General features: G+C 50.8%; 92 protein-coding genes, 3 pseudogenes and 1 riboswitch (2 of these 96 cut by a window edge). Of the genes and pseudogenes, 65 read left to right on the top strand and 30 right to left on the bottom strand.

What is annotated here, in order from left to right; all coding sequences use genetic code 11:
* Window positions 1–176, bottom strand: partial view of an AAA family ATPase gene (locus PV433_RS17285; RefSeq protein WP_332073315.1) — the 5' portion only. It extends 373 nt beyond the left edge of the window; only the first 176 of its 549 coding nucleotides appear in the window; it begins with the start codon at window positions 174–176; its stop codon lies beyond the left edge, outside the window.
* 258 nt (window positions 177–434) lie between these two features.
* Here PV433_RS17285 and PV433_RS17280 point away from each other — a divergent pair, with 258 nt between their 5' ends.
* Genes PV433_RS17280 through PV433_RS17270 form a run of 3 tightly spaced genes read left to right on the top strand, consistent with a single transcriptional unit; the run spans window position 435 to window position 3,121 of the window.
* Complete coding sequence (locus tag PV433_RS17280; protein WP_332073314.1) at window positions 435–1,412, top strand: glycosyltransferase family 2 protein; 978 nt, start codon at window positions 435–437, stop codon at window positions 1,410–1,412.
* Between the two features lie 60 nt (window positions 1,413–1,472).
* Entirely contained in the window at window positions 1,473–2,270 is a 798-nt protein-coding gene (locus tag PV433_RS17275) for a DUF6492 family protein (RefSeq protein WP_332073313.1), read from the top strand.
* A complete protein-coding gene (locus tag PV433_RS17270) occupies window positions 2,267–3,121 on the top strand; it encodes an alpha-1,2-fucosyltransferase (protein ID WP_332073312.1) in 855 nt (284 codons plus the stop codon). Before PV433_RS17275 ends, PV433_RS17270 begins: the two co-directional genes overlap by 4 nt.
* Window positions 3,122–3,130: 9 nt before the next feature.
* Here PV433_RS17270 and PV433_RS17265 read toward each other — a convergent pair whose 3' ends face one another.
* From PV433_RS17265 to PV433_RS17255, 3 genes are all read right to left on the bottom strand, one after another.
* Window positions 3,131–4,111, bottom strand: a complete 981-nt coding sequence (locus PV433_RS17265) for a glycosyltransferase family 2 protein (protein ID WP_332073311.1) — start codon at window positions 4,109–4,111, stop codon at window positions 3,131–3,133.
* Between the two features lie 207 nt (window positions 4,112–4,318).
* A complete protein-coding gene (locus PV433_RS17260; protein ID WP_332073310.1) occupies window positions 4,319–4,993 on the bottom strand; it encodes an HAD family hydrolase in 675 nt (224 codons plus the stop codon).
* A 50-nt stretch (window positions 4,994–5,043) separates the two neighbouring features.
* A complete protein-coding gene (locus tag PV433_RS17255; protein ID WP_332073309.1) occupies window positions 5,044–5,598 on the bottom strand; it encodes a GNAT family N-acetyltransferase in 555 nt (184 codons plus the stop codon).
* 879 nt (window positions 5,599–6,477) lie between these two features.
* Between PV433_RS17255 and PV433_RS17250 the strand changes: the two genes are divergently transcribed.
* Window positions 6,478–7,851: an extracellular solute-binding protein gene (locus tag PV433_RS17250; protein ID WP_332073308.1), complete on the top strand. Its 1,374-nt coding sequence runs from the start codon at window positions 6,478–6,480 to the stop codon at window positions 7,849–7,851.
* 688 nt (window positions 7,852–8,539) lie between these two features.
* Entirely contained in the window at window positions 8,540–13,768 is a 5,229-nt protein-coding gene (gene hepB / locus PV433_RS17245; RefSeq protein ID WP_332073307.1) for a heparin/heparin-sulfate lyase HepB, read from the top strand.
* Between the two features lie 223 nt (window positions 13,769–13,991).
* On the opposite strand, the gene PV433_RS17240 is transcribed toward hepB, so the two are convergent.
* Together PV433_RS17240 and PV433_RS17235 are read right to left on the bottom strand one after the other, a co-directional pair.
* On the bottom strand, window positions 13,992–14,153 hold the full coding sequence (locus PV433_RS17240) for a hypothetical protein (protein ID WP_332073306.1): 162 nt from the start codon (window positions 14,151–14,153) through the stop codon (window positions 13,992–13,994).
* 165 nt (window positions 14,154–14,318) lie between these two features.
* A riboswitch (cyclic di-AMP (ydaO/yuaA leader) is annotated at window positions 14,319–14,466 on the bottom strand.
* An 819-nt stretch (window positions 14,467–15,285) separates the two neighbouring features.
* Window positions 15,286–15,900 carry a hypothetical protein gene (locus PV433_RS17235; protein ID WP_332073305.1) on the bottom strand — a complete coding sequence of 205 codons (615 nt, stop codon included), beginning with the start codon at window positions 15,898–15,900 and terminating at the stop codon, window positions 15,286–15,288.
* A 511-nt stretch (window positions 15,901–16,411) separates the two neighbouring features.
* On the opposite strand from PV433_RS17235, the gene PV433_RS17230 reads away from it, so the two are divergent.
* The 4 genes from PV433_RS17230 (at window position 16,412) to PV433_RS17215 (ending at window position 19,715) form a co-directional block, all read left to right on the top strand.
* Window positions 16,412–17,314: a nucleotidyltransferase domain-containing protein gene (locus PV433_RS17230; RefSeq protein ID WP_332073304.1), complete on the top strand. Its 903-nt coding sequence runs from the start codon at window positions 16,412–16,414 to the stop codon at window positions 17,312–17,314.
* Between the two features lie 430 nt (window positions 17,315–17,744).
* A complete protein-coding gene (locus PV433_RS17225) occupies window positions 17,745–18,080 on the top strand; it encodes a hypothetical protein (protein WP_332073303.1) in 336 nt (111 codons plus the stop codon).
* Window positions 18,081–18,129: 49 nt separating this feature from the next.
* The gene (locus PV433_RS17220; RefSeq protein WP_332073302.1) at window positions 18,130–18,597 is read left to right on the top strand and encodes a hypothetical protein; all 468 of its coding nucleotides are present in this window, start codon (window positions 18,130–18,132) and stop codon (window positions 18,595–18,597) included.
* Between the two features lie 263 nt (window positions 18,598–18,860).
* A complete protein-coding gene (locus PV433_RS17215; RefSeq protein WP_332073301.1) occupies window positions 18,861–19,715 on the top strand; it encodes a hypothetical protein in 855 nt (284 codons plus the stop codon).
* A 418-nt stretch (window positions 19,716–20,133) separates the two neighbouring features.
* Here the strand turns inward: PV433_RS17215 and PV433_RS17210 are convergent, their stop codons facing one another.
* Window positions 20,134–20,643 (bottom strand): hypothetical protein, encoded by a 510-nt coding sequence (locus tag PV433_RS17210; protein ID WP_332073300.1) that lies wholly within the window; start codon window positions 20,641–20,643, stop codon window positions 20,134–20,136.
* A 327-nt stretch (window positions 20,644–20,970) separates the two neighbouring features.
* Here PV433_RS17210 and PV433_RS17205 point away from each other — a divergent pair, with 327 nt between their 5' ends.
* The 9 genes and pseudogenes from PV433_RS17205 to PV433_RS17170 all read left to right on the top strand — a co-directional run bounded on the left by PV433_RS17205 (window position 20,971) and on the right by PV433_RS17170 (window position 32,484).
* Window positions 20,971–22,473 (top strand): TROVE domain-containing protein, encoded by a 1,503-nt coding sequence (locus PV433_RS17205; RefSeq protein ID WP_332073299.1) that lies wholly within the window; start codon window positions 20,971–20,973, stop codon window positions 22,471–22,473.
* A gap of 60 nt (window positions 22,474–22,533) precedes the next feature.
* Complete coding sequence (locus PV433_RS17200) at window positions 22,534–23,760, top strand: RtcB family protein (protein WP_332073298.1); 1,227 nt, start codon at window positions 22,534–22,536, stop codon at window positions 23,758–23,760.
* Window positions 23,761–23,986: 226 nt separating this feature from the next.
* Window positions 23,987–24,541 (top strand): sigma-70 family RNA polymerase sigma factor, encoded by a 555-nt coding sequence (locus PV433_RS17195; RefSeq protein ID WP_332073297.1) that lies wholly within the window; start codon window positions 23,987–23,989, stop codon window positions 24,539–24,541.
* Complete coding sequence (locus PV433_RS17190; protein WP_332073296.1) at window positions 24,534–25,586, top strand: DUF4179 domain-containing protein; 1,053 nt, start codon at window positions 24,534–24,536, stop codon at window positions 25,584–25,586. The genes PV433_RS17195 and PV433_RS17190 overlap by 8 nt, the downstream gene beginning before the upstream one ends.
* 125 nt (window positions 25,587–25,711) lie before the next feature.
* Window positions 25,712–25,831: pseudogene (locus PV433_RS34140) on the top strand (RtcB family protein); the annotation flags it as partial.
* Window positions 25,832–26,147: 316 nt separating this feature from the next.
* Window positions 26,148–27,623: a GIY-YIG nuclease family protein gene (locus PV433_RS17185; RefSeq protein WP_332073295.1), complete on the top strand. Its 1,476-nt coding sequence runs from the start codon at window positions 26,148–26,150 to the stop codon at window positions 27,621–27,623.
* A 247-nt stretch (window positions 27,624–27,870) separates the two neighbouring features.
* A complete protein-coding gene (locus PV433_RS17180) occupies window positions 27,871–29,088 on the top strand; it encodes a DNA cytosine methyltransferase (RefSeq protein WP_332073294.1) in 1,218 nt (405 codons plus the stop codon).
* Window positions 29,063–31,447, top strand: coding sequence for a sensor histidine kinase (locus tag PV433_RS17175; RefSeq protein WP_332073293.1), 2,385 nt, complete (start codon window positions 29,063–29,065; stop codon window positions 31,445–31,447). The genes PV433_RS17180 and PV433_RS17175 overlap by 26 nt, the downstream gene beginning before the upstream one ends.
* Window positions 31,444–32,484, top strand: a complete 1,041-nt coding sequence (locus tag PV433_RS17170) for a response regulator (protein WP_332073292.1) — start codon at window positions 31,444–31,446, stop codon at window positions 32,482–32,484. The genes PV433_RS17175 and PV433_RS17170 overlap by 4 nt, the downstream gene beginning before the upstream one ends.
* A gap of 80 nt (window positions 32,485–32,564) precedes the next feature.
* On the opposite strand, the gene PV433_RS17165 is transcribed toward PV433_RS17170, so the two are convergent.
* Window positions 32,565–33,902 (bottom strand): IS4 family transposase, encoded by a 1,338-nt coding sequence (locus PV433_RS17165; RefSeq protein WP_442951544.1) that lies wholly within the window; start codon window positions 33,900–33,902, stop codon window positions 32,565–32,567.
* A 314-nt stretch (window positions 33,903–34,216) separates the two neighbouring features.
* On the opposite strand from PV433_RS17165, the gene hsdR reads away from it, so the two are divergent.
* From hsdR to PV433_RS34135, 7 genes are all read left to right on the top strand, one after another.
* Window positions 34,217–37,480: a type I restriction-modification system endonuclease gene (gene hsdR, locus PV433_RS17160; protein ID WP_332073291.1), complete on the top strand. Its 3,264-nt coding sequence runs from the start codon at window positions 34,217–34,219 to the stop codon at window positions 37,478–37,480.
* Window positions 37,477–38,895, top strand: a complete 1,419-nt coding sequence (locus PV433_RS17155) for a class I SAM-dependent DNA methyltransferase (RefSeq protein WP_332073290.1) — start codon at window positions 37,477–37,479, stop codon at window positions 38,893–38,895. Before hsdR ends, PV433_RS17155 begins: the two co-directional genes overlap by 4 nt.
* Window positions 38,895–40,304 carry a restriction endonuclease subunit S gene (locus PV433_RS17150; RefSeq protein ID WP_332073289.1) on the top strand — a complete coding sequence of 470 codons (1,410 nt, stop codon included), beginning with the start codon at window positions 38,895–38,897 and terminating at the stop codon, window positions 40,302–40,304. The genes PV433_RS17155 and PV433_RS17150 overlap by 1 nt, the downstream gene beginning before the upstream one ends.
* 691 nt (window positions 40,305–40,995) lie before the next feature.
* Window positions 40,996–41,532 (top strand): IS630 family transposase, encoded by a 537-nt coding sequence (locus PV433_RS17145; RefSeq protein WP_332073288.1) that lies wholly within the window; start codon window positions 40,996–40,998, stop codon window positions 41,530–41,532.
* A gap of 188 nt (window positions 41,533–41,720) precedes the next feature.
* On the top strand, window positions 41,721–43,475 hold the full coding sequence (locus tag PV433_RS17140; protein WP_332073287.1) for an ATP-dependent nuclease: 1,755 nt from the start codon (window positions 41,721–41,723) through the stop codon (window positions 43,473–43,475).
* Window positions 43,472–45,094, top strand: a complete 1,623-nt coding sequence (locus tag PV433_RS17135) for an ATP-dependent helicase (RefSeq protein ID WP_332073286.1) — start codon at window positions 43,472–43,474, stop codon at window positions 45,092–45,094. Before PV433_RS17140 ends, PV433_RS17135 begins: the two co-directional genes overlap by 4 nt.
* A 284-nt stretch (window positions 45,095–45,378) precedes the next feature.
* Window positions 45,379–45,501 (top strand): transposase, encoded by a 123-nt coding sequence (locus PV433_RS34135; RefSeq protein WP_442951538.1) that lies wholly within the window; start codon window positions 45,379–45,381, stop codon window positions 45,499–45,501.
* Window positions 45,502–45,689: 188 nt separating this feature from the next.
* Here PV433_RS34135 and PV433_RS17130 read toward each other — a convergent pair whose 3' ends face one another.
* Window positions 45,690–46,031, bottom strand: coding sequence for a helix-turn-helix domain-containing protein (locus tag PV433_RS17130; RefSeq protein WP_332073285.1), 342 nt, complete (start codon window positions 46,029–46,031; stop codon window positions 45,690–45,692).
* A 192-nt stretch (window positions 46,032–46,223) separates the two neighbouring features.
* On the opposite strand from PV433_RS17130, the gene PV433_RS17125 reads away from it, so the two are divergent.
* The 4 genes from PV433_RS17125 (at window position 46,224) to PV433_RS17110 (ending at window position 49,682) form a co-directional block, all read left to right on the top strand.
* On the top strand, window positions 46,224–46,430 hold the full coding sequence (locus PV433_RS17125; RefSeq protein ID WP_332073284.1) for a hypothetical protein: 207 nt from the start codon (window positions 46,224–46,226) through the stop codon (window positions 46,428–46,430).
* 56 nt (window positions 46,431–46,486) lie between these two features.
* Entirely contained in the window at window positions 46,487–46,693 is a 207-nt protein-coding gene (locus PV433_RS17120; RefSeq protein WP_190927455.1) for a hypothetical protein, read from the top strand.
* A 261-nt stretch (window positions 46,694–46,954) separates the two neighbouring features.
* Window positions 46,955–48,316 (top strand): ABC transporter substrate-binding protein, encoded by a 1,362-nt coding sequence (locus tag PV433_RS17115; RefSeq protein ID WP_332073283.1) that lies wholly within the window; start codon window positions 46,955–46,957, stop codon window positions 48,314–48,316.
* Window positions 48,317–48,350: 34 nt separating this feature from the next.
* Window positions 48,351–49,682 (top strand): ABC transporter substrate-binding protein, encoded by a 1,332-nt coding sequence (locus tag PV433_RS17110; protein WP_332073282.1) that lies wholly within the window; start codon window positions 48,351–48,353, stop codon window positions 49,680–49,682.
* A gap of 1,258 nt (window positions 49,683–50,940) precedes the next feature.
* On the opposite strand, the gene PV433_RS17105 is transcribed toward PV433_RS17110, so the two are convergent.
* Complete coding sequence (locus PV433_RS17105; RefSeq protein ID WP_332073281.1) at window positions 50,941–51,966, bottom strand: hypothetical protein; 1,026 nt, start codon at window positions 51,964–51,966, stop codon at window positions 50,941–50,943.
* Between the two features lie 391 nt (window positions 51,967–52,357).
* On the opposite strand from PV433_RS17105, the gene PV433_RS17100 reads away from it, so the two are divergent.
* From PV433_RS17100 to PV433_RS17090, 3 genes and pseudogenes are all read left to right on the top strand, one after another.
* Complete coding sequence (locus tag PV433_RS17100; protein WP_332073280.1) at window positions 52,358–53,008, top strand: Vat family streptogramin A O-acetyltransferase; 651 nt, start codon at window positions 52,358–52,360, stop codon at window positions 53,006–53,008.
* A 150-nt stretch (window positions 53,009–53,158) separates the two neighbouring features.
* Window positions 53,159–54,121 (top strand): helix-turn-helix transcriptional regulator, encoded by a 963-nt coding sequence (locus tag PV433_RS17095; RefSeq protein WP_332073279.1) that lies wholly within the window; start codon window positions 53,159–53,161, stop codon window positions 54,119–54,121.
* 113 nt (window positions 54,122–54,234) lie between these two features.
* Window positions 54,235–54,866 (top strand): annotated as a pseudogene (locus PV433_RS17090) (type 1 glutamine amidotransferase family protein).
* On the opposite strand, the gene PV433_RS17085 reads toward PV433_RS17090, so the two are convergent.
* Window positions 54,848–55,231, bottom strand: coding sequence for a hypothetical protein (locus PV433_RS17085; RefSeq protein WP_332073278.1), 384 nt, complete (start codon window positions 55,229–55,231; stop codon window positions 54,848–54,850). The pseudogene PV433_RS17090 and the gene PV433_RS17085 sit on opposite strands and share 19 nt — an antisense overlap.
* 557 nt (window positions 55,232–55,788) lie before the next feature.
* On the opposite strand from PV433_RS17085, the gene PV433_RS17080 reads away from it, so the two are divergent.
* Window positions 55,789–56,955, top strand: a complete 1,167-nt coding sequence (locus PV433_RS17080; RefSeq protein ID WP_332073277.1) for a DUF4317 domain-containing protein — start codon at window positions 55,789–55,791, stop codon at window positions 56,953–56,955.
* Between the two features lie 280 nt (window positions 56,956–57,235).
* On the opposite strand, the gene PV433_RS17075 is transcribed toward PV433_RS17080, so the two are convergent.
* The 3 genes from PV433_RS17075 to PV433_RS17065 all read right to left on the bottom strand — a co-directional run bounded on the left by PV433_RS17075 (window position 57,236) and on the right by PV433_RS17065 (window position 60,011).
* Complete coding sequence (locus tag PV433_RS17075; RefSeq protein WP_332073276.1) at window positions 57,236–57,700, bottom strand: hypothetical protein; 465 nt, start codon at window positions 57,698–57,700, stop codon at window positions 57,236–57,238.
* Between the two features lie 83 nt (window positions 57,701–57,783).
* Window positions 57,784–58,404, bottom strand: coding sequence for a hypothetical protein (locus tag PV433_RS17070; RefSeq protein WP_332073275.1), 621 nt, complete (start codon window positions 58,402–58,404; stop codon window positions 57,784–57,786).
* 164 nt (window positions 58,405–58,568) lie between these two features.
* Window positions 58,569–60,011: an extracellular solute-binding protein gene (locus tag PV433_RS17065; protein ID WP_332073274.1), complete on the bottom strand. Its 1,443-nt coding sequence runs from the start codon at window positions 60,009–60,011 to the stop codon at window positions 58,569–58,571.
* A gap of 303 nt (window positions 60,012–60,314) precedes the next feature.
* On the opposite strand from PV433_RS17065, the gene PV433_RS17060 reads away from it, so the two are divergent.
* From PV433_RS17060 to PV433_RS17040, 5 genes are all read left to right on the top strand, one after another.
* Window positions 60,315–65,357 (top strand): S-layer homology domain-containing protein, encoded by a 5,043-nt coding sequence (locus PV433_RS17060; RefSeq protein WP_332073273.1) that lies wholly within the window; start codon window positions 60,315–60,317, stop codon window positions 65,355–65,357.
* A 650-nt stretch (window positions 65,358–66,007) separates the two neighbouring features.
* Entirely contained in the window at window positions 66,008–66,808 is an 801-nt protein-coding gene (locus tag PV433_RS17055) for an alpha/beta fold hydrolase (protein ID WP_332073272.1), read from the top strand.
* 47 nt (window positions 66,809–66,855) lie between these two features.
* A complete protein-coding gene (locus tag PV433_RS17050; protein ID WP_332073271.1) occupies window positions 66,856–67,518 on the top strand; it encodes a DUF998 domain-containing protein in 663 nt (220 codons plus the stop codon).
* A gap of 175 nt (window positions 67,519–67,693) precedes the next feature.
* Window positions 67,694–68,128: a YciI family protein gene (locus tag PV433_RS17045; protein WP_332073270.1), complete on the top strand. Its 435-nt coding sequence runs from the start codon at window positions 67,694–67,696 to the stop codon at window positions 68,126–68,128.
* Window positions 68,129–68,169: 41 nt separating this feature from the next.
* The gene (locus PV433_RS17040; protein ID WP_442951543.1) at window positions 68,170–69,390 is read left to right on the top strand and encodes an RNA polymerase sigma factor; all 1,221 of its coding nucleotides are present in this window, start codon (window positions 68,170–68,172) and stop codon (window positions 69,388–69,390) included.
* A 108-nt stretch (window positions 69,391–69,498) separates the two neighbouring features.
* Here the strand turns inward: PV433_RS17040 and PV433_RS17035 are convergent.
* Together PV433_RS17035 and PV433_RS17030 are read right to left on the bottom strand one after the other, a co-directional pair.
* A pseudogene (locus PV433_RS17035) lies at window positions 69,499–69,733 on the bottom strand (transposase); the annotation flags it as partial.
* 129 nt (window positions 69,734–69,862) lie between these two features.
* Window positions 69,863–71,065 (bottom strand): RCC1 domain-containing protein, encoded by a 1,203-nt coding sequence (locus tag PV433_RS17030; RefSeq protein ID WP_332073268.1) that lies wholly within the window; start codon window positions 71,063–71,065, stop codon window positions 69,863–69,865.
* A gap of 369 nt (window positions 71,066–71,434) precedes the next feature.
* Here PV433_RS17030 and PV433_RS17025 point away from each other — a divergent pair, with 369 nt between their 5' ends.
* The 5 genes from PV433_RS17025 (at window position 71,435) to PV433_RS17005 (ending at window position 79,058) form a co-directional block, all read left to right on the top strand.
* Complete coding sequence (locus PV433_RS17025; RefSeq protein ID WP_332073267.1) at window positions 71,435–71,890, top strand: YciI family protein; 456 nt, start codon at window positions 71,435–71,437, stop codon at window positions 71,888–71,890.
* Between the two features lie 28 nt (window positions 71,891–71,918).
* Window positions 71,919–72,260 (top strand): DUF1801 domain-containing protein, encoded by a 342-nt coding sequence (locus PV433_RS17020; RefSeq protein WP_332073266.1) that lies wholly within the window; start codon window positions 71,919–71,921, stop codon window positions 72,258–72,260.
* Window positions 72,261–72,544: 284 nt separating this feature from the next.
* The gene (locus tag PV433_RS17015; RefSeq protein ID WP_332073265.1) at window positions 72,545–73,435 is read left to right on the top strand and encodes a DUF1186 domain-containing protein; all 891 of its coding nucleotides are present in this window, start codon (window positions 72,545–72,547) and stop codon (window positions 73,433–73,435) included.
* A gap of 564 nt (window positions 73,436–73,999) precedes the next feature.
* Window positions 74,000–75,928, top strand: a complete 1,929-nt coding sequence (locus PV433_RS17010; protein ID WP_332073264.1) for a hypothetical protein — start codon at window positions 74,000–74,002, stop codon at window positions 75,926–75,928.
* Between the two features lie 94 nt (window positions 75,929–76,022).
* Window positions 76,023–79,058 carry an FIMAH domain-containing protein gene (locus PV433_RS17005; RefSeq protein WP_332073263.1) on the top strand — a complete coding sequence of 1,012 codons (3,036 nt, stop codon included), beginning with the start codon at window positions 76,023–76,025 and terminating at the stop codon, window positions 79,056–79,058.
* A 552-nt stretch (window positions 79,059–79,610) separates the two neighbouring features.
* On the opposite strand, the gene PV433_RS17000 is transcribed toward PV433_RS17005, so the two are convergent.
* Window positions 79,611–81,032, bottom strand: a complete 1,422-nt coding sequence (locus tag PV433_RS17000) for an extracellular solute-binding protein (RefSeq protein WP_332073262.1) — start codon at window positions 81,030–81,032, stop codon at window positions 79,611–79,613.
* A 132-nt stretch (window positions 81,033–81,164) separates the two neighbouring features.
* Window positions 81,165–81,467, bottom strand: coding sequence for a hypothetical protein (locus PV433_RS16995; RefSeq protein ID WP_332073261.1), 303 nt, complete (start codon window positions 81,465–81,467; stop codon window positions 81,165–81,167).
* 205 nt (window positions 81,468–81,672) lie between these two features.
* Here PV433_RS16995 and PV433_RS16990 point away from each other — a divergent pair, with 205 nt between their 5' ends.
* Entirely contained in the window at window positions 81,673–82,413 is a 741-nt protein-coding gene (locus PV433_RS16990; protein WP_332073260.1) for a Fic family protein, read from the top strand.
* A gap of 99 nt (window positions 82,414–82,512) precedes the next feature.
* On the opposite strand, the gene PV433_RS16985 is transcribed toward PV433_RS16990, so the two are convergent.
* A complete protein-coding gene (locus PV433_RS16985; RefSeq protein ID WP_332073259.1) occupies window positions 82,513–82,863 on the bottom strand; it encodes a hypothetical protein in 351 nt (116 codons plus the stop codon).
* Window positions 82,864–83,448: 585 nt separating this feature from the next.
* On the opposite strand from PV433_RS16985, the gene PV433_RS16980 reads away from it, so the two are divergent.
* Window positions 83,449–84,861, top strand: a complete 1,413-nt coding sequence (locus tag PV433_RS16980) for a GNAT family N-acetyltransferase (protein WP_332073258.1) — start codon at window positions 83,449–83,451, stop codon at window positions 84,859–84,861.
* A gap of 250 nt (window positions 84,862–85,111) precedes the next feature.
* Window positions 85,112–85,702, top strand: a complete 591-nt coding sequence (locus tag PV433_RS16975) for a S26 family signal peptidase (RefSeq protein ID WP_332073257.1) — start codon at window positions 85,112–85,114, stop codon at window positions 85,700–85,702.
* Between the two features lie 17 nt (window positions 85,703–85,719).
* Here PV433_RS16975 and PV433_RS16970 read toward each other — a convergent pair whose 3' ends face one another.
* From PV433_RS16970 to PV433_RS16960, 3 genes are all read right to left on the bottom strand, one after another.
* Complete coding sequence (locus PV433_RS16970) at window positions 85,720–86,463, bottom strand: hypothetical protein (RefSeq protein WP_332073256.1); 744 nt, start codon at window positions 86,461–86,463, stop codon at window positions 85,720–85,722.
* A 109-nt stretch (window positions 86,464–86,572) separates the two neighbouring features.
* On the bottom strand, window positions 86,573–86,806 hold the full coding sequence (locus PV433_RS16965; RefSeq protein WP_332073255.1) for a hypothetical protein: 234 nt from the start codon (window positions 86,804–86,806) through the stop codon (window positions 86,573–86,575).
* A 38-nt stretch (window positions 86,807–86,844) separates the two neighbouring features.
* Entirely contained in the window at window positions 86,845–88,773 is a 1,929-nt protein-coding gene (locus PV433_RS16960; RefSeq protein ID WP_332073254.1) for a hypothetical protein, read from the bottom strand.
* Between the two features lie 537 nt (window positions 88,774–89,310).
* Here PV433_RS16960 and PV433_RS16955 point away from each other — a divergent pair.
* The 5 genes from PV433_RS16955 (at window position 89,311) to PV433_RS16935 (ending at window position 96,870) form a co-directional block, all read left to right on the top strand.
* Window positions 89,311–90,192, top strand: coding sequence for an AraC family transcriptional regulator (locus PV433_RS16955; protein ID WP_332073253.1), 882 nt, complete (start codon window positions 89,311–89,313; stop codon window positions 90,190–90,192).
* Window positions 90,193–90,334: 142 nt separating this feature from the next.
* Window positions 90,335–91,168 carry a hypothetical protein gene (locus PV433_RS16950; protein WP_332073252.1) on the top strand — a complete coding sequence of 278 codons (834 nt, stop codon included), beginning with the start codon at window positions 90,335–90,337 and terminating at the stop codon, window positions 91,166–91,168.
* Window positions 91,169–91,492: 324 nt separating this feature from the next.
* Window positions 91,493–92,827, top strand: a complete 1,335-nt coding sequence (locus tag PV433_RS16945) for an ABC transporter substrate-binding protein (RefSeq protein WP_332073251.1) — start codon at window positions 91,493–91,495, stop codon at window positions 92,825–92,827.
* 70 nt (window positions 92,828–92,897) lie between these two features.
* Window positions 92,898–95,597, top strand: coding sequence for a glycosylhydrolase-like jelly roll fold domain-containing protein (locus tag PV433_RS16940; RefSeq protein ID WP_332073250.1), 2,700 nt, complete (start codon window positions 92,898–92,900; stop codon window positions 95,595–95,597).
* Between the two features lie 367 nt (window positions 95,598–95,964).
* Window positions 95,965–96,870 carry a phosphotransferase gene (locus PV433_RS16935; protein ID WP_332073249.1) on the top strand — a complete coding sequence of 302 codons (906 nt, stop codon included), beginning with the start codon at window positions 95,965–95,967 and terminating at the stop codon, window positions 96,868–96,870.
* Window positions 96,871–97,085: 215 nt separating this feature from the next.
* On the opposite strand, the gene PV433_RS16930 is transcribed toward PV433_RS16935, so the two are convergent.
* The gene (locus PV433_RS16930) at window positions 97,086–97,595 is read right to left on the bottom strand and encodes a DUF4188 domain-containing protein (protein WP_332073248.1); all 510 of its coding nucleotides are present in this window, start codon (window positions 97,593–97,595) and stop codon (window positions 97,086–97,088) included.
* Window positions 97,596–97,610: 15 nt separating this feature from the next.
* Window positions 97,611–98,261, bottom strand: coding sequence for a TetR/AcrR family transcriptional regulator (locus PV433_RS16925; protein ID WP_332073247.1), 651 nt, complete (start codon window positions 98,259–98,261; stop codon window positions 97,611–97,613).
* A 423-nt stretch (window positions 98,262–98,684) separates the two neighbouring features.
* Between PV433_RS16925 and PV433_RS16920 the strand changes: the two genes are divergently transcribed.
* Genes PV433_RS16920 through PV433_RS16910 form a run of 3 tightly spaced genes read left to right on the top strand, consistent with a single transcriptional unit; the run spans window position 98,685 to window position 100,534 of the window.
* Complete coding sequence (locus PV433_RS16920) at window positions 98,685–99,182, top strand: DinB family protein (protein WP_332073246.1); 498 nt, start codon at window positions 98,685–98,687, stop codon at window positions 99,180–99,182.
* Between the two features lie 55 nt (window positions 99,183–99,237).
* Window positions 99,238–100,230, top strand: coding sequence for a helix-turn-helix transcriptional regulator (locus PV433_RS16915; RefSeq protein WP_332073245.1), 993 nt, complete (start codon window positions 99,238–99,240; stop codon window positions 100,228–100,230).
* 1 nt (window position 100,231) lies between these two features.
* On the top strand, window positions 100,232–100,534 hold the full coding sequence (locus PV433_RS16910) for a putative quinol monooxygenase (RefSeq protein WP_190927324.1): 303 nt from the start codon (window positions 100,232–100,234) through the stop codon (window positions 100,532–100,534).
* Window positions 100,535–100,705: 171 nt separating this feature from the next.
* Here the strand turns inward: PV433_RS16910 and PV433_RS16905 are convergent, their stop codons facing one another.
* The 4 genes from PV433_RS16905 to PV433_RS16890 all read right to left on the bottom strand — a co-directional run bounded on the left by PV433_RS16905 (window position 100,706) and on the right by PV433_RS16890 (window position 103,190).
* Entirely contained in the window at window positions 100,706–101,191 is a 486-nt protein-coding gene (locus PV433_RS16905; RefSeq protein ID WP_332073244.1) for a VOC family protein, read from the bottom strand.
* 91 nt (window positions 101,192–101,282) lie between these two features.
* Window positions 101,283–101,735: a MarR family winged helix-turn-helix transcriptional regulator gene (locus PV433_RS16900; protein WP_332073243.1), complete on the bottom strand. Its 453-nt coding sequence runs from the start codon at window positions 101,733–101,735 to the stop codon at window positions 101,283–101,285.
* Between the two features lie 138 nt (window positions 101,736–101,873).
* Entirely contained in the window at window positions 101,874–102,323 is a 450-nt protein-coding gene (locus tag PV433_RS16895) for a YdeI/OmpD-associated family protein (protein ID WP_332073242.1), read from the bottom strand.
* Window positions 102,324–102,392: 69 nt separating this feature from the next.
* Window positions 102,393–103,190 carry an alpha/beta fold hydrolase gene (locus PV433_RS16890; protein ID WP_332073241.1) on the bottom strand — a complete coding sequence of 266 codons (798 nt, stop codon included), beginning with the start codon at window positions 103,188–103,190 and terminating at the stop codon, window positions 102,393–102,395.
* A gap of 394 nt (window positions 103,191–103,584) precedes the next feature.
* On the opposite strand from PV433_RS16890, the gene PV433_RS16885 reads away from it, so the two are divergent.
* Window positions 103,585–104,166, top strand: coding sequence for a hypothetical protein (locus PV433_RS16885; RefSeq protein ID WP_332073240.1), 582 nt, complete (start codon window positions 103,585–103,587; stop codon window positions 104,164–104,166).
* 127 nt (window positions 104,167–104,293) lie between these two features.
* On the opposite strand, the gene PV433_RS16880 is transcribed toward PV433_RS16885, so the two are convergent.
* Complete coding sequence (locus PV433_RS16880) at window positions 104,294–104,764, bottom strand: GNAT family N-acetyltransferase (RefSeq protein WP_332073239.1); 471 nt, start codon at window positions 104,762–104,764, stop codon at window positions 104,294–104,296.
* 295 nt (window positions 104,765–105,059) lie between these two features.
* Here PV433_RS16880 and PV433_RS16875 point away from each other — a divergent pair, with 295 nt between their 5' ends.
* The gene (locus PV433_RS16875; RefSeq protein ID WP_332073238.1) at window positions 105,060–105,260 is read left to right on the top strand and encodes a hypothetical protein; all 201 of its coding nucleotides are present in this window, start codon (window positions 105,060–105,062) and stop codon (window positions 105,258–105,260) included.
* 281 nt (window positions 105,261–105,541) lie between these two features.
* Here PV433_RS16875 and PV433_RS16870 read toward each other — a convergent pair whose 3' ends face one another.
* Window positions 105,542–106,741 carry an MFS transporter gene (locus PV433_RS16870; RefSeq protein ID WP_332073237.1) on the bottom strand — a complete coding sequence of 400 codons (1,200 nt, stop codon included), beginning with the start codon at window positions 106,739–106,741 and terminating at the stop codon, window positions 105,542–105,544.
* A gap of 160 nt (window positions 106,742–106,901) precedes the next feature.
* Here PV433_RS16870 and PV433_RS16865 point away from each other — a divergent pair, with 160 nt between their 5' ends.
* The 9 genes from PV433_RS16865 to hcp form a co-directional block, all read left to right on the top strand.
* Window positions 106,902–107,483, top strand: a complete 582-nt coding sequence (locus tag PV433_RS16865; RefSeq protein ID WP_332073236.1) for a TetR/AcrR family transcriptional regulator — start codon at window positions 106,902–106,904, stop codon at window positions 107,481–107,483.
* Window positions 107,484–107,675: 192 nt separating this feature from the next.
* Complete coding sequence (locus PV433_RS16860; RefSeq protein WP_332073235.1) at window positions 107,676–108,185, top strand: GNAT family N-acetyltransferase; 510 nt, start codon at window positions 107,676–107,678, stop codon at window positions 108,183–108,185.
* 199 nt (window positions 108,186–108,384) lie between these two features.
* A complete protein-coding gene (locus tag PV433_RS16855; protein WP_332073234.1) occupies window positions 108,385–109,854 on the top strand; it encodes a protein adenylyltransferase SelO in 1,470 nt (489 codons plus the stop codon).
* Window positions 109,855–110,386: 532 nt separating this feature from the next.
* Window positions 110,387–111,178 carry an ankyrin repeat domain-containing protein gene (locus PV433_RS16850; RefSeq protein ID WP_332073233.1) on the top strand — a complete coding sequence of 264 codons (792 nt, stop codon included), beginning with the start codon at window positions 110,387–110,389 and terminating at the stop codon, window positions 111,176–111,178.
* A 205-nt stretch (window positions 111,179–111,383) separates the two neighbouring features.
* Entirely contained in the window at window positions 111,384–112,958 is a 1,575-nt protein-coding gene (locus PV433_RS16845; protein WP_332073232.1) for a histidine kinase N-terminal 7TM domain-containing diguanylate cyclase, read from the top strand.
* An 81-nt stretch (window positions 112,959–113,039) separates the two neighbouring features.
* Complete coding sequence (locus tag PV433_RS16840; protein WP_332073231.1) at window positions 113,040–113,762, top strand: hypothetical protein; 723 nt, start codon at window positions 113,040–113,042, stop codon at window positions 113,760–113,762.
* Entirely contained in the window at window positions 113,759–114,328 is a 570-nt protein-coding gene (locus PV433_RS16835) for an RNA polymerase sigma factor (RefSeq protein WP_332073230.1), read from the top strand. The genes PV433_RS16840 and PV433_RS16835 overlap by 4 nt, the downstream gene beginning before the upstream one ends.
* Entirely contained in the window at window positions 114,306–114,545 is a 240-nt protein-coding gene (locus tag PV433_RS16830; protein WP_332073229.1) for a hypothetical protein, read from the top strand. Before PV433_RS16835 ends, PV433_RS16830 begins: the two co-directional genes overlap by 23 nt.
* Window positions 114,546–114,663: 118 nt before the next feature.
* Window positions 114,664–115,343, top strand: the 5' portion of a protein-coding gene (gene hcp, locus PV433_RS16825; RefSeq protein WP_332073228.1) for a hydroxylamine reductase. It continues 613 nt past the right edge of the window; 680 of the gene's 1,293 nt are visible here — the first part of the coding sequence; it begins with the start codon at window positions 114,664–114,666; its stop codon lies off the right edge, out of view.

Below are 115,343 nucleotides of genomic sequence, written 5' to 3'. Positions count from 1 at the left end.
TCCTGCCCGGAGTCCGGAGTTATTTCCTTGCGGTTATTTACGATCATTCTCCGGAATAAATCTCCCCGGATATGGACGGAGTTGTCGAGCCGTTCGGCGAGCAATTGGGCGACAGTCGATTTCCCGCTGGCCATAATGCCTGTCACCAGGATGGTGCAGGGACGTTCTGGAGGCATTGTGATCGTCTCTCCTTTCCTCTATCAGATTCCCCCTTATTATAAAGAACCGATACCGATTCGTAGAAGGGGCAGTTTGAATAATAACGATCCTTTACCGCCGTTCCGTCCTATTCGGACGAACAATCTAAGCCTTCCGGCTCCCGCCGAAAAGCGGAGGCTTCTTCGCCCTGTCTTTTCCTCTTTCTCTTTCATACTAATAATCAGAAGCAGGCGAGCTCCATCGGGGCGATCGGCCATTTCGGAGGAGGCGGGAGCTTGAAGCTATCGGTAGTGATGGCCGTGTACAACGGCGAACGTTACGTAGAGGAAGCGATCGGCAGCATATTGGCGCAAACGTATACGAATTTTGAGCTGATCGTGGTCGATGACGGTTCTGTCGACCGGACGAGAGACATCATCCGCTCCATTTCGGACCCGAGGCTGAAAAAAGTACTGCTGCCGTACAATTGCGGTGCCGCGATGTCTCTGAATATCGGCGTCTGGCAGTCGACCGGGGACTGGATCGCCATCCACGATGCGGACGACCGCAGTATGCCCGACCGGTTTCAGGTACAGGCCGAATACGTTCGGGCCCGTCCGGAGCTGATCGTGGCCGGTGCGCAAATATCGTGCTTCGGCGACGCCGACGTCTCCCCGGCCTTGCTGCGGGAGCGCGAGCAGGCGCTGAACCAAGGCGAAAGTACGCTGCATCGCGATCGTTATTCGGTATGTCCGTTTTGCCACGGCACCGCATGGATTTCCCGGGCGAAGTTTATTCAAGCCGGAGGCTACGATCCCGGTTACAAGATCGCCTACGACTACGATTTGTGGCTGAAGCTGTTCCGGCTAGGCCCGATCGGGAAAGTGGACCGGGTGTTGTACGAATACCGGATTCATGCCAGCTCGCTGTCGAATCACAACAAGCGAAACGCGTTTACCGAGAGGCTCCGCTGCTGTGTCCGCCGGATGTGCGAGTCGGATCTGGCCCGCGGCAGCGGCATGCCCCGGGTACTGGTGATCGGCGGAGAGTATCAGTGCCGGATCATGAAGACCGAGGTGGCCCCGTATTGCCCGATACACGTACAGGCTTATCACGATTCCGGTCTTGCGGGGAAGATGCAGTCGTTCGTACACGCAGTCAAGTCGGGTGAAGCAGACGCTATCCTTCAAATGAATCACCCCTCGCGAGCGATGATGACCCCGTATTTCCAATTTCAGGGACTGGTGCAAAACAAACATTTCTTTAATTTATAACAACCCAGCGTCATGCTGAATCGATCCGGGCAACCGGCATTCGATGAAGGAGGTTTCGCCTTGCAGCCCTCGCCTACCGCTTCTAGCGGAACGAAAATCGATATCATTATACCGACGGTAAGAAAAGATCTGGAAGTATTGCCCTATGTCGTGTCCGGCGCCAGAGCCAACATCCGGCATCCGATCGGGCGTGTCTATATCGTCGCGCCGTCCGATCCCGAGATTCGGGCGTATTGCGAACGGAACGGGTGCACATACGTCGAGGAGTCGGCGCTTCTGCCGATTACGAAGGAAGAGATCGGTTATACGGTGAACGGCATCGACCGGTCGGGCTGGCTGCTCCAGCAGTTTATCAAGCTGAGCGGCGACCGGCTGTGCGAGCAGGAGTTTTATCTGGTCATCGATTCGGATACGGTGTTTATCCGCCCGAACTGCTTCGAGCGCGGCGGCCGGGTCATCTTCCACACTTGCGACGAATACCATCCCCCGTATTTTGCGGCCTATGAGAAGCTGGTAGGACTGAATCCGGCATCGTCCAAATCGTTTTGCTCGCACTATATGCTTTTCGAGCAATCCCATGTGTCGCTGCTCAAAAAACATATCGAGAACCGCTGGCAGACGCCGTGGTACCGCTCGATTATGATGTGTGTGGACCGGACGCATACGTCCGGGTTTGCCGACTACGAGACATACGGCAATTTCGTTTTGTCGATGGACCCGGGGCATGTGGAGCTGCACTATTGGCATAACCGCAGCATACCGCGGCCCCAACTGAAGCGGACGATGGAGAAGGGGCTGAAGAAGCTCGCTTTAAGCTACAATACGTTATCTTTTCACAGTTGGAACAAAGGGCGATGAAGAAGCGGGCCGGTCGAAGCGGGAGCGGGCGGGAGATCGCGATGTCGTCGCTGGGGAGGAACGGCCGTTTCGGCAATCAGCTGTTTCAGTATGCCTTCCTGAATTTGTATGCCAAGCGTTACGGCCTGCAAGTGCGGACGCCGGCGTGGATCGGGCAGACGTTGTTCGGAGTCCGCGATATGCCGGTCGGCCGAACATATCCGGTTGTGGATGAGAAGCTGATCCCCTGGAAGGAGCGGCTGCTGACGTCTGTGGCGCCTCCTTATGCCGGCGTGGACTTCTGGGGATATTTCCAGCTGCATACGAGTCATTACGCTCCTTACCGGGACTACATCCGATCCCTGTACACTCCCGTTCCTCCGGTAGAAGAAAGGCTGGCCTCAAGCGTCGACAAGCTGCGGGCATTGGGGAATACGATAGTGGGTCTGCACATCCGGAGAGGGGATTATGTAAGCCGGCAGGATCATGAGATTTACGGGAAGCTGCATTATCTCGCTCCGGCTTCCTGGTATAAGGTGTGGCTGGATGCCGTATGGAGCGGGCTGGATCGTCCGGTTCTGTTCGTGGCCAGCGACGATCCTGCAGCGGCGGACGAGTTTCGCGAGTACAACCCGGTGACGTCCGGGAGTTTGGCTGCGGCCTTGCCGGAGGCCGGGTTTTATCCGGACTTCTATATCTTGTCGCAGTGCGACGTACTCGCGATCTCGAACAGTACGTTCTCGTATATGGCCAGTATGCTGAATCGCGGCGGAGTTTCGTACATGCGCCCGGATTTGATCGCCCAGAGGCTGCTGCCTTACGATCCGTGGAACAGCCCGGTGAATCCGTGGCTTTATTTGATCGGTTATTGAATGTGCTTCTTACAAGACGAAGAAGTGATCGTTAATTTGCAGGCCGGCTTGCAGCAGAGAAGCTTTAAGCATTTTCTTCATAGGGCCCTCCAGAACGATGATCCCGTCAATTGACCCTTTCTGGTGAAGAAGACATGCTTCAGACAGCCTGGTATTGAATTGTTCCGTCACATATTGCAGGGTCTCGATCCCAATGGAAGGGACGATTCGTTTACGGAAGTTTTTGCAGCTTTTCGATTCGCCGAAAACAATGAATCGGGGGGCGGTTTTGCCTGCGAACTGCCTTCGGATCGCTGCGAGCGAACTCCGGAGCTTCTCTTGCAGCATGACGCCCCAGTTCGAATGAGAAAGCGAGGCGGGGTGCACCCGGTATTGATAGAGCACGGCTTCGATTTTGTTGATTTCCCCGATCTCGAACAATCGCATCCATAGATCGTAATCGTAGGTGACTTTATAGGAGGTGTCATAACCGCCCGCTTGTAGAAACGCTTCCTTCAAGAACAGGACGGAGCCGTGGCAGAGTGGGCATCGTTCATAGCGAATATTGCGGAGCTCATCGCGAGTTACGCAAGAATTATAGAACCCTTCAACATTGCGGAGATGATGGGGAGACAGATTCTGATGGCCGGAGATGCTTTTGACCAAAGATCCAGCAGCAACAAGCTCGGGGCGGGCTTTCACATAATCACTCTGCACCTGCAGTCTGTTCGGACGACTTAGATCGTCGGCATCTTGAACGGCAATCCAATCCCCTTTCGATTGCTGAACGGCTACATTAAGTGCGTTAGCGGCACCTTGATTTTGCTTTAAATGAACGATGCGAACACGCGGGTCCTCCACTTGGTCGAGAATGCTTGCTGTCCTGTCCGTAGATCCGTCGTTGACGATAATGTACTCCATATCTTTGTAGGTCTGTGCAAGTATGCTCTTGACCGATTGATCCAAATAAGCCTCGCCGTTATATACGGCCGTAATTACGGAGATCTTCAACTGCAAACCACGTCCTTGCTTGTTAATATCCCGAGTAAAGTTTTTCGGCATTATTAATTTATGACGCCAAACGGGTTTGAGATACTTACTTGGGACGCAGATCGGTAGGGGATCTGAATGCTGGTCGAAGTGGAAGCAGCTTTGCCGTCTGTAGAAAAAGCCGCGTGCATGATTGTGACTGTGGCTGCTGCCGCTATGATTCGTCGGTCATGGCAAATGGTCGAAAAGTTCATCCAGGGACACGATCGTCCGCTGGACGGGGACGGCCGGAGTCTGATGGCGCCTGTTCATCCAGATGCCGGTGGCCTGGATCGCGGCGCAGGGGGCGATGTCCGCGGCCGGATCATCGCCTACATAGATCAGCTCGCCCGGAGAGGTGCCGGTCCTTTCGCAAGCGATAAGAAATAACGCCGGATCAGGCTTGGACACCCCGGCCTCGCCCGAGGCGACGACGATGTCGAAGAAATCCGCCGCCCCGATCCGTTCCAGCTTGAGCCGCTGCTGAACGGGATCCCCGTTCGTGATCACTCCCAGACGACGGCCCTTCAATCGCGCTAAGCAAGGAATCACGTCGTCGAACGGTTTCCAGCCCGCTTCAAAGTGCCGCAGATAACACTCGAAATGATCCAGTGCGTCCCGATCGGACAGCTCCGCTTGGAGCGTCTCCCTAACCCTCGCCGCCTGCTGCTGTCCGAATGTCAGTTCTCCCCGGAGAAACCGGGAGTAGTGCTTGCTGCCGATCCGGCACCACGACTCATAAAATTCGCCGGGATGGTCAATGAGGCCGTATAAGGAGCGGAATTCGGCGTGAAACGCCAAAACCCCGGCATACTCGGCGCTTTTGAAATCCAGCAAGGTGCCGTCCAAATCGAAAAATAACATACCGGGTTCCTCCCTTGGTTCCAGACGAGCACCCGTAATGGCCCAGCGCCTCAGTCCAACATCAGATACCAGAACAGCGCAATCTCGTCGGTTTGTTTGCGGATGCCCTTGTACATCCGGGTATCGAAACCGCCGATTTCGAAGCCGCAGCTCTCATAGAAGCGGCATGCCCGCACATTGTTGCTTTGCGTCTCCAGCATAAGGCCCGGCATCCCGCCTGCGGCCGCCCAGCGCTTGGCCTGTTCGATCAGCAGGCGGCCGATGCCGTGTCGGCGGTATAAGCGGTCGACCTGAATATCTTCGATATAAGCGTAGCGGTTCCAATTGCGTCTCAGTATGATCCGGCCTGCTGCGTGCGCTCCCGCGTATGCCAAATAAACGATTTGATCCGGGGTGCCAATGTACGCCGAGAAGTCGGTCTCTTCGTCTGCCGGCGTCGATTCGTCCGAGTAACGTTTCGTATAGGCGGGTACTTCTGCAATCTCGTATCCGATTCGTCCGTCTGCAAGGGAGAGGACGAGGGTGGAATCGACGATAAAGCTGTCGTCCAGACGAAGCCAGTCGTCCGGATCGCCGGCCTGTAGTTCGCGGATCGTAATAGTCATCGCGTATCTCCTTTCCGAGCCGCTTGGGCCGGATCGTGGGGTTGTTTTGCACTCCCTAAACAGGGTAATACAAGCTGGTAATACAAGTTTTCGATACCAAGCTGCCGGTTCCTGCTTCGGGATACCCGGGCCAATATGTGATTTGTAAATCATTCTTAACATTGGTTGTTGGTTTATTGATATAGGCGTTCTGATGTTCATATGATTTATAGTTTTCTACATCAGAAAGGAGGAGAATCCAACTTTTAGGTAAAAAATAGTTGTGTTTCATCAAGAATGTATTGACTGACCTTGAAATTGGCTGTATGATTCGAATTAACAAACCTCTTACAAATTACAGACGGAAAATGAATAAACTTCCACAGTCCATATGAACGTTTTGTAACGCATTACAAATATAAAGTGTAATTTGTATGCCCACACCCCTGTCTTTTACCCGCTCATCCCAGCACAAGCGTACTCCGACTTCCTATCCGTCAAGATCAGCACACATCCGAGAACATCTTGTCCCGAAATCAAGCGCATAAAGTGAGCAAAATCGGCGCTGTTACCCAAGACGACAGCGGCAAACGAAGCAGCAACGACAGCAGCAACGAAGCCAGCTGAGCCCGTCCGCCTGCGGATTAACAGCATATTCTATGTGCATTACGATCAATTTAAGTTGAATTCGTGAAGGATACCCTTGAAGTGTCCACGATCCGAAGGCCCATCCTATCCGGGAATCCACAGACCAACAACACGATGGCCGAAGCTTCAAGCCATTTTTTCGGAACGGAATGCACTTCTTTCCTTCGTTCAATTTGTATAGGGAATAGGTCGAGCTGAGCCCGGACATTCGTATAGGCCGGCAGCCGGCTAGTCGGAATGGTGGGGAACTAAATGAGGAAACGTCCCAGCCGATTAACATTTCAATCGCGGTTGGATGAGATGGTCGGTCTTTTACGAAGCGAGATTCGAAGCGGCCGAAGAGCCGACGGGGAGTTTTTGCCCCCGGAGAAAGAGATGGCCGTCCAGTACCGGTTAAGCAACCAATCGGTGCGCAAAGGCTTGGAGGTGCTGGTAGCCGAAGGCTTGATCGAGAAAATACCGCGGGTCGGCAATAAAGTGACCGCCCCTGCACCTGCCGGGAACGTCACGATAAAGCTGTGCTATCAGAACACGATACCCGGCGAGACCGGCCTGCCGGAGCTGCTGGCGCGCTTCCGGACGTTGTATCCGCATATCAACGTGCAGGAAGTGGTGCTTCCGGCCAATACGCTCGACATCATAACGCAATATATGGATAACGGGATGCTTGATGTCGTAACGATTAACCAGACGTTATTCCGCGAACTCAGGGAGACGGACAATCTCGGCCGTCTGCAGCCGTTGGAGGCGAATCCGGATGTTTATCCGTTTTTGGCCGAAGTGTTTCGGGCGGAAGGGGAGCTGCTGTTACAGCCGTTTATATTCTCGCCGGTGGTGATGTGCTACAACCGTGAACATTTCCTGGACAAACAGGTGCCGGAGCCGGACAGCAGCTGGACCTGGCGGCATATGCTCGACCTGGCGGCCAGACTGGAAATTCCGAAGGAACGGGTCAGCCTGGCGTACTTGTTTTATTCGATTAACCGTTTCCCGCTGCTGTTTCTGCAGCACGGCCTCACGTTCGATCGGGATGACAGCGGGAAGAGGCGGATCGACAGGAGCAAGATAAGCGAGCTGCTCAGACTGGCGCGGACCTTGAAGGAGAAGTTTCCGATCTTGTTCGACGGCAGCATCCGGAGCGATATCGAGACGGAGCAGCTGTTTATGCAGAATAAGGCTTCGATCATCTTGACGACTTATTTCCGGCTTAATTCGTTTAGAGATGCGGAGATTCCGTTCGAGCTGTCGCCAATTCCGCATATGGGCGATCCGAGGACGCTTCTTGTCCATATCGGTCTTGGCATCAACCGGAAAACCGAAGTGCAGGAAGCCGCGCGAGCGCTGGTCAAGTTCCTGACGTCTTATGAGACGCAGCTTGCGATTCGCCGCAACACGTATTCGCTGCCTGCGCTGAAGCCGGCGGCGGAGTGGGTCGGGAAGGAAACGCTGCCGCGATCGCCCCGGTTCTCGATGTTCCGGGAGATTTTCCCGACGCTGCGCACTTGTGATGATTTAAAGATTAGCGAGGCCGACATGAGGAAGCTGGTATGGGAAATGCGGATGCATATGGCCGGCTTCGATGACGAGGAACAGTTTTGCACCCGGCTGGAGGAGCAACTGATGTGAGCCGGCGGCAACGGCCGGATCGGGGGGAGTGGCGCGGGGGCGAGCCTCTTTCTCCGGTGCGGGACCGGCGCGAGAAACGGGAGACGGGACAGAAGAGAGCCACTGGTTTGCAAGATGTTGTAAGCGCTGTCTTGTGCGAAGCTCAAATCAGAAAACCGATATGGGATACGTAAGGGGAATATAATCAAAATAATTATCCGAATATTCAGTTTTTTATAGATGGCATTTCTTATCCGAAGGACGGCATGACGTGGGATGAAGTGTACGAGCTCGCCCAAAAGCTGTCGCGGACGGACGGGGGCGCCAAAGTTGATGCCGCAGCGCGGCCCGGCGTATGGGTCGATTACTATAGCATGATCAGGAAACAGGGTGCAGGCGGGAGGCTCGTACAATCCCTTCCTTGCGCCGTTACACCGGATACGTTGCCGTTCAAGGATACTTCGGGAAGAAGGTGCGCGAGAGCAGGCCGGGCATGGGGCGGCTTGTTCTCCTCCTTAATAGATCATGCTCGTATACAAGGAGGTGAGGAACGGCCCGCGGATCTGCGGAAAAAGAAGCAAGGCGCTTCAAGAAAGGCGGAAATCGCCGACAGTGGGCGACAAAGAAGGGAATTCCGCACCGGGAAGAAAGCGCATCCAAGATCAGCTTGTCCGAATCGGATCAATCGAGATCGAGAGGAGATCAAGTGATGAAGAAGAAAGCTACGGTATGGCTGCTAGTGCTGCTGCTGTGCCTCGGGATGCTGCCGCCGTTATCGCAGCAGGCGAAGGCCGAAGCGCTGGCTTTATTGAACGGCGGGTTCGAATCCGGACTGGTAGGCTGGAGCCGCCTCTTCGGCAATGCCGCCAATATGGCCGTGACCAGTGAGCATTATCAGTCCGGCGGGTTCAGTCTGCGCATCGAGGACAAGGAGAGCAATACCGGGTACGCCGTCATCAGCGGCCGCCATCCGGTCGTGCCGGGCAAGCAGTATATGGCGTCGGCCAAAATCAATATTATCAGCGGACATGGCGCGATCTATTTCTATTTCTACGATGCGGCCGGGGCGATGATCCATAGCGTCTCGTCGGTGAAATCGTCTCCGCTAGGCTCCTGGACCGACGTTGCAATATCAGCAGTGCCTCCGGCGGGGGCGACGGAAGTTGCCGTCGTGCTGGCTACCGGCATGGCGAACGTCGGCCGGGTCTATTTTGACACGGTTGCCTTAAATAGGGTCAGTCTGATCGCCAACGGCGGCTTCGAGTCGGGACTTCAGAATTGGAACGCCGCCTTTGGCAGCGCCCAGCGGATGACGGCTGTGACCGATCCGAAATTTTCCGGCTCCTACAGCTTGAAGCTCGACGACAACAGCGCCACGAGCTCGCTCGGTATGGAGAGCGACAAGTTCCCCGTCGTCCCGGGCAAAAGCTATACGGCGGAGGCGCGGGTGAGGGTGGACAGCGGCTCGGCGGCCCTTTATTTGCGTTATTACAATGCCGCGGGCGTTCAGCTCGATCAGGTGAGCAAAGGGCAGGGCGCCACCCAAGGGTTGTGGCAGGCGGTGACCGCCTCGATGGTCGCGCCGCCGGGCGCCGCGAAGGCGAGCATCATCGTATACTCCTCCTCGGCCAGCGTGGGGGTGATGTATTTCGATGACGTCAGCCTATCGGACAAAACGATGCTTCAGGGCACAGTGACGGATGCGGCGGACGCAGCTCCGGTACCGTGGGCGAACGCCTACCTGTATCCGGCGGCCGATACGGGCCTGCTGGAGCCGATCGATAAAGCGGTGACGAACGCCGCAGGCAAATATACGTTTGGCAAAGGAGTCCAGGACGGCAGTTATGTCGTGAGCGTGTCCAAGGACGGATACGCTGCCGGCACGGTCGCCGTGGAGATCGGCACAAGCCCGGTTAGCGCCGATCTGGCGATCGCCAAAGATACCGCCGCCGAGCGCTACACGGTGGGCGGTAAAGTCCGCGTGCCGGCTTCGGCGACACCGCTGGCCGGTGCGGCCGTCTCGCTGTACGACGATAACGATACCGGCTATACAACATCGCTTGGCGCAGCGGTATCGGCGGCGGACGGAACCTTTACGCTCGACCGTCAGGTCGTGAACGGACGGTACGTGGCCCGCGCCGTGAAGCCGGGTTATTACACGACGACGTTTCCCGTAACGGTGAACGGCAGCTCTCATACCTCGGTCGACCTGCAAGTGCCGGCGAAGGAAGACGTTACGACCGAGAACATGCCGAAGCCTCCGGCGGCGCACCCGAGGCTGTACGTAACCCCGGAATTGGTGACGCAGCTGCAGGCCAAAATCGCGACGCCTCACTTCCAGCCGATCTGGACGAAGCTGCTCCAAGGCAGCTACATCCCGGTATATACCGGGAAAAGCAGCGGAGCTACGCTCGATTTCGAGACATATCCGTTCCCGTCCGCCGAGCAGGCCCGTTATGTGAAGCTGTTCGGCCGGGGCAACTCGGTCAATCAATGGAACTCGATCACCGAGACGGAGATTTATACGCAGGATACCGGCGGCGGGAAGGTGAAGCTTCCGGTGCAAAGCGCGGCCTGGAGCAGTCAGGACCGCCAGTACGACGGCAACAATACGATCGACGGCAACCTGGACGCCGAATCCCGCTGGTCGGCCGAAGGGGCCGAGGAATGGATCGTGTACGATCTCGGTTCCGTGCAATCGGTCAGCGAGGTCGATATCGCCTGGTACAGCGGCAATACGCGTTTTTCCTACTTCGATATTTACGTCTCCGCAGACGGACAGAGCTGGAAGCTCATTGAGCTCGGTTTGGGCAAACCGCCGGGCTGGCTTGATCCGCCGCCGCCTGGAGGGATCAACTACTCCGCCCGCACGAAGCAGGCGATCGAATTTAATGCGATGAAATATTTGCTGCGGGGAGATGCTGCGAGCGGACGTCTGGCGATAGAGGCGATCCAAAACTTTATGGACACCGCTGTCTACGGCGGACTGGATACGTTCCGGCCGATCGGCGATACGATGTTCGCGGCGGCGCTCGTCTACGATTGGTGTTATCCGCTGCTGGAGCCGGAGGACAAGACGGCGATCATAGCCGGGCTGAAGCGGCTTGCGGGCCGGATGTCGATCGGATATCCGAATATCCGGTACGGCGCGATTAACGGACACTATTCGGAAAATCAGCTGATGAAAGATTTTCTGACCGCAGGCGCGGCGATTTACGACGAGGACCCGGAGATGTACAATTTGTCCGCCAAACGGTTTTTCGAGGAATATGTGCCGGCGCGCAACTTCTGGTATTTGTCCGGCATGCACCATCAAGGCGCTTCCTATGGCTTCGGCGTCCGTTACACCCCGGAGTTGTGGGCGCAGTGGCTGTTCGACCGGATGGGACACGGCAGCGTGTTCGTTCCCGAGCAGGGAGACGTCATCCTGCGCGGTATCTATTCGCGCCGTCCGGACGGACAAATGCTCGTGGACGGCGATACGGGGACGGGGCATAACAACGCTCCTGGGGTATATTGGAAATATACGCCTGCGCTGATGCTCGCGGCTTCGTATTATAAAGATCCTTACTTGCTGGATGAATTTAAGAGGCAGTACACGCCGGGCTCGGATCTGCTGTCGGAAATTTTGTTCGTCGAGCCGGAACTGCCGGCGAAGCCGGTCGGCGAGCTGCCGCTTACCCGGTACTTCGGCTTCCCTTACGGCTCGATGATCGCACGAACCGGCTGGGACGCAGACGGCGCGGGAGGCCGTTCCTCCGACGTCGTTGCCGAGATGAAGATCGGCAGCTACCAGTTTGGCAACCACCAGCATTTCGATTCGGGCGGCTTCCAGCTCTATTACAAGGGAGGTCTGGCGATCGACTCCGGCATGTACGGGGGGACGAACGGCCAGTACGGCAGCGAGCACGACAGGCATTATTACAAGCGGACGATCGCACATAACGCGATGCTCGTCTACGACCCGGCCGATCCGCAGTTCGGCGATTGGGCGAACGACGGCGGGCAGCGATATATCCCCAGTGCGACCGGGATCACGGATTTGCTCGGCAAAAACAATTACGTCAGTCCGGTCGTCGGACAACAGTTCGGTCCTGACTTGCATTCGCCGAATTTCAGCTACATTAAAGGGGATCTGACTGCCGCCTACAGCGACAAAGTGCAGCAGTACGAGCGTTCCTTCGTGTTCCTGAACCTGAAGGATGCGACTCACCCGGCCGCGATGATCGTCTACGATAAAGTGAAGGCATCCGACCCGAATTTCAAAAAGTATTGGCTCCTGCATAGTATGGAAGAGCCGCAAGTGAGCGGCAACACGACGACAATCGTTCGCAGCGAGGGCGGTTACGAAGGAAAGCTGGTCAACGAGACGCTTCTTCCGGGTCCGGGCGGCGCTGTGATAGAGAAAGTCGGCGGACCGGGACACGAGTTCGACGTGTTCGGCGCGAATTATCCGCAGGCTACGCGGAGCGCGAATCATACGATTGAGGCGGGGGCTTGGCGGGTTCAAGTGTCGCCTGCTGTATCAAGCGAGACGGACCGTTTCCTGAACGTGCTGCAGGTGATGGATAACGACGGCACGGCTCCGCTGCAGACGGGGGCGATCGATTCCGAGAAGATGGTCGGCGCGGCGATCGGCGATTATGCCGTATTGTTCAGCAAGGCCGGCGTACGCGAGCAGGGAACCGTAGCCTTCGCCGTCTACGGGGGAGGAGAGCGGCAATATGTCGTGACGGACCTCGCCAGCGGCACGTGGAAAATCTCCGGAGCAAGCGGAGAGTTCTTCGGCGAGGTAAGCGAGGAAGGGGGCGTCCTGTACTTTACCGGGCCTGCGGGCGTCTACACGCTGACGTACATGGGGGCTGCCGATCTCGTGCCGCCGGTTACGAAAGCGACGGCTGACGGTGTGACCGGTCCGGGGACGTTCAACAACCGCGACGTAACGGTGACATTCGACGTGTATGACCTGCTCTCGGGCGTCGACCGGACGGAATACCGGCTGAACGGGGGCGCCTGGACGACGGTGACCGGCTCGGTATATTTGCAGACGGACGGCGTCTATGCGCTGGATTACCGTTCGGTGGACCGGGCGGGCAATGTGGAGGCGCCGAAGCAGCTTGTGATCGGCATCGACCAATCGCCGCCGACGGCGACGATCGCTTACAGCAGCACGGTCCCGACCCGAGAGGCGGTGACGGCGGTGCTGACGCCGAGCAAACCGGTGACGATTACGAATAACGGCGGTTCGGACCGGTACACGTTCACGGAGAACGGCAGCTTTACTTTTGAATTTACCGACTGGGCGGGCCGCTCGGGAACCGCTACCGCCGCCGTAGCGAACATTGTCGCAAGCAGCACCGGAACGCCGGGCAAGCCGGTGTTGTCCGACGACAACGGGCATGATACGGGCATCCGGGACGGCACGTACACGGTGACGATGAACATGTGGTGGGGTAACAACGGGACTACCTACAAGCTGTATGAAAGCGATGTGCTGCTCGACACGCAAAGCTTGATCGACCGCGGGCCGAACGCCCAATCGACCGTCACGAACGTTACTTACAGGGACAACGGCACGTACCGGTATTACGCCGAGCTCAGCAACGCTTACGGCACAACGCGAAGCGACGTGCTGACCGTGGTCGTTACGCAAGCGACTCCTTCCCAGCCGGTCATCTCCGATAACAACTGGGACGGCGACGGCCAGTATCAGATCGAGATGAACCTGTGGTGGGGGACGAACGGTTCGACGTACCGGCTGTACGAGAACGGGGTATTGATCGATACGCAGACGCTGGCTGTCCGGACGCCGCAAGCGCAGCGGGCCGTCACGACAGTGCAGGGCAAGCCGCCGGGCGTGTACGAATACCGGGCGGAGCTGGCGAACGCATCGGGAGCGGTGTCCAGTGCGAAGCTGATCGTCCATGTGGTGAACTAAATCGGGGGCTGGAAACGTCCCAGCTTCTGCAACAAAGACCTCAAATTCCACTGTACAGTGGAGGCTGAGGTCTTTTTGTCGAGAAAAGCAGTTGTTAAGTAGCAATTGGAGGGCGGAAGAGGGCGAGGGCTTCACGGAGCCGTACTGCCGCAGCTGTGCGTCAAAAACGAAGGAGCATAGCTTCAGCAGGCGGTTCGCTTGCCGGGCTATGCTCCCTTTTGCTTTAATCGGGCAGTACGAAGAAATTTTTGCCGAATAATTGCGATACGTCCTCTTCTGCAGCGGGTTGGTTTTTCCGGCGGGCCAGTGCTTGAATGAACTCGAAGGCCGCCTTCTGGTCGCGTTCATCCAACTTGTCGAATAGATTCACCAACTTTTCTTTCATTGTAAATCCTCCTCTCAGAATCAAAAGTGAAGCAGCTCAAACCGACATGACAGCACAGTTGACAGGGGAAGGAATACATATAGATGTTTTTCGTTAGTTTTCCGCTTTTTTGCCTGATGAGAGCGCAAAAAACACAAGGCTAGACCTTGTGTTCGAAAACAAATCTATCCTCCCCACCTTCGCCTACGAGGTTAGCTGACGGATTCGGGCGGTGAGAAATCGCCCTTCGGCGCGTAATGATGCGGCCGATTCACCCCATGAACATTGGTTCCCCCGTTTTTCTTCTTAGAAGAAAACTCGGCGACTACAATTATTGAGTTATACTCCATTATAACGTGTTGTCTAGCTAACTGTAAAGATTTATTTTTGGAATTGTTCGAACACGGGATGGACGAAGATCGAATGATGATGATCCGGAACAGGCGATGACCGCAATGCCAAGGAAAAGGAAAGGCAAAGCAAGGTTCGGGCCACCGGGTTTTCCGCTCGATCCGTTTGGGAATAGTATGGCTTTGCTGCAAATTTCTAACCATTCCAATTAGAATGAAGCCGAGGTTAAAGGCTTGCGAAAACAATGGCACCAGATTCAAGATATACCGGCAGCTTTCTCTTATCACCCGCTGGCTGTCCGCCGCAGACCTGTACTGATGAAGTACTTCATTGAAGATTTAACCTTTGTTGCCGACCGATTAAAAGCAGGGAGAAGGTAAGTGCGATTCAGTCGCGTTGTCACGCTTTGGGCTGCTGCATTACGAATCTGTAAGCATATAAACTATTCTTCATGAACAATCCAGATTCTGTCATCCTTAAGCTACGGAATTACAGCCGGAAGTGGCTGCCAAAGAGCTCGGCATATCGGAAGCGTTGTCGGCTTTCTGGAGGAGCATATAGGTCCGTTTGCCACCTCGCCGGAGCTGTTTTTGGCGGTAATACACGAAACGTCGGTCCTTATGCGGATAAGGGGGCCGACGTTTTGGCAGAAGGAATCGATGGTTCCGATTGGGGCGGGCAGGGGGAGCTCGTCGCAGATGATTGGCTGCGCTACAAGGCGGAGCTTCGAACATCGTGGACGCGGCGGGATATGCGGGGGCGAAGCGGTTTGGATTCCCGTTACCGCGGCGAACGTCGCCTGTTATCTCCTCCCGCCCCGACTTCTGGAGCTTGGTGTAAGGTTTTCCCCGAGGGGGGCGTCCATAGCTTGATCCGAGGCTTGATCCAAAGTTTTATCCCGAGCGTTCTCCCTAGCTTTCTCCAGAGTTTTCTCCGAATCGGCCCAGATCCGACGCATCCATATATTGTTGAGCACGAGTACCGCGATGATGATCCCCATGCCGGACAGAACGGACAGGTCGCCCAGCGGGACGATGGCGGCGTTCAGCCAGCCGACATCCTTGTAGGCGATCGGCACCACGATCATGCACAGGGCGCATCCCGCCAAAGAGACGACGTAGATGAAGACGCACAACCATTTGATCAGCGGTCCGGAACGGAATCCGATGCGAACCAGATCGGATAAGGCGAAGAACAGGCCGGCCAGCAGGAAGCTGGCGATCACCGGCGGCTCGATCTCCACCAGTTTCGTAGACTTCAGAAAACCCAATATTACATAGCTTACTGCTATAAACAAGAGAAGCAGCTCGCCTTGACCGGGAATTCCGGGCAGCGGCAGCCGTTGCTTCGGAGGTTTGGTTTTGACGTAGGTTTGCATTCTTCTCGGCGTTTCGCGCTGAATAGAAGGTTCCGGCACGGGATCACTTCCTTTGTCCATATCGGTGCTGCAGAACGGATGAATAAGCACATAGCCTATTCTATCACGACGAGGAATAGACTGGAAATGGATATAGGCGTATTTGTGACTTCAGCCCGGGTAGCAAGGGGGGGAAGGTGATGAACGGCACGCCTCCCGCTTCGTGATTCAGCACAATGGGGAGAGCTCCGGCTGAATATTTTCTATTGACATAAACTGGTTTCCGGCATATCATTGCCATTATCTATCTCAGAAGGAGGTCCGGGCGCCATGTTCGATCAGCTAATTTACTCACCGAATGCGATTCACGATAAGAATGAACGCCAGTTCGTCAGCCAATGGAATAGGCTCATCCCCGCTCAACGGACCTGCCGGTCTGTATTCAGGTGAAAGTGTATTCCAATCGTACCGTTTGGGTCCGGTTGGGGTAAGTTCATTTTGTGATCTGTTCGGCCATGGACTTTTGGAGTCCGTGGCTTTTTTGCATTCATTTTGTTAAGGAGGGACTGTCATGTCCGAGTATCAACGAGTCATTCAAGAGGAGCTTCGCCAGATTGAACAACAGGAGAACGTCCGCATCCTATACGCCTGCGAATCGGGGAGCCGGGCATGGGGGTTCCCGTCCAAGGACAGCGACTATGACGTGCGTTTTTTATACATAAGGCCGGTGGACTGGTATTTATCGATCTTCGACAAAAGGGACGTCATCGAACGTCCGGTGAGCGATCTGCTGGATATAAGCGGCTGGGATCTCCGCAAAGCGCTGGTTTTGTTCCGCAAGTCGAATCCGCCGCTGCTGGAATGGCTGCAGTCCCCGATCCGGTACTACGAAGCGTATACGGTGGCGGAGCAGATCCGAAGCTTATCGCCGTTAACCTTTTCCCCCAAATCGTGCACGTATCATTACTTGAATATGGCGAAGGGGAACTTCCGGGAATATTTGCAAGGCGAGCAGGTGAGGATCAAGAAATACTTTTATGTGCTGAGGCCGGTGCTTGCCTGCGGTTGGATCGAGCGCTACGGAACTATGCCGCCGATGGAGTTCGACCCGCTCGTAGAGGCGCTGGTGCCGGAAGGTTGCGAGCTGAGGGAGGCGATCCGGACGCTGCTCGTCCGCAAGAAGGCGGGAGAAGAGCTGGACTACGAGCCAAGGGTGAACCCGATTCACGACTATTTGAACGAAAAAATCAGTTACTTCGAGCAGACGGCCGCAGCGATGAAAACAGCCGAAAGGGTGCACGACAGGCAGCTCGACGAGTTGTTCCGGCAGGCGTTGCGGGAAGTATGGGGGGAAAGATCATCGAGAACGGTAAGCTGGATTATTACACATAGCTTTATTTCTACGAGAGAGTGGAGCGACATGAGTGAAGCTGCGAAATGTAATAGGTGGCTTGCCAGCATATTTCCAGAGTGATATGCTTAGAATAGAAAGCAGGAGTCGGGTGCCACCGACTCCCTGTACAAACACTTGGGCGGGGTTCCTCCTAAGTAATTGCTTGCTTGGAAATAACCCGCACCGTGGCAGCTAACCTGGGCGGGTTATTTTCGTTTCAGGTAGGTCAGAAGCGCGAGAAGAAACATCCCGAGCAAAATGACTTCGTGCAACGAAAAATTCATACGCATTCCCCCTTTCCGGAGGAATACGAAACCGCCCAAGTTCAGTTGTACAACCCATATTCTACCACAAGTCGCTCTTGAGCGGCTTTTTTCTTTTCTATTACTGGGACAATAATGAACGCTTGACGAGTGAGCAAACTTTGTCGAATTTTAAAATAAACAGGTGCAACTTTCCAAATCACTCTTCGTATATATATTCCATTATACCCAACTAAAGGAGTAATGGAATGCGGACAGTTATGGCTTGGATTAAGTTTCTTATTGTGATCGGACTGATCCTGGGCGCTGTGTACACGCCTTATTATTTGTACAACAAACGATTCCCACGAATGACCTTAGAGCAGTACGGTCAGCTCGAAATTGGCATGAATGTAGTAGACGCCATAACGTTACTAGGCCAGCCGGGTTATTTAACCACGGACAATACCACAACTTTGTTTACGATCCAAGAATACGTCTATAAAGAGAAGTATCGGAAGACGTTCAAAACGTTCATAGATCCCCCGAAAATCACGCTGATGTTTATTAACGGCAGACTGGAGCAAAAAAACTGGGAATCTTAGAGTCTGCAAGGTGCGCTGTTGCCGCACGAGCATACAGAGAGGTGAAGGGTTGAACATGATACGGGCGGTTAAACGAATCGCGCTGGGTATACTGCTGCCAGCCATGATTTTGACATCATGCGGGGGAACGAACGAATCGGGAGATAGCTACACCGGATACCTGGTACCGAGGGTGGAATCTTTTGAGGAATTCCAAAGTTCGGTTGAAGTCATTCCATACGCCGAGCTGAAAAGAAACCCTAGCTTACATAGGTTGAAGAAGGTCGAACTTACCGGAAAAATCATATATCTGAAAGAAGACGGTCACTTTATTAACTTTAAAGTACATGTGCCTAGCGAAGATCGAAATATTTTACAAGTAAACTTAATTGACGTACATTTTGTCCGTGCCTATGGCGAGGAGCGAATTGTGCTGAATGATACGATCACACTCTGGGGAGTTGCAAAAGGCCTACAAGAATACGGAATAGAATCAATCCCCGTCGTGGATGCCAAGTTTATTGCTGTTCATAAGTAAATGTAAGTTAACGAGCTTTGAAGCAAGCGTAACGTAACCATTTGTTCAAAACAGGAGTCCGGAGAGCCATCGAGCTCGAGGGCTCTTTTTTGATCGTTACATGGAAAAGCGTCCCGTTGAGATCATTTGGAAACAGGTCGTTCATCTTCTACCACTAACACTGTAGGAAAAATGTTACACCTTGTCGAATGGGTATTAAGGAGTGAATCTTAAGAACCAACCTATAACCAGAGATCATGATTTTACGAGAGGGGCATCTACAGATGAGCGCAGTTCAGCGGTTGGTAGATTTTTGGAGAGGGATCTACGAATCACCGGACCCTGTGAGAAGAATCCAGGAGCTGGAGGAAAACTACCCGCAGGAGTTGATTGATGAGGCAGAGACTCCGCACTTCTTATATCCCGAGCCTTTCTACGGGCCGTTGGAAGAAGATATGTCGAACGACTTGCTCGTCCTGCTAATGAATCCCGGTGCTGTTAGGGAAGTGGATAACTATTCGAGCAAGATTAATCAGAACGTAGTAGAAAGGTATAAGTCGTGGAGAAGAAGCGACTTCCTTCAAGAATGCGGATGTGTGGACACGAAGTGGATTCCGATCCCAAGAACTAGTTCTATATGTAAAGAGTCATGCCCTCTGCATGGTATCCACGCCAACGGATGCGGCTGGAGAAGAACCCGGTATCGCGAGGCCAAGTTCGATGTAGGCTTAAGCTTTGAATTCCTTCATACGATGGAGTATATTCCGTACCATTCCAAATGGTATAGGGAAATGGACTCCGTGAGAGGTTGGATGAACCGGGCAACAGCAACGAACCTATCCTTCGACGCAGTCTATGAGATTGCAACCGAGCGCAAGGTTAAGCACATTGTCAGCTTGGGAGCGGCTTGGATCGATATATTGTCGAGCAGAGGTTTCCAGCCTGAAGAGGATATTCAAATCCGTAATTCAGACGGCAACGTCCTGGGCAGATTGCTGAAATATCAACTGACAGCGGATGCTCTTCCAATCGTAATCCACCTTTATCCCAGAGCTGTCCGGTTACCCTCCGATCCTAAAGTCGTTAACGAGATGCGGCGGATGCTTGGATTGCCCCCGAAGGTGGATAAGCCCGAATAGCGCTAGAAGATCTCCTACGCCAGTCAGCGAGGGATGCGAAATTCGCAACAATTGGCTTGCCAGCATATTTTCAGGATAATATACTTTAGAATAGAAAGCAGGAGCCGGTCGCCAACGACTCCCTGTACAATCACTTGGGCGGGATTCCTCTTAAGTAACTGTTTACTTGGAAATAACCCGTTATCCCTTGGCGCTAACCTGGTCGGGTTTTTCGATTCAGATAGGTCAGAAGCGCGAGAAGGAACATCCCGAGCAAAATGACTTCGTGCAACGAAAAATTCATACGCATTTCCCCTTTCCGGAGGAATACGAACCGCCCAAGCTCAGTTGTACAACCTATATCTAAAGTCGCTCTCGAGCGGCTTTTTTCCTTTGGTTTCCTTTCACAAAATGAATTTGTAAGTATGTTATAGTAGATTCAACAATAATTCAGTTGGAGGGAAAATAATGATCTCCAAAAAAATAGATCAACGGACAGTGGAAGCTCAAGAGGAAGATTGCTCGATTGCTGATCTTCTGAAGGCGGCAGGAACCCTATCTCCTGAACGAGGCAAGGAACTTCTTGACGAAGTGGAACAATCTCGCGAGGAATGGGACTCATAACCCTACCAAAACCACCCAAGCGGTTGCCACCCGGCAGCCGTTTTCCTGTCTCATCCTCTACTTCTCCAGTTAACTTATCGATCGGTTCCAAGAACAACGTTTTCTCGATCCGCTTTTTCTGCCGGGCTCGATCACCAGATCCTCGTAGACGAATTCCTTCAAAACTTTCGCTGAGCGGAACTCGGACTCTTTTTTCAGCGGTAAAAGGGAAAAATATGCTCGTCGTAATACTTCCGCCATGTTCGCGGGCCCCCAAATAAGCGATGATGGTACCAGAAGGCCGACGCCAACCGGCGAAAGCCGAAACGGAATCTTCGAGGCGCATGGAAGGGATACTTCGCCTGTTAAGCGACGTGCCGTTGGTTCGAATCCAACTTCCGCCGAAAGACGGAATAGCTCAGGGGTAGAGCAGTTATGTACCTTTCCGACCTTTTTCCTCGAGGATTCCTCTACTCAATCAATCAACGAAGCGAGGCGCCAGAAAGGGTTCCTTCGACTTTTCCAGTAAATGAATAACCGGCGAGGCGTAGGGATGGGTTACTTCGAGCTAATCGACCAAAGGAATACCCGGAGCAATACGGCAGGTTCGACTCCTGCAGCAAACCTATTCCGCCTTTTCCTCGCCGGTGTTCGTTAAGGAGGTTTACGAAACATGAGTATCGCGAAAAAGCTTTTTGGTTCCCAAGGAACGAAGGCGTTCAACAAAGACAACTATCCGGCCTATACGCGATCTGCCGAGGAGCAATATGTGCAGACGCTTCTGACGAATACGATGAGTAATACGTTTTATGCGAGTCAAAACGAGCTGATGAACGAAGCGGCCCAGCTCCATCACGAGATGGCGGCCGCCCGGCCGGACTTTATGGCGAAAGCGATCGTGTTTGCCCGGGGAGAAGGCTTGATGAGACTGCAGCCGCTTTTTGGGCTGGCGATTCTGTCGCTCTACCGTCCGGATCTGTTCGCGTTAATCTTCCTGCAGGTCGTGCGGATTCCTTCCGATCTGTCGGATTTCCTGACGATCCTGAAAGGACTAGGGCGCGGAGAGGGAGGGCGTGCCGTCAAACGCCAGGTGAACCGTTTCCTGTCCGGGGTGTCCGAATATTGGGCCGTCAAATACAACGGGCGCGGACGCGGCTACAGTCTGGGCGATGCCATCGCTACGGCGCACCCGAAGCCGGAGGATCTCAAGCAGCAAGCGCTGTTCCGCTATTTGCGGGGACAGGAAGCGAATCTGGCTTTGCTGCCGCAGGTGGAAGCTTTGGAGCAGTTGAAGGCGGCGCAGACCGAGGAGGAGCGAATCGCCTGCATCGAGCGCGGCAAGCTGCCGTACGAGACTGTTACCGGGGCGATCAAACCGTCGAAGGCGGTCTGGGAAGCGCTGCTGTACCAGATGCCGACGTTTGCGCTGCTTCGTCATATGAACGCTTTGCAAAGGGCCGGTGTGCTGGAGGAGAAGCGGAATCTGGAATATGTCGTGAACCGGATGACCGATAAGCAGGCGCTGCGCAAGGCCAAAATCTTGCCGTTCCGTCTGGCGACGGCATTCCGTCAGGTCGATCATCCGGAGCTTCGCGACGCTTTGCGGGAAGCGGTCGAGCTCACCTTCGACAATCTACCCGAGCTCGGGGAGCGTACGGCGATCTTCCTCGATATTTCCGGTTCGATGAACGGCTCGTATTTGGAGACCGGTGCCGTCTTTGCGCTGGCGTTATACAAGAAGACACAAGGGAGCTCGCTGTTCTGGCTGTTCGATACGAACGTCTACGATGCGAAGCCTTCCCGTCACGACAGCATCCTCACCCAAGCGGAGCGGATCCGCGCCATCGGAGGAACCGATACGGGGGCCCCGGTACGCAAGCTGATCGAGGAGCGGAAAGTCGTGGACCAGATCATCATCATCACCGATGAGCAGCAAAACAGCGGCAGCCCGTTCTACGAGCAACTGAAGCGATACCGTTCGAAAGTGAACCGCGAAACGAAGGCGTTTATCGTCGATCTGGCTCCTTACCGGCACGCGATGGTTCCGGATCAAGATCCGAGGTCCTTCTACATCTACGGCTGGAGCGACACCGTGCTTAGCTATATCGCACAGTCGGTACAAGGATATCGCTCGATGACCGAGCGGGTAGCCGGAATGGACTTGAACGCTTTATAATAGGGAAAAAATACGGCCATAGACGCCCTGTCCGTGGCTGCTTACTGGAGTTGAACGAGAGTGGCTTATCAAACGATACAAGGCGTGCGCGTCTGGGGGAAGCCCGACGAAGGTGCGCTGGCGCAAGCGATCACATGCGCGGAGAACGGCAGCGTCGTCCAAACGCTGCTGATGGCCGACCATCACAAAGGATACAGCCAGCCGATCGGCGGTGTCGTCGTGTACGACGGGCAAATCTCCCCATCCGGCGTAGGCTACGATATCGGATGCGGGAACAAGGCGGTGCGGACGAATTTGCAGGCGGACGATGTGCTGCCGAGACTCCCGGCGATCATGGACGAAATCGCGCGGAGAATCTCATTCGGAGTGGGCCGTGTGAATAACCAGAAGGTCGATCATGAGCTGTTTGACGATCCGAACTGGGCGGTCTACAAGACGATCGGCACCCAGGAGCACGATAAACTGAAGGCACTGGCACGCGACCAGCTCGGCACCGTCGGCAGCGGCAATCATTTCGTCGATCTGTTCGTAGAAGCGGAGACGGGCCGGGTGTGGATCGGCAACCATTTCGGGAGCCGCGGCTTCGGGCACAAGACGGCCAGCGGCTTCATGAACCTGCAGGCGAACCGGGCTTTCCTGGGGAACGCCCCGGGCGAGAAGATGGAGCAGCCTCCCATCCTGTTCGATCTGAGCAGCGAGCTCGGCGACATGTACTACCGCGCCATGAAGCTCGCCGGCCGTTACGCTTACGCCGGCCGTGATTACGTGATCCAGCAAGTGTTGTCCATCCTGGGAGCGGAAGCGAACCTCGAAGTACACAACCACCACAACTATGCGTGGAAAGAGACGCACGGCGGCAAAGAGGTCATCGTCGTTCGAAAAGGAGCGACCCCGTCCGCGCCGGGCCAGGTCGGTTTTATCGGGGGCAGCATGGGCGACATCTCCGTCATCGTGAAAGGTAAAGATACAGTGGAGAACCGCGACGCGTACTACAGCACCGTCCACGGAGCCGGCCGCATCATGAGCCGCACCCAAGCTGCCGGCAAAATGAATTGGAAAACGCGCACGCGGAGTGGGGGGCAAATCTCCGCCAAGCAGATGCAGGAAGCGGTCCAAGGCTTCGGCGTCGAACTTCGCGGCGCCGGGACGGACGAGAGCCCGTTCGTGTATCGGAAGTTGCAGGAAGTGCTGGATGCTCACTCGGAGACGGTGGAGGTACTGCATGTTTTGAAGCCCGTCGGGGTATGTATGGCGGGGGCGGATGAGTTTGATCCTTATAAGGATTGATTTGGGAGAAATAAGATTGAATAAATAAGGTTAGAAATTCGGGCCAACTCCGTGTTATATGAGTTGGCTTTTGTTTTGTTAGAACATGTTCGGGATGCTGCTGCTGCATTTCGCTCGAGGTTTCAAGGTTCTGGTAGTACCTGAATAGCAATCGATCTCGAAAATTTTAGTTCCCAAATGACCCCTTTTGACGTGCTTTAAGCGTATTAGATAGGGAGGTGAGGGGATGTTCCATTCCAAACTGGCCATAGATGCAAAAATGAAATCCGCAGAACGCGGAGGAGATGCTTTGATCGAGCATTTAATATCGGAGTATCAAAGCGAGCTGCTTCACTTGGCTATGTCTTATTTAAATGATTACCAGCTTGCGCAAGATTGTGTTCAGGAAATTTTTATGACGGCTTATCATAAAGTCGATCCCGATAAGGATCAGCCTGCTTTGCGCAAATGGCTCAAAGTATGTACAGTTAACCGCTGCAAAAGCATGCTCAGGTCTGCCTTTTGGCGAAGAATCGTGCTTTGGGAGCACGATCGGATGAAATCCGTATTGGCAGCAACAAAGGATGAGTATTCCAAACTGGATGACACCGGCGTTTTTGACAAGGTGATGCGGCTGCCTGTTAAATACCGCGAGATGATTGTGCTTCACTACTATCAGGATATGACTTTGCAGGACATTTCCGCCGTGTTGAAAATAAGCCATGAAGCCGTTAAATCGCGTCTCCGCCGGGCTAAGGAACAGTTGAAGGTCATGCTGGAAGGAGAGGATGGTCATGAGTAACCAGCTTGATGAGCTTTTGAAACAAAGTGCCCGCAGCTTGAACCGACACAGGCTCCTACTGGAAGAAAAGCCGCGAACCCTAGCACCTGTAGGGAGACGTTACCCAAAACGGATGGTCATGACTTGCATGTTGCTGTTCATTTGCTTCGCAACGTTGATGCTCCCTTTATCATCCAAAGTGTTGGCTTATGTAGTCAATCTGCTGCGAATTGAGGGGTTTCAGCAGGTTGTGGAAAAGGGCTTAATCACCTCTGTGGGACAAGAGTCGCTTCAACAAGGCATCACACTCAGTGTGGAAAATATATATGCGGATCAAGGCGAACTTGTTTTCGATATGGTGCAGTCGTTTACAAAAGATGCGGCTTCTAGATCCATGTTGAACACGAACGACGTTCAATTGTTTATCGATGGAAAAAAGCTGGCCTTTCACTCCGGAGGCGAATTTCAGGATCTCCAGGATGGCCGGTACGGGGGCATTATTTATTATCAAAGCAACTATGGATATGAGGAGGGACCGGGTGGCCTGTTGCCTGAGCATTTTCGGTTGACGATTAAGGTAAATCGGATTGGAGACATTCAAGGAAATTGGTCCCTCGAGCTGATGGTGTCCCGTGAACTTTCGGATCAGGCGACCCGAACCTTTGAACCGGGGATCTCTCATGAGGTAAGCGGGATTACCATCAACGTAGCACGCGTTGTGATGACACCGCTCAGTACGACGATCGACTACGAAATGACCGTGCCCGAGAATTACTCGTTTACTGACCCATCTGCTATCAGCAGCATTCAAGTGCAGGATGACAAGGGCTATATTATGGGGATGGGTTTTGTTGGCGGCGAAGGCGAAGCGGTTGAAGGCGATCGAAGGAAATATCGGTTTACGGACGAACATTTACGCACGCCAAAGGAAACGCCGGAGGAACTCGTTATAATCCCACAGCGCAGTGTAATGGAAAGACAGGATGAATGGGGTACCTATTTCCGGGGAGAAGCGCTTGAACCCTACGTGTTTCGTGTTCCTTTATTAAGCGGTGCGAAAAGGTAGAAGTAACTAGTGTCTTTTCCTTTGGCTGCTTTCATTTATACGGATATCCGAAGAAGAAAGGCGTGGAAAACCACGCACAACGTCTCGGAGAGAAAGTTCTCCCGACAGTCATGAGCTGTACCTAAGCCGCGGGCAAGATGAACTGGAAGACTCGCACGCGGAGCGGGGGGCAAATCTCCGCAACTAAATGCAGGACGCGGTTCATAGCTTCGGCGTCTAGCCGTGGCGCCAGAGCGGACGAAAGCTCTTAAGATACGTAAGATACATGGTGCTATCGTTGAATTGTTCTGGGTAAGGAATAATTATAATAACAGAAGCATTGAGACTGGCTCTAGGTAGGGCTGGTCTTTTTTGTTTTGCATAATCTATCGAAATTTGTCAAATTCCTATGTCTAACGGAAGGGATTGGAAGTATAATGAGGGAGTAGGAAAATAGAACCAGGAGAGATGGACTATAATCCGTTATTCTTTAATGGCACGAATGAAAGAGAATTGATAGAAAAATGAGGGAACTGCTGTCTTCTAATTGCTATTGAAAAACTAAAAAAGGGAGATAGAAGGATGTTCAAAAAGCTCAAAGAGTTATTGTTCCTGAACAAATCGATTAACGAGAAGTCATCATATTTATTAGAACTTGAAGGAAAAGTACAAGATAGGGAAAGGTTGATTCAAGAGGCAATTCGCGAGGCAAGAGAGTCTGTCCGGCAGGAGGCCGAGGAGACCATTACCAATGCAAAAAGGCAAGCCACTGATATTTTGGAAACATCGCAGGGTCAACTTAACGGCATACGTACTGAGATTGAGCAAGTGGCCCGACAGTTATCTGAGATTACTATACAACTGACATCCAAACAAAATGAGATTAAGAAAATAGAAAAGACTATTGGGAAGTTTAAAAATGAAGCTGTTGGTATTAAACAATTAATTGAGAAATTTCCTAGTGCTATTAAGCTCGAAGAAATAGAGAAGGAGTTGATGACACTTGAGGAAAGCCTAGGAGAGGGGGCTTTAAATACTCTCGTAGAGCTTCACCTGCACCACAAAGATTCAAAGAAGCTTCGCCAAGAAATGTCAGCGAACCATAGAGAGATAAAAGCTTTATTAAAAGCTTATGAGGATAGGTACACGACGAAAGCTAACAAAACCATTTATCATTTGATGGTTATTGGACTTCAGGCTGAACTTCAAAATATTTTGTATACACTAAGCTACACCAACTTAGAGAAGGCAATTGAGAATGCAAGTAATCTTATTGGCAAGTATCAAGTAATTTGCGCAAGTGGTAACGCAAGCATCTTACCTACCATTACTAGATTTTTATCCGAAATCGAACCATTGTTTAAAAATGCGATTGTGATCGAATATCAGTACTTTATCCAAAAGGAAAAAGAAAAAGAGGAACAAAAACTTATCAAAGAAAAAATGAGACAAGAGGCAGAAGAGCAGCGGTTGCTCGAAGAGGAACGGAAGAAAATTGAGCAGGAAGAACAAAAGTATCTTAAAGAGATTGCGAAGAATAAAGAAACCTTAAGTAAAGAGAGTGATCCGGGGAAAATTGCCGTACTAGAAGCAAGGTTACTTGAACTGGAAGAGCAAATTAAAAAAGTGGAAGAACAGAAAGAAGAAATCACCAAGCGAGCCAATGGAAAAGCAGGGTACATTTATGTAATCTCAAATCTAGGCTCCTTTGGAGAAAATATGTTTAAAATTGGGATGACACGAAGGCTAAACCCGCTGGAGCGGATTGATGAGTTGGGAGATGCTTCAGTCCCGTTTAAATTTGATATCCATGCAATGGTGTTTAGTGATAATGCAGTTCAATTGGAGCAAGACCTACACCAGATTTTATCCAAAAACCGAGTTAATAAGGTTAATTTGCGAAAAGAATTCTTCTACTCAGATATCGAAACGTTACAAGCAACGGTCGAAGAGATCGATCCAACGGTAGAGTTCATTACTACAATGGTAGCTCAGGAGTACAGACAAAGTCAGAGTATGGAAGTAACGGACGAATTCGAAATTGAAGAGGCGGTTTGAGGAAGTGATGACATACTGAGATAAGTGCACCGGAAGGAGAGTAGCTGTGGACATCCGCTGGAAGCGCTGAAAGAGATCTACTATGCCCTTCTCTAGCAGGTTGCAACGCTGTACGCCCAGATGCCAGACATAGATGGGCGCAAGAGTAGTGGATTAGAAGGTAAAAATCTATTGAATGTCGAACTTTAGGTCCAGATAGCTATTAAGGTCGTATATTGTAGTTGATTATAGAAAAAGAGGTTTCATAATGACAGGGAAATTGAACTATATTGACTTATTTGCTGGATGCGGGGGACTTTCATTAGGGTTACATAATTCTGGATGGAATGGTTTGTTTGCCATTGAAAAAAGCAAAGATGCATTTGAAACGCTACGTTATAACTTGATATCAAATTGTAAGCATTTTAGTTGGCCTAGCTGGCTTCCAATTCAAAATTTTGATATTAAGGAAGTATTAATAAATTTCAGAGATCAATTAGAGTCACTCCAAGGAAAAATAGATTTAGTTGTAGGAGGCCCACCTTGTCAGGGCTTTTCTATGGCTGGTCAGAGAAATGAAGATGATGAACGTAATCAAATGATTAATTACTATATTAAGTTTATCGAAATTGTAAAACCTAAAATGGTTTTCTTTGAGAATGTAAAAGGTTTTACAGTAAGTTTTAACCAAAAGAAACGCGCAAAACCGTTCTCAGAGAATATAAAAGAGTTATTAGAGAGAATGGGTTACAGAGTTTCAGGGCAAATTATTGATTTTTCCCAATACGGCGTACCACAGCGCAGAAAAAGATTTATACTTGTTGGTTTTTTGAATGAAGACCCTTCAACTTTTTTTGAAAGTCTTTCAGAAAAATCCAGGGAATTTCTAAAGAAAAATAATATTAAGAGAACCCCTACAATTGCAGATGCTATTTCTGATTTGTTGATGAAGCATGGACAAGGTGACTCACCAGATTCAAATCATTTTAAAGCTGGTGTATACGGTGAATCTAATAGTTCCCTTCAAAGGTATTTACGAAAAGGATTGCGTTGTAAAGGGAAGATTGCTGACAGCCATAGATTCCCAAATCATCATGTTGATACAGTGAAAGTTTTTATGAATGTAATAGAGAATGCTCCTAGAAATAAAAGGCTAGATGGTGAATATAAAGAAAAATTCAATTTGAAACGAAGAGGAGCATTTCTCCTCGATGATAAATCAATATGTCCGACTATTACCTCCAATCCTGATGATTATATTCATTATTCAGAAGCCAGGATACTAACTGTTAGGGAATATGCTCGCATTCAAACATTTCCAGACTGGTTTGAATTTAAGGGGAAATATACAACTGGTGGGGAACGTCGCGTTTTAGAAGTCCCAAGATACACACAAATAGGGAATGCTATACCTCCGTTATTTGGGGAGCAAGTAGGAATTGTGTTAAAGGAGATGGCTAATGTTGGAGGAGAAAGTGAAATTTAGAGTAAGCTCCGCATTGAAGAATTTGATTGGTAAAGAACTAATTACAGATCAATATGTAGCAATATTTGAATTAGTGAAAAACTCATTTGATGCTTATGCAAATACTGTGAAAATAATATTTGAAAACACCAAAGCACAACATGCAAAGATAACTATTATTGATGATGGAAAAGGTATGAGTTATAAAGATCTTGTGAATAAATGGCTATTCGTTGCTTACTCTGCAAAGAGTGATGGCACTGAGGATATTGACGAAAATGAAACTACAGAACGAGAAGATTACCGTAACAAATTGAGAAATAAACGAATCTTTGCAGGAGCCAAGGGAGTAGGGCGATTCTCTTGTGATAGGCTTGGAAGCACACTTACATTGACGACTTTAAAAAGGGACTCATTTTCAAAGGTGCAGAAAATTTTTGTTGACTGGGAAGATTTTGAGCAAGATAGCAAGAAAGAATTTGTGGATATTGAGGTTCAACATCTTGAATTGGATAACAAAGAAGTAGATTTTCATCACGGTACAATTCTAGAGATTACCGACTTGCGCGATGAGTGGGGGAGAGATAGCTTAAAGAAATTGAAGCGATCACTCCAAAAATTGATTAACCCCAATCAGGATAATGATGTGGGCGATTTTTCAATTGAGATAATTGCCCATGATGAAGAAAACGAAGATGAAGCAGAAAAGAATAGAATTGTTAGGCATGCGGTGGAAAAGTCTAGAAAAGAAAATAGAAGCTTTTCACTGGATGATGTTTCCGGTGAACTCGAATATAACTTAATCAACGGAAAAGTTAAGAATACCATTTTTGAGATGCTTGGCATTAAATCGATTCAAATAATGACTTCTATATCTGAAGATGGAAGTAAAATGGAGACCACTTTGAGGGATCGAGGACTGCTCATTTATAAAGTTGTAGAAAACTCGCCCTTTAGCATCTCAAATGTGAAAATTCATCTGTTTTATTTAAATAGGTTAGCTAAATCTAATTTTACTAGATTAATGGGGATTGAACCTGTTAATTATGGCTCAGTGTTTATGTATAAAAATGGTTTTAGAATTTATCCGTATGGTGAAGTTGGGGAAGATATTTTCGGGATTGATAAAAGAAAACCACAAGGTTATAACAGAAGATTAGGTACACGTGAAATATTCGGAAGAGTCGAGATAATAGGGAAGAATGAGTACTTGAAGGAGTCTACAAGCCGAGATGGGGGATTAATTAAAAATGATTCTTATTATGATCTTCAAGACTACTTCATTGACACAATAAGAAAGTTAGAGAGATACGTTGTTGAAACTATTGAATGGGGGAATATAAGTTTAATCGATGATGGAATAGAGGAATCGGTTAGTCCTGATACAGCGATCAATAAATTGGAAAGTGTAATAAAGAAATTAGCGAATTCTAAATCAATTGTAGATATTGAATATGATGAGAATTTACTATCCACACTTCGAGAGAAACAAAAAGGCAGTTCAAGTGCTGTTATTAAACGTATTCAAGAATTTGCTGTCAAAAATGAAGACACAGGGCTTCTTAGAGATATTACTAGGGTCGATAAAGAAATAAAAAATATTATACAAAGTAAAGAATTGGCTGAAAAAGATGCGGAAGAAAGTAAACAGAATCTACGGCATGCGAAAGAAGAGATAAAATTACAAAAAAGTCGAAGCTTATTTTTAACTTCCGTATCCACATTGGATTTTGATAATATATTGAGCCTACACCATCAAATAGGAATTTATTCGAATGATATTGATGGACAATTGCTTTACTGGAATAGACAGCTCAACAAAGGCAAGGCCGTTACTAAAGATGATTTGCGAAAACTGCTAGAAAGCGTTGGGTTTCTGAACAAGAAAATTCTTTCGATTGTGAAATTTGCTACAAAAGCCAACTTTAATCTTCAATCTGAGCAAATTGACGAAGACATTATTCTTTATTTCAAGCAATATATCGAAAATGTATATAGGGTATATACAGACAATCCCCTGAATATTCAATTAGATTACAAAGATGGAACCGAATTTATTCTACGTTTTAAACCAATAGAAATATCTATAATAATTGATAATTTAATTAGTAATTCTAGAAAGGCTAATGCGAGGAATATTACAATAAATATTGCTGTAGTAAAAGAAAAGTTGACGATAGAATTTTCCGATGACGGAGTTGGGCTTGATAAAAAAATTGCAAATGTAAATGAAATATTTGAGAAAGGCTATACCACTACTTCTGGATCAGGCTTAGGTTTATACCATGTGAAGCAAATTCTTGAGGAAATGAACTCCACAATATCTGTAGTTACTACTGAGGGGAAGGGTCTTGTGTTTCTTATGGAGGTATCTAGATGAAAATTAAGTATAGGATTCTATGGTTTGAGGATAACAAATCGTGGTTTGAGACCGCATCCAGAAACATTAGCGATTTCTTGGATGATAATGGATTTGAATTAGAAGCTACTCGATACGATAATGCCCATCAAGGTATAAAATATATTTTAAGTAACTGTGACTATGATCTAATCCTTATGGATTTAAATCTAAATGGAACACATGGGGATAAGATTATTGAAGATATTCGAAATGAAGATTTATTTACAGAGATAATCTTTTATTCGCAAAGTGATGTGCAAACGATTCGTGCAACTATTAGAGATAAAGGGATAGACGGGTTATATTGTACTAGTAGAAATACAGATGAGTTTGAAGATAAGGTAACTAAAATTATAAGAAATACTATTAAGAAAGTTCAAGATGTAAATAACATGCGCGGTTTGGTAATAGCTCAAACGATCGATTTGGAAAATAAAATTAAAGAAATGTTACAAAAATACTTTGCGTTGGAATCAGGCTCTACACTCGATGATAGAAGAATGGAACTATACAATAACATTTGTGTCAAAAAGAAAGAACAAATTGAACGTGAGAAGCTGATTATTGAGACCTTAACAACAGGAAACATCGATTCCTTATTAGAGAGCAATTTGTTGACCTCTAATAACTTATATCATGCGTTACAAAGTATATTAAAAAATGATTTAAAGATAATTAATCTAAAACTAGATACAGTGGTTACTTCAGAGGAAAAAGAACTGTGGGAATCTAAAAAATTGAGTATTACAAGCTTAAAAGAACATCTTAATAGATATGATATTGAGATTATCAAATTAAGAAATACTCTTGCTCATGTAACAGAAAAAGTGAATGAGTCAGGAGTGCCGTATCTTGAGAGTAGACATAATAATGGTACGTCGATCATTTTCGATAATGCAACATATATTGAAATAAGGAAAAATTTAAGGTCGCATACTGAAAATTTAAATAGTATATACTATAACATGTTCTCAGATGCTTCTACTAAAGAGCAAGCTGCTCCAACAATTGAATAGAATGTGAATCCTTGAACTCGTGGACGGAAATATGTCGTCATGTTTGAGATTTTAGTCGATGTGTTCGATATATTATTAACTCAACTTTCGCAGCTTAAATTACCGAATAAACCCTTAATGTACAAGTGCAAATCAGCCATCCACTCTTGGAGTTGACACAATACCGTTTGTTTGCTGCGTTTGTTCTTTGCTTCAGCCATATCTAAGAATAAAGACATCAGTTGTTGAAGGGCGGTCTGGTAGTCCAGATCACGAACTTCATCCGCATAGAGGAAGAATAGTCCGCCGAGCGTACGGGTATCTCCCGCTTGTCGCCGCTCAAATTCCATGACCAGGTAGCGACTAAACACGATGGTTGTGTGGCTAATCAGCATGTCAAAAGATCGGCCCTGAAATTCGGTTCCCAGCTTCAGATAGCTTTTGGTTACCTTGAAGAAGGTCTCGATGCTCCATCGCACGCCATAGATACGTACGATCTCGCTTGGCTCTAGAGTCAGGTCTGTACTTAGAATGGCCAGCCATTCACGGCGCTTGTTACGGTTTTGAACAAACACGAGTTTAACAGACATTCCGCATGAAGTCTGAGTAATGACAGAACTCCAAATGGAAGATTTCTTGTTCTTGGGTAGGATGCGGTACAGTTCACTCAGCGTTAAACGTTGGCCTTGGCAAATGTATCGCTGCTTCATCTCTTTAACCATTCCAATCGTGTCCAGCCCCTTAGCCGAGAGCTGGCGAATGAGCGGCATCTGTGTGAACCAACTATCCATCAACACGTAATCCGCACGAAAGCCAGAACGCAAAGCACGTTGAATCAAGCCCACCACGGCATCCGGCTTACGAGTGAGCGCCTCGATACGCCGTTTGTAACCGTGGCATCGCTTCGTGATTGTCGTTGTCATCTCGGTTAGGCGATTCACGATGTTAGCTGACGAAAGCATAACGAAGTCAACCGGAGCGAAGCCGAAACCGTCCGACCAGCCGAGCGTCAGCATGGTGTAGCCCTTAGCAAATCGGCCTGTTGTATGGTCAAACACCTTAGCAAGCAACTCCACCTTTTTACTGCGATTCCGCTGCAGCGTGGAATCATCAATGATGAAAACTTTTACTCGCTTGACCGAAGTAAGCGATGTGAAATGCCGAACCACCGTCAAGCTAAGCGAATGAAGAAACGCCCGCCATGCAAAGCCTGGATGGTTCAAGAAGCGATAGACTACATCCTTGCCAGGCAGCGAACTTCCACGGCTGCTTTCCAAAAGTCGAAACCAATTCTTGCCCTCGAAAACAAGCGAAAACAGCAACTGAAAAACAACGAGAGCACTAAGACCAAAAGACTTCTGAATCCCTGCCTCGCGGAGCAGTTTACCGAGTTTAAGAGAATGAAAAAGAAAAACGAGACTGGTCAGACTGGGAACGATGGTGTACCATTAGGGTTACACACCTTTCTTTGTTTGCATGGTTGCTCGACACTTCCATGATACTAAACAAAGAGGGTGTTTTTCTGTCAACAGAAGAAAAAATATAGCATTAACTCTTACAGCCGTATGGAGTTCAGGCTAATTTGAGGCTGCGAAAGTTGAGTAATAAATTAAATGTTTTTGACACAGGAGGTTCGTAGAAACTAAGGAGCTTGTTGTCTTTATAACGAAATAGGAATAGTGCTTAAGACATATGACTTGTCTTGTAATAGTATATAGAGAATTGTACTTATCAGCTAGTTAGGAGGAGGAGTATGGATTCCAATTTCATATTTTTAGATCGTACCTTTCCGATCCTTGCTCAGTTAGGCGGCACCGCAGAAGAATATCTTTACTCGGATCCAAACTCATGCCTGATCAAATTGGGATTGATAGGCGAAACAATCGTCAACCTCATGATGCAGTTCGATGGCATCCAGCCTCCAAGCTACGACAACACGCACGCTAATCGTATTAAGCTCTTGAAGGGCCAAGGACTGCTACCACGAGAAATTGATGATATCTTATACAGCTTGCGTATGGCTCGGAATAAAGCCGTACATTCAAACTATGATTCGCTTGAACAATGTAAAGTTCTAATGGGTATGGCCCATGAGCTAAGCATTTGGTTCATGCAAACTTATGGAGATTGGCAGTATAGTCCCCAACGGTTTGTGTTGCCTCTTGAAAAGTCTCAAGCTAAGGTTGATTATGAAGCGATCCTTCGTGAGAAAGAAGCTAGGATTGAAGAGCTGACGAAGCTTGCTGAACAAGCTAAAGTAGCCCAAACGATGACGATTGAGGAACGTACCTCAAGAGGAAGTCGCGCAGTCCAGCAGCTTCAACTGTCCGAAGCGCAGACGAGGTATATTATCGACGAGCAGCTACGCAAGGTTGGATGGGAAGCAGATACGGTTCATTTGCGATATTCAAAAGGCACTCGCCCACAAAAAGGCCGTAACCTTGCGATTGCAGAATGGCCGACACGCAATTCCAGCAGTAAATCTGGATATGCCGATTATGCTTTATTCGTTGGGCTTCAAATGGTCGGTATTATTGAAGCGAAGCGTCAGTACACCGATATTCCATCCGTAATTGATAACCAGTGCAAGGAATATGCACAATCCGTAAGTGAAGAACACGCAGCCTATCAGGTTGGTAATTGGAGTCAGTATAAAGTACCCTTCGTATTTGCAACTAACGGTCGGAAGTACTTGAAGCAGCTTGAGACGAAATCGGGGATCTGGTTCCTCGATGTACGCAAACAATCGAATATATCCAAAGCCCTTCAAGGTTGGATGAGTCCAGATGGTATTATGGAGTTGCTCAGCAAAGATTCGGATACAGCCGATCAGGCCTTAGGTGCAACGCCGTATGATTTACTGCGTGATCCAGATGGCCTCAACCTCCGCGAATACCAGATTGAAGCCATTGAATCCGCTGAACAAGCCATTATCAACGGACAGGACAAGGTACTACTGTCGATGGCTACGGGAACAGGTAAGACGCGTACGATTCTGGGAATGTTATATCGTTTCTTGAAATCTTGTCGTTTTCAGCGCATCTTGTTCCTTGTTGACCGCACCTCGCTTGGGGAACAGGCGCAGGATGTGTTCAAGGAAGTCAAAATCGAAGAGCTCATGACACTAGATAACATCTATAACATTAAGGAGCTCAGTGACAAAGACATTGATAGAGAGACCAAGGTGCATGTCGCCACGGTACAAAGCTTGGTCAAGCGTGTACTCAATAATGAGGGTGAAACCATTCCTGCTGTTTCCGACTATGACCTTATTATTGTAGACGAAGCGCACCGCGGCTATATCTTAGACAAAGAAATGAGCAACGACGAGCTGCTATACCGTAATCAGGAGGATTACATGAGTAAGTATAGTGCTGTCATCGACTACTTTAATGCGGTCAAAATTGGCTTGACGGCTACGCCAGCTATTCAAACGACGCAGATTTTTGGTCAGCCTGTGTTCAATTACACATATCGTCGTGCTGTAGTAGAAGGCTACCTTGTCGATCATGATGCGCCGCATACGATTGTCACCAAGCTAAGCAAAGAGGGAATCACCTATCATAAAGGTGAAGTCGTCCCGATTTATGATCCTGTAACGGGAGAAATTACAAATAGTGGTGAGCTAGATGATGAGTTAAAATTCGATGTGGAGAAGTTTAACCGCCAGGTCATTACAGAGAACTTCAATCGCACGGTATTAACGGAAATTGCTCAGGACATCAATCCCGAAGGCGATGCGAAGACACTGATCTTTGCTGTTGATGATAGCCATGCCGATGTCATCGTGAAGCTGCTCAAAGAGATTTACGAGCCATACGGAGTAGACAATGATGCGGTCATAAAGATTACAGGCAGCATCGGCGGCAATAATCCTAAAAAGGTACAAGAAGCGATCAAACGATTCAAGAATGAACGCTATCCCAATATCGTCGTTACGGTTGATCTCTTAACCACAGGCATTGATGTGCCTAAAATTACTACTCTTGTCTTCATGCGACGGGTTAAGTCACGTATCCTCTTTGAACAGATGATGGGACGTGCTACACGTCTCTGCCCTGAGATCGGCAAGACGCATTTTGAAATATACGATCCAGTTGGCGTATATGAATCCCTTGAGGATGTTAATACGATGAAACAAGTGGTGATCCAGCCTTCTACATCTTTTGATGATTTGCTGGATGGACTTGAAACGCTGCAAACAGAGAAACAGCTACAAAATCAAATTGATCTCATTGTGGCGAAGCTGCAGCGTAAGAAGAGAAACATGACCAAAGATGCCATGGCCCACTTCCGAGACATTACGCAAGGTGATACACCAGACCAGTTCATCGAGAAAGTCAAACACATGTCTGCTGAAGAGGCCATAGCCTATGTTCTTGATCATCGGAAAGTCTTTGATATTATGAATGAAGGCGGTAAAGGTAAGCCAAGAGCCGTAGTGATTTCGGATAAAGAAGATGAGCTCGTCTCTCATGAACGTGGCTATGGCAAAGGCTTAAAGCCTAAGGATTACTTGGATGAGTTCAAAGCATTTATAACGAACAACATGAATAAAATCGCCGCTCTCCAAGTGGTTTGTACGAAGCCAAGCGATCTTACGCGAGAAAGCTTGAAGAGCTTGCGATTGGAGCTGGATCGCGAAGGGTTTACGGAACAGCAGTTGAATACTGCCTGGAAGCAGCTGTCTAATGAGGACATTACAGCGGACATCATTAGCTTTATTCGCAAGGAAGCGCTTGGATCTGCACTCGTCAGTCGTGCAGAACGAACGAAACAAGCGATTGCCAAGTTGAAGGAGAAGCACTCCTTTAATAAGATGGAACTGGATTGGCTAGGACGAATTGAAACGGTATTGTTGCATGAGCCGTTATTGGATCGTGAACTATTTAACACGGGTGCATTTAAGAATCAAGGCGGCTATAATCGCATTAATAAGGTCTTCCGTGAAAAGCTCGATACCATTATTACAGACATTAACCAGTACTTATTTGAAGACGGGGGACAATCAGCTTGAACAACCAAGAGATCGTATCTAAACTATGGAACCTATGTAACGTTCTCCGAGATGACGGCATTACGTATCATCAGTATGTAACGGAGCTTACCTATATCTTGTTTTTGAAGATGGCAAAAGAAACCGAGACGGAAAAAGAAATTCCTGAGCAATATCGATGGGATCAACTGCTTAAGCCAAAGGGCATTGATCTTAAGAAATTCTATAAGGAGTTGCTCAACTACTTAGGTGAGAATACGACAGGGCGAGTACGTGAAATTTATGCAGGGGCATCTTCTAACATCGATGAGCCCAAGAACCTTGAGAAGCTCATTACTTCGATTGACGCACTCGACTGGTATTCGGCTAAAGAAGAGGGGCTAGGCAACCTGTACGAGGGTTTGCTTGAGAAAAATGCAAACGAGAAGAAGTCTGGTGCTGGGCAGTACTTTACCCCTCGTGTCTTGATTGACGTGATGACGAAGCTTGCTGATCCGAAGCCAGGCGAGAGGTGCAATGACCCTGCCTGCGGTACATTCGGCTTCATGATCGCAGCAGACCGTCATGTCAAAGATCAGACGGATGATCTGTTTGCGCTATCGCCTGAATTACAGGAATTCCAGCGGAAACAGGCATTCTCTGGGTCTGAACTCGTGCACGAAACCCATCGTTTGGCATTGATGAATGCGATGCTGCATGATATCGAAGGCCCGATTAAGCTTGGCGATACATTGTCTAATCAAGGGAAAACAATGAAGGATTTTGATGTAGTGCTCACGAATCCGCCTTTCGGAACGAAAAAAGGCGGCGAACGTGCGACACGTGATGACTTCACTTATCCTACTTCAAATAAACAGTTAAACTTTTTGCAACATATCTATCGCAGCTTGAAAGCAGACAATGAAGCGCGTGCAGCTGTTGTCCTTCCAGATAACGTACTGTTTGCAGACGGTGATGGAGCGTCTATCCGTAACGACTTAATGGATAAGTGTAATTTGCATACAATCCTACGTCTACCTACTGGAATCTTCTACGCACAGGGCGTTAAGACCAATGTGCTCTTCTTTACGCGCGGTAAGTCCGATAAGGACAATACGAAAGAAGTATGGATCTATGATTTGCGTACCAATATGCCTTCGTTCGGCAAAACGACCCCGCTCAAGGCTGAGCATTTTGATGCATTTGTTTCGGCTTACACTGCGGAAGACCGTCACCAGGTACAGGATGAGCGTTGGAATTTGTTCACTCGTGAACAAATCCGTGAAAAGAACAACAGCCTCGATCTAGGGCTTATTCGTGACGAAAGTGTACTGGATTATGAGGATCTCCCAGATCCAATTGAAAGCGGAGAAGAAGTCGTAGCACAGCTCGAAGAGGCCGTTGACTTGATCATGAGCGTCGTGAAGGAACTGAAGTCATTGGAGGTTAGTCGTTAATGGCTAGGGGGAAGAAACAGAGCTTATCGGGAGCAGAAGAGCTTTTAGGGCAGGCATTTGTTCTCGAAGATGAGCAACCATATGAGGTGCCAGCGAACTGGTGTTGGGTGAGGTTCCATTATTTGAGAGAAAGTGATACGTCATTTTTTGATGGTGATTGGATCTTAAGTGAGAATATGGATCCTAACGGAAATGTTCGCCTGATTCAGCTCTCCGATATTGGTATTGGTGAGTTTTTGGATAAATCCTCCAAATTCATATCAGACCAGACATTCAATGAATTAAACTGTTCTCAACTACGAGAGGGTGATGTGCTAATCTCACGTATGGCAGAACCAATAGCAAGAAGTTGTATTCTTCCTAAATTATCCATGAAATGCATTACAGCTGTCGATGTGGCTGTTATGAGATGCGATACTACGATTGTCTCTAATAAGTACGTGAATTATTTGTGCAATACTTCGTGGTTTACTGACCTAGCTAATAACCTTGCACGAGGAACAACTAGGGTGAGAATTACTAGAAAGAATCTTGGGGATTTGCCTGTTCCCCTCCCTCCTAATGCTGAACAACTACGTATTGTTGATCGCATTGAAAGCCTGTTTGCTAAGCTTGATCAGGCAAAGGAATTGGCACAAAATGCATTAGATAGCTTTGAAGCGCGTAAAGCCGCTATCCTACACAAAGCTTTTACAGGGGAGCTCACTGCGAAGTGGCGTGAAGAGCACAATATAGGGATGGATAGCTGGGAAGAAACTCTATTTGATTTTATTATTGATAGTGGGCCACAAAATGGATTATATAAACCCAAAAGTGCTTATGGCAAAGGGGACAAAATAGTACGCATAGATAGTTTTTATGACGGTACAATAAATCCGTGGCACTCTCTAAAAGAGTTATCTCTTGATAATAATGAAATAGAGTTATATGGGCTGAGAAATAATGACGTTATTATTAATCGGGTCAATAGCATGGAATATCTGGGTAAATCCGCTCTCGTAAGGAAGTTAGAAGATACGTGTGTCTTTGAAAGTAACATAATGAGGTTAACATTGAAGCGAAGCATTGCTGAGCCTGAATATATTATTCGATACTTGAATAGTACAAAGGGGTTAACGGAACTTAGAAAAAATGCCAAACAGGCCGTTAATCAGGCAAGTATTAATCAAAGTGATGTGAGGAACTGCCAAGTCCCACTTCCTTCACTCCTTGAACAAAAGGAAATTGTTCGTATTTTGGGGAGGATGCTTGAAAGAGAACAAGAGGCAAAGGAACTTGTGAGCGTCATCGATAAGATTGAGCTCATGAAAAAGGCCGTTCTTGCCCGTGCTTTCCGTGGTGAACTTGGAACAAATGATCCAAGAGAACAAAATGCATTGGAATTGCTAAAAGAAGTACTCAAGTCTTAGTATCTGATGATATTGGTGGAATTGGTTGCAGCAGCGCCGTAGAAGTGCCTTGATCACATCTATGATCACGAACCCTAGATTATGGACGGGTATCCGAGGAAACGGGAAGAGGGAACGAAGTCCGAAAATCCGCACTACAGCAGGCTTTCGGACACTTCGGTTCATTGCAGGAAACCGTGCATATCACACTGGCAGTGCGGGGATCACCATTGAATATGAGCTATAGCTCAGTTGGGATAGTGCTTGTTGTATACGAGATATCATCAAATCCTGAATCCGAACAAAAGAGATGAGTAAATGCAAGTGTACTAGATTAACATAAACAGCACCTTAGGGGTGCTTTTCTTTTTAATCCAAAAGGAGGAAAATGTCGGATAGTATCGAAATAGATCAATAGGCTTATTTATATAGGTCTTCATGGATTAAGTTTAAAACGTGATTGTGAAACTTTACACGGCGATTTGCTCGGTAGGATTCGTCAAACTATCAGTATCTATTGGCAGAGCTACCAAGAACAGGGCTTGGCTGATCTGGAAAGAGGGGTCTCGCCTGGAGAACCACCAAAGCTCACGGAAGAGCAACGCCATCAATTGGCTGCTATGCTGGAGCAACGGCAGCCAACTGACAAGCGCACCATGCCTGGACGTTGCCGCTATTTGCGGAGTGGATCAAACGGGAGTTTGGTGTCACCATGAGTGTGCGCGGCATAAGCGCGATGCTTAGACGAATGAACTTCAGCTTCATCAAAGCGACCTATACGCTTGCCAAAGCCGATGAGCAGACGCAGGCGTTCTTTCGCAAGCATACCTTCGCACAGCTCAAGAAGCAGATGGAAGTCGAAGCGATCGATCATCTGCTGTTTGAAGATGAATCCATGATTCGTTGTTATCAAGCGCTGCAGTACAACTGGTTTCCTCGTGGAAAGCTACGTAAAGTGCCAACATACGGCAAGCATGAAGGAGCAAAGTTGTTCGGTGCGATCAACTACGAAACGGGTCAAGTCCATCACCGGGAAGAAGAAAAGGCCGACGTAGCAGCCTTCATTCGCTTCCTGCAGGATCTGCTGTCCGCTTACCCGGATGGGAAGATAGCCATGGTGCTGGACAACAGTCGTATTCATCATGCGACTGGGTTACAGCCTTTTTTGAAGGAACATCAGCGTCTACACTTGGTCTTTCTGCCGCCCTATAGCCCAAACCTGAATCCGGTCGAAGTACAATGTTTGTGACTCAAATCGGATGTGGTCAACAACGTCTTTTTCGAAAAGTTCTATAAGATTAAGCTCCATGTGAGCAAATTCAAGCGGATCAATCAGAATCCCATGGAAACAATTCGACCGTTTACTGGTCAGGTTTTAAGATTAATTGCGGCTTATATAATAATATAATACTGTCATTGCTAGAGGGGGTTAATTTAATGTTTCTTTCGGAGATAAAAATTGAAGGTTTTAGAAACTATCTTAAAGATCATATTTGCTTTAGAGAGAAGACCCTAATCATTGGGTCTAACGATATAGGAAAAACCAATTTAATGCATGCATTGAGAATTATACTTGATAAAAAAATTTCAGAGTCTGAACTTGAGCCTAAGGATTCAGACTTTTTTGTGCATAGCGAAACAAATGAAATTTATATTCAAGTTAAATTCGAAAACTCAAAACACGATTGTGTTGTTGGAAAGCTTGGGAAATATATTAATGATGAAGGAATACTATATATCGCATACAGAGCAATGAGAGATAGGAACACGAAAGAAAAGAAATATACTTTCTTAATAGGGCACACAGAAAGTGATCTTCAAGAAATTGAAGCCAGGTATTATCTAAAAGTTTTAAATGTAGAATTTATTGGTAGTAATCGGGAACTGTCGTCATTCATCAAACGAGAGAAGAAAAATCTTTTAGTGGAAGCGAAAAAAGCTAGGGAAGAAGATCAGTTAAAATCTGATGAGCAGGTAACAAGAAAAATTGAAAAAACAATTACTGCTTTGAATAGACGGATCACCAATTTATCTTATGTAAGTAATGCTACATCAAATTTAAATACTGAATTATTAAATTTATCACTTCATCATCAAAACAATATAGTTAAATTTGACGTTGGAGCTGCTGATGTCGATGATTTTATTAGTGAATTGGAATTAGTATCTAAGGTGAATGATAAAAGTTTAGAAGTAGGAGGAGAAGGAAGGAACAATCAAATTTATTTGGCACTTTGGACATCAAAAAATAAAATTGCAGAAGAACCATTGGAAATAAAAATTTGTTGTATAGAGGAACCGGAAGCTCATTTACACCCACATCAGCAAAGGAAATTAGCTGAATATCTTGTAGAATCATTGAATACTCAAGTAATTATTACTACTCACTCACCTCAAATCGCTTGTGAATTTCCTTACGATTCAATAATTAGGCTGTATAATAGTAAGCCTGATACAAAAGCCGCTAATAATGGATGCTCAAAGATAATTGAAAAATCTTTAAATAACTTTGGCTATAGATTAAATATTATTCCTGCTGAAGCATTTTTTTCAAGTGTTGTTCTTCTTGTAGAAGGGCCTTCTGAGGTATTGTTCTACAAAGCACTTGCAAGTAATTTAGAAATTAATTTAGATCGTCTTAATATTAGTATACTTGCTGTAGATAGTGTTGGATTTAATTCATATCTAGAAATTCTTACTTCACTAAATATACCATGGGTTATTCGTACTGATAACGATATTTTTAAAGTGCCTTATAATGAATATTATTATTTTGCTGGCCTTTCTCGAGCTATTACTTTTGCTGAGAAGTACACGGTAATTCCAGCTGACTTAGAATCGTTGCTAAGCGATAAAAGTAAAGTATCAAATATAGCAGATCGAAATAATATTGATCCAGGTCAATTAAAATGGGCAAAAGAAGTTATATTAAAACTTAATGAAAATAATATATATTTATCGAATAACGACTTAGAATTAGATATTATTAATTCTCCACTAAAAGACTGTGTTTTAAGTTATACATCAGAGACAGAATTAACTAACGCAGTTAGTAAAATGAAAAAGAATAAAGCAACTTTCATGTATGATTTTCTAGTGAATAATTATAGCAACTTAGAAATGCTGAATGATCATAGTTTAGCAAAGCCATTGACCAAGTGTAAACATCTTGTTGAGGAGATGTCAAAATGAAGCCATCACCAGAACAGGAAAAGATCATAGAATCAGACAATAGTATAGTTGTTATAGCTCAACCTGGAAGTGGTAAGACTTTCACTTTAGCTAATAAGATTAGAATTATTTTAGACAAGACGCCTCACTATAAGGGGGTTATAGCAATTTCTTATACGAATAAAGCAAGTAAAGAACTTGAAAAGCGAAGCCTACATGGTGGAATTGACAAGAAGAATAGTTTTTTTGGTACAATGGATAAGTTTTATATTTCGGAAATAATATTACCTTTCGGCAGGCAATTATTTGGAAAACCTTCTAAAGATATTGAAATAATTGAATTCAAAAGTAGTATATTAGGACACGAAATCGATTATTTATACGACATACCAATAGAAGACATAATGAATAATCACATAGATATTATAAAGAGGATCTTTATTAAAGGGTACGTCATATTAGAAACTGTTCCTTTATTATCGTTACATATTCTTCAAAATACAAAATCATGTGTAAATTATCTTCAAGCAAGATTCTCTCATATAATCATTGATGAATATCAAGATTGTGGTTTAGAACAACATGAGGTTTTTGTAGGATTAAAAAATATAGGTCTTAAAGCAATCGCAGTGGGAGATGAAAATCAATCAATATATGGTTTTTCAAATAAATCGTCTGAATACTTGATTCGTCTTGCGAGTGATGACACATTTGAAACTCATCGATTGACTAAAAACCATAGATGCCATCCCTCAATTATTAATTATTCCATGTCTTTAATCTCAAGAGATTTTACTGACTTCCTTCCTTCAGATGAACATAGAGTTTTTTCAATTAGTCTGAATGGTAAAGAGGACTACATTGCTAAGTGGTTAAATGAAACGATTTATAAAGCGAAGGAAAAGTATAGAGTAGAGAAAAATAGCGAGGTTGGTATACTGACAAGAAACACTAGAACAGGTTCCATTATTGATCAGAATTTAACTATTAAACATAAATTCTATGAAAGTACTCCTTTTGACAATGATTCTAGTTTATGGGGACGTTTATTTTCAGATATATTAAGATTTATTTTCGATAAAAATAATACTAAATATGAATTAATTGAAGAGTATTTGGATATTGAATTACAAAGTGAAAAAGCTAATACGATAATGAAGAAGTTAACATTATTAGAGAGCATTAAAGTAGAAAGTAAATTATTACAGCAAATAAATATTTTCTTAGAAATAGCAGAAATAATTTACCCTAATGCAAAAAATCAAAATGCAATTAATATCTTAGGGATTGTGTTAAAAGATAAGAAGTTGTTAAACACCTTTAAACCAGCCGGTGATGATGAAGTACAAATTATGACACTTCACAAATCAAAAGGGCTAGAATTTAAGATAGTGTTCCATTTGGATTTGTATGAGTATATTTTTCCAAGTAAACGAATAATTAATGGAGAGTTTGTTTTCACTGAAAAAGAACAAGACATAAATTTGCATTATGTGGGAATAACAAGAGCCAAAGAATGTTGTATTCTTTGCACAAGTAATCTAAGAACAAACGGAAACAATGAAATTAAAAGAGGCTCCTCCTCAGAATTTTTACAAATTCCGAGACTGACAAAGTTAAGAAGCCATTTTAGTATTTGACAACTATATAGAACGCAATTAATAAACCTTCAATCGCCAAATCGGGTAATGAAATGTAACCACGAAGCCGAGATGGCGAAAAAAAATGAAGACAGATGAAATCAAGTGATTGAATGCACGAAGAACAGGTCCATCACCAGGAAGAAGAAAAAGCCGACGTAGTAGCCTTCATTCGCTTTACTGTCCGCTTACCCGGATGAGAAGGTCGCCATGGTGCTAGACAATGGTCGTATTCATCATGCGACTGGATTAAGCCTTTATTGAAGTAACATTAGCATCTGCACTTGGTCTTTCTGCCGCCTTATAGCCCAAATCTGAATTCGGTCGAAGGACTGTGGTTGTGGCTCAAATCGGATATGGTCAATAACGTCTTATTGAAAAGTTCTATAAGACTAAACTTCATGTGAGCAACTTCATGAAGTAATCAATCAGAACCCCATGGAAACAATCGATCGCTTGCTGAGTTAGTATATAACATCGAAGAAGGTGGCTACTATTTTTATCGGCCAGTTGAACTCGATTTAAGTGGGCATGCAAAAAATGCTTTTGAATGCATGCAAAATTCGCTTTACCTCTTTTTTGTATAATTATCCTATTAATATATTTTTGCCAGTTCCCTGTTTACTCTCATAAAAGATTCAATTTGATCAACAGATAAGCTATTGATGACAGCAGTTAGTTCATCAATGGCTTTTCGTTGTGCTGCAGCTGTCTCGTTCAAGCTACCTTCGAAATAAAACAACTCCATTGGCTGAATTTCAAGGGCACTAATTACCTTCTCTAATGTATCTATAGAAAAGTTACGTTCTCCTCGTTCCATTGACCCAATATAGGCATCGTCTAAGTTAGAACGTTCTGCAAGTTGCTGCTGCGTAAGACCTCTAGCTTTTCTGACGGCTCTGATTCGTTCCCCGACTAACTTGCGTAAGTCTGACATGTTACCACCTCTATTAAAGATTAGGGAAGTTCGTCAGTAAATATTAGGGTTATATAGTAATTAAAAATTATTGAAAAAGCTGCGTTTAAGTAGTATATTATTAGTAATTCCAATATTTCCTTTATTTATACTGGTTAAGCACATGATTATGAATAATGCAGTTACTAATTTTTGAAAGGAACCACTAATCCCATGAACATACAATGGCAACTCCCCGACAATACGACTTGGGAAACCAACGTCCCCAGCATCAATCAACTGCTCTTCGCCCTAGAAGTGGTCGATGCCGTGTCCATACAAGGCGTCTCCTATCAGACGGTGCAGAAGCAGCTGGTTGTGCAGGACGATCATATCTATGTAGCGGTTTCTTTGGTTCACCGGATGGCCGAAGGCCACTAAAACACAAGTCAGCCTGTTCCGGCTGATAGACAACTACGAGTAAAGGAGCCGTGAGCATGGTCATCCCTACGGAAGCATCGATTGGTTGGTTTATTGGATCGTTTGTCCTGCTGTTCGTTCTGTGCACGGTTCTGGAGGTCCGTTTCCGGAAGAAGATCCGGCTGGGGCTTGTGGATGAGAGTAAGTTCTCGCCGGAGCGGCGGGCGGAGATTAAACGGATCCGTGAGCGCATGGAGAAGAAGACCAAGGACAACGTGAATTAGAGTGGGATCGAGTAATTCGACTCCCGCAGAGCGAAACCGGGGCTAACTGCCGGAAGACATCGATTTGAAACAGCCGCCCTGATTAACCAAAAACCAGCTTTGCTAACCTATAAACTCTAAGCCTGCTAGAGGAATATGCTTCTGGTGGGCTTTTTCGTGTCGATCGCTGCCTTTACACTTCTCTTTCAAATTAAAGGGAATTTCTTACAATTATCGAATGAAACAAGTTAAGTGAAAACGAACCTTATGTAGGAGAATACAATGCCAAATCAAAATTTGAAGAAAAATAGGCTCATTGGTGGAACCATGTTCACCATTTTGTTGATAGCCATTGTCTTGTTTATCTACTACGTGATGGGCAGTCCGAAGCAAAAGGTTGATGAGGGGATCGATGAGAACCGCTCTGTTCGGCTAAAGGTCGCTTATGAACATGCGGATGGGTTTATGAGCAATTACGGGAAAGCCTTCTCGCTTCGCTATCCGAACATCTCTTTCGAGGTAGTTACTGCGGCCCCGGGGGAGAATCTGCTGTCGATCTTGGAGCCGAAAGGTGTCGCCCGCATGCTTGAAGAGGAGCAGGTGGATCTCCTATGGATGAACGCGAAATCGTATGAGCAGGCTTCGCTGGACGGGCGTCTCGCTATGTTGGATGGCTGGATGGCTCAAGATCGCTTGGATCTGGATGGAATCGATCCCGCCATCCTTACCGATTTGCGTCAACAAAGCGGGGGTCATCTGTACGGTCTTGCTCTGGAAGTGGACCGGATGGCTTTGTACTACAATTCGGAGTTGTTTGAATCGTATGGAGTCCCGTTCCCGAAGGATCGGATGAGCTGGGAAGAACTACTTCAGTTAGCTGCTCGTTTCCCGACGACGGATGGGGAGGGCCGGCCCTTGTATGGCCTGAGCGTGTCCTATCCTTCTTCGCCGGGAACATTGATCGACTTGATGGGGCGTACCAACCAATTGCAGATGATCGACCCGGTTCGCAAGACGTTTACACTGGAATCGGCAAGTTGGAAGCATGTATGGGAATTGGTTTTGGATCGCTTCAAGCGCGGAACGGTTTTGTGGGAAGACCAACCAGGCCGTAAAGATTTGTTTTTGCAAAAGCAAGTGGCCATGACGCTCCAATCCTCCGGTTTCATGAATCGCTTGCTCCAGCCCAGTACTAATCTGGCATGGGATTTGGTTACAGAGCCTGTTCATCCGGAGTTCCCTGATCGTTCCTCCACATTCGATATACCCAGGATCGTCGCCATCCGCGCCCAATCGCCCAACCAACGAGAAGCGTGGGAGTTTCTGAAAATGCTGTATAGCAAAGCCATGCTGCAGAAGCAAGTATGGACGACTGATTTGCGGCTTTTGCCTCAGAAGGAGCTCTTGTTGAACCGGGTAAAAGCCTCAGGTACCCAAGCCAACGTCAGCGCGTTCTATACGCTCAAACCGGGAACACCAGTCGTTGATCCGCTCGATACGGTATCCGGTGAGCTCAAACGAATGGTTATTCAACTGATGGACGAGGCGGCTGCCGAAGTGATGAAGGGGACCATGTCGTTGCAAGAAGCGCTTCAGGTGCTGCAGCGCAAGGTAAGTGAGGAGTATGCGCGTAAACAACGATAACAAAGGAATGCAAGAGTGAATAGGAGTCTAACCCATGAAGAAGATAGGGATGGCCTTGTGTACCCTTAGTGCAAGTCTGTTAGCGACAGGATGCTTTCAAGATACGAAAGAAAGCGAAGATCCTACTCTGAAAGTTATGTTTGGTTCGGAACAAAGCTTTTATCGTCAATATGGCGATACCTTTGCAGCCAAATTTCCGGATCTGGATGTTGAGATTGTGGTGCCGGAGTCAAGCGCGTGGACGAATGTCAAGGATTACTCGCGGTTTGTGGAAACGGAGCGACCTGATTTACTTATTTTAAATCCTAGTGATTATGATTTCCTGGCTTCCAATAAACTCCTGCTAGATCTGTCAACACTGATCAAGCGAAGTGGATTTGATCTGGACCCGATCTCTCCGGTGGTCGTGACCTATTTGAAGTCGGCGACAAACGACGGAGGGCTGTATGGGTTAACCCGCAGTTTTACGAGCAATGTGCTGGTATACAATAAAGATTTGTTTGAGCGTTATGGCTTAGCGGAACCGACAGGTTCGATGAGCTGGGAGCAGTTGTACAAGCTGATGGACCATTTTAACCGAACCGCCCTCGCTGGTGAACGGGTCTATGGTTATGAGGCTCCGAATAACATGCATCCTTTTCATTTCGTTCAAACGATCGCATCCAGTGGCGGGCTTAGCTTTGTTAATGTTGAGTCGCGGCAAGTATCATTGAACACAACGGGCTGGAGAAATGCTATTCAACTGGTAACGGACGCAATATCCAGCGGAGCCCTCGGAGGGAAGCGGGCGCAAGAAGGCGCTAGAAACTATATAACGGAAGCGGACCTGTTTGCGAAAGGGAAAGCTGCGTTAAAAGACGGCAACTTTCAGACGGTGAGCGAATGGATCAACAATCCGCCTCCATTTCGTTGGGGGATAACGGGAGCGGTTGCGTATAAACCATCCGAAGAAGCCACGGCGAGCCTGTTTAGTTCCAGTGAGATCTTTGCCATTTCCGCAAAAGCCGACCATAAGGAAAACGCCTGGCGTGTGATCCAATACTTGAACAGCGACGAACTTGCACGTTCTGAGTCAGGTATACGGAACGGAATGCTGCCCGCACGGCAGGATTACGCTCCGGAAATCGCCGGACACGATGTCGGAATGTTTTATAGAATTGCGAGTCCTGGGCCGAGTGTAAAGAGAGACCCGCTGTTTGATTTTTTGGATTTGCCTGAGGCGTTTACCAAAGTAATGGCCTCCATCATACTGGAGGAATTCGACAGTGTGCTGGATGGGAAGAGCACGGTGGAGGAGGCGCTCGAGCGCATGCAGCTGCGGGAGCAGGCGGCGCTTGATGCAGCTGTGGTGGAAGAAAGCAAGTGATAGGGTGGTTCAGATATAGAACGGATTCAGAAGCCATTGAGCCAATCACTAATATTCGTGTGTTATCGAGTCTATGACACTTCCTGCCTGCTAGAGGGCCAAGGACAACGTGAATTAGAGTGGGATCGAGTAACTTAACTCGGAAGAGCGAAACCGGGGTTACCTGTCGGAGCATCAAAAGATGGCCGCTCTGAATAACGACAAACCAACTTTGCTAACCTATAAACTCTCCAAGCCTGCTAGAGGGAAATGCCTCTGGTGGGCTTTTTCGTTTGGATCGCTGCCTGTACATTTCACATTTTAAAAGAAAAGGAATTTCCGCAAAAGTTGAAGAAAAACAGGCTCTTTGGTGGAACCGTGTTCACCATCTTGTTGATAGCCATTGTACTCTGAAAAAGCAAGAATGGACGACTGATTTGCGGCTTTTGCCTCAATCGATCGGATCAGCGTCCGAATTCCCGGTTTGAATATATAAACACACTGACGTTGGCTATTGAATGGACGAGGCGGGTGCCGAAGTGATGGAGGGGACAATGCCGTTGTCAAGAAGCGCTTCAGGTGCTGCGAAGATCCTACACTGAAAGTCGCAACGCAGACAGGAATCGTAAGTTCGTATATTAAGAGAGTGGCATCACGATGAGGGCATGGTGTGCCGAAAATAGACAACCGTTGTCAACTGAAATACTGGCTCTGCAAAATATTTCTGCATAAGGAAAGGCGCCCACTGGACGCCTTCGACTTTTATTTCTTATGAACTAAGGATATTATAATTTCCATTTACATCCATGATGATTCTAGTTATAAAAGATAGTGTTCCACCACCGCCGGCTAGAAACGTAAGCTGTGTATTACCACCAACATGTCCTGCACTTTTCGATGGTTCAACCAAAAGTGTAAAAGGAGCAGGAGTTCCTGCGGTGCAGGACGGGGCACAACTTACTGAGACTGGAGCTGTATGACTTGGAGTTTTCATACTACCCGTGACTCCGAAACCAGTAATTGTATTGCGTTAGTACTCCCATTTCCCATAAACGGTTTGAGCATAGTATATTAAATTTGATCTATTTCTGGATGTTGAACCATTCTGATAAGTTATCACATCTTCAATAGCGAGCAACGAAGCATCCGTGGTATTCTCTGTCAACGGAGCTAAAAGACTATATCTGCCGTCTGAATTGACTCTCACTTTATCAATCAAAAATATGATTAAATGAAATAAGGCACTTTGCTTGCTACATGTAAGCAAAGTGCCTTATTTTCAGGAGATGATATTCATATCTTTATCGAATCTCTTTAACTTACCATCCTCATTCCTTAACCAAGTCATAACCCTATCGGAAGAGGCATCATATAATTGATCATATGATATTCCAAACGGTCTGAGGTAGAACGAAAGATACTTAGCATATTGTGATTCGACCCAATCATCAAATATCGGTTTCGATGACATTCCTTGAAGTGGTAAAGGTATAACTGTTACGGGTTCTCTATCTTCCGAAGGAAGAATTGAAGTGTATTTCGGAGTTCGATTCATTAACGTGGAGTTATACATCGCTTTTGCTACTAGCTCGTTAAATTGAATAGGAACTAATTGTACTCCATCAAATTGATCGTAGTATTTTTGCAACATTTCTTTATGAATTCCATTATCTTGCAGGTGGGCGATAATTCCTATGTTACCAATTCTCAGGGAAAAGGTAAGCGTGACGAAATTATCTATATAATCGAAGTCCGTTTTTTCCCCGCTTGGCAAGAGTTCAACAATAAAAATGGACCATGGAAGAGTTACTTGGAAGTCGAATGGCTTCCGGATAGATTGTAAAAACATATGTAGTGTCTGATATCTTTCCAATAATTCTGGAGTTGCTATTTTCCCCTGCGTCGGATCAGATCTGTCAATGTTAAGTGACAATTCCTTGAATAGAATACCGTAGTAAATCTTCCCAATCCATTGAAAGAGTCTTAAGGGATCAAGTTTCTTAAATTCAGAGTATCCGCTATCGAAGGCTTCCTGTATTTCTTTCTCTAAATCAGATAGGAGCTCGTTATTACATGTTTTACAACAGGGGATAGTAAGTAGCTTGTATGGCAACTCCGTTTGGTTTAGCAAAGTAATTCGTTGATTCCACAAATCAAACTTATGCTGAAGCCACTTTGGGAAAACATGCTCAACAGTTTTATCATCGGAAAATGGGGATCCACATAAAAAACAGTTATCGTAACTAAAGGTCATATTTGAAAAGGGATCGTAGAAAGCATCGGGTTGGTTGTTTTCTTCGCTCATAGAACTTCCTTCCAGGCAGTGTATTCTAATTCTGAGAATACCACACTAGTTTATATGTAACAAGTTGGTAGTTATACAGTAGGGGCCTCCAAATGAAGGTTACAAATAGGGTATCATTGTAAGAGATGTTTGTGTCGGGTGAACACTGTAGCATCTCAGAAATATTTTCTACGATCAGCACTCATCCCATGTGGAGTGCTTAATATTGAAGGTTCGAGATGAATAGATGAGATGTGACAGTATTGCTCGAGTATATTTCAAAATTGGTTTTTTTGTAGTAGTAATTATTTTAGAAGCTCAGACGATAATTACATCTGAGCTTCTTTACAGTTATATAGCTAGTGATATACGATGGGGCAAGTTAAATAAGTATTAGAGAGGAAATGTAAGTATGACGATAGCTCCGGATAAAAATAAGCTTTATCCCAATGAAAATATTAGATCCGTTTGTTACATTAAAAATCTACCAAGTAGACCAAACGTTGAGATTGGCGATTATACTTATTACAGCGACAATACAAGCTCACCAGAGAATTTCTATAACAATATTCAGCATCATTATGACTTTTTAGGTGATAAACTGGTTATCGGTAAGTTTTGCGCCATAGCTGAAGGGGTTACTTTTATAATGAATGGTGCTAATCATCGGATGGATGGTTTTACAACATATCCCTTCAATATTTTTGGTGGAGGTTGGGAAAAGGTCACTCCAACGATAGAGCAGTTACCTTTCAAAGGCGATACTTTCATTGGCAATGATGTATGGCTGGGACAACATGTCACGATTATGCCGGGGGTAAAAATTGGTGACGGTGCGATTGTTGCTGCTAACTCGACTGTTGTAAAAAACGTTGAACCTTATACCATTGTTGGCGGCAATCCTGCAAATGTTATTAAGAAGCGTTTCAGTGACGAGATGATAAAATTATTGTTGGAGCTTCAATGGTGGAACTGGGATGAGAAAAAGATATTTGAACATCTGGAGCAATTAGTTTCGGTTAACGATATTGCCACACTTAAGAAGCTACTGAATAAGGAGTAGTATAATTAATAGCAGGTCAAACTCCTGCAAATGGGCATGTTTTAATATCCCTTTCACCGTGCAGGTGATTCGCAAAGCTAATAATTTAAGTGAGATCCCGGAGAATATTTATTAAATATTGAGGTTTAATAAAAGGTGAGGGTTCAAGTTATGCCCAAAAACGATAATATGCTGGCCATTCTATGGATGCTGAATTCGGGCGTAAAAATGACTGCAAAACAAATATCCGAAAAGTTAGAAATAAATATACGAACAGTTTATCGGTATATTGATGCACTATGTGCCAGTGGAGTGCCTATAATATCCGACACAGGTCATAATGGCGGGTATAGTTTGCCAAATCATTTTATCAGAGCACCTCTGCTATTTGATATTGAAGAAAAAAAGGCACTCCTTCATGCTGCTGTTTTTGCAAAAGAAGCCGGATACCCTTTGAGTGAGGCATTAGGCAATGCGACATCAAAATTGAAAATGTATTCGAATCAGGAGCAGGAAAGTATACTTAGCCGTCATTTAGCCGGATTTGAAGTTATAAACCGCAGGGGAGACCCTTCTGTTCAGCCGGTATTGGCGGAATTGGAGCAGGCTGTAGCAAACGAATTCTCTGTAGAAATTGATTATCGCACACGCCGTGATGATCAACCCAAGAATAGGGTGATAGACCCCTATGGAATGGTTTACTGGAACAATAAATGGTATACTGTTGCATTTTGCCACCTAAGGAATGAAATCCGCAGCTTTCGGGCAGATCGGATTCTACAAATCAAGCGTACTCCAATCATATTTAAGCGTTCCGAAGCTTTTTCGGCCCGTGAATTTTTTATGCAAAATCTGTTACCTGATTTGGTGGGGAAGGACGGGTTAGTTTCTTTAATTATCGGAGGCAGGTCAGAGGCACTCGATGACTTATGCCTGCATTGGTTTTTGGGGCATCATCTGAAAGAGCGGACATCAAATCAAGCAATCTTTTTACTTGAGGAAAAATCAATTCATATATATGTCCCTTATTTTCTCCTATCTTACGGGAAATCCATTCAAGTAATCGAACCACAGAGTTTGAAGGAAAAACTTGTTGCTGTTGCGTCGGAGTTAATGGAATATTATCAACTTTAATAACTTCACTGACAGCAGATGTCAGTGAAGCTATTTTATAATGATGATAATCATGGATTACCGATGGATGGTTGGTATCACTTGATGAATTGTAAAATAAGGAGAACTTGCAAATGAACAATACGGTATATCTTTATGTGTTTGACACAATGGCGGACTGGGAAATAGGTTACTTAACTGCCGAACTGAACTCGGGAAGATATTATAGGGGCTGGCCCCATCAAAAATAGTTACCGTGGGAATTGAAAAGACTCCTGTAACTACAATGGGCGGACTTACAATACTGCCTGACATCAAACTGGATGAGTGCAGAATCGAAAGCACAGATACATTGATTTTACCCGGTGGAGATACATGGACAGAAACAATTCACCAACCCATCTTAAAAATCGCCCAGAGGTGTTTAAAGGAAGGTATATTGGTTGCAGCGATTTGTGGTGCTACAATGGCACTTGCCCAGACCGGATTGCTGAATTCACGCTGGCATACAAGCAATGATCTGGCATACCTTAAAATGATCTGTCCCACTTACACGGGCGAAAAGTATTACAAAATGGAGTCTGTTGTAACTGATGGAAAACTGATCACTGCATCTGGAATAGCTCCGTTGGAATTTTCTGTACACGTCTTAAAAGCTCTGGGTGTGTTTTCTTCAAAAACATTAGATGCCTGGTATAGTCTTAATAAGACTCATGAATCCAAATATTTCTATAGTCAACTTAAACATCAACCATTTTTTAAATAATTCTGATCTTCGTTCAACTTTTCCAACCATTTTTCAAGCGTCTGTTTTATCTCAAACCTATCCCTTGAACTAATTTCCATTAGCGTATCCCATTTCCCATTAGTGATTGCTAATCCATACTCGCCGCTCGCTCTTGAATCTGGATACCACCCTAAAACAATATGTATCCTTCTATTTTCATCTTTAGGTACATTCCAACTCCCTTTTTCAAGTTCCATTTTACTTATTTGAAGTAGGTCTTGTGTAAAGAATGTCCAATTTGTTAAGAAATCATCTTCATTGGGGTCTGATATCGGCTCAACATCATAAAACCTATTATAATAAATAGCGAAACCTTGTGGTATTCTTAGTTCCATTAAATTCATGTTATCATTCCAATCTAATAAAATTCGTGTTTTATTTACTTTTGTTATCTTTGGACCTCTGTCAAGATAGTAGACACAGAATTTAATGATTTAACGTATTAAAGTAGTACTGGCATTCAAAATCAGATGGCGTGCTGTATCCGATTGATGAATGAATGCGTTCATGGTTGTAATGTCGAATACTATACATCTGGAGTTCATCCTTTCTCTCTCTAGTGTGTGGTAGTGGTACTAAACACTTCGAGATTTGGGGAGGTACTCCTTTTTTTATGCCTTAAAATTTCAAGCCCAGTAAGGCTTTCGATTTATGAAATTGATTCAGAGAATAAATGCAATTACTGTTGAAAAAGCAATCTTTCGAAAATATACCATGTCGCCAAGGGGCTACCCGCTTCATACGGCATCATTATCACCGTCTGAACACATGTGGAGTGTGTGGTGGTGTTGGTTTGGAACGGAACTGAAGAGAAGCAACATTAACAGCCCTCCTAGCGAAGGGCTGTTATATCGTTTATACTGATAAAACCAATTTACTCTTAGGAGTTGTCTAGCGAATCATGATAAAGAAAGAAATCGCGCATATACGCAAGCAATTTAAGCTGGATCACGAGATGATGACTATTAACCACATTCTCAACGTGTATATTATGAAGGATAGCAACGAGGTCTATCATTGGGAGCGCCAGGCGTTTGCTCTGGTGGATCGAGAGAAGCAGGAGCTGTATATGGGGAATTTCAAAAAACTGCTGACCGGAGAATTGGATCAGAAATTGTTCGAGTTGAAGTTTCAGGAGGAAGCAGAGGATCCAACGCGAGTGCTGCTTCACCAAGGTTTGGTGACAGGCGATCCTGAAGAATGGAAGGACCTGATGCTGCTGTTGGTGGATAAAATGTTGGTGGATGCCAAGTATGAACAGGATACAGTAGTCACGTTCGTTCATGGACAGTATTTCCGGCCGACCAAGGGCAGAAATGAAGAAGCCGAAGAGAGCGGGAAGGACGAACTGTTCGCGAATCCGTTCATTCTATGCAGCGTGAATTCCACGGAGAAGCAAAAGAAAACCCTCCTGTTCGATTATGTGGAGAGGGAATTTAAGTACAATGTCATCGTAGATCCGATTATCAAGTTAAGTTCGCCGGAGCACGGGTTCTTTTATCCTAGCGTGACGGATAACTATTCTGATGTGAACCGCATTCTGTATTGTACGGCAAAATCGAATTATCCGGATCAGCACTTCATCGAACAGGTCTTAAATGCCGAAAGATCCATGACGGCCATGGAAGAGAGGGCTATTTTCGAAGACATCGTGAAGGAAGTGGCGGGCGAACAACTCGACGTAGCCACTCTCGCACAGGTGTACGAGGAGATCCACCAGGTAATCGAAACCAACGAAGATGAGGAAGAACCCCCGAAGTTGGATTATAAAGAAGTGGAACGTGTACTGACCGTAAGCGGCATAGAGAACGTGACGACGGAAAAAGTGGAACGCGCGTTTCAAACGATCGTCGACGATCGGAACTATGAAATGAAGGCAAGCAGCGTTATGCCGAAATTCACTTCAAAATCGATTAAGATCGATACCAAGGTAGCCTCGATTTCGGTCAGCCCGCAGGATTTAAAGTATGTGAGACAGGTGAATTATCAAGGGAAACGATGCATCCTGATTGAGATCGACGAAGATGCCGTAATCGAAGGATTTACGCTCAGTACAGAGACGTTATAGACTTAGTTGACAGCGTTGGTTCATGCGGTTGCAGCCTTTGAATAGGTCGGCGCAATGAGATATGACAGTATTGCTCAATTAAGACTGTAAATAGATATACGAGACATGTGAAGGAGGTAAAAACCCGATCACATACGGTCGGGTTTTTGTTTTCCCAAAATTGTAGACGGATTATAGACGAGGGTAGATAAAGAGCTGAATATCTTTAAATGTCGCAGAAAAGTTATCTACAAATAAAATCAATATTACGTTTAAGTTTTACACTTAGTGCTTTGGATGGTCAAAAGACAATTTCCGATTCTATTTGTGAATAGATATGCGTGAGGGTATTGTCTCGTTCTACATATCCATGTACTTCACTGATATAAGAGAAATTCTCTATTTTCAAATTGACAACACTATAGCTGCAGCGATTATTATCCGTGATGAATGCAGCATAATCTTCAAACAGTTGAACGTGATTCCCGTAGCCAGTCATTCGGTCCGTATGAATCTGCTTCATCAGACGCTTCTTATACTTGCGAACGAAGAATATCATAACGATTAAAAGAGCGGCAGAAACGAACAATAAGGCTATGATGACGATATCCGTTCTTTTATGTGCAATCTCGAGCTCCTTAGGTATTTTTGACCACAGGATCTGTTCTTTTTGTTCGCTTGTATTCTCACTGAGTGTTAAGTTATAGGTTTCGATTTGTTCCTGATTAAATTTGATCAGATTTTCACGTTCAACTTTTTCATCCATATAGCGGGGAATTCAAACGAGCCGCCTTTTCAGGTTTTCTGAAAGGCGGCTCGCTCTATTTTGCGGGATCGTGCCGGATTCCGTTACTTGCGCTCAAGCGTGTGTCGACTGACGAACCGGTCAATGATGCCGCGTCCATCCTCGTTCTCCTCCGGCTGTTCCGAAGCTCCCTTGACGATATGCTCAAGCGAAGCGCTTAATTGCTTCTCGTACTCGACGGCGTCGTACATGAACCATAAAGGTACGTTTATAGCTTCCTGCAGCCGCATAACCGTGTCCTCGATAGAAGGATCGGCTAAAATCTCCCTCAACTTCGCGGCACCGACCGTCAACTGGAGCGAACGGATGAGCGTTTCGGCATCGGCCGTCTCGGCATCCAGCTCGTATACGTCGAGGCCGGGTCCGGCTACATGGGTAGCGATCGTTTCGCCGTTTACCGCTACGGTGAGCTCCAGCACATCGTCGTCGAAGTAGCCGACGGACAGCACGGGCGAGCCTGTCAGCGAGGAGACGTTCTCCGCTTCTTCAACGACATTTCCCCAGCCGTAATCGTCTCCAAGAATAGAGACCCAGCCCGGTGCGATGCTTCCGACATAGTAGCGGCCGGGAATCGGGTCATTTGCCGCGGGAAGCTCCCGGAATGCCGCTATAACCGCCGCCGTATCCTCAGACCTTACTTGCAAATTGCCGAATTTCGTCCCCATCGGGTTGCCCCTTTCGCGTTCTGTATGCCTTTCTTTTCGCGGGAACGGTTAGTTTCTCCTGCTTGCATAAGGAACTGAAACGTAAGGAATTGACGACAAATCGGACGCTGCGAAGCGGCAGAGCGTGATTAGCATTTACGAAGCTTAATCATTTATATCCGTCCCTACCCACCCAATAACTCCAAAAACTCCCCTACCCGCTTCTCCGTCGATTCCCGTGTCTCGATCCCCATCAAATAAGAAGCCAAGATCGACTGCAGGCGGCTCTTCTGCTCCTGGCTCATGTGCAGGTCGGTGAGCAGGCTGTAGCTCGGCTCCAGCTCCTTGAAGAGCCTGTAATTGTCCGGGCGGTAGATGCCGGCTCCGCCAGCCTTGTTCTCTTGCTGTTCGTCGCCTTGCTGCTCGTCGTCTTGCTGCTCGGCCGCTTGCCGCAGGGCCGGGATGCTGTAGGTGCGGGTGCGCATGTAACGCTGGGTGGCCTCCGAGGTCAGGTGCCGGATGAACAGCTCGGCCGCTTCCGGGTTCGGGGTGTGCCGGTTGATGGCGAAGCCGATCGAGAGCAGCAGCGTCTTCGGCGCGTTCACGTAAGGCAGCGGGGCGAGGTCGAATTCGACCGATGTGCCGCGCAGCTTGTTCAGGTTAAAATAGGTGGTCATGATGACCGATATTTTCTGCTCGGCGAACAGGCGCTCGACGTGGATGTCGTGCTCGGACAGCAAGAGCGAGAACAGGCGCTGGCGGTGGACCAGGTCGTAGCAGCTCTGGATGCTGTCCATCAGCCGGGCCGTCTGTTCCTCCCGGTGCCGGGGGTCCAGCTCCCCGAACGTCAGGCCGCTTTGCAGCATAAAGACCGGCCAGCGGTTGTCCGTCACCGGGTAGAAGTAAAAGCCGAGCTTGCCGCTGTCGCTCTGCTCCAGCTGATGGAGCAGCTCCATAAACCGGCTCCACGTCCATTCCCGGGGCGGGGCGGTCCAGTCGAGCTCTGCGAAGTGCCGCTTGTTGTAAGCCATCACCACCGGCGAGAAGATGACCGGCTGCACGTACAGCTCCCCTTCGTATGTAAAAGGAGGGGTCAAATAGTCGTAGATCCCTTCCGCCGGACGCAGCGGCAGCAAGTAGCTGCCGATAGGGGCAAGCTTCTCGGCCAACTGGCCGAAGTTGATATAGTTCATCGCGATCACGTCGACGATGTTGTTCTCCAGATAATAGGTCGCGACCTCGAGATAATCGTAAAATTGCAGCGGGATGAGCCGTACCTGAATGTGCGGATGGTTGGCTTCGAACTGTCCGATCAACGCAGGGAGATCCATATCGGTTGCCATCGAAGGATAGTACCCGACGGATAAAGTAACCGGCTGCTGTCCGCCGGGAAACGCTCTCACCCGAATCCCGACCCGCGGAATCCGTTCGACCAGCCCGTCCTGAACGAGCTGCTCCAACCCTTTCTGTACCGAATTGACACTGAGCTGGTATTGCTTGCTGAGCTGCGGGATCGCCGGAAGGTAGGCGTCCGGCTCCAGCTGTCCGCTCTCGATCTGCTGCCGCAGGCTATCTACCATATCTTTCAATCGATCCCGAAAGGTCGATCGGCTAGGTTTGCTTGACACTGGGGAACCTCATTTCCGGGAAAATCTGGTCTCGTCCTCCGATCATACCGAACGAAACTGCCAGTTGACAAGCACCGGGTCCTGTCATAAAATCACTTACATATGATACAGATATGATACAGTACATAGGGAGGAGCGTCAAACGGTTTCGATCGATCGATGGATCCAATCACGAGCTATCCGCTTGAGAGGATGGAAGTGCAGCAGAGCAGTAGAGCAACAGTGCAGGGTGTTTTACGCAAGCGTTCTCAAAAGTATGGAGATCTGCCGCGATAAACCCATTCAGGCTACGGGAGTGATGGTATGAGCAAGCGAGTGTACAAGCAATTATTTATGGTGTTTCTCTCTTTATCGATTGTTTTGGGAGCGTTCCCAGTTTCTCCATGGACAGGAAAAGCCAGTGCTGCAACTGCAGAGCCGGTGCAGCTGCTCAACCCCGGCTTCGAGCTGGGCCGCAATGGCGACGGTACGCTTCCCGGCTGGAAGGTGACGACGGCCGCGACGGTGCAGGATACGCTGGTGGACCTGAGCACGGACACGGTTCGCTCGGGTCAAGCCAGCTTGTATTTCCGCAACAAGGATACGAACGCTTCGTTAACGGTATCCAGCGATCCGATCGCGGTATCCAAGGGCGATAAGGTGACGGTAACCGCTTACGTGTACGGGGTGGACATCAGCTTGAACTTCGGGCTGGAGTTCACGGGCTACAACGCCCAGATGACGACGACCGGCGTAACCGGCTCGTACTTGCGGGTCCCTACGACGGCGGCTGTGATCGGCAAAGGGAAATGGGTGCAGATCAGCGCGGAGTACGAGGTACAGGAAGGCGCAGCCTTTGTCGTCGCGGCGCTTAGCGGAGGCAGAACGACGCAGACGGTCGCGTATGTCGACGACGTGGCGGTATCCGTCGTTCGCGCGAACGCCCCGGGACCCGGACCTGGGCCAGGGCCTGGACCGGATCATCCGTATTTGCTGAACCCGGGCTTCGAGCGGGCGGCTAATCCGGACGGGACGCTGCCGGGCTGGAAAGTGACGACGGCGGCGAACGTGCTGGACACGTATGTGAATTTGAACCAGACCGTCGTCCGGTCGGGCGCGTCCAGCTTGTATTTCCGCAACAAGGATACGAACGCTTCCTTGACGGTATCCAGCGATCCGATCGCGGTGTCGAAGGGCGACAAGGTGACGGTGACCGCATACGTATACGGAGTGGATATCAGCTTGAACTTCGGGCTGGAATTCACGGGCTACAACGCCCAGATGACGACGACCGGCGTAACCGACTCGTACTTGCGCGTCCCTACGACGGCGGCTGTGATCGGGACGGGCAGATGGGTGCAGGTAAAAGGCGAGTATACGGTGAAGGAAGGCGCGGCGCATGTCGTGGTTGCGCTTAGCGGCGGCAGGACGACGCAGACGGTCGCTTATGTGGATGACGTCGACGTTCAGATCGAGCGTGCAGGCACCGCGCCTGTAGTAGCCGATACGCTGCCTAATCCGAGCTTCGAATCGCCGCTGGTCGGCGGCAACATCCCGAACTGGGAAATCGTGCTTGGCAGCGGGACCGCCCAATTGGCGCAATCTCCGGTGCTGGACGGCGCGAACAGCTTGTATTTCAAAGACGGCTCGGCGACGGAAGGGTTCCGTATCATGAGCGACCGGTTCAAGGTGAATGCGGGCAGCAGCCTGACGATTAATACGAACGTGTATGTCATTCGTCAGACGCACAATATTGTCCCGCAAATCTACTACTATTCTTCTGACGGGACCCCTCTTCGCACCGATGAAGGCTTGTTCGGCTCGGTAACGCTGGGGACGAACAAATGGTCGGCGATGCGGCTGCATACGACGGTTCCGGCGGGAGCGGCTTTTGCCCGGATTGCGCTGTACTCCGGCGAGCCGAGTGAAACGGAGGCTTATATGGACGACATCAGCGTAACGGCGGCGCCGCCGGAAGTTCCGCTGGATCGCGAGTACCCGGCTCCCGAAGCGATCGGGCCGATGGTCAACGTGAACCTGGGGCAAGCGGGCGCCATCCAGACGAACGCGCTCGGCGAGAATGAGATTTATTTCGTAACCAACGGTTTGCCGGGTACGTTCTACGTGGTCGATGCGGAGACGGGCAAACGGAAGTTCAGCCAGGTCATCCCGAATACGGAAGCGACTTGGGCGATGACGGTCGGCTCGGACAAGAACGTCTATTTTGCCGGGACGAAGGACGGGATGCTGTACCGGTACCTGCCTGCGGAGAAAAAGCTCGAGAACCTCGGCTACAACACGGCCGACGGCTGGGTATGGGATCTCGAGGCGATTGACGACAAAATCTACGGCGGCACGTACAACAGCACCTCCAGCGGCAAGCTGTTCGAATACGATATTACGAACAAGACGTTCCGCAACTACGGCATTCTGAAGCAAGGGCAGCAGTACGTGCGCGGAATCGCGATGGACGGCGACTATGTATATGCAGGCCTCGGGACGACGATCGAGCTGCTGAAGGTGAACCGTCATACCGGCGCGCAAGAAGCGGTTCCGATTCCGGGTCATTCGGGCGGTCCCGGCGGTCCGGTCGCGGACGTGTTCGTGATCGGGGATCTGCTGTTCGTATCGGTCAGTACGATCAATATGGTCGTGCTGAATAAAAACACGGGCGAGGTTGTCGCGAATTTCCAATACAGCAACATGATCTCCGAGCCTGACCCGTCCAATCCGAAGTACATGTACTACAAATATTTAACGAACCTGTACCGGTTCGACCTGACGACGTACGAATCCACGCGGATCGAGCTGTCTTACCCGCTGCCGGATACGACGCGCGTCAAGGATATGACCTGGATCAAGCTGACGAGCGGGGCCAAAGCCGGGCAAACGGTACTGGCGATCGTCACCCAGTACGGCGAGTATATGTGGTACGATCCAACCGATGGCAGCGTAACGTTCGTTAGTCTGGAGATCGATCCGCAGCCGGTGCGGATTCAGGCGTTCGAGGTAGGCTTCGACGGCCGTCTCTATTTCGGCGGTTACCAGCGCGGGATGAGCATTTACAATCCATTTACGAAGCAGATCGACTTGAACGTCTCGGCCTTCGCACAGCCGGAGGGAATCGGGTTTCTCGGCGAGCGTGTGTTTTACGGCACATATGTATCGGCGGTGATGTACAGCTATGACCCGAAGAAGCCTTTTGTAATGAACCAAAATCCGAACTACGAGTACAAAATCGCGCATCAGGACCGGCCATTCGCGATCACGTCGGGCGATAACAAGCTGTTCGTAGGCACAGTGCCGGATTACGGTTATCTGGGCGGCGCGCTCGCTATCTACGATGAGAAGGCGGACAAGTGGACGCAGTACGATCACGATCAAGTCGTCCGCAACCAGAGCATTATCGGACTGGCGTACAAGGACGGTCTGCTGTACGGCGGGACGTCGGTCTGGGGCGGGCTGGGCATCGATCCGTCCGAGCCGGAAGCGAAGCTGTTCGTCTGGGACGTGGAAAAAGGGCAGAAGATCGACGAGTTCGCACTCGATATCCCGGGCATCGATGAAACGCCGAAGATGATCGGCGAGATATCGTTCGGTCCGGACGGTCTGTTGTGGGGAGTCGTGGACGGTACGATCTTCGCGATGGACGTGACGACCAAGCAGATTGTGAAGAGCAAAATGATCCGCCCGAGCTCCTACAACACGAGCAAATGGCTGCCTTACCATCTGCGCTGGGCGCCGGACGGCATGTTGTATACGACTTTGGCGCGTAAGATCATTGTGATCGATCCCGAGACGCTGCAGTACAAAATTATTGTGAACGACTTCTTGAACAGCATGTCGATCGGGGTGGACGGCAGCATCTATTATGCGCCGGATGCGGGAACCGACCTGGCGCGGATCGCCGTACCGCAGACCGATGCAACATTGTCCTCGCTTACCGTGAAAGGCGAGGGGGTCCCAGGGTTCTCCCCGGGAATCGCAACATACAAGCTTCCTGCGGCTTCCAAAGGTACGGTTCAAGCGACGGCGACTCAGCCGGGAGCAGCCGTTCAGCTGGAAGAAAGCGGGGAGGAAGCGAAAATAACGGTCGTCGGCACCGACGGCAAATCGACACGGGTGTACCGGATCGTGTGGGAGCAGAAGGATGACGGCACGACGCCTCCGGTGGAGGAGCCGAATGAAACGGAGACACCGCCGGCCGGACCTGGCGCGCCGATCGGAGGGGGACAACAGCCTTCCCCTGGAGGTGACGGAGAGAAGACGCGGGTTGTCGGCAGCGGCGATCTGATCCCGCAAAGCAACGGCTCTCTGCAGGTGAACGTGCAGGAGAAGACGGAGCAGGTGCAATTGCCGGCTAACGTGGCCGAGCTGCTTAAAGAGCAAGGACTTCTGACGATCGCCGCTCCTCACGTGAGTCTGTCGCTGCCTTCGCAACTGTTCGCGGAGTTGCAGCAGAAGGCCGGTTCGTCGCAGGGCGGGATACATTCTGTGAACGTATCGCTGGCCAAAGCGGACGAGACGCAAACGTCGCAGGCGGTCAAGCAAATCGGCGAGCAGCGGCATGCACAAGCAACGGCACGGTCGGCATGGATGGACGTGCAGGTTACAGCGGCGACAAGCCAGGGAACGATCCGGCTGGAGCAATTCGCCGAGCCGATCGTCGTGTCCGTTAACGTCCAAGGCGGCGGTCGGCCGGAGCTGACGCATCTGTATCGTCTGTCCGAGGACGGCAAGCTGGAATATGTCGGCGGGCAGTTGGCGAATGGCGTGTTGACCGCGCAAGTAACCGAACCGGGGCGGTATATCGCGCTGGAGCTGAACAAGACGTTCGCCGACGTCGCAGGTACCCACTGGGCGTCGAAGGTCATTCAAACGATGGCGTCGAAGTTGATCGCCGAAGGAGTGAGCGACGATCGGTTCGCCCCGGATGCCGACGTGACGCGTGCCGAGTTTATCGCTTTGATCGCGCGAAGCTTGCAGCTGCCGGCATCGCCGGGCGCCGCTTCCTTCGGAGACGTAGCGGCGGACAGCTGGTACGAAGACGCCGTTCAGGCGGCGGTCCGTGCCGGTCTGATCAGCGGCTACGACGACGGGACGTTCGCCCCGAACCGGACGATCTCCCGGGAGGAGATGGCCGTCATCCTCGTTCGCGCTTACGAGTACCAAGCCGGTAAGCTTACCGGCGCGCCAGCCGGGACTTCGTTTGCCGATGCGGACCAGATGAGCGACTGGGCTCGGGACGCGGTCGGGCACGCAGCAGCGCTGGGCCTTCTGAGCGGCCGCGACGGGGGGCAATTTGTCCCGCAAAGGCAGCTGACCCGTGCGGAAGCGATTCAGGTTTTATCTAAGCTGGTTAAGTAAAGACGAATGCAGACAAGGCAGCTCGGAAGCTATAGCTTCTGGGCTGTTTTGTTGTTGTACAGGAAATGATGATTGAAGTCGTCGAGGGATAGGGGATGTACATAGCTACTGGTAGGCGATTATAAGTAAAGCTGCCACTAGGGCGGGGGGAGTACCTGCTTGTCCGGTAAGGAGTGGTTGATACCGTTATCGCTCCACCGTGTGCTGGGAGCTGTGTGGCTGTGTGCAGTGCCTCTGTCATTGCTTTCAAGGAATCCAGCGACCGTTGCTGCCTAGCTGCTGCTCTTGTCGCTTAGATTCCTGCACACAAGCAGGCTTTTGGTCCAATGAGCGGGGGAATGAAGCGCGTTCCTGCACAGCCGCAGCAATTTTAGCAAACGGGTCTCCTTATGGCTCATTTTGAGGAAAGTTCCTGCGATTTTGCAGGAATTGGTTTAATCAACCACTATTTTCAGGAAGATTCCTACTGCTGGGCAGGAATCTGTTTTGTGTTTTTATGTTTTAATAAAGATCTGATATTTTTTTATTTTTTTTTGTCGGTTGTGTCGATTTTGAATTCAGCGGTTCGTCGTCTTCATAGAGGCGCGGAAATTGCAGCATTCCACCGCAGCCCATCCATCATGAACAATAGCGAAAAGGAGATACATCCAATGAACACAGTAACTTCCAAAGACGGCACCAAGATCGCCTACGATAAAGTCGGCCAAGGTCCGGCACTGATTCTCGTAGCCGGAGCGTTCAGCTACCGGAAATTCCCGGGGCAGGTGCAGCTGGCGAACCTTTTGTCGGAGCGCTTCACGGTGTACAACTACGACCGGCGCGGACGCGGGGACAGCGGCGACACGAAGCCCTATGCGATCGAGCGCGAGATCGAAGATCTTCAGGCGATGATCGATGTAGCCGGCGGTACGGCTTATGTCTGGGGATTGTCTTCCGGAGCCGTTCTTGCCCTTCAGGCGGCGGCGAGAGGGGCGCCTATTGTGAAACTGGCGCTGCATGAGCCGCCATTCGTAGTCGGCGCGGGGGATCGCAAACCTCCGGCTGATTTCGTCAAGCAGGTTGCCGGGCATATCGCGGCAGACCGCCGGGCGGAGGCTATCAAGTATTTTATGACCCAAGGGATGGGGGCGCCTTCGTTTGTGGTCGGTATGATGCGGCTCATTCCCGGCGTGTGGTCGAAGCTGATGGCCGTTGCACATACGCTCCCTTACGATGCAGCATTGATGGACGGTTATATGGACGGAAGGCCGCTGCCGGCCCGCTTATGGAGCGGAGTTACGATGCCCACGCTGGTGCTGGAGGGGACGGAGAGTCCGCTTTCGCTGCGCCGCGGCGCTCAAGCTTTGGCGGGTGTGCTCCCGAACGCACAGCTGCTCAGCAAAAAAGGATTGGGGCATACGAAGAAGCTCGATGCGAAAGCAATTACGGCGGAACTGGCGGCATTTTTTTAAGGGCGATACTGGCGCAGCGAAATGAGAGAAGAAGGGAATGGATTCCTATGCCAAAAACATACGCAAAAGAGAGTAGCACCAGCATAATTAGGTTGCTTCTGGCCGGCGGGGTGATCAGTGCGCCGCTGTTCTATGTTGCAGCCATAGCTCAAGTGTTTACACGCACAGGATTTGATATTAGGCGTCACGCGATCAGCACCCTAACTTTAGGGGAGATGGGGTGGATTCAGAGCGCTAATTTCATACTCACCGGATTGCTCGCTGTGCTCGCGGCCGTTGGGATCCGCGGTTTTCTGCGGGGGAGTAAGGGCGGGACGTGGGGGGCGCTGCTTATTGGAATCTATGGGGCCGGTATGATGGCAGCCGGTATGTTTCGCCCGGACCCCGGTCTCGGCTTTCCGTCCGGTGCCCCGGAGGGGATGCCGGCATCGATGAGCGGCGAGGCGGCGCTGCATTCTTTGGCTTTCTTTACAGCCTTTATTTGTCTGATTGCGGCAAGTATCGTTTTTGCCCGTCGCTTTGCGGCACGAGGCGAGCGTGGATGGAAAGTCTACTCGATCGCGACGGCCTGCCTTGCTCCTTTGCTTATTATGGCGGGTATGGGAGTGAATAGTTGGATTGGCGTCATTATGGGGAGTGCGGGAGTGGTTGCTTTCGGATGGGTGTCGGCTCTGGCGGCCCGATTACATGCTGAAGCCTCCAAGCTATAGGTTGCAATGGCGTGCGACAGGAACTTGGCTCTCAGCCCCGAAAATATAAGGTATAAAAAAAATAGCGGCTGTCGATTTCGTCATCAATCGTTCGTCGTGTAGATAGAAGCGGATTTACCCGGGCAATCTTAACGGGTGGATGCGGCTCAGCACAAAATATGGGAGGGTATTACAAATGAGATTTATGATGATCGTGAAAGCTACAACCGATTCGGAGGCAGGCGTGATGCCGAGCCAGGAGCTGATTGAGGCGATGCAGAAGTACAACGAGGAGCTGGTGAAGGCCGGGGTGTTGCTTGCGGCCGACGGCCTGATGTCCAGCTCGAACGGAATCCGGATTTCGTACCCGGAACCCGGGGGCAAGCCGAAGGTGGTGGACGGTCCTTTTACCGAGACGAAAGAGATCATCGCAGGTTATACGCTGATTGAAGTCAAATCGCGGGAGGAAGCGATCCAATGGGCGCTTCGCATGCCGGACCCTCACGGTTTCGGACAGGGAGAGATTGAGCTCAGACAGGTATTCGAGGTGGAGGACTTGATGGCTGATCCCGAGACGCGGGCAAAAGAAGCGGCGCTTCGCCAGCAAGTTCAGGAGCAGAAACAAGCGTGAACCGCTCCCGTACCGATCGAACGATCGACGCGATCTGGCGGATGGAGTCGGCGAAGGTGATCGCCGGGTTAACGCGAATGGTGCGGGACGTCGGCCTGGCGGAGGATCTGGCCCAGGACGCTCTGGTCATCGCTCTGGAGCGGTGGCCGGAGAGCGGCATCCCGGATAATCCGGGCGCCTGGCTGATGATGACGGCCAAGAGGCGCGCCATCGATCTTCTCCGCAGAGCGAAGCTGCGCGACCGGAAATATGCGGAGATCGCCCGCACGGTGGACGGGTATACCGAAGAAGATATCGAGCAAGCGATAGGCGAGGAGATCGGCGACGATCTCCTTCGTCTGATCTTCATGACGTGTCACCCAGTGTTGTCGCAGGACGCGAGGGTCGCCCTGACGCTTCGCTTGTTGTGCGGGCTCACTACGGATGAGATCGCCCGCTCGTTCCTCACCGCCGAATCGACGATTGCTCAGCGGATTGTTCGTGCGAAGAAAACGTTGAACCGCGAGGGTGTTCCTTTCGAGGTGCCTGCGGGCGAGGAGCTTCAGGACCGGCTGTCCGCCGTGCTCGAAGTGATTTATTTGATGTTTAACGAAGGTTATTCGGCCACATCGGGAGATCAATGGGTTCGCCCGCTGCTCTGTCAGGAGGCGCTCCGATTGGGACGCGTGCTTGCCGAGATCGCCCCTCACGAACCGGAGGTTCATGGGCTCGTCGCTCTGATGGAGATTCAATCCTCGAGGCTGAAAACGCGGGTGAACGCCAAGGGCGAGCCCGTTCTGCTGATGGATCAAAACCGCGCGTTGTGGGACCAACTGCTGATCCGTCGCGGTTTGGCCGCGTTGGAACGCTGCCGGAAGCTCGGACGGCCGCTCGGCCCTTATTCGCTGCAGGCCGCGATTACCGCTTGTCATGCACAGGCGAGGAGTGCGGCCGAGACGGAGTGGCCTCGTATTGCCGCTTTGTATGAGGCGCTGTCGAGAGTCGCCCCATCGCCGATTGTCGAATTAAACCGGGCGGTCGCGATATCGATGGCGTTCGGTCCGGCCTTCGGCTTGCAGATTATCGACAGGCTGAATGAGGAGCCTACCTTACAAGCGTATCATCTGCTGCCGAGCGTGCGCGGCGATCTTCTGGCGAAGCTGGGGCGGAACGCCGAAGCCTGCGCGGAATTCGAGCGTGCGGCAGCGATGACACGGAATGAGCGCGAACGAGCGTTATTGCTGGGCCGGGCGGCGGAGTGTCGAGCTGCACCAACGGAGTAAAACTGAATTTCGAAAGCTCATACATTATAACAAGCTCATTCGAGCTGCGCTTTACGGATGACTACAACACGACGGGGGCTATCCCACAAAGTTGCTTGGACGCTTGCCGATGAGTTCTAAGGTTTCGTTCAGGAATGGAACAACATCTGTGGAAGAATGCGTGTTGCCCGCCCGGAGAACGGCATTCAAACAAAGGCGGGATTGCCCCTTAAAAGCCAAAAGGGATGGTAACTTTTGCGGCCGGGTTTATGCGGATTGTTCCTTTAGCTGCACCGCCTTGATCGCCGTATACGGTTTCCGCCACGGAGTCCAGGTTCAAGATCAGATCCGAAGGCAGACAAGGTCGCCCGCAGCCGAGAATCCGTCCGACGACAACGTCTAGATGGCTCCAGGTACAGCAAAAACCCACAACCTCAAGCGGTTGTGGATTGATGTTGAAAGAGCTAAGGAGCCGTATGCCGGGTGTGCTCCTTCATCGGAGCTTTTTAACGAGGATGGGGGTCAAGCTATCTTTAAAGCTTGCATTCCCTAGCTGCCCGCCGTTATTTTTCCCCCACGCCCATAGCTTCCCGTCTTCCGTAATCGCTACGGCATGGCCATCTCCCAAGGCTACCGAGGTAACCTTCCCTAAGCCGTCAATACGTCTTAATTTATGTCCATTCTTAAATTCTAAATTATAATCACCTACATCGTGTCCCAAGACCCAGAGAGATCCATCCTTTTTCAGAACTAGCGTGTTTAACATAGCTGTAACAATCGAAGAAACGTCGGATAAACCTGTAATCTTTGCGGGGCGATCTACGATTTCTGTTTCATCTGGCAGGCCCAGTTTGCCTTTGACGTTCTCTCCCCATCCCCAGACGGTTCCGTCTTTCCTAATCGCAAAATTTTGCCGCCCATGACCTTTTGATAATGCCACGATATCTTTCAAACCCTCAATCTTAAGAGCGGAATAATTCGTGTTTACTCCAATATTACGAACGGCATACTTATTGTTTTCTTCAAACTTATGAGTTGTAAACTGCTTATCGGCTTGGACAAATTTAATATCTTCGCTATAAGCCGTCCATTTCCATACCGTTCCATCTTCCCTCAAGATATGAACCCCGGCATCGCCGTTCCATGAAATATCTTTTGCGTCAGTTATATTCTCAAGCTTGTGCAACCCATTGTAGAATACCAAAGGGTGCCATACCCATACAGATCCGTCTTTGTCGATTGCTGAAAAAATATTGCCAGCCGAAATTTTTACAATGTTAGACAATTCTTCGATCCCTTTCGGTTCTGGAAATTCGGTAACAGCTTCATATGGTACCTCTGAGATCACCTTCAAACGGGGCTCCCACTCCCATACCGTACCATTTTTTTTCAAAATGATTTCCTTATTTCGAAAAGATTGAATATCAGCTACATCCTTCAAGTCCGCCATGAGCTGTGGGGTGTTAGCTCGGAGGGTATGCTTGCCTTCAATAACATCCGCTATTCCTCCCCAATACCATATCGATCCGTCCGATGTTTGAGCAACGCTGTGATAATCTGAAGCGATAACGCTAGGCTTTACGTCGTTCTCTGGTGCGGCCAGTACTTGCATGGATAACGCTAGGGACAATCCTGCAGCGAGTAGAACCGACCATCGAAATTTCGCTAGTGGACCTTTTTGAGCATTGACTTTCAACAAACTCACACTCCAATCCATTTAACAAATTATAACAATTAGACGATTACCAAGTAAAAAGGTTCCATCCTCTGTGAATTTCATAATTCTAATAAACTGGAAGGAATGGAACGAGTCGAGAATAGTCGAAGCGTTACAATCGCGTCTTGACCTTCGATTTTTAAAGAACAGCACTTTCGAAATTCAGGATAAATTTTTTTTCTTCGAGTCTCATGTCGATTCGTAGGTTTCCCGTTCGTCATTCTATATGAGTTGAACTAAATATCTTCGATGGTAAATCTCAATGTAGTGGAGAAAAGAAATTAGCTGGAAAGCGAGTTTTGGCTAAAAGCTTTCGTCAGAAAGCTGATTCGGAAGGAGGGGACCTGAATGCGATTTATGTTGATGATCAAGGCGACAGGGTACTCGGAGGCGGGAGTAGAACCCGGCCGGGAGTATACCGAGGCAAGGCAAACGTACAGGCAGGAGCTGGCCCAAGCCGGAGTGCTCCTTGCCGCAGAAGAGCTACGGCCCAGCTCAAGCGGAGTGAGGATCACCTATTCCTCGCGAGGGGGAGAGCCAAGCGTGCTGGCTGGCCCTTTTCCAAGCGATACCACGCTTATGGCGGAATATGCCCTGATTGAGGTGCAGTCGGAGGACGAGGCACTGAGTTGGGCGCTCCGTATGCCGGTTCCGGCGGGCCTCGGCGAGTACGAGATCGAGCTGCGGAGACTCAAGAAGCCTGCGGATGCACTACGGGAGCCGAGAATCCGGGCGATGGAAGCTGATTTGCAGGACCAGCTCGATATGTTCCAGAAGATGTTCCAACCGCCAGGCCGTACTTAATTCCATTAAATAGAGGAGAGTTTTGCAGATGAACCCTGAAGTTGCAGATTTTATCAAGGCTTTAAAAGAACCGTGGCAGCGCGAATTGTCCGCTTCTCTACGCGAGGTTGTCCACCAGGCGATCCCGGACGCGCATGAACGCATTCAGTACAAGAAACCCCATTTTCTGAAAAACGGGAAATACGCCGCCGTGATCTCGACATCGAAAGATGCCGTCAGCTTCACGATTTTTAATGCCGCTGCGTTGGAGCTTCCGGAAGGAATGTTCGAGGGCCCCGCGGAGCGTAAAACGTTGAAGCTGCGTAAAGGGGATTCGGTCCCTTCCGAACAGCTGGCGGCATGGGTCGGTCAAGCTGCCGGCACGCTTTAGGCGCGGATGGTTTTGAGTTCAACTCAAGTATTGCGAGGCTGGGAAGTAAGGAGACACCGGATCAGGCAGTCTGGGAGCGTAGAGCTTCGGGGCTGCTTTTTCGTTATTTCCAAGAGGGAATCGCCTCTCAATTCGCAAGCCAATCGTTGGTCGATTAAGCCGGAATATACAGGATATGCGCCGTTTGTGTCGAAATCAATCAGGAACTTAGGAGATTGTCTGCTAATTGTCTGCTATCGGAAATCGTGCGCGGCCTTTCAATTTGGATTAGGAGAGTAACGGCTATGGAACAGATCATGCAAACCATTCGGTATAACGAGGGTACATTTCCGCGTCATGAGCTGCAGCAAATCATCGAACGGAAGGAGGAGGCTATTCCTCACCTGCTTCGAATCATGGTCGAGCTGAATGAGGATTACGAGAAGGTGATCGGACGTCCGGAACGGATCGATTTCATTTACGCTTATTACTTGCTGGCACAATTTCGGGAACAAGCCTTATTCCCGATCCTAATCGAGATTTTGTCTAAGCCCGGCGAGATTTGTGAAGAGATTTTTGACGATTCCATTACGGAGGGTGTAGGCCGTGTGCTCGCCTCTACTTACAACGGGGAAATCGATTTGCTGCAGCGGTTGATCGAAAATACCGAAGCGAATCAGTATGCGCGCGGGCAAGCCTTAACCGCTTTAGTCATTTTGGTTCTTGACGGTCAGCTCTCCAGAGAGTTCGTCATGGACTATTTCAAGCAGTTGTTGAACGATAAGCGTTCGGAGGACAGCTATTATCTGAACGCAGAGATCGTGTGCTGTTGTGTTGACCTTTATCCGGAAGAGGTTGCTGCGGATATTCAGCGATTGTTTGAGGATCGGATTATCGAGACCATGGTCATCGGCTTGGATGAGGTCCAAAGGACGCTGAGGAGAACGAAAGAAGCAGTCTTGCGGGAGAGCGGGCAAGATTACAAATATCAGCTTATTACAGACGTCATCGAGGAACTGCAGGGCTGGGCTTGTTTTCAACCCAATGCGAAGGCAGACTTTTACTCCGGGATAGAACGCAGTGCGCTTCACGAGAAACCGAAGACGAATCCGGCAGTCATAATTGAAAAGATCGGCCGGAACGATCCCTGTACGTGCGGGAGCGGTAAGAAGTACAAAAAATGTTGTGGATCGTGATTCAACGCAAAAAACCACTGACCTTTGGTTGTGGCCACTGAAAAAGTCCTGACCGAAGTTTTACTAAGAAGAAAAGACCGTTTTTAGCCTGTGAGGAGGCTTTAAACGGTCTTTTCGTTGTTTTTCCAACACTTCAATCAAAAAATCAATGCTTTACAGAAAAAACGCAAGTTTTTCAGTGGCCTCCCTTTGGTTCAGTGGTTTTTTGGTGGAAGGAGCCAAGTTGGAGGGAGGTATGCGAATGAAAAGTTCATTTCCTCGTTCGAGCCAACGAATAATAGGTGGACTTTTTAGTATCCTTAGGTTCATTTCATGGTACTGTTACAACCACAAATTACGGACTATTTAAAGTAATTGACAATGAAAATAAGCGGATCTATACTTTTTGTATACCAAAGGGAACCAATAATCAGTGTTTGGTTTACCAAGCGCCGTTAGGAAGGGGGGCTGCCATCATGATGTTCTTCAAGCTCGGTAGAATCAAATAACGTTGTTGAAGCAAACAAGCGGAAACAACATCTAAAGACGGATGAGACCATATTTTCACATCGGAGGATTCAGACTATGGGGACGATGACTAACCTGGGAACGCCTTTACATCTAATTATCAACAACGGTTGTGCGGTGGGGCGCGACGAGCGCGGAAGGGTTGTCATTTATACAGTTATCAAAGGAGCGAACGACAGCACCGTATTCGCTAGCGTAGATGCGTTAACAGCAGAGGTAGGTACCTCAATCCGCATGCCTGGAGTGAGCGGGGCCTGGGGGCTGCTGCAGGCGAGCGACGGGTCGGTGTACATAGGGACTTACGGCAATGGCCGGCTCTATCGGTATATACCGGGCATCGGGGAGCTGACGGATCTCGGAGAGCTTGGCGATGAAACGGTTGTGTACTATTTGACGGAAAGCCGCGACGGTAAAATCTATACGGGAACGTACCCGAGCGCCACTTTGTTCTGCTACGATCCTCACTCCAATCAAGTGTCTAATCTGGGACGGCTGCACGAAGAGGAGAAGTATCTCGACTCGCTTGTGTACGACCCGGTCCATCATGCGCTTTATGCCGGCTTGGGCAGGCAAACGGCCCGATTGATTCGCATCGACCTCACTACAGGACAGCGGGAGGAATTGCTTGCTAAACTTCTTCCGCACGATTATTCCCGTTACCACTCGGTGTTTTGCATGGGCTATGGGCTTGGCAAGCTGTTTATCCGTCTCAGCAAACCCGACCATTTGCTGATCCTCGATACGGCGACGAATACGGTTGAATTTTACGACCCGGAGAGCGGCATAGGACTCGGCTGCAAAACGGTGGCGGTAATGCCAGGCGACGAGGAGCATGTGTATATGGGCGGCCAAGTGTTACGCTCATACAACATCAGGACCCGAACGTTTGCCGATAAGTTTCCGGACGAGACGGTGAAAGCGCTTCACTATTACGATGCCAAATTTATGGAGCTGGAGCATCCGGAATGGCCGGGCTTTACAATGGTATCGTCCACGGAGGGCGGGCGTATTCTCCTATACAACAAGTCCACCGGACGAACAGCCGAGTCCAGATTCCGCTATGAGGGGGCGCCGGTGCAAATTCGCAGCATGTACGGAGGAGAGGACGGGCAGGTTTATGTCGGCGGTTATATGCTGGGTTTCGCTTCCTACGACAGCAGGTCGGGGACGTTCTCCGAAACGCGGGAATTCGGCCAGGCCGAGTCGATTTCCAGTTTCCGCGGAAACGTGTATGTCGGGATCTACGGCAGCGCCGGATTGTGCGAATATGACCCCGGCCAGCCTTGGAGCGCCCAAAACCCGCGCAAGCTGTGGAATTTAATGAAAGACGGGCAAGACCGGCCGTTTGCGATCGTTGGGGTAGAATCGCTGGGCAAGCTGTTTATCGGCACTGTACCCGACACGCATTCGCTTCAAGGGGCGTTAGCGGTATACGATGTCGCGACAAAGGCTCTGCAAGTGTATACAAACATCGTGCACAATCAAGGCGTCGTGTCGCTTCTTTACCGGGACGGACTCGTCTATGGCGGCACTACGATATATGGAGGGCTCGGCACCAGCGGTCCGACGGAAAACGGCGGTAAGCTGTTCGCCTTCGATCCGGCAACCGGCGAGAAAACGTTCGAGATCGTCCCGGTACCCGGCTGTGGTACGGTCAGCGGTCTGCTTAACGGTCCGGACGGTTACATCTGGGGCGTCGCGGACGACCATTTGTTCAAATTCGATCCGGAAACCGGGGCGATTTGTTACCTGGAAGAGAAGCTGAAGCGGAACGCTGCGAAAGAGACGGTATGGGCCGACGCCGATCTGACGATCGGGAGCGATGGCAACGTGTATGGGACGAACGCGAAGAGGCAGTTTTTTCGAATTCAGCCGGACACGATGGAATGGACGTTCCTCGCTAGCGGTTACCGGTATTTGACGAAGGGGGCGGACGGGCATTTGTACATGTGTGACGATTCGGCGCTGTGGAGATACGAGCTTTAGTCAGGCTAGATGAACGCTGCAAGCAGAAAGGCATCCAGACGGGAGCGTGTTAAAAGGCGTAGCCTATTCGAATTCGGGAAAGGTTGTGTTTGGAATGAGGAAAACGGCACACACCCTGTTCGGCAGATTGGCTCTATGCATCCTTCTGATCTTTTCAGTATGTTTCGTCTTCACCATATCGGGACCTGTACCTGCTTACGCCAGCGGAGATTTGTTGCACAACGGGGGCTTCGAACAAAACCCGGGAAGCACCGCGATTCCCGGCTGGACGCCTTATGTCGGGACGGAAGCTTCGTTAGACAGCCAATTGCGGGTGGAGGGTGCCTATTCGCTTCGTATCCAAGACGTATGGACCGATAAAAGCGGCGGCGTATACAGCGCATCTGTTCCGGCTCTGCCCGGAGAAATATTCAGGGCGACCTCCAAGGTGAATGTCGTCAGCGGCGGCGGGCAGATGCATCTGGAATATTTGAACGCTTCCGGTCAAAGGATCAGCCGCGACGGGATGTATATCGCACCGACGAACGGAGCTTGGTTCGATCTGCAAACCGACGGAACGGCGCCGGCCGGAACCGCCTACATCCGGGTGCTGCTGTACTGCGGAGCGGCCGAGCTGTGCGACGTATATTTCGATAATGTGAAGCTGGAGCGTAGAGATTCGAATTTCCGCGGCAAATTTGACGATCCTGTTCTCATTCCGGATGCGGTACCGCTTCAACTGGGGCAGGCTGCCGCCGTTGGGGAAACGGCGGACGGCCACATGGAGACGTATTTCTTCTCCAACGGCGCACCCGGTACGTTTTATGCGCTCGATGCATGGACCGGTGAGCGGAAGTTCGCCCAGCAAGTTCCGGGGACGAATATCGTATGGGCGATGACGATCGGGGCGGACCGCAACGTCTATTTCGCCAGCTCTAACAACGGCCGTTTCTACAAGTACGACCCGGTCTCGCAGACGCTCTCCGATCTCGGCGTTAATCCTTCCGGCCGCTTCGTCTGGTCGCTGCAACCTTCTCCCGATGGCAACTATTTGTACGGAGCTACCTATCCGGGGGGTCATGTGTTCGAATATGCGGTCGAGAACGGCGTGATCCGCGATCTTGGAAATATGAAGCAAGGAAAAGACTACGCCCAGGGTGTCGGGGTGACCGACCAGTACCTATACGTTGGAGTCGGCCCTTACAACGGCACTGAAACCCGCATGCTCGTCCGGTACGATCGCCAGACAGGAGCCAAGCTCGAAATTCCGACGACGAGCAAGGGCACCTTTATCCAGGACACGCGAATTTACGGCGGCAAGCTTTTTGTAGAAAGCAGCCGATACGCTTTCGTGATCGACGAAACGACGCATCAAACGATCGGCGGCTTTCCGTACAGCGGAGATATTTCCTCCCCCTATCCCCTCGATGAACGTTACTTCTACTACAAATATCTCGACAAGCTGTTCCGTTACGATTTGAATACGAATGCCCGTACGGAGATGGCGTCTTTGCCGGATTATATGAAGGACTCGGATATCAAGACACTTGCTTGGGGAGTTCCGGCCTCAGGTTCCATGGCGGGACATACGGTTCTGCTCGGCGTTACGCTGGACGGCGAATCGTTCATCTACGACCCGCAAAGCGGCGTTGTCGAAATTCCTAAGCTGGATATGGACGCCCAAGGAGTGTCTATCCAGACGATGAGTTACGGTCCCGACCGCAATCTGTATATCGGCGGTTATCATAAAGGGGTGTCGGTGTACAATACGGTTTACGAGCGGTTCGACGTGAAGGGGGAAGGGCTGCACCAGATCGAAGGTGTCGGCTACTTGAACGGCAAAACGTACTTCGGCGTTTACGCCGGGGCCCGCCTGTATGAATATGACCCGGCGGAGCCGTGGAATTTCGTAGGCAAGCCGACCGATAACCCGCATCTGGAGCATGTCGTCTCCGGGCAAGACCGGCCGTTCATTTTTGAAACGGCAGGCAGCAAGCTGTTCACCGGGACGATTCCCGCCTACGGTAAACTGGGAGGATCGCTGACCGTGTACGACAGTACGTACGGAGCATGGAAGGAATACGACCATAGCCGCGTCGTGCCGAACCAGAGCGTAATCGGCTTGGCGCATAAGGACGGCAAGCTGTACGGGAGCACGTCCATATTCGGCGGTCTGGGCATAAGTCCTACGGAAACGGAGGCGAAGCTGTTCGTGTGGGATATAGCGGGCGAACAGAAATTGCTCGAGCGGACACTTGAGGTACCGGGACTGGCGGCCCCTCTGGTCATCGGCGATCTGGAATTCGGGCCAGACGGGCTGCTCTGGGGGGCGAGCCTCGGCACGATCTTCGCTCTGGATCCGGATACGCTGGAAGTGGTCAAAAGCAGAGTTATATACAATATCGCTCCCGACAAAAGCCAGTGGAGGCCGATCTACTTGATCTTCGGCGCAGACGGACTGCTCTATACGAACGTTGGCTTGTCGGTGACCATCATTGATCCGCAGACGCTGGATTACGAGCAATTCGCCAAATCGACCACGGTTTTGGCCATGGACCACAACGGCAGCCTGTACTACGCCTCGAACTCCAAAGATATCGCCTATATGCCGATCCGGTTAGGCACGGTCACCGCCGATGCCGGCGATGGCATCGTAGAATGGGGAGCGAGCAAGCCGATCGCCTTATCGGCCACTTGGATGAACGGTCGCCCCGTCGATCTGAGCACGGCCGAGGCTAGCCGCTGGATCGTCAGCGATCCGTCTGTCACAAGAGTCGTATACGGACAGCTGGAAGGGCTGTCTCCCGGCAAGGTGACGGTGGTTCCCGAAATAACCGTGCGGGGTCGGACGGTGCAGGGCAATGCGCTTGAAATCGTCGTTCGCGCTTCGTCCAGTAAGCTGGGAGCCGAGATGGAGAGGCTGCGGGCGCAAGGGGTTCTTAAGCAGTCGCTTTACGCACAACTGGTCAATAGCTTGCGTCAGGCCGAGCATTTTCTAGGTATGGGCAACAAGGGGAAGGCTGGCGAGTTTATGAATCGTTTCGTAGAGCTGGTGACGGACGCCGATCTGGACGGATCGGCCGGGACGGAAGCGAAACGGCTCTTGCTGGCTGCCTCGCGCGATTTGATTGACCAGTGGGAAACGGATTAATTCATAGCGCGAAAGGCTTACATGCTTGCGACGAGCGGGTCGCGGGCAGTAAGCCTTTTGTTGTTACGGACAAAGGTTGGGCTCGCTGCTGGTCCCCTTCGGTATTGCCATGGGATGTTGGACAGCCGACGTGTCACCAGGCACCGCGCGCGGTGTGGACGATGGGGATGGGAGTTGGATCAGGCGTATGTTCGAGTACCGACGTTAATTCGCAGGAGGGCGGGGGGAGGTTCAAGCAAGAGGGCTGGGGAGTTAGGAGCGATTTGTACCCCTTATTTTGTCCAAAACCGGGTTTGATGTGAAAATAAGAGCGGTTTGCGGCTTCTATTTACCCTAATCTGGCCCTGCTTGCGGTAATTTGGGTGAATTAACAGGCACAAACCGCTCTTATTTGTAAGAAACAAGGCGGAGGCCGCCCCATAAGAGTTGCAAACCGCTCTTATCCTCAAGCAGCGGGATGCGGAGTGGTCAATGCTAGCGGGAACGCGCGGCTCCCGGTGCGTACGATCCGCTGCAGGACGGCGGTGGATCGACCACGCATGTTGTGGTATTTTAACCGCCGCTCGCCGATGTTGCAAACTTATCTTCCAATTGATCCAGAATCGTATCGAGCTCTTCCAGCTGCGACCAATACAGCTTTAGCTCCTGACCCATTTGCAGCAAGCGGTCGATTGGAAGCTGGAGGGTCGAGGAAAAGCGGAAGGTCGGGATAATGTCGCGGTACATGTGAAACCGGTAAGGACGGTTCGTTATATTGTCCGTCCCGCCTTCTCCGACCCATTCCGCCGCCCGTTTCAAGCCGGGGATGCTCAGCGTGTTCAAGCGGAGGTACATCTGGTTTTGGTGCGACAACATAAAGTCGAGAAACAGCTTCGCCGCGGGCTTTTTGCCCGAGCGGGCATGGATGGCGAGCGCGATCGCGCCGAGCAGCGTCTTGGGTTCCCGAAAGTAAGGGACCGGCGCAATATCGTAGACGAACGGAGCGCTCTCGAAATCGTTCAAGCTGTCGTACGTGCACAAGATCATCGACACTTTCCGGTTCATAAATAGGGCGTGCGCATCGTTGTCGTTCTCCGACAAAAAGACCGGGAACAGCTTCGGGTCACGTACCAAGTCGCGGCATGCGCTCAACGCTCCTTTTACTTTAGAGTCGTTCAGGATGTAGCGGCCCTGCTCGTCCGTTTGAAAGACGACGTTGTGTTGCAGGAGGAAGAGCGGCCAGCGATTCCCGGAAGGCAGGTGGAAATAAAACCCGAACCGGTCGACGCCGTTGGATAAGGTGCGGCCTGCCTGCTGCAGATCGTCCCATGTCCAGCTGCTGTCCGGCTCAGGCAGCTCCTTCTCCAAAAAGTGCTCCTTGTTGTAGCAAAGGATAACCGGAGTAAAAACGAAGGGGAGCGCATACAGCTTTCCATCGCGACGGAAGGGCTGCTCGAGGAACGGGTACACGCCGTCGACCGGGGTCAGCGGCTCGAGCGGGCACGTGTCTGCGTCTTCGTCTTTGTCCGGACCGGCAAAGTACTCGATGTCATGGGCGTTGATCGTAAGAACGTCCAGACTGTCGTCTTGGAGGCGTTGGATATTACGGGTTTTATCGTAATGATGAGAGACCGGAATCGCTTGAATGCGGATATGGCTGTGCAGCTCATGAAAAGCGTCGATCATCTGCTGCAGCTTAATCTCACGTACGAGCTTCGGGTAATAGCCGAATTTGATAACGACGTCTTCCGGCTGGGCCGCTGCGGTAACCCGTGCGCCGATTCGCGGGACCTTCTCCAGCAGGCCCTCGCCTACGAGTACGTCCAATCCTTTGCGGACCGTTTTTTTGCTCAATTGAAACTGTTCGCACAGTGACAGCTCGGGAGGGATATAATCGCCCGCGCTTCTTTGGCCTGTGACGATTTCCTCACGCAAAGTTTGTATCATATGCTCCAGTCGGGTTCTGGAGCCGGATCGTTTTGAGGTCGCACTCACCTGGATCACTCCGTTTATTTGCCGTTCGCTTGATTTACAGGGCTAATTATACCCGATACGTTATCGAATGTCATTGCTGATGGCCGGCGCTGTTTCGATTGCGGCTGCCGGGCCGCTCGATCGCGTCCGTTCTCATGGAGCAATAGTTAGGAGAACATATATTAGCAGCACCAATCCGACAACGACAGGCGTGGTGAGCCAGCCGGCAGCATAGCTGACGATCCATAAACGATTGGCTTTCTGTTTCCAGCCGATAACGACACCGATCGGAATGCTGATGATCATGACTGCGATTATTCTTAATCCGAACTGGACCGTTCCATCCGAAAAACGATTGGAAGTGAGCCAACGAGCGGGATCGGCGTAAGTATAGGGTAGTATGATGTACAGCAGGATTATACTTAAAACGGAGACGAGGGCTCCTTTTAAGAGCATGATAGTTTCCTCCTCTTGTATTACGGGATGGAAGTGATTAAGCATTGTGCCTTTATTAATAGGTAAACGTGAGAACTACTAATAAAGTTGTACTACCGTCTTTAGTATAGTCCCGATTACAAAGCAATCTCCTGCAGTCCTTTCTCGTCTAACTATTTAATTGCTGTGGTATATTAATAGTAAACGCAGGGGAGGAGGGGTCATTATGGATGTAGACCTTATTAATGAGCTAAAGGAAGAGCTGGATCGGTGTAGACCTTTGCCGTCTGCGGCGCTTAGAAATTTGGATGAGGTATTTCGGGTAGAGTGGACCTATAACTCAAACGCAATCGAAGGTAACACATTAAGCCTGCTCGAGACCAAACTTGTATTAGAACAAGGGCTCGCGATCGGCGGTAAAAAACTAAGGGAGCATTTCGAGGTTATCAATCACTCGGAAGCGATCAGTTACGTTCAAGATATCGTTCACCGAAATATCGAACTAACGGAGCATGTAATAAAATCGGTTCACCAGCTGGTACTTAAAACTATAGATGATGCTAATGCCGGCCGCTATCGGACAGTTAATGTGTTCATATCCGGCTCTCAGCACACCCCTCCGCACTATACGCTGGTCCAGGAACAAATGGAGCAATTGCTTCAATGGTATGAGGAGCATAAAGACATCTTGCACCCGGTTAATCTTGCCGCTGAGTTTCATTTCAAATTTGTTTACATCCATCCTTTTTCGGACGGCAACGGGAGAACGGCTCGGTTGTTAATGAATTTAATTTTAATGAAGCACGGCTATCCGCCCGCTATTGTCAAAGCGGCCAGCGAGGCTCGCCTGAACTACTATGAAAGCCTGGAAGAGGCAAGCATGAACGGCAACTTGGATCCCTTTCTTCATCTGATAGCTGGATGCGTGCAGGACAGCTTACAAAGATATATTGCGGTCGTTAAGTAAAGTTGCAAAGTGTAAGTCCCCCATGAAATCTACCGGGTCTCAAAAAGCGGCTGCTCTTTAATGAGCAGCCTCTCTGCCTTCAAAGACTGCTTCTCCTCATCAAAGTCTACAAACCGGATCGAGCTGCAATGGAGGGCAAAGCCGGAAGAAGTATACGTGACTTCCAAATCTCCAATAAAAACGGCAGGAGATGCTTGGGCCGATATGAGCGCCATCTTCAACGAGGATCTCGTTAAGCATCGCGTCCAGCACATGAATGTCTTCCTCGAGCACACCGGTCCCGGTTCCTTTCGTTAGGATGACAATGATTTCATCGTTTGCATCGGTATTCAGATTGGCGGCGTACAATCGGGGAGAGTAGGTGGGGTTAGCAACCGTGGCCCAGTCGAATTGTCTGCTCCGATCTCCGCTGGTAACGGTTATTCCCTCCAATAAATCGCCCTTAGGCATGCTTTCAGCCGTCAGGTAAATGTCCCGGAGAGCAGCTAACTGTACCGTTTCGGCTGCTTGTTCTGTTCCTATAGCGCCGTGAGCTTCTTTGTGCGTTATAGTGGGCGTGTAATTCCGTTCATCTGAGCTGTGTCCCAATAGGAGTACCAGCAGCCAAGCGATGTAACAAATCCGGCTTACGTTTAACATGCACCTCTCTTATGCCACGTTACGTCGGACGGACGTTATCCTTATACGACTCCCCTGACAAGGAAAAAGTTCATTAGAAGTTAAATTTATCCTTCGGGTTCCCCGGAAAAATCAATTTCATACGAATGGTATCTTTATGCAGCTAAAGATATCACCGACAATGTTCCATGAGGGAAGCGCCGCATAGCTATATCGAACAGTCGGTGATCTCTACTACACCTGAAGGAGTGATGATGTATGCATTCGTACATATTCATAAAACAGCCGGTGAGAGGGCTATGCTCGTGAATTATTAGTTGAACTACTGGCCTCCATGGTTAAGCGGAGTCAGTAAACTCCAGGAGTTCAGCTTATTTAATAACACCTCTCATTAGGCATATGGGAGGTAAGACGGACATGATGCTGCTGACAAATATGATAAAAGGGCTGGAGCGCGACGCACCCGCCAAACTGCTGATCGAGCGCTGGGCGCATGACGAGGGGACGTTAACGTTCTGGAGGGCGAGCAGCAATTTTGTTTACCATTTCGAGAGGGATGGTAAAAGGCATTGGCTCCGGTTCATCCATGAAACGGACAAGACGGTCAGCCGGATTCAGGCCGAGCTTGATTTCATACGGTATGCGCTGGATCGAGGTTACCCGACGGTTGCGCCGGTCCGTTCTACAAGCGGAACTTGGATCGAAACCGTATTGACGGAGAACGGTCTCTATCACGGCGTCGTGTTCGAGCAGGCCAAGGGCAAGCACGTCCCGATCTCCCAGATGTCGGATGTCCATCTGGCAGAGTGGGGGAAAGCTCTTGCTTCTCTTCATCAGTTATCCGGGACGTATACTCCGCAGGCGGCGCCACAAGGCTGGGAGGATGCGCTGGCGTTGATCTCCTCGGTGCTGCAGCGTTACCCCCGGGAAACGGTGCTTCGTCATGAGCTCGAACGACTGCGAGGAGAACTCGCCGAGCTTCCATCGGGCACCGGGCATACCGGGCTGATCCATTTCGATTTCGAGACGGATAATCTCTTTTATTCCGATGAGGAATTGCGTTATTACGCAATCGATTTTGACGATGCGATGGTCCATTGGTACATGATGGATGTGACGTCCGCCATATCCGATCTTCTGGAGCAGGAGGGAGAAGAGGCGGAGCGGAGCATCCGGCTGTTTCTGGCCGGGTACAGATCTGTCCGGGAATTGGACGAATCCGATGTCCGCCTGATCCCTGTATTTCGGAGATTCAAGGAGCTCTATAGGTTAGCGCGATTGCAACGCAGCGTAGAGGGGATGGATGTGTCGCTATTGCCGGAGTGGGCGGTACAGCTCAAAGAGAAGCTGCTCGGCTCCTGTGCCCGGATACGCGTTCAGTTCCGGCCGACGGTTGAACTGAAGCCGGTCGATGCGGATAATTGGTACGATTGTACGCAGCTGCAAGTCACGGAGGAGCAGACAAACGTCTTTCCGGTGCAGCCGGTCTATTGGCTGGCGGAGTCGGCTTATTGCGGGTTTACGCCGCTTGCTCTGTACACGGGCGAACAGATGGTGGGCCTGGCGGTGTACGCAGTCGATCCGGATGACGGAAGCTACTGGATCATGGCGTTTATGATCGACCGGCAGTCCCAGGGCAGAGGTTTGGGACGATCAGGCATGGAGGCACTTGTCCGTTATATGAAGGAGAAGCACGACTGCGGCAAAATCGTTCTCGGCCATCGGCCGGACAATGAGCGGGCGGCCGGGCTGTATGCCTCACTCGGGTTTGTGGAAGTAGACCGGAGCCAGCGCGAGGTGATCCGGGAATTGACGGTACTGTCCAGTTAAATGAGAGCTTGGCGAGGGTTGCGGACGGTCGGCCGCGGCCCTTGTTTTTTGTTGTCGAGACATACATGGATGTTACGGATCCTCCTAAAAACGGATCTATTTCGACACCAAGCGACTAATAAAATCGGTCACACGACGTATTACCTCAATTTGGTATTATTAGTAACATATTAATATAGTGAAGGATAGAGCGACAGGCTATAGATGGTTTTCGTTCACTTCAATAACGGATAATTCCCCGGAGGTTATCATGAATAAAAAATGTCTGTTTATTGCTATGTTTGCAATGGTAATCTTAGCCGGTTGCAACACCAAAAAGCCGATCATAGACGAGGTTACAAAATACGAACTGCCGCTGCTTGAACAAAGGGGTCCAAATCAGATCACACATCTAATTCAACATGACGGCATGTATCGTTCGGAACAGTTCGCTGCAAATTCAATTTTAGTGATCGAACCTGACTACTATAAGAATCGGGAAATTTCTAGAGGCGATGTCGTTTCTTATAAAACGGATGCCACTGAAGAAGAGATTACAAATAAAAAAAGAACGGAGTATGATGTTTCCAGGGTAGTTGCTCTGCCCGGAGAAACGGTAACGGTGAAGAAAGGTCAAATCTACATCAATGATCGCGTACTCGACACCTTTTATGGCAAAGAATATTATACCAACGGATTTATTAACGGAACGGACAAAGCTCTCAATCTGGAGCGGCCGATCGTACTCTTACAAGGGCAAATTCTTCTCGCGAGCGATGTATGGTGGAGAAGCGGATTCTCCGGACCCCATCTTAAAGAGTCGATTAGAGGCAAGGTCATCGGTTGGATGAAATCTCCATAAAGAGGTACCTGGAGCATTCATTGCACGCCCTCTTTCACCTCAATTCCGATCTCCGTTTCCATCGTAACGAGTTCGCCATCTATCAGGTTTCTGAATACGACTCCGACCGTATACTCCCCTTTATCCAATAACCACGGTTCCGGATTCGCCGCATGGAAGGTATGGAGATCCGAAACCCCGCTTTTCATAAAGTTCATATTCATAAGAACATTCCACGATAGGGAAGAGGTGAATACGGTATTGGTGCCGATCGGCTCTTCTTTCAAAAAGTCTTGGGTAGAATCACCGGACATATTTCCCTCGGCGTCGGTTATGTAAAACATGAGGATCGGAGCGCCATGCCCGATCGTAACTTCTTGTTCTCCCGAATACATAAAAGTTCCCCATATGTCTAAAGCCTCATCAGGTGCATATGATTGTTTGCCGGAATGAAGGAAAAGTGTAAAGTCCCCTTGCTTTTTGATGGAGCTTACGGCGGATTTCTTGCTCCTGGGCATCGGGTGCAGGATTTCGATGTTTCTTTCATTCTCCTGATAGGAAACTTGGCCGCCCATGCTTTCCACCAATGCCCGGACAGGCGCATATGCTTTTCCGTCATAATTCAGAATAGGGCCGCCCAGCGGCAAGGGGGCTTTATTGGGACCCGCGGTTAGGTTGAAGGGAAGCAACGTGATCTCCAGCCTATTGGAAGTCAAGGCTGGATGGGGGAGGGCGATAATGAATAACGCCAAGAATAGAAACGGTATGGACCCCTTTTTCATCAAGCACCATCCTTTCATGGGTTGGGATATTAATTATTGTTGTTGAAATATGTAACTAATATGGAAATTATATGTTTCGTCGACTGCGCAGGTCAATATGCTTAATGATCTAAAAGAGCGCCGAAGCCGTGCTCTCCATCAAAAACCGTCTCAGAATCCAAGCCGGGTCTTTAATGACAGGATTCGTCGCCGCCTGCATGTCGGTGATCGCGGCGTCGGAGTTGGCCGTCAGGACGACAACGCTCTTCAACCTGGGGATGACATAAATGAAGCCACGAGAAAAAATGAGAAACACCCACCCCAAGCTTTCCAGCCAAAGGCGGGTGTTTAGTCTGAAATTCATCCTGGCCGTCTCTCTACATCTTGCCTGCCCAGCTCGCCCTACAATCCCCCCACCGACCAAACACCCGGAACCAGCGCTCGCAGGCAATAAGAGTCGCCGGGACCGACTGCCAGCTGAGTGACGCCGGGAAGCCCGTTTTCCTTGAGGTTATTCGTTCCGCTCGCGACGAGGTTAAGGATACCGCCTGCCTGCGAACCGTTGACTACTACATATTCGAGTCCCAACGACTTGCCGGCATCCGGTAGATGAACGTCCAGGGTGCCCGTCTGAGAGGCGGGCAAGAAAATTTCTACACCGGCCAGCGCTCCGTCCGTTAAGGTCACACTCTGATCGAGCTCGAAGCGGGGACGAACTCCGGCGAATTGCAGCGTGACGCTGTCCGCCTGATTGACTCTCAGAAAGCCTTGATGGGCCGCGAGGCCATTGTGCATATGGGGATCGAGAACGGTCAAATGGCTCACGGAAGCTCCCGCCGCCGTCTGAATCCAGAATCCCGCGAACAGCTTCGGGGCCGTCCGCCTGTCGATCGCTTGAGGGCGGATCAGGGTAATCGCGCCCGGGCCCGTCATGCCTTTGCTTACATCATCCGCCGTGACGTTGATCGAGAAGCCGGACCGTTCTCCGTTGCTGGCCGGATTCGTAATCCCCTCCATATTCGGATCGATGACTGAAATATCGGTGCCGACCACCTCCGGCGCATTCGGAATCCACCGGGCCCATTCGACTCCTTTTCGTTTGGAATGGAGAATCGTCGCTTTCCGGATGACGATTTGCCCGAATATTTTCCGGTTCAGCCGGATGCCGCCGTTGGACAAGTCGGGATAGGCAAATCGGAGCGCGCCGACGGGGCCGTCCTCGAAGGAACGGTAGTTTTCCACATATACGTTGAAGAACGGATCAGCGACCGCCGGACCCGAGAGGAAGCCGGGCACGAGTTGCAGTCCTCCCCGAAGGTTGTGGCTCGTCTGCACATCGATTAACGAAATATCGATATAAGCGCTCGCTACCGCATTCGGCTCGATATCGATGCCGTAAGCCGGAGGCGTAGACAAGATCGCGCCTGTGCGGCTGTAGCTGCCGCCGACGACTCTCCCTTGCTTCACCGCCGTGACGGACAGGCCCTGCCGCCGGTTGGAATCGGCGATGCAGTCCTGCAGCGTAATGTGCTCGGGAATCGGGAGGGAGCTGGCGGACGAATTGTTGCCGATGTAATACCCGTCCCCCCAGAACTTCTCCGCCTTGCCTTCGATAATCGTAATGTGCTTAGAGCCATTGGAGATATAATATCCGAATCCCCACTCCCCCGTCGTCCCGGTATGCGTCTGCACGTCGCCGACAATCCACGGGCGCACCAGCGTCACATGCTCGCGTCCTTGCAGATTAAACAGCACGTACTCGGCTAACCCGTTAGGCTTCGCCTGAAATTTGAAGAGCCCGTCGAACCAATGATAGCTGTTGCTGGGCGGTTGAATTCCCCCGCCGAACTTGCCGGCCGGATAAGCGGGATCGGCGCAATCGATGAGCGGGGCCAGATCGCCTTCGTAATAATAATGCGCGGCGTTTCTGGCATAGGCCGCCTTCACTCTGGCGGTGCAGTCGACTCCCGATTGAACGCCCGCTTGCTTCATATGGATACCGCCGGAAACGTTCATCACCGCCACTTTGCCCGAAGCGGCGAGAGGGAAATCGATGATCTGATCCGGCGTGCCCGCGTAAGCCGATGTGCTGACCACGGTGTAGACGGCTCCGCCGCCATCGCCTGCCGCGTAATAGCCGCGGGTAACGATCTGTTGCCCTTCGTGCGCAGCGGTTAAGCTTTGCAGCTCCGCGATGTCGCTGACGGTTTTGATTTTATCGTCGCCCGATGCGTCGGCGTGATCCAGGGTCAGCAGGCTGCCCGCGATCAGGGCGGCCCCGGCCGCACCCGCCGAGCCGAGCAATACCCTTCTGCTCATTTTGCGATCCATCTTGAGGCGCCTCCTCTATATCCACGAATTACGGTTCAGTGACTTCCGATCGGCAATAAGCTTGGCACGCTGTACGCCAATGGCAGTCGTACGCAAGGTACGGTTGCGAAGAAAACGGTTTCTTTCCCAGCGAACTCAAAGTACCACGGCCGGCCGATCTTTGTATAGGGAAATAATGGACATTCGCTTTGCAGAAACGGTCATGTTCCGCAGATCACGTTCGGTCGACACACCCTCGTCTTGAAGCGAATGAAAACAAGCAGAGGCTGGGCTGCACTCGATTCTATGGCGAGTCGAAAAGGGAAGAAGAGAGTAGCGCGAACGATCGTTAGCTTGCATTGGATTGCGGACCATCGCGGTATTGTGCGTTGCGACTATGGATTGACAAATCCAGTAAATTCTCCGTATAGTCGAAAGCAAGGGATTATATACCTGCTCCTGCAACATTTTGTGAAGGCGCTTGCATAAAGGATTGTCCGGGGTGCCGAACTCAGCTTGCCGATCCAACCAACCAAACGGAAACGGGGTGCCGTCCGTATGTTGATCAAATCTTTAAACCAATACAAGCATCCGCGCAACTTTCCTTTCTGGATTCAGCGCAACCGCCACGATGAACGCGATATGCCCCATCTGCACATCCACGAGTTCGTGGAACTGATCTACGTCGCCTCGGGGCGGGCAACCCACCTGTTTCAGGACATCTCCTACGAGATCGGGGAGGGGGATGTGTTCATCATCAACCCCGGGGAGAAACATGGTTATATGGTGGGAGCGGGGCAGAGCATTCAGGTCATTAACTGTTTGTTCGAGCCCGGCTTCATTCCGATGTACTTGCTGCGCGAGCTGAGTCTGTCAGACGCGCTCGATTTCTTCTACGTTCAGCCGTTCCTGAACGGGGACGCCCGGTTTTACCACAAGCTGAAGCTGCGCGGCGAGACGGCGGATAAGACGAAGGGAATTCTCGAGGAGCTGCACCAGGAGATGCAGCAGCAGAAACCCGGATATCAGGCGCTGGTCCAGCTGAGGATGACCGAGCTGTTCATCCTGCTGTCCCGGTATTACAACGAACGGAATACGAACATCGGCATGCCCAGTTCCAGCGAGCTGCTTGTTCGCCGGGTGTGCGGTTACGTCGAGCGGCATTACGATCAGAAAATTACGCTGCCGCTGCTGTCCGAGCTGTTCTACATCGGCGTCCGGCAATTGAACCGGCAGTTCAACCGCCACCTCGGGACGAGCGTGATCGGGTACGTTCAGCGAATCCGTATGGAACGAGCGAAGCGTCTGCTCGTCGAGACGGACGAGAAGATCAATCAGATCGCCGAGCTTGTCGGCTATGAAGATGCTGCCTCGTTCAGCCGGACCTTCACCCGGGAGGTCGGCTGCCCGCCGGGCAAATACCGGGAACAGAGCCGCTGATGCTCCTGGGCGGGCGGAAGAGGAGGGAGCGGCCCCATTTTCCCCTAAAAATAGGGTTTGCGTCGGAGTTACGCCGCTCTCCTCCCGGAGTATAATTGGGATAGGTTGCTAACCGACTACATACAGAAAAGAGGCTGAAGCCATGCTGCCGCTATCCGATCCGCTATGGCGCGAGCTGCGCGGTCCGTACGGATCGTCCGAGGAGGTTCCCCTCCTGCTCACCCGGCTGCAGGAGCAATACGATGCCGAGGACAAAGACAAGTTGATCTGGGAACATCTGTATCACCAAAATACGCTGTACAGCTGCACATACGCCGCCGTTCCTTATTTGGCCGTGCTTGCGCACAATACCGATAATCCGGAGACGAAGCTGGACATTTATATCCAATGCGGTATCTTCGAGGCGAATAATGGGAACGGACCGGAAAACGAGGTTGCGGCTGAATATGCCAGAGACGGGATTCAGGTCTCACCCGAAACGGCTCGAGACATCTACCGTTCCTACCGGAAAGCGGTAGCCGAGCTGGCGGCCATAGGACCATCGCTGACAGCTTATGTGCGGACGCAGCCGGAATCGGAGAAACGTTATTTCTTGGCTGCCGCTGCCGCCTATGCGGGTTCAAAGGCCGCGGCTTGCATGCTGCTTACGTTCACGGGCGGCGATGAGTATGTGTTCGGCTGTTCGGAATGCGGCGAAGATGTGTACCTGTGGCCGGAGGAGCCCGAGTGCGAGACATTAATCGTGTACAAGGACGATCCGGTAAACGAGCCCGATCAGCCGGGCAGCCGGATCGAGAGAAGAGAGCCGGAGACGATGGAGGATGGCGGCTTTCGGGTGCTGTATCGGCAGGCGGAGCTTGTCGGGGATGCTACGATGCTGCACCACCTCCCCGAGCTGGCGGGCGATACGGACTGCCCGCATTGCGGGGTTCGTCAGCACATCTGGCCGGGACTGCTCCGTATATTTAACGGATAGGCCGGCGGGCCGTGCCGGGAGGCTGCAAACCGGCGTCTGCCGATATACAAATGAATCATGCAAGAGGACGCCTGCGGTTTCGGGCGTCTTTTTCTTTTGGCAAGAAATGACCGAATCGGCAAAGTAAAAGTCCGGAGCGGCCATGGAGCCGCGGGAGGGGCGGCGATATAGTTAGAGTTACACGGGCATGCCGTATCGGACGGCTCGCATCGAAGCGGAGGAAAGGAGGAGGCGGTTGGCCTGCGAAGGTTTGACTTGTCGGTAGGCAGACGTTGACGTATGAAATCGGGATTCATCCAATATTCGGGACAAAGGGGCTATACGATGAAAAAAGTTACTTATTGGACGCTGCTTCCGGCGCTGTTCGGCTCGCTGCTGGCGGGATGCGCGAATGGAGGCGGCGGAGCGGAGCCGGCGCCCGGCGCCAAGCCGGAGGAGACTCCGAAGAAGCCGGCGGAGCCGGTCGAGCTGATTTTCTACAGCAATTCGGGCGAGGCGGAGGAAAGCTTTAACGGGAAGTTCGGCGACACGCTGCGGGCGAAATTTCCGGAGTATACGATCAAGTATACGCGTGCGGAAAAAGGTGCGATGATTCCGGAGATTATTGCCGCAGGCGATCGCGTCGACATCATTTACAACGTGTTCGATTACGTGCTGGAGCCGCTGCTGAACTATGGCATCCAGTACGATATGACGGAGCTTGCGAAAAAGCACGGGGTCGCTCTGGCGGCATTCGAGCCTTCGGTGATCGACGGAATCCGCAGAGCCGGTAACGGGAAGCTGTACATGCTGCCGACCAGCCTGCAAGTGCCGATGGTGTTTTACAACAAAGAGATTTTCGATAAATTCGGCGTCCCTTATCCCAAGGACGGGATGACTTGGGATGAGATGAAAGCGATGTCTCAGAAGCTTACGCGTAAAGACGGAGGCGTCCAATATTTCGGCTTCGTCGGCTCGCAGTCGTTCTCGCTGAAGCTGAACCCGTTCTCGGAGCCGTATCTGGACGAGAAGACCGGGAAATCGACGTTCGAGCGGGAAACGTGGAAGAAGATGATCCAGACCGTCTTCCTCGATACGGATTCGGAGAACGCGCTGAAAAGCCAGGTGCAGGCGAAAAACGCTTTGCCGAACCGGATCGGATTTACAAACACGAAAGATGTCGCGATGCTTCACTTCCATTCGGAATTCCCGATCGCCGTGCCGAAGGAGCTGGAGAAGATCAACTGGGATATGGTCGCCTTCCCGACCTTCAAGGAGCTGAACGGAGTCGGAGGACAGGCGGCCGCGGTAAGTATGAGCATTACGTCGATGGCCAAAAACAAGGACGCTGCTATGGAAGTGATCAAATATCTGACTTCGCTGGAAGTCCAGACGGCCAATTCCAAGAAAGGCGTTATGTCGGTGCTGAAGGAGGAGTCGGTTAAAGCGGCGTTCGGCCAGGAAAGCCAGTTTAAAGGGAAAAACTGGAAAGGCGTATACTTTAACAAGCTGGCTCCCATCCCGTACAGATCGGTTTATGAGCTTGAGGTGGAGCGTATCTATTCGGCAGCAATCGCCGACGTAATCAAAGGGCAGAAAGATATCAACACGGTTATGCGTGAGACGGCGGCTCTGACGGATAAGAAGGTCGCGGAGCTGCAGAGTGCGATGAAGAAATAATCCGTACGCGATGCATGACTGGCCGACAAACGCGCCGGGCAACACGAGATCCGGGCAAGGAGACGATACAATGATGGCGGATAGAGACGAAACTGTACTGGAGAGAGAGAGACGGCAATTTCTCAGGCCGGATGACGAGTTTTCCCCGATGCCGTTCTGGTTCTGGAACGATGCTTTGAATGACGCGGAAATCGTCCGGCAAATTCGCGATTTCTACAGCAAAGGCGTGGCGGGATTCGTCATTCACCCGCGGCTCGGCTTGTCCGAATCGATCCCGTACTTGTCCGAGATTTACCTCGGGCTTGTCGAAACGGCGGTAGTTGAGGCGGACCGGCTGGGCATGAAGGTGATCCTGTACGATGAGGCGATGTATCCTTCGGGATCTGCGATGGGAATGGTCGTCCGGGACGATCCGGCCCACGCGAGCCGGGGGCTGCGGATGATCGAGCAGCCGTGCGGCTCGGCAGGGTGGCGGGCGGCGCCGCTTGGGGACGGGGAGACGCTCCTATCGGTGCAGGCGGTGCGCAAGACGGCCAAGGGCAGTGTCGATCCGGACTCGGCGATCGTATTCGAGGATGAGCTGGCGGCGCAGGCATTCCGTCCGCAAGGTGGCGGAGAATGGACGATGCTGCAGTTCGTCGAGACGTATTCCGGAGGTAAAATCAGAGGGGTCTACTGGGGACAGGACGACGGGGAGCCGGGCGCCCCGGCGGCGGCGGATCTGCTGAACCCGCAGGCTACGGCGTCATTTATCCGGCTGACGCATGAGGCGTATTACGCCAAGCTGAAGCGTTACTTCGGGAATACCGTCATCGCGATGTTCACCGACGAGCCTAATATACTCGGCAGGTCGCACCGTTCCGGTCTGAAGCCGTGGACAAGCGGGTTTCTCGACTATGCGGGGCCGTTCGGCTTCAAGGAGGAGCAGCTTCCGGCACTTTGGTTCGAGGCGGGAAGCGGGACGGAACGCGCCCGCGCCGCCTACGGCAAGGCGGTCAATGCGCGCCTCGCCGAGAGCTTCTACCGGCCGCTGTCGGTCTGGTGCGACGAGCACGGCATCCAGTTGACCGGACATCCCGGCCATAGCGACGAGATCGGCCTGTTGGAGGCATTTCAGCTTCCCGGCCAGGACATCGTCTGGCGCTACATCGAGCCCGGCGGCGAATCGCTGACCGGAGCCCACAGCACCCTCGGCAAATGCTCCTCGGACGCGGCCCGGCACCGGGGGAGGAGGCGGAACCTGAACGAGTGCTTCGGCGCCTGCTTCAAGGACGACATCGGATGGAATTTTACTGCGGACGAGATGAAATGGTACATGGACTGGTTGTTCGTCCGCGGAGTTAATCTGCTTGCACCGCACGCGTTCTACTACTCGATCGCGGAGGAACGCAAGCACGAGAGACCGCCCGATGTCGGCCCGAACAGCATCTGGTGGCCGCACTACGAGCTGTTCAGCACTTACATGAGGCGAATGAGCTGGCTCATGACGGATAGCGTCAACGAGGCGAAGGTCGCGATACTATGCGAGGAAGACAGGCTCCCTTGGGAACCGGCCGTCCCTCTGTACGAGAATCAGATCGAGTTCAACTATCTGGAGGAGGAGCTGCTCGTGTCCTCCTGCGAATTCCGCGGCGGGCAGGCGCTTATTGCCGACCAGAGCTATGCAGTGATCATCGTGGATCGGCCCGAACGGTACCGGGAGGATACGCGGGAGCGATTGCGGGCATTCGCGCAGACAGGGGGGATCGTCGTGACGATCCGGGACGAAGCGTCGGATGAGCGCTCCGGTGCGGGCCGGGGCCGGATCGGGGAGCTGGATAATACTGCGGATGTATCCATTTCGGAGCTGCCGGAGATTCTGGATGCGCGTCGTCTCCGTTCGGTGAAGCTGCATCCGGCCGCGTCGGACATTCGCGTGAGCGTGGTCCGAAAAGGCGGGCTCACCTTCTATCTGTTCGTTAATGAAGGAGAGTCCGCCTATGCGGGAACCGCACAGCTGGACACGAACGGATACGTCGAGCGGTGGGACGCTTGGGAGGGGACGACCAGCGCGCAAGGCGTGCTTGAGCCGGACGGCTCTACACTTGGACTTGGCGGCGTCCGTGTGCCGGTCACGCTCGAGAGGCGAGCCAGCGTGATCTACTGCGCCGCTGCGTCGCGTCTGCCGGTACGGCTAGGCGAAGAAGCCGGGCTGGTCATGCCGACGGCTGCCCCGTTCCCGGAGCAAGCGCCGATGCAGGAACGTACGATCCGCATCGACGGCGGCTGGGACATTCGGGTAGAGCTGGAGGGCCGAGACCTGGAGGCGAGCGTCGCATCCGCGCAAGGCGCGGCCACGCTCCAGCAGGTAGGCGCAAGGCCCGAGGCGGCCGCTTCCGAAGCCGGATCTGTCGGTTCCGGCGGAGAGGTATCCATATCCGCACCCGGCTCCAGTCCTCTCGTCTCTTGGACGGAGTGGAGCGGGATGGAGCATTTCTCCGGGGCGGTCGTCTACGAGAGTGAATTCCGGCTGGAGCCGGATGATGCGGGCGGCAAGCGGGTGATCCGGCTCGATCTGGGCGATGTGCACGAGATGGCGGAGGTGGACGTGAACGGAACATTTGCCGGCGTCCGGTTTTGGAAGCCATACCGTTACGCGGACATTTCCGGCCTCGTCCGTCCCGGGGTGAACACGCTGCGCATACGCGTAACGAACAGCTTGGCAAATGCGTACAATCGCGTTTCGCTTCCGTCGGGCTTGCTGGGTCCGGTGACGGTGAGCATTGGTTAGAAGTAACGCAAAGTGATGAAGGGGGGCGGGGCTGTCCGAGAAATGCTCGTATGCCATGGGAACGCCCCGCTTTTCAAACGAAAGGACCTCAGCTCCCGCTGTATTACGGGGACCGAGGTCCTTTTTACGGGGAAAACCGGTTCGAAGGATGGCACCATAAATCGTAAAATGTAGGGGGAGGACGAATAAGGATGGTTTGCAGCTTTATTTGGTCCGAAACCCGCTTCGCCAGAATCTGATCGATCCATTTCACTCCAGACTTCATTCAACATCATATCGGAAAGGAAATATAAGTCTATACTTTACTGGGTATATGTGTAAATATTTTCTTGTACTCTTAACCTAAGTTACGGGAGGAGATCATCCTATGATTCCAGAACGTCTCTCTGCCTATCGCTCGAGAATACCGCAGCTGGGTGATGTGACTGAATGGTCACTATTGAGACAGTGGTCGCTTTCCGAAGTATACCGGGTAACGTTAAATACTGGAGCAACCCGCATTATCAAATGGGGCGGTCAAGAAATGGCCCGGGAAGCCTCTATTTATAAGCAACTGGTGAATCCTTTGCAAATCAAAGCTCCCTACTTGTTCGGTTATTATGAGCTGGAGAGCAGCGCCGTTATGGTGATGGAGGATGCCGGCCTGCATAACTTGGAGCAGCAGCCCAGCCGGGATCATGTTCTGGAAGCGGCAAGAGAACTAGCCAGACTGCGGCGGACTGCGGCGGATAATCTGGGATCGAAGCTTTCCGGCGAGATCGTCAACGCTTATACGATATCGGCTGCGAAGATTCTGAAGCTGCTGGACGATCTGCTGGGGCTGCCCCGTTTCTCCGGCGACAAGGTTCTTATCTTGCTGCAAAATAAGCTCCCTGCTGAACTTGATAGGCTTTACCGCACAGTTCCTATTACGATCGTCCATCACGATTATCACGCTAAAAACCTGCTGATTCAGGGAAACAACATCCTGCCGATCGATTGGTCTATCGCCTATTTGAGCCCCCATCTGGGAGACTTGTATTGTTGGATCGGAGAAGCTCGCAATCGGTACGGCGTATCGAAAGAGGAGGTAGTAACGGCATTTCTCGGAGAAGCCGGTCCGGATCTGTCCCTGGAGCAGCTGCACTGGCAACTGAATATAGGCGGGATCTGCTGGCTCGTCAAGACATTAAGATGGCTGGGGTGCGGAGGGACCGATTCCATTCCGGGTTCGGAGGAGTGGATTCCCGATTTGCTGCAGGATCTGGAGGATTTGGCGGGACAAATCGCATAAGGGCGGCGCCGCTGCGCTCGCCAAGTTGTCGGCCGCGCGGCATCGTACTGCGCGCAGCCCTCAGCGCACCGGTGCTTCGCTGCATGACGGCGTCCGGCCGCATCCTCCCGCTCGGCGCAAGTGCCGGCGATCGTCCGGAGTATTCGAACGGGGCGTATCTTTCTGGACCTTTGCGCGTATGCAGGCACAGGGGCGGAGCCCCGGCTTCACTTGGCTTACCCCGGATTAGCAGGCGAAGGGACAGCCGGCTCGCTGTCGCGGCCCAGTCTTCTGCTTGCAGTCTCGCGCTTGCCGGTGGCCGGAACGTGGGCTCCCGCCTTGGCTAAGCCGGATACGGGCATGTTGTTGTACAGACACTCGTACTGTCCTTCCTGGATCAGATACGTTTCGTGGTAAATCCCGACGCCGCCGCTCGTCCCGACCTTTTGATTAAAGTTACGCCACGCTTCCAGGTGGATCGCCCCTTTCCGCGCATAGTCCTCCAATTGCTCGAACGACCGCCAATATTGAACGACGGACACTCCGCGCCACGACAGATGGAAGCTCGCGTCCAGAAAGCCCAGCTCTTTATTCCGGTACAGCTCCTGCATCATCGGGTTCATGGCCTTTACTACCGGCAGCCATTTGTGTACCGCCCACAGCTTGTTAATCCGCATCCCGATTATAAACACCACGAAGGACCCTTCCATATGGGCCGTGTACCGGCCTGGTTTAACTATGCTCACGCGCGCATCGCTCCTTTACCTGTTCTCCAACAGTTGAAGATGGGCTTCATATAGGCCGGCTATATCGGTGGAAGCATACAATTGGGCGGTCAGAAAAGCTCCGTAAAAGATGGTGAACAATCCTTTCACCGCAAATTCCGCCGTAATCTCCGGTCTCAGCGTCCCGTCGGCGCTCGCTTCCGTCATGCACCGGCGAAACAGCTCGAACATATCGGGGCTGACCGCGCCCTGGCGCTCATGGCCGGGAAACAGCAGCCGCACCTCGGCCTGGCTCAGCTCCGGCATGCACGGATGCATGTTTTTCTCCGCCAGAAAAGCGATCAGACTCGGGACGAGCCCGGCCTGGTGTCTGGACCGTTCGGCGACATGATGGAGCAGATGCCGGATGGCCCCGAACCCGCGTTTGCGCTCCTCCTCGATCTCGATGATCCTTTCGGTCAGCCATACCCGCATAAAATACAGGAGGAGATCGTCCTTGCTTTGAAAAAACTTGAAAAACGTCACCCGGGACACTTCCGCCCTCCGGCATATATCGTCAAGCATCACGTCCCTGAACATCTTATCGCCTAGAAGCGACAAAGCAGCTTCGTACAACGCTATTTTGCTTCGCGCCTTCTTCAGTTCTCTTAAAGGAATATCCGCATGTGGAATCTCGTTCGCCCCCAAAAGATTAACTCTAATAAATAAATTAACTCAAGTTAATTTACTTTGTCAAGATAAAGTGTGGATATGTCCGGCAACAGGTGCTTTTGCAATATATGTTGAACTGAATATCCTTCATGGTTAAGCTGAAAGTACCGAGACAAAAGATTAGCATAAGTTTTGGTTTGGAGAATCGGCAGAGGACTGGTCGTTTGCAGATATGGTTCAAAGAGGTCGGATTCAACCGTATGTCGTATTTCAGCTGTATGTTCAAAAGGCAGGAGGGCATCACCCCCAAGCTTATCGCAAAACAAGGAATCCGGAAGGCCGCAATTAAGTGGTCGCCTTAAAAAAAATTGATCGTCGTGCAAAATCACTGACCGTTTCTGTCAGGGATCGAGTAGTATACTCCATTCGAGAGTAAAAAAACATCCGGGAGGAACGGTTATGTATACGACGATAGCGGATTTTGCGAAGGAATGGGAGAAGGAGGCGGAGCGGACCGAACGGGTGCTGAGCGTATTAACCGACGAGTCTTTGCGGCAGCCGGTCGTCTCCGGGCGGCGGACGCTGGGCGGATTGGCGTGGCATCTGGCCACATCGGCGGGTTATATGTCCGCGCTCGGCCTCGATTTCGAAGGAGTGGCACAGAGAGAACAGGCTCCGGAATCGGCCGGCGAGATCGCCGCAGAATATCGGCGTATCAGCGCGGCTGTATTGCAGGCGGTGAAGACACAGTGGAGCGACGATCATCTCGACGGGACGGTCATGATTATGGGGGAAGAATGGCGGAATGGCGATTCCATGCACTTTACACTGATGCATCAAGCTCACCATCGGGGGCAGATGACGGTGTTGATGCGACAAGCCGGACTCCGGGCTCCCGACATCTACGGTCCGACCTACGAATATTGGATCGACCAAGGGATGAAGCCGCTGGAGTAATAGGTAGTTTCGGGGAGGTCGAGCCGGCCGGATTCCGGGAAAGAGGGTTTGGAGAATGACCAAAGCGGACAATATGTTATCGATCCTCTGGATGCTGCGCAGCGGCAAGCGGATGACCGCCAAGCAGTTGGCGGAGGAGCTGGAGATTCACGTGCGGACCGTCTACCGCTGCATCGACTCGTTGTGTGCGAGCGGGGTGCCGATCGTCGCCGATTCGGGCCCGAACGGAGGGTACCGCATCTTGAGCCGGTTCGCCGATTCCCCGCTCGTCTTCGATCCGGAAGAGCAGAAGGGGCTGATCCACGCCTCCGTGTTCGCCAGGGAAGCGGGGTATCCGCATTCGGAAGCGCTGGAGAGGGCGATGGACAAGCTGAGACGATACGCGAATGAGAAGCAGCTGGACGAGCTGGAGCGGCACAGCGGCGGCTTATCGGTCATTTATCCGCCTATCGACGGCAAGCATCGGGCGTTGCTGCAAGTGCTCGAGGAGGCGACCGGTCAGGGACGAACGCTGGAGATGGAATACGACCGGGGCAGAGGGGAGGGCTCCTCCAAGCGGCGGTTCGACCCGTACGGCATCGTGTACTGGAAAGGAAGCTGGTATACGGTCGGCCATTGCGCGTACCGGGGGGAGCTGCGGAGCTTTCGTGTGGACCGGATTGTCCGGCTGGGCGAGACCGAGGCGAGGTTTGAACGTCCGGAAGGCTTTTCAGCGAAGGACTTTCTGCTCGGCAATCTGCTTCCGGGTTCGCAAGGGGCCGCGGAGCTGGAAACGGTGCGGATCTCCGCTCAGGAGCAGGTGCTGAACGAATTGTGCCGCCACTGGCTGTTCGGGCACGCGCTGACGGAGCGGCGGCCGGAGGAGGCCGTATTTCTGCTGGAACGTTCGACTTTATTGACATATGTGCCCTATTTCCTGATGCCGTACGGGACGGCGCTTTCGATCGGATCGGAGCTGCTCGTGCGGAAAATGGCGGAAGCCGGGGCGAAAGTAACCGCGCATTACGAGGCGATGTTAGCCAAACTCGAACAAGAAAAGGGAGATTAGGATGAGTAAATATACGATGTTCGGCCAATTGAAGGCACACCCGGGCAAACGCGACGAGCTGGCCAAGCTGATGCTGGAATCCGCAGACACGCTGGAGGGAATGGAGGGCTGCATCTTCTACATCATCAACGAATCGGTCGACGATCCGGACGTGTTATGGATTATGGAGCTGTGGGAGAATGCCGAGGCGCATGCCGCGTCCTTGAAAAATGAGAGGGTGCTGGCGGTCATCCAGCGCTGTCGGCCTTTGATCGCCGGGGTTAGCGGCGTACCGGTGCGCCCGATCGGAGGCAAGGGACTGTAGGCGTTTGGCTTAGCCGGTAAAATGGGATCGGACGCAGGCGGCGCCCTTCGGGAAAGGAGCGCCGCCTCCCATATACCGGGCAGTCAGCAGGAGGCGGCACTGCGCGGGGATCAGCAGCATGGGGCGAAAGGCTGGGCGTAACGCACCGCATCTGCTGCCGCTATGATTGATTTACGGCTTGGGCCATGCGGCTTCCAACTGAATCCCGTTGTTATCGATAAAAATAAAATTGCGTAAACGGCCCTGATCGTATATGTCCGTCATCACGACACCGTGGCTGGCCAATTTTCTGCGGAGAGCGAGTCCGTCTTGTTCGGATCTCACAGCAAAGGCAATATGCTGAAGCGCCCCGGGCAAAAACCGGTACAGGTCCGCCGCCTGCGGATTGGCCGATAGACGTCTCAGGGCATCGGCGCTTTCGAATATCCGGGCGTCCGGGTATTCGAAGAAATGAATGCCCCAGCATTCCGTGTCTCCCGGCTTCACGAAACAATGCCTGCCGCGCTGCGCGGTTGCCGGATAAACCGGGGTCGCTTGCATACCCAACACATTCTCATAAAACGTAACGGTAGCTTCCAAATCCGGGGTGACCAAGGCGATATGATGGACGCCTTGCCAGCCTGAATCCGGGACTCCTGCTTGGGGGTATTCCGTCATCAATGATCCTTCTCCTTTGCCTGGATATGAATGAATCATGAACCCAAGATATATAATTAGAATTCTAACTATATGGGCTAATAAACGGCCGTCATTCCTTTTCGAATAAACCGACCATTTTGATCAGGAGCGCTTTTAAGGTTTCGAATTCGGAAGCGGTCATCCCTTCCTTAACCCGTTCCTCCAGAATGGCGGTGAAATGCTGCGTATCCTCCGCCATCTTCCGCCCGGTGTCCGTCAAAAAGATTTGCTTGGAGCGGCCGTCCGACGGATGATCCTTGCGGATAATGCAGCCTTTGCCCTCCAGTCCGTTCATCAGGCTGGTGACGCTGGGCCGTTCGATCATGAGAATCGGCTCCAATTGAGACGGCGTGATGCCCGGATAATGGCGGATGACGCTTAACGCGCTCCACTGCGTATGGGTTAACCCGACCGGTGCGAGCAGCTCCTCCATTTCTCTGCGCAGCGTAATATAGCCTGTCTTCACCAGGCGGCCGATCGGTCCGTTCTCCCACTGCCAGGCCTCATGTCCGCTTCCGTTCATCCGTATGCACCTCATATAGTTAGAATTCTAATTAAATTATAGCCGATACATCGTAATTGTAAAGGGCGAACCTCTATTTCGCCTCTGCAACGATTGGCAGAAGGCAGAATAGAGGTTCGAAGGCCAGTCTCTCCCGGTCTACTGAATGCGTCCTTCTCTTAACAGGCTTAACGTTTTTTCGATGCGCCGCTGTCTCGTTTCAACAGTCTTGGCCCCCTCGATCGGGAGTATGAGCCTTCGCTTATTGCTATAGGACAGACCGTCGAAAAATGACTTGGCACCCGGATCGCGTTCAATCGCAGCCAGCACATCCTCCGGCACGGCTAGCTCGCGGACTTCGGTATCGAGCTCGATCTCAACCGTCACTTCGTCACCCGCCGCGACACCGGCTCCAGACCGATGCTCCGCGCTGAGCGGGATCATGAAGACCCCGCCCATAGAAGCTACAGTGGTGCGGTACGTGTACCCCTGAATCGTGACGCGTACGGGCGGCCGTTTACTGGAGCCGAGAGCTGCGACGACCTCGTCCGGTACTTGAATCCCTGTCGCCGTCCTTTTGCTGGCCAGAATTACAGCAGGAAATTTCATTTTACATTGCCTCCTTTTAAAATATCTGCAAGATGGATTAGGGTTGAACCGGTTCTGGGATAAGCGGCCTTAGTCCGCAAAATAACGTGCCAGCACCGGGGCGAGAGCGTCCGGCTTTACGATATGCGTCTGGCCTTCCAGCGTTTCGAGCTTGGCATGGGGGAGAGCGTCCCTAAGCGATTGCATCGCGTTGCGCATCCAGGCCGGGCTTTTGCCGCCGACTGCCACGAGAGTGGGCACGGTTACGGAAGACCACCGGTCCAGCGTAGAAGCGCTGCCTCTCTGATGGTTAACGGTCAGAAGAGTGTCGTAGGGCAGCGTGTGAGCGACGGCTTTCAGCTTCGACCAGGCGGGCATAAGGGGCATCATCGCAACGACGGGAGCGGGCAGGCCGACTCCTTTGCGCATAAAGTGCTTAACCGCTGCACTGCGGCGTCCAGCCGCCAGATAACCTTCCATCTGCTCCAAATAGTTTTCCGGCACCGGCTTGCGGCTGTTATCGATGACGAACGGCGCTTCATACAGAGCCAGCTTCCGGATGGATGGGAGCCGCCTAGCCGCTTCGAGAGCAAGAGCCGCCCCCGAGGAAATGCCGTAGACGTAAGCCGAGCCGCCGGCTTCCCCGATCAAGGCCGCGAGGTCTTCGATCTCGCGCCCGATCTCGTACGGGAGAGTGTCCCCGCTGCCGCCGCGTCCTCTGCGGTCGTAGGTGAACACGGTAAAATGCTGCTGCAGCAAGGCGGCCAGAGGCCCGTTCGGGCCGCTTTCCCGGCTGCAAAGCGCGCCGTCCACCAGGATGAGGGGTGGTCCGTGCCCTGCTTTGTCATACGCAATAGTTGTGCCGTCTTTTGAATACGCGATGTTCATAAAATCCTCCTTATGTACGTGCCGTGGAACGTCAGGACGTTCCGGCCGGAATCGTGTGCTTTTACTAGGACGACGAACGGCAAACAGCTTAATCGACATCTCGCGAACATTTTTTTAAAAAAAAATTTTGCATGGGATTGCTGAGCCTGAACCGTTATGGGAGCTGCCCGGACATTTCATCCCACTCATCGGAGCCCCTTCTCCTGCGCAGGACATACCTGCATCCGGGAATGAACGCTCGCGGCTTCCTTCGGGCCTTTTTATTAGACTTGCGGATGAGCATTAAACCTGTTGACAGCTTTTCGTTAGAAGGGAGCGGGAACACAAGGAAGCCTCGCCTGCCGATCTTGGCATTTGCATCAACGGCCACCCGATCGTGGAGCTTCATTTTTTCGTGCTGAAGCAACTCAATCCGTCCGATTCCTACAGCATGTGTTATGTGAGCGTTCCGGACGTCGATGCCGTGTACAACCAATTTTACGAAAATTGGAAGCGGACGTACCGGAAAATCCCCTCGAAAGGGTTTCCGAGAATGACCAAAGTTAATAATCTGGCGGAAGACCGAAGATTCAATCTGATCGATCCTGCGGGCAACCGCTTATTGATCGGCCAGAAGCACCCTCCAGTCGAGCCGGCGGGAAGTACCCCCTCTGATAAGGCGCAACGGTCAAGTTATGAAAATGCGTTCGAGACCGCCTATCGGCTCGCGTATGCCAAGGACGAACCTGCCAGTGCCGCCAGAGTACTGGATCTGGCGATATCGAAAGGGGAGGACGCCGGGGCGGTGCTGCGTTTCAAAGCGTACGTCCTGCGTGCCGATATCGCCTTCGGGATGGACGAGCTCGATCTGGCCGCCAGATACATCCGGGAAGCGGATCAGGTAACGCTGTCCGATCTCGAGCTGGAGAGCGCACGGGAGGCGGCTGAAAGGCGGAATGAGCTCAAAGCGGCTTTAGAGTACGACGGCCCTTCGTAATATGCTGAATCCGGCACGAATAAAACCCGGACGTCCATATCGCTTCTATGGATGCCGGGTTTTGTGCAGGTTCGGGATATTGGAGTGTCCGTAAATGGAGCAGCTCGTCCATTCATTGTCGAGAGGTTCACAGAGGCTGGATTTCTCTGTTTTTTTCCAAGAACACCAGACCCCAATCCGGCTCGACGGTCTCGTATTTAAAAATCCGGTACCCTAGCCGGTGGTACAAGCGAATATTGGTCTCGCTCTTGCTGCCGGTGAACAGTTCGTATCTGCCCGCAGGGCGGAAGGTTTCGATTGCGTTCATCAAGGTCGTGCCGATCCCTCTGCTCTGATAGCCGGGGTGTACGATCAGTTTGCCGATGAAACAAGTCCCGTCGTTGGCATAAGCTCTGACCGAGCCGACGATGCTTCCATCGCTGACCGCTTTCAGCACGGTGTGGTTTTGGAATTGAAGCTTCAATTGTTCAATCGTTTGAACAAGAGGTTCGATCCCGTAGTTGCAATAAAGCTCGGCTTCGCTCCGGTAAGCCAGTTTTTGCAGAGCTAAAATTTCCTCCGCATCGGTCGTAAGCGCCCGTTCAATCCTCACATCCATCTCGTCTCACCTTTCTTCGCTCAGCTCATCTAATCTTAGTAGCATTATAACGGTTTTTGTATTCGTTTGAATATTCCAAAATGTTTGTTCGCTCCAAAAAACGTTTAATAGATGTAAGTCTGCGGACGGCAGGGGGGCTGAAATCCGAAGTTCGCCGACTCAGCCTTTTACGCTTTTCTTACAATTTTAGCTAATATCCTACTAAAGACCTCTTCAAATTTGTTTATTTTTGGTATAATTGGAACTATAATAAGGGTAGGCGAATTATGTTTATCTAAGAAAAGGAGCCGTTAGTATGCCAATTCCTTCGGGAGCATCGATTGGGTGGGTCATTGCTGCTGCAATCCCGATCTTCACCCTCTGCACGATACTGGAAATGCGTTTGCGCAAAAATATCCGGCTGGGGCGGATTGACGAAAGCAAATATTCGCCAAAGCGACTAGCAGAGTTTAGACGGATGCGGGAACGGATGACCAAGGTTAAGGATAATGTTTAATCGATTGGTAAAGGTAGCTAGTTAACGATCATGAACAGCCTGAATGAAGTCCGGCCGCGCGCACAGCCAGGGAGCGAGGCCGGGCTTTTTGGGTTATTCCATTCTGGTGGAAACGCCGGGTGGATCGACAGGAAAATATATACAGGGGAACAAGCGTTTGATAAAATGGATATTAAAGCTGTTACTGGCCTCGATACGGCATAGATTTGGCAGCAGTTGATGACGGCCGTTTCGTTGGGGATTCGTAAACCTGATCGGGAGCTGGTGCGGACTCTTACCCATTATGAAGCCGTCATCCGCCGGGTCATCCACCAGAAACCCAGCGCCAGTGCGCTGACTCCGGCACCAAGCAGACAAACGGCATACCAGCCGTAATGGGCATACAGATAGGTGGAGGCGATTGAACCGAGAGCGCTGCCGATGGAGTAAAAGATCATATATCCGCCGGTTAGGCGACTTCGAGCTTCGGGCTTTTTGGCGAAAATGAGGCTCTGATTGGTGACATGTACGGCTTGAACGGCCAAATCGAGCACGATAATTCCGATGATTAGGGCAATTAAGGATTGATCCGTAAAACTAATCGGAAGCCAAGAAACAAGAAGCAAGGCTAAAGCGACACCCGTTGTCCGCTGGCCCCGGCCCCGGTCCGCCAGACGGCCTGCCTGGACCGCAGCCAGCGCTCCGGCCACCCCGAAAAGACCGAAAAGCCCAATCTGTGTATTCGAGAGGGAATAGTGCGGCTCGCTGAGCGGAAGTACCAGCGATGTCCATAAGGTACTGAACGCGGTGAAGATCAAAAGCGCCAATACGCCGCGAATCTGCAAAATCCGCTCCTCCACGAATAGTCGGAACAAGGATTTAAGCAGTTGTCCGTAAGAGAGGGAGGCAGGAACCGCTACCGCTTCATTTCTGGGCAAAATGCGGGACAGCAGGCCAACCATCAGAAGCGTTACAACTGCAGAGGACCAATAGACGGCTCGCCAGCCGCCAAGATCCGAGACAATCCCTGCAAAAGTCCGGGCAAGCAGAATGCCGATTACGATTCCGCTGGTGACCAGGCCGACAACACGGCCTCTTTCGGCTGGGGAGGCCAAGGTGGACGCAAAGGCGACCAAGGTCTGGGTGATAACGGCCAGCAATCCCACTACTGCCATGCTTGCGAGCAGTGTTATCCCGGATGGAGAAAAACCGACGGCAGCCAGCGCCGCCGCAGACAACAGCAACTGGCTTATAATGAGCTTTCGTCTATTGACCAGATCGCCTAACGGTACCAGCAGGGCTAGCCCAAAGGCGTAGAAGATTTGAGTCACGGTGACGACGATGCCGATCGTGGATGCGGGCATGCTCAAATCAATTGAAATGGCCTCCAGCAGCGGTTGCGCGTAATAAATATTGGCAACGGACATGCCGCTGGCAACGGCAAAGATTAAGGGCCAGTAACGGGGAAAATTGGCGGCTGAGGCGATAGAGTGGTTTTTCATGATCTGAATCATCTCCCTTCGTTATTTACCGATCGGTATGTAATTAAGATGAGTAAATCCTAATAACTATTCAGCATTTTGTCAATACTCCGTTGACAAATGATTCTGTGTATCCTAAAGTTTAATGTACTAATCGGTATGAAACTAAAGGGGCGATCAGATGGTTCGGCCGAGGGAGTTTGATGAGGATCAGGCACTAAACGCTGCGTTGGACTTGTTTTGGGAGAAAGGATACGAGGCCTCTTCCTTGAGTGAATTATCGGAGAGGATGGGAATCCAAAAGCCAAGTATTTATGCGGCCTTCGGCGATAAGAAAGCATTGTTCGAAGCGGCGCTCCGGCAGTATTCGAAGCAGCACTCCTCCCGGATCCGGGCTATTTTGCAGAAGCCTGCGCCTGTGAAAGAAGCGTTTCGATCCTTATTTGAGGATCTGATCGAGAAGGAATACACGGGAGCTCACAATAAAGGGTGCTTCTGTATTAATACGATGGTGGAGCTGTCTCCGCACGATGAGAAGTTCGCAATTTTGACGAGAGAACATCAAATGTATTTGTCGGCTATTTTTGAAGAGACGTTAAAGAGAGGCGTCATTACCGGAGAATTAAACCGTGAATTAAACGGCAAAGCTTTATCTCAAACCCTCGTTGTTTCCTTAATCGGATTAACCGTTATGATGAAGTCCCGGCCTGACCGGTCGTTTGTGGATCATTCTAAAGATGTAATTCTTTCTCTAATCCAGTAAGTGTAAGATCCAATCTGGCGGGGATCAGCTTGCTAAGCTTCTTGTCAACGATTGCGCTTCGGCACACCTCTACATAACTTCCGGCATTCAATACCCGATACGGAAGAACCGCATCGTTGATAACTACCTTAAAGTCTTCGGAAACGGGAGTAACCGCATCGTACGGAACTAATTTGGAGCCAGGAGATTAATATGAACATTCAACTATCGTTAGTACCCTATGAAGATAAGTCGATTCTTAGTAATCTGCTCCAGCTGTACCGTTATGACAGCAGTGAATATGATGGACATGTTCTGAACGGACATGGGCTCTATATGTATAAATATTTGGATCACCAGTGGACGGACGAGTACCGTCGTCCCTTTCTGGTGAATGCGGACGGAGAGATTGCAGGCTTTGCCCTGGTGAGTCTCGATATTCCCCGGGAATATATGAAGCTAAGCACTGCGGAGCAAACCAACTCGATCGGCGATTTCTTTATTATGCGGAAATATAGGCGCAAAGGAGTCGGTAAGGAAGCGGCATTTTCGTTATTTCAACAGTTTCGCGGCACTTGGGAGATCCGGCAAACGCTGGCCAATAAGCCCGCTTACGAATTTTGGAAACGAGTGATTGCCCAATACGCAGGGGAAGGAGCTTACCAAGAAGAGATCATTCGGAATGACAAGTGGGACGGACCGGTATTTGTGTTCCAGTCCTAAGAATAAATCAGGGGCGGGAGCGAAAACTAAAGGAACCTGCCTTGTACTTGATCGAAAATAAGGCAAGGAAGCGAATAAACTGTTAATTCCTCCATAAAAAAGAGTAAGATAAAGGTAAGAGTCCTTTTTCAGAGTTTTTTACGGCAAAATCTCGGACTTAAACGAATCACCAATCCCAACCGAGGAACAAGGAGCTGCGATGACGGAGAATCCAATAACGGAAGCCGGATGGAACTTCGATAATAGTTATGCCCGCCTGCCGGAAATTTTATATGCGAAACAAGGTCCAGCGCCTGTACGTTCCCCCAAGCTGGTTGTGCTGAATGAACAGCTCGCCGCTTCCCTCGGGCTGAACGCCCAAGCGCTGCAAACCGAAGACGGCGTAGCCGCGCTGGCAGGCAACCGCGTCCCCGAAGGCGCTTCGCCTCTTGCCCAGGCTTACGCCGGGCATCAATTCGGGCATTTTAATAGGCTCGGGGACGGCCGTGCGCTGCTGCTCGGCGAACAGATCACGCCCGCAGGCGAGCGGGTGGACATTCAGCTGAAAGGCTCGGGCAGAACCCCCTTCTCCAGGCGGGGGGATGGAAGGGCTGCGCTTGGGCCGATGCTGCGCGAGTATATCATAAGCGAAGCGATGCATGCACTCGGGATAGCCACCACCCGCAGCTTGGCCGTAGTAACGACGGGCGAGTCCATTATCCGCGAAACCGAGCTGCCCGGTGCGGTATTGACCCGCGTGGCGGCCAGCCACATACGGGTCGGCACGTTTCAATTCGCTGCCAATTGGGGCAATGCCCGCGATCTCGAATCGTTGGCGGACTATACGCTGCAAAGGCATTATCCCGAAGCCGCCGGGGAAAACCGGTATCTCACGCTGCTGCGGCAAGTCATTCAGCGTCAGTCCGGGCTGATCGCACAGTGGCAGCTGGTCGGCTTTATTCACGGAGTTATGAATACGGACAACATGGCCCTTAGCGGGGAAACGATCGATTACGGGCCTTGCGCCTTCATGAATACGTATGATCCGGCAACGGTCTTTAGTTCGATCGACGTGAACGGCCGATATGCTTACGGCAACCAGCCGTATATCGCCGCTTGGAACTTGGCGAGATTCGCCGAAGCTTTATTGCCGCTTCTGCATGAAGATGAAGACGAGGCTGTGAAGCTGGCGGAGAATGCGATAGCAAGTTTTACGCCGTTGTTTCAGCAGCATTGGTTCGCGGGAATGAGAGCGAAGCTGGGCCTTTTTAACGAAGAGGATGACGATCCGGCTTTATTTGAACGTCTTCTGGGCCTGATGAAACAGTACCGTGCGGATTACACGAATACGTTTCGCTCCTTGACTCTCGGCAAGCTGGAGGATACGTCCCTGTTCGGCAGCGAGGAATTTGCCCGGTGGCACGAGCTGTATCAGGCGAGACTGGGCAGGCAGCATCAATCGGAATCCGATTCGAAGCAGTTGATGCGCAGCAGCAATCCCGCTATCGTCCCTCGCAACCACCGGGTGGAAGAAGCGCTGGAGGCTGCGGTGGAGCAAGACGACTACAGCGTGATGGAGCGGCTTTTAAGTGCGCTAGCGGACCCTTACGCGTACTCTCCCGAGCAGGAGGCATATTCCGCGCCGCCAGTTGAATCGGGCGAACCTTACCGGACCTTTTGCGGGACTTGACAGACAGCTCCGGTTGTAGAGGCAGAGTAACAAATGAATGAAACCCCAGGGGGCCCCTGCTGCAAAGGCGGCCCTTTTTGGGTTGTTGCAGTAAGTTTACAAAAGCGTGAAGTGGCGAAGCGGATTGTTTTGCAAAAACATACCGCCGCCGCTAACGCAAGGGTAGCCGGCTTAGGAAGCAGGTTCGCGGACCGCACGCACTCCAGACCATAGGCGCCGAGGTGGACTTTATTTCTGCATCCATCCGCCTATTCCGCTTTTTTTCGTCGGTGAAGCGGACTCAGAGGCTCTTATTCCGTTATAGAGCCCGTACGTTTCATGTGTTCCGCGTGATTTTCGGATTTCGGTAGCTGCGGACACCCGCCCGGGAGGAGCAGGAACCGGCAAAGCGAAAGCAACCCCCGAAATTGCGGAGCATTTGCCTATTGCTGTACCCGGTCAACAGGTATAATGGGGATAGGAAACTTAAAAAGCTTAATAAACTTAAAAAACTTAATAAACTTAAAAAACGAATACACAGGAGGGCAAGGCCATGGACGTTCTTGATCAGGACGACAAGCTGGCAGCAGCCGCTGCAGAAGCGATACGTACAGGGGACGTTCCAACGCTGCAGCGGCTTCTCGCCGGGAATCCGGGACTGGCGGCGGCTAGATTCGTCCGACGGGAAACCTCGGACGGAGCACGGAACGCCGGCGAGTCGTCTCTAACCTTGCTGCATGTGGCCACCGACTGGCCCGGGCATTTCCCTAACGGAGCGGCGGTCATCACGCTGCTAACGGAATCCGGCGCTGACGTTAACGCCCGGTTCGCCGGCGCCCACGCCGAGACCCCGCTCCATTGGGCGGCGAGTACGGACGACGTCGAAGCGATCGACGCGCTGCTCGATGCCGGGGCGGATCTGGAAGCGCCGGGCGCGGTGATTGCCGGAGGCACTCCGCTCGACGATGCCGTCGCGTTCGCGCAGTGGAGGGCGGCGGAGCGGCTGGTCGAGCGCGGAGCCCGGTTCGCCCTCTGGCATGCCGCAGCGCTGGGCCGGATGGATGCGATACAGAGCCACTTTGACGGCGCTGAATTACCGGAACGGCACCCTTGGGGAGCAAGCGGAGCCGTACCCGCCGACCAGATTAACGTCTCGTTCTGGTGCGCCTGCCATGGCGGGCAGCAACGTCCGGCGGAGTACCTGCTCGCACGCGGAGCCGATCTGAACTGGGTATCCGTCTGGGACGGCTTGACGCCGCTGGATGCGGCGCAGCGTAGCGAAGCCGACGGTCTCGTTCGGTGGCTCCGCAGCCTGGGCGCACGTAAAGCCGGCGAGCTCCGGTGACCTCCCCGGGTCCTGGTGGCGGGCCGGAACAGTTTGAATAGCAGCGGCAGTCCGGGAGGCCCCCCGACTGCTGCCTTTTGAACGTTTAACGGGATAAAGGGTTTACCATATTCACTTACGCTGGCATGGTGCAAAACAATTCGCACGACCTCGCTATCGGTATGTTACGATGAATATACAGCTACTTAGGATGGAGCCGGCAAACATGGATTCGCTACTGACGATGTACATTACGCTTGTCTGCGTATCGGGTGTGTTCAATGTGTTTCTCAGCATCTACGCCTTCTCCAAGAGGCGCGAAATACCGGGTGCGGGAACTTTTATGGCCTATACGTCAGCGCTGGCGATTTACTGTTACGGGTATGCTTTCTGTCTGGCAAGCGATACGATCCGGGAGGTCAAGCTCTGGACGACGGTCGAATACGTCGGGATGCCTTTCTCGGCCGCTCTGGGTCTGATGATCGTGCTGAACTACCTCGGCAGGAAAGTATCCGGGAGAACGGCTGCGGTTATGCTGGTCATCCCGGCGATCACTCTGCTGATGGTTGCGACGAACGATTATCATCATCTGTTCTACAAGTCGATGGTATTGAGGGAGGGCCTGCCGGCCCCGCTCGTGAAGATTGAGATCGGCGAATGGTACATCGTACACGGCATCTACACATTCAGCTGTCTGCTTGCCGCCGTCGTCTTGCTGATTGGCCGCTGGAGACAGACGAGCCGGACCTACCGGCTGCAGCTGACGGTGATGCTGTGCGGGCAGTTCATTCCGATGGTCGCCGCCTTCCTCTACTTGCTGGGGATCGCGCCGGGGGGGCTCGATCCTGTGCCAATCGTCATGTGCGTCACTTCCTCCTTGTTTATATGGGCGATAGTCTCTACCAAAATGCTCACCGTGGTCCCGATCGCCAAAGAAACGATTTTCGAAAGCATGGGCGAGGGGGTTATCGTGCTCGATCCCGCAGAGCGGCTCATCGATTTCAACCGCGCCGCAGCCGCGATGATTCCTTCGCTCCATCTTTCTCTCATCGGTAAAACCTTAGACGAGGTATGGACCCTAATGACGGGATCACCGTTCCCTGCGGCCCGTCAGCCTCAGGGGATGAAGGAGGAGATTGTCTGGACGACAGACAACGGCTGCCGCTGCTACCAGGTTCGTTCTTCCGTCGTCCGGCACCGCAGCGGCGAGCAGGCGGGAAGCCTGCTGATGCTGATCGACGTGACCGAGCTGAAGCGGCTTCAGCGGGATTTGGAGCATATGGCCTACTACGACGGTCTCACCCAAATCTACAACCGGACTCATTTCATCCACCAGGCCCGCGAGCTGTTGAAGGAATCCCGGACCGGGGGACATTCGTTCTCGGTCGTGCTTTTTGACATCGATCATTTTAAGCAGATTAACGACAGCTTCGGCCATGAGACGGGCGACCGGGTCATCGTGCACGTCGTCTCCGTATGCAAGCGGATACTTGGCGAAAATACGTTGTTCGGCCGTTACGGCGGCGAGGAATTCGTGATCGCTCTGCCGTCCGCATCGCTTGAAGAGACTGCCGTTCTTGCCGAGCGGCTGCGCGCGGCGCTGGAAGCCGAACCGCTGACTACGGCGGACGGCGAGGTCGCCGTCACCTCCAGTTTCGGGGCCGCCCAAGCGGCGGAGCCCGGCCGCGATACGCTGGAGTCGCTGCTGCACGCGGCCGATGAGGCGTTGTATGTGTCCAAGCGCGGCGGCCGCAACCGGGTCAGCGTATGTAACCAAGCCATACGCCGGGAGAACCGGTAAGCCAACAGTTTGCGCCTTCGTGCGTCTTATAGGTATAGAAAGCTTAAATGACTATACCCTGCAAACGGAGGTTGAAGCGGAATGGACGTTAAACAACCTGATAACCATGAAGCGAAAGGCCGGATCTCATCGGTGGCGGTATTGGATTGGAGACAGATGAAATCGGCCGAGGAGCTGCGAAATATCGGCGGAATTTCGTCGGTAGGCACAATTCTTCTATCCGACGCGTTCCAAGGGACGCTGGCCGGCATTCCGATGAAGGCCGTCGGCTCGATCATTACGCTGCCTGAAGCTAGCAAAGTGAACTTGATCGGCGGTACGATGAGGCTGGGCGGGGAGTTCCTCGAGAAGCCGGGAGCCGACGGCTCCGATATTTTGCTAGTGACCGGCGAACTGCTGATTACATCGCCGCCGGCAAAGTTCGGCTACAAGCAGCTCATCGTAGCGGGACAGCTCTTCATCCCGCGAGGCAGCGAAAGCGTGCTGACCCCGTATATCACTCAATCGAGCGGGGACATTATCCCGTATGACCCCCGCAACCCGAGATGGTTTATGGGTCAGGGGAGGTTCGGCCGGGAGTTTTTCGAATACTTGAAAGAACCGGTTACGTTGATTTTGATGGGCGAATACGTGATAGAAGCCGACGTTACCTCCGGGCTTCTCCGGGAGAAAGTGAGCGAGATTATTCAGATGGGCGTCTTGAAAGCCGCGGACAAAAAGCTGGTGCCGGTCCTGATGGCGCTCTCGGTCGGACAGATGAGTACGATCCAGGTTTCCGGCCAGCTTGAGGGAGAATCGCAATGAATGATCCGGTGTACGAAGCCTTCTTCCATGAAGTGTACGATTCGTACCACCGGGCGGTATTCGCCTACATCCTGACGCGTGTCGGACAACGTGAGCTTGCCAAAGATTTGACGCAGGAAGTGTTTCTCCGGGCCTGGAATCAGATCCATGTCGGTTATGAGATGGGGCGGGACACTTGCCGGTTCTGGATATTCCGGATCACGAAGAACTTAATCACCGATTATTATCGAAGGCGTACGACCCGGGACCAAGCGGAGGTCCGGATGAGGCAGGAGGCTCTCGTCCGGGGGCCGTCCGGCCCTTCGCCGGAGGAAACGTATGAAATTCAAAGCAACGTCCGGCGCATCGAGGACGCGGTTGACCGGCTGCCGGGCGATCTTCGCAGCGTGCTGATTCTGCATCTCGTCGGACAAATGAACAGCAGCGAAATCGGCGAGCTGCTGGAGATACCGGCCGGAACGGTCCGCTACCGGATCAGCCTGGCGAGGAAACGTGTCCGGCTTGTTCTGTCCGATACCGGGCCGGCGGAGGAGGGGCAAACCTATGAAAGATCCGGTGTGGAGTAAGCATCGGGAGCGGAGCGAGCCGTGGGCGGAGTGGGTGAACAGCGTATCTCTGACGAAGGAAGAGGCGGAAGAGATTCGATTTCAGGTTCTCGAACAACCGGACGAAAGGCAGAAGATCCGCTCGGCCCGGCAATTGGCCCGGATCAACCGGATTATTGCCTGCTCCAATCGTTCGGCCGTGCCTTACTCCGAACGTTATTGCATCTACAAGGCGTAAGCAATGTCATCATTTTGCCAGAAACGGTGTGACTGCCGTCACCGTCGCCATCCCCCCGGCTCTGTTAAGCTGGTTCTTGGAAGAGAACATAGCGAATCGCCGAATGGAGGATGGCTTTATGTTTTGTTACCAATGTGAACAAACGCCGAGCGGCGGCTGTAAAGTGGTCGGGGTATGTGGCAAAGACGAGACGATCGCAAGTTTGCAGGATACGATTATTTTTGCGCTGAAAGGAATCGCCGCTTACGCGACACACGCCAGACAGCTCGGCTATACCGATCCGGAAGTGGACCGGATTACGCACGAAGCGCTCTACCTGACTTTGACCAATTCGAATTTTAACCTCCAGGAGCATCTGGATATGGCGATGAAGGTCGGCACGGCCGCGGTCCGGATCATGGATGTCCTTGACCGTGCGCATACGACGCACTTCGGGATTCCGCAGCCCGTTACGGTATCGCAGAACAAGATCGAGGGCAAGTGCATTGTCGTAACGGGGCATAACCTGTATGCGCTGGAGGAGCTGCTCAAGCAGACGGAGGGCACAGGCATCCAGATCTATACGCACTCCGAAATGCTGCCGGCTCACGGCTATCCGAAGCTGAAGCAGTATGCCCACCTGAAAGGAAATATCGGGAAAGCGTGGTACGACCAGCGGCGGTTGTTCGAGCAGTTTCCGGGGGCCATTCTGGCGACGACGAACTGCGTGATGCCGATTAAGGGCACCTACGCGGACCGGTTTTTCTCCTATGAGGTGGCGGGGCTTGAGAATGTGACGAAAATCGTCGGCGACGATTT

The sequence above is a fragment of the Paenibacillus sp. GYB004 genome, from assembly GCF_036577605.1.
GTDB lineage: Bacteria > Bacillota > Bacilli > Paenibacillales > NBRC-103111 > Paenibacillus_AB > Paenibacillus_AB oceani.
The sequence above is the reverse complement of the archived record's forward strand: the minus strand, read 5'-3'. Positions and strand labels throughout refer to the sequence as shown.

Excerpts from the sequence above, each read along its gene's own strand:
- PV433_RS17270 (WP_332073312.1), top strand. The coding sequence starts at position 2,267 with ATGAAGAAGCGGGCCGGTCGAAGCGGGAGCGGGCGGGAGATCGCGATG.
- PV433_RS17260 (WP_332073310.1), bottom strand. The coding sequence starts at position 4,993 with ATGTTATTTTTCGATTTGGACGGCACCTTGCTGGATTTCAAAAGCGCC.
- PV433_RS17255 (WP_332073309.1), bottom strand. The coding sequence starts at position 5,598 with ATGACTATTACGATCCGCGAACTACAGGCCGGCGATCCGGACGACTGG.
- PV433_RS17250 (WP_332073308.1), top strand. The coding sequence starts at position 6,478 with ATGAGGAAACGTCCCAGCCGATTAACATTTCAATCGCGGTTGGATGAG.
- hepB (WP_332073307.1), top strand. The coding sequence starts at position 8,540 with ATGAAGAAGAAAGCTACGGTATGGCTGCTAGTGCTGCTGCTGTGCCTC.
- PV433_RS17240 (WP_332073306.1), bottom strand. The coding sequence starts at position 14,153 with ATGAAAGAAAAGTTGGTGAATCTATTCGACAAGTTGGATGAACGCGAC.
- PV433_RS17230 (WP_332073304.1), top strand. The coding sequence starts at position 16,412 with ATGTCCGAGTATCAACGAGTCATTCAAGAGGAGCTTCGCCAGATTGAA.
- PV433_RS17225 (WP_332073303.1), top strand. The coding sequence starts at position 17,745 with ATGCGGACAGTTATGGCTTGGATTAAGTTTCTTATTGTGATCGGACTG.
- PV433_RS17215 (WP_332073301.1), top strand. The coding sequence starts at position 18,861 with ATGAGCGCAGTTCAGCGGTTGGTAGATTTTTGGAGAGGGATCTACGAA.
- PV433_RS17210 (WP_332073300.1), bottom strand. The coding sequence starts at position 20,643 with ATGCGCCTCGAAGATTCCGTTTCGGCTTTCGCCGGTTGGCGTCGGCCT.
- PV433_RS17205 (WP_332073299.1), top strand. The coding sequence starts at position 20,971 with ATGAGTATCGCGAAAAAGCTTTTTGGTTCCCAAGGAACGAAGGCGTTC.
- PV433_RS17195 (WP_332073297.1), top strand. The coding sequence starts at position 23,987 with ATGTTCCATTCCAAACTGGCCATAGATGCAAAAATGAAATCCGCAGAA.
- PV433_RS17190 (WP_332073296.1), top strand. The coding sequence starts at position 24,534 with ATGAGTAACCAGCTTGATGAGCTTTTGAAACAAAGTGCCCGCAGCTTG.
- PV433_RS17185 (WP_332073295.1), top strand. The coding sequence starts at position 26,148 with ATGTTCAAAAAGCTCAAAGAGTTATTGTTCCTGAACAAATCGATTAAC.
- PV433_RS17180 (WP_332073294.1), top strand. The coding sequence starts at position 27,871 with ATGACAGGGAAATTGAACTATATTGACTTATTTGCTGGATGCGGGGGA.
- PV433_RS17175 (WP_332073293.1), top strand. The coding sequence starts at position 29,063 with ATGTTGGAGGAGAAAGTGAAATTTAGAGTAAGCTCCGCATTGAAGAAT.
- PV433_RS17170 (WP_332073292.1), top strand. The coding sequence starts at position 31,444 with ATGAAAATTAAGTATAGGATTCTATGGTTTGAGGATAACAAATCGTGG.
- hsdR (WP_332073291.1), top strand. The coding sequence starts at position 34,217 with ATGGATTCCAATTTCATATTTTTAGATCGTACCTTTCCGATCCTTGCT.
- PV433_RS17150 (WP_332073289.1), top strand. The coding sequence starts at position 38,895 with ATGGCTAGGGGGAAGAAACAGAGCTTATCGGGAGCAGAAGAGCTTTTA.
- PV433_RS17145 (WP_332073288.1), top strand. The coding sequence starts at position 40,996 with ATGAGTGTGCGCGGCATAAGCGCGATGCTTAGACGAATGAACTTCAGC.
- PV433_RS17140 (WP_332073287.1), top strand. The coding sequence starts at position 41,721 with ATGTTTCTTTCGGAGATAAAAATTGAAGGTTTTAGAAACTATCTTAAA.
- PV433_RS17135 (WP_332073286.1), top strand. The coding sequence starts at position 43,472 with ATGAAGCCATCACCAGAACAGGAAAAGATCATAGAATCAGACAATAGT.
- PV433_RS17130 (WP_332073285.1), bottom strand. The coding sequence starts at position 46,031 with ATGTCAGACTTACGCAAGTTAGTCGGGGAACGAATCAGAGCCGTCAGA.
- PV433_RS17125 (WP_332073284.1), top strand. The coding sequence starts at position 46,224 with ATGAACATACAATGGCAACTCCCCGACAATACGACTTGGGAAACCAAC.
- PV433_RS17120 (WP_190927455.1), top strand. The coding sequence starts at position 46,487 with ATGGTCATCCCTACGGAAGCATCGATTGGTTGGTTTATTGGATCGTTT.
- PV433_RS17115 (WP_332073283.1), top strand. The coding sequence starts at position 46,955 with ATGCCAAATCAAAATTTGAAGAAAAATAGGCTCATTGGTGGAACCATG.
- PV433_RS17110 (WP_332073282.1), top strand. The coding sequence starts at position 48,351 with ATGAAGAAGATAGGGATGGCCTTGTGTACCCTTAGTGCAAGTCTGTTA.
- PV433_RS17105 (WP_332073281.1), bottom strand. The coding sequence starts at position 51,966 with ATGAGCGAAGAAAACAACCAACCCGATGCTTTCTACGATCCCTTTTCA.
- PV433_RS17100 (WP_332073280.1), top strand. The coding sequence starts at position 52,358 with ATGACGATAGCTCCGGATAAAAATAAGCTTTATCCCAATGAAAATATT.
- PV433_RS17095 (WP_332073279.1), top strand. The coding sequence starts at position 53,159 with ATGCCCAAAAACGATAATATGCTGGCCATTCTATGGATGCTGAATTCG.
- PV433_RS17085 (WP_332073278.1), bottom strand. The coding sequence starts at position 55,231 with ATGAATTTAATGGAACTAAGAATACCACAAGGTTTCGCTATTTATTAT.
- PV433_RS17080 (WP_332073277.1), top strand. The coding sequence starts at position 55,789 with ATGATAAAGAAAGAAATCGCGCATATACGCAAGCAATTTAAGCTGGAT.
- PV433_RS17075 (WP_332073276.1), bottom strand. The coding sequence starts at position 57,700 with ATGGATGAAAAAGTTGAACGTGAAAATCTGATCAAATTTAATCAGGAA.
- PV433_RS17070 (WP_332073275.1), bottom strand. The coding sequence starts at position 58,404 with ATGGGGACGAAATTCGGCAATTTGCAAGTAAGGTCTGAGGATACGGCG.
- PV433_RS17060 (WP_332073273.1), top strand. The coding sequence starts at position 60,315 with ATGAGCAAGCGAGTGTACAAGCAATTATTTATGGTGTTTCTCTCTTTA.
- PV433_RS17055 (WP_332073272.1), top strand. The coding sequence starts at position 66,008 with ATGAACACAGTAACTTCCAAAGACGGCACCAAGATCGCCTACGATAAA.
- PV433_RS17050 (WP_332073271.1), top strand. The coding sequence starts at position 66,856 with ATGCCAAAAACATACGCAAAAGAGAGTAGCACCAGCATAATTAGGTTG.
- PV433_RS17045 (WP_332073270.1), top strand. The coding sequence starts at position 67,694 with ATGAGATTTATGATGATCGTGAAAGCTACAACCGATTCGGAGGCAGGC.
- PV433_RS17040 (WP_442951543.1), top strand. The coding sequence starts at position 68,170 with ATGGAGTCGGCGAAGGTGATCGCCGGGTTAACGCGAATGGTGCGGGAC.
- PV433_RS17025 (WP_332073267.1), top strand. The coding sequence starts at position 71,435 with ATGCGATTTATGTTGATGATCAAGGCGACAGGGTACTCGGAGGCGGGA.
- PV433_RS17020 (WP_332073266.1), top strand. The coding sequence starts at position 71,919 with ATGAACCCTGAAGTTGCAGATTTTATCAAGGCTTTAAAAGAACCGTGG.
- PV433_RS17015 (WP_332073265.1), top strand. The coding sequence starts at position 72,545 with ATGGAACAGATCATGCAAACCATTCGGTATAACGAGGGTACATTTCCG.
- PV433_RS17010 (WP_332073264.1), top strand. The coding sequence starts at position 74,000 with ATGGGGACGATGACTAACCTGGGAACGCCTTTACATCTAATTATCAAC.
- PV433_RS17005 (WP_332073263.1), top strand. The coding sequence starts at position 76,023 with ATGAGGAAAACGGCACACACCCTGTTCGGCAGATTGGCTCTATGCATC.
- PV433_RS16995 (WP_332073261.1), bottom strand. The coding sequence starts at position 81,467 with ATGCTCTTAAAAGGAGCCCTCGTCTCCGTTTTAAGTATAATCCTGCTG.
- PV433_RS16990 (WP_332073260.1), top strand. The coding sequence starts at position 81,673 with ATGGATGTAGACCTTATTAATGAGCTAAAGGAAGAGCTGGATCGGTGT.
- PV433_RS16985 (WP_332073259.1), bottom strand. The coding sequence starts at position 82,863 with ATGCCTAAGGGCGATTTATTGGAGGGAATAACCGTTACCAGCGGAGAT.
- PV433_RS16980 (WP_332073258.1), top strand. The coding sequence starts at position 83,449 with ATGATGCTGCTGACAAATATGATAAAAGGGCTGGAGCGCGACGCACCC.
- PV433_RS16975 (WP_332073257.1), top strand. The coding sequence starts at position 85,112 with ATGAATAAAAAATGTCTGTTTATTGCTATGTTTGCAATGGTAATCTTA.
- PV433_RS16970 (WP_332073256.1), bottom strand. The coding sequence starts at position 86,463 with ATGAAAAAGGGGTCCATACCGTTTCTATTCTTGGCGTTATTCATTATC.
- PV433_RS16965 (WP_332073255.1), bottom strand. The coding sequence starts at position 86,806 with ATGAATTTCAGACTAAACACCCGCCTTTGGCTGGAAAGCTTGGGGTGG.
- PV433_RS16960 (WP_332073254.1), bottom strand. The coding sequence starts at position 88,773 with ATGGATCGCAAAATGAGCAGAAGGGTATTGCTCGGCTCGGCGGGTGCG.
- PV433_RS16955 (WP_332073253.1), top strand. The coding sequence starts at position 89,311 with ATGTTGATCAAATCTTTAAACCAATACAAGCATCCGCGCAACTTTCCT.
- PV433_RS16950 (WP_332073252.1), top strand. The coding sequence starts at position 90,335 with ATGCTGCCGCTATCCGATCCGCTATGGCGCGAGCTGCGCGGTCCGTAC.
- PV433_RS16945 (WP_332073251.1), top strand. The coding sequence starts at position 91,493 with ATGAAAAAAGTTACTTATTGGACGCTGCTTCCGGCGCTGTTCGGCTCG.
- PV433_RS16940 (WP_332073250.1), top strand. The coding sequence starts at position 92,898 with ATGATGGCGGATAGAGACGAAACTGTACTGGAGAGAGAGAGACGGCAA.
- PV433_RS16935 (WP_332073249.1), top strand. The coding sequence starts at position 95,965 with ATGATTCCAGAACGTCTCTCTGCCTATCGCTCGAGAATACCGCAGCTG.
- PV433_RS16920 (WP_332073246.1), top strand. The coding sequence starts at position 98,685 with ATGTATACGACGATAGCGGATTTTGCGAAGGAATGGGAGAAGGAGGCG.
- PV433_RS16915 (WP_332073245.1), top strand. The coding sequence starts at position 99,238 with ATGACCAAAGCGGACAATATGTTATCGATCCTCTGGATGCTGCGCAGC.
- PV433_RS16910 (WP_190927324.1), top strand. The coding sequence starts at position 100,232 with ATGAGTAAATATACGATGTTCGGCCAATTGAAGGCACACCCGGGCAAA.
- PV433_RS16905 (WP_332073244.1), bottom strand. The coding sequence starts at position 101,191 with ATGACGGAATACCCCCAAGCAGGAGTCCCGGATTCAGGCTGGCAAGGC.
- PV433_RS16900 (WP_332073243.1), bottom strand. The coding sequence starts at position 101,735 with ATGAACGGAAGCGGACATGAGGCCTGGCAGTGGGAGAACGGACCGATC.
- PV433_RS16895 (WP_332073242.1), bottom strand. The coding sequence starts at position 102,323 with ATGAAATTTCCTGCTGTAATTCTGGCCAGCAAAAGGACGGCGACAGGG.
- PV433_RS16890 (WP_332073241.1), bottom strand. The coding sequence starts at position 103,190 with ATGAACATCGCGTATTCAAAAGACGGCACAACTATTGCGTATGACAAA.
- PV433_RS16880 (WP_332073239.1), bottom strand. The coding sequence starts at position 104,764 with ATGGATGTGAGGATTGAACGGGCGCTTACGACCGATGCGGAGGAAATT.
- PV433_RS16875 (WP_332073238.1), top strand. The coding sequence starts at position 105,060 with ATGCCAATTCCTTCGGGAGCATCGATTGGGTGGGTCATTGCTGCTGCA.
- PV433_RS16870 (WP_332073237.1), bottom strand. The coding sequence starts at position 106,741 with ATGAAAAACCACTCTATCGCCTCAGCCGCCAATTTTCCCCGTTACTGG.
- PV433_RS16865 (WP_332073236.1), top strand. The coding sequence starts at position 106,902 with ATGGTTCGGCCGAGGGAGTTTGATGAGGATCAGGCACTAAACGCTGCG.
- PV433_RS16860 (WP_332073235.1), top strand. The coding sequence starts at position 107,676 with ATGAACATTCAACTATCGTTAGTACCCTATGAAGATAAGTCGATTCTT.
- PV433_RS16855 (WP_332073234.1), top strand. The coding sequence starts at position 108,385 with ATGACGGAGAATCCAATAACGGAAGCCGGATGGAACTTCGATAATAGT.
- PV433_RS16850 (WP_332073233.1), top strand. The coding sequence starts at position 110,387 with ATGGACGTTCTTGATCAGGACGACAAGCTGGCAGCAGCCGCTGCAGAA.
- PV433_RS16845 (WP_332073232.1), top strand. The coding sequence starts at position 111,384 with ATGGATTCGCTACTGACGATGTACATTACGCTTGTCTGCGTATCGGGT.
- PV433_RS16840 (WP_332073231.1), top strand. The coding sequence starts at position 113,040 with ATGGACGTTAAACAACCTGATAACCATGAAGCGAAAGGCCGGATCTCA.
- PV433_RS16835 (WP_332073230.1), top strand. The coding sequence starts at position 113,759 with ATGAATGATCCGGTGTACGAAGCCTTCTTCCATGAAGTGTACGATTCG.
- PV433_RS16830 (WP_332073229.1), top strand. The coding sequence starts at position 114,306 with ATGAAAGATCCGGTGTGGAGTAAGCATCGGGAGCGGAGCGAGCCGTGG.